The following is a 115343-nucleotide window of genomic DNA, read 5'->3' as shown; positions in this document are numbered from 1 at the left end:
TGGCGCTGGTGGTGCCCGGCGCGTTAGCGGCGTTGGCCTCCTATGCGCAGGCCGGCAATGTGGATTGGGCGACCGGTATCCCATTGGCGCTGGGCGGTATTTTGAGTGTGTCATGGGGCGTGGCACTGGCGCACCGGCTGCCGGTATCCTTTCTGCGGCTGGCATTCTGCCTGGTGTTACTCGGGGTAGCACTGACGATGCTGTGGAAATAATCCAACCATAAACATCATTCGTATCGCTGAACGAGTGATCGCGTTGGCGGGTCGATTCCCGACAATACGCCGGGAGTCGATTCGCAACATGTGCGGCTGCGCCGCGGCAAGATAGGATGCGTCAGTGTTCTACCACCACGTCCAACGCACGCAGATGTTCCGGCATCCAGGAGAGTTGAATCTCCGATCCCTCGCGCCAGTTCGGGTCAACCTCGTTGGCGGGCAGTTTCACCATAAACTGAGGTTGTCCAGCCACTTCAGTCATCATCCGGACATGATCACCCAGATAGATAAACTGCTGAATACGGGCACTGACTTGTTGTGCGCCGGTGGGGAGCACCTGGACGTTCACTCGGACACGCTCCGGGCGGATACAACAGGCGATTTTTTTGCCGGGGGAGCTTGGCCGCACTTTCAATGCACGTAACGAGGTGCCGTTGTCCAGATTGACGTGGTAGTAGTCGCCGTCGCTGCCGGCCTGCGTTCCCACCAACGTGTTGTTTTCGCCAATAAATTGCGCCACAAAGGTATTTTGCGGGCGTTCATAGATGTCGTTCGGGCTGTCCATCTGCTGAATAATACCGTCGTTGAATACCGCCACACGGTTGGACATGGTCATGGCTTCGCTCTGATCGTGAGTGACATAGACCACCGTCAACTCCAATGCCCGATGCAGTTCCTTGATTTCCAACTGCATATGTTCACGCAGTTGCTTATCCAGCGCGCCCAGCGGTTCATCCATCAGCACCAGCCTGGGTTCGAACACCAGCGCCCGCGCCAGCGCCACGCGCTGTTGTTGGCCGCCGGACATCTGGGCCGGATAACGATCCGCCAGACTTTTCAGCTTCACCCGATCCAGTACGCGATCGACTTTCTCTTTAATATCGCTGCGGTTCATACGCCGAATCGAGAGCGGGAATGCCAGGTTCTCCGCCACCGTCATATGGGGGAATAGTGCGTAGTTCTGGAACACCATGCCGATGCCGCGTTGATGCGGCGGCAGGTTATGTAGCGGCGTATCGCGCAGCAGGATCTCGCCTTGCGTTGGGGTTTCAAACCCGGCCAACATCATCAGACTGGTGGTTTTACCGGAGCCGGACGGGCCCAGCATCGTCAGGAATTCGCCTTCCTGAATATCCAGATTCAGGTTTTTGACCACCAGACGATCGCCATCATAGGTTTTTTGGATGTTCTTGAAGCTGACGTAGGTTTTCATTCTTCCATTTCTCTCAGTGTCTCTGTCTCACTAAAGGAAATGCACAAATCATGCCTATAGGATGATATGTAAATAATATTTATGTTTTTGTGGGGCCTAAAGTCACAAATCGCCAACGGAACCATAACAAAATCTACTGTCTGCACGGATAAAGAGTCTCAGAGTAAAAAAGAAAATCGTGCAGAGTGGAGGGGCATGGTTAAGTATTGCTGCCCATAAAAAGTATTGTCATGCATCAAAATGGGGATGGATGTCTGGTGGTGAGGCACCATTATTGTGCATTGCCGTCCGAGGAGAAACGCGCCCACACCACGGTGTTTTGAGCTGGCCGGCGCGGGTAAAAATGGACGCCCGGCAGCGCCCATTCGTGATGTATTTTCCGGGATAAAGACCCTTAGCGCACAACAATAGGGTCATGACTCTGCGTGCGAAGTGTTTTTATACAATCGACAATAACATCAAAGGATTGCGCCATATCCAACTCGTCAACGCCGGCGTAGCCTAACAGCAACCCACGCTGCCCGGCGGGCAGCAGGTAGTAGCTGGATAGCGGTTTGACCAAGACCCCGCGCTGTATAATTCGGGCGCTCAACACCACATCGTCAAGATGGTGCGGCAGACGCAGGATCAGGTGCAGCCCGGCATTGCTGTTATGCCCCAGATAGGCCTCTCCCAGGTGCTGAACGATCAGGTCGCTCAGCAGCGCCCGGCGGCGGGCGTACAGCAGCCGCATACGACGGATATGGGCGGCATAGTGCCCTTCGCGGATAAACTGGCTGAGCGTCAGTTGTGTCAGTAAGTGACCGCCGCGGTACAGTTCGGCGTGAGCGATTTTCAGCTCTCGCGCCAGGTGGGGCGGCAGCACCATGTAACTGACGCGCAGACCGGGGTAGAGGGTTTTGCTGAAGGTGCCGATGTAAATCACCGGCGGTTCCGTTTGCAGCCCTTGCAACGCAGGGATGGGGCTGCCGGAGAAGCGAAACTCGCTGTCGTAGTCGTCTTCGATCACCCAACCGCCGTGTTCTTGTGCCAGCGCCAGCAAGCGCTGGCGTCGCGCCAGACTCATCACTGCGCCCAGCGGGTATTGATGCGACGGTGTGACGCAAATCAGTCGCGGCACCCGCTGCGGCGAAATGTCTTCCGGCGGCACCATGCCCTGTTCGTCCACCTCAATGGGCGCTACCCGTAATCCGTTGATGGTCAAGACGTTGCGCATGCCCCAGTAACAGGGGTCTTCGATCCAGGCCACATCGCCGGGGTTACATAGCATCTTGGCCAGCAGATCCATCGCCTGGTGGGTACCTTCGGTAATCAGGATCTGTTCCGGCGCACACGTCACCGAACGGGCCACCCGCAGATAGTCCACCAGCGCCTGTTGGAGTTCCGGACAACCGCCGATCGGTGAGTAGGAGAGCTGTTCCGGTTTGAGCCGCCGGGATATCCGGCTTTGCAATCGGCGCCATAGGTCGTGGGGAAAGCTGGCGATATCGGGAATGCCAGGCATGAACGCGCCCCACTGGCGGGATGATGCGCCGGCATAGCCCAACAGGTGCTGGCCGCGGTGGGAAATTTCCTGCACGGACGGGCGGACGCTGGGTTGGGTATCGTCTCGAAGGTCGGGCGGCAGGGTGTCCGGTAACTGTTCCGTGACGTAGCTGCCGCTGCCGGTACGGGTCTCGATATAGCCCTCCGCCAGCAGTTGTTCAAAGGCGGCGATCACCGTATTGCGCGACAGCGAGAGCTGTTGCGCCAGGTCGCGGGATGACGGCAGACGTCGTCCCGGCGCAATATCGCCCGTCAGAATCGCCAGCCGAATAGCGTCATACAACCGTTTGTTCAACGTGCCTGCCTGCTGCTGTTCCATGCCGGCAAGCAGCAAGTCTGTCAGTAATGAACGCAAAGTGGATCCCTCAAATAATAAAAACTGGCTCTGGATTATGGGGCCATACAAGAGATAAATAACAACACAGACGTAACATCGTCAACCGCCGTCAGGTCGGGTGTGTTTATCGAATCGGAGCAAAAAATGAAGAATAGCGAATTGAATCAACGCCGTTTGGCCGCCACGCCCCGTGGTGTGGGAGTGATGTGTGATTTCTTTGCTGCCAAAGCGGAGAATGCCACGCTGTGGGATGAGGAAGGGCGTGAATATATTGATTTTGCTGCCGGTATCGCGGTACTGAACACCGGGCACCGCCACCCGAAGCTGCTGGCCGCGGTACGCGAACAGTTAGAAAAATTTACCCATACCGCTTATCAGGTGGTGCCTTATGGCAGCTATATCGAACTGGCGGAACGCATTAACGCACTGGCGCCGATCGACGGCCCGGCGAAGACCACCTTCTTCACCACGGGTGCCGAAGCGGTTGAGAATGCAGTAAAAATTGCCCGCGCTCATACCAAACGTCCCGGCGTGATCGCCTTTGGCGCCGCCTTTCACGGCCGCACCCTGCTGACACTAACGCTGACCGGTAAAGTGGCTCCTTATTCCACCGGTTTTGGCCCGTTCCCCGGATCCATTTTCCATGCGCTGTATCCGAATGCGCTGCACGGCGTGAGCGTCGAACAGTCGCTGGATAGCATTGACCGTCTGTTCCACACCGACATCGCCGCCGATCAGGTCGCCGCGATTCTGCTGGAGCCGGTGCAGGGGGAAGGCGGGTTTAACGTGGCGCCGCCGGAGTTTATCAGCGGCCTGCGTAAACTGTGCGACAAACACGGCATGTTGCTGATCGCCGACGAAGTACAGACCGGGTTTGCCCGTACCGGCAAGCTGTTCGCGATGGAATATTACGAAGACAAAGCGGATCTGATCACCATGGCGAAAAGCCTGGGCGGCGGTTTCCCGATTTCCGGCGTCGTCGGCCGCGCCGACGTGATGGATGCACCGAACCCCGGAGGCCTGGGCGGCACCTATGCCGGCAACCCGTTGGCGGTGGCATCGGCACTGGCCGTGCTGGATGTGATCACCGAGGAAAAACTGTGTCAGCGGGCGCAACAACTGGGCGCTACACTGGTGGAAGCGCTGGAAAACGCGAAAGCGACCTGTCCGGCGATTGTCGACATTCGTGCCCGCGGTTCTATGGTGGCGGTCGAATTCAATGACCCGCAGACCGGCAAGCCCAGCGCGGACATCACCAAAAAATATCAGAAAGCCGCGCTGGAACAGGGGCTGCTGCTGCTGACCTGCGGAACACATGGCAACGTGATCCGTTTCCTGTATCCGCTGACCATTCCTGACGCCCAGTTCAGTCACGCGCTGACCATCCTATCCGGCGTTCTGGCGAAGTAAGTAAAAGGGTAGCTATGCAACTGAAACAAAAAACATTATTCCGCCAGCAGTGCCTGATTAACGGTGAATGGCTGGAGAGCGAGAGCGGGGAACACCTGAGCGTGAATAACCCCGCTACCGGCGCGGTGCTGGGCGCTATTCCGCTGATTACCGCGGCTCAGACGCAGCAGGCGATTGCGGCCGCGGAACAGGCGCTGGCCGCATGGCGCCAGCGCACCGGCAAGGAACGAGCGGCGCTGCTACAGGCTTGGGCGCGTTTGATCCGCGACAATCAGGATGACCTGGCGGCCATCCTGACCGCCGAGCAAGGTAAACCGCTGGCGGAAGCCAGTGGCGAGATCGCCTATGCCACCTCGTTCATCGACTGGTTTGCCGAAGAGGCTAAGCGGGTGGAAGGCAGTGTGCTGCAGTCGCCGCAGGCCCACCAGCGCTTGTTGGTGATCAAACAGAGCATCGGCGTGTGCGCAGCGATTACACCGTGGAACTTCCCGGCGGCGATGATCACCCGCAAAGCCGCGCCGGCGTTGGCGGCGGGCTGCACCATGATCGTTAAACCAGCGGAGCAAACGCCGTTCACTGCGCTGGCGTTGGCGGAGCTGGCTCAGCAGGCCGGTATCCCGGCCGGCGTGCTGCAGGTCGTCACCGGCGATGCGCCGTCGGTGGGCAAAGTGCTGTGCGACAGCCCGGTAGTCCGCAAACTGAGCTTTACCGGATCAACGGAAGTCGGCCGCATCCTGATGGCGCAGAGCGCGCCGACGGTGAAAAAACTGTCGCTGGAGTTGGGGGGTAATGCGCCGTTTATCGTGTTTGACGATGCCGATCTGGCGCAGGCGATCAAGGGCATCATGGCCTCGAAATTCCGCAACAGCGGGCAGACGTGCGTGTGCGCCAACCGCATCTACGTGCAGCGCGGCATCTACCCGGCGTTGGTCGAGCAGCTGGTGGCGGAAGTCGAAAAACTTAAGGTGGGCGACGGTACTGAACCCGGCGTTACCCAGGGGCCGCTGATTGATGGCGACGCCATCGGCAAGGTTCAGCAGCACATCGACGATGCGCTGAGTAAAGGCGCCACGTTGTTGACCGGCGGCAAGTTGCATGCGCTAGGCGGCACGTTTTTCACCCCGACGGTGATTGGCGATGTGACCCGCGAAATGCGTTTTGCCCGTGAAGAAACGTTCGGCCCGGTTGCGCCGTTGTTTCCGTTCGACGACGAAGCCGAGGTGGTGGCGATGGCCAACGATACCGAATTCGGTCTGGCCGCGTATGTTTACACCCGCGATGCCGCCCGTCAGTGGCGGGTGCCGGAAGCACTGGAGTACGGCATGGTGGGCATTAACACCGGCCTCATCTCTAACGAAGTCGCCCCGTTCGGCGGGGTGAAACAATCAGGACTTGGACGCGAAGGATCGCGTTTCGGTATCGAGGAATACCTGGAGATGAAATATCTCTGCGTTGACCTCTCGCCCTCCGCCTGAGGAACCAGGCTGAACAGGGACGTTCATCTCGCCTATCGCCGGTTTTCATTTTCAGTCCGACTATTTTTACGTGCGCCCAGGGCGCGCGTGAAAATTTGCGCACGCGATTTTGGTGGACGCAGGGGGGCTGCGGTGCGGCGTTCGGGCTGTCATGGTGCAATCGATTTTTTACATTGCACCATGACGAGGCGAAATGCGTGGTCGATTTATTGATGAAAGAACAGGGCAAATTGAACAGTTTACGGAATACCTCATTTGCCGGTCTTCCAGGTCAATTTCCGCTGACTCATCAGAAAGTGGCACGAAAACTGCTTTATATAATGATGCGTATGCATCAGGAAAATTTAAGCGTTTTGCCGTTTCGGCATTGCGTTGACTAACTCTCCAGGAGCCAGACTATGTTGAAGAAATTTGCCTTATCCGCATTGCTCGTCGCCATGGCGTCACAGAGCTGGGCTGAAAACCTGACCGTGATTTCGTTTGGCGGCACCAACAAGGACGCGCAGGATAAAGCGTTTTATAAACCGTTCCAGGCCGCCGGCAAAGGGACGATCGAGGCCGGCGAATACAACGGCGAAATGGCTCGGATCCGCGCCATGGTGGAAACCGGCCAGATCGGCTGGGATGTGGTGGAAGTGGAAGGCCCGGAGTTGATGCGCGGCTGCAACGAAGGGCTGTTCGAACCGCTGGACTGGAAAAAACTGGGTAATGAATCCGAATTCGTTAACGGGGCGGTATCCGAGTGCGGCGCCGGGATTTTCGTGTGGTCTACCGTGCTGACTTACAACGCCAACAAACTGCAGAAAGCGCCGACCAGTTGGGCTGATTTCTGGGATGTGAAAGATTTCCCCGGTAAGCGCGCGCTGCGCAAAAGCGCCAAATTTACGCTGGAGATCGCACTGCTGGCGGACGGCGTGAAACGTGAAGACGTCTACAAAGTGCTGGCGACGAAAGAGGGCGTTGATCGCGCATTCAAGAAACTCGACCAGATCAAACCCAATATCCAGTGGTGGGAATCCGGCGCGCAGCCGTTGCAGTGGCTGGTGTCCGGCGACGTGGTAATGACGTCCGCCTATAACGGCCGCGTGGCAGTGGCGCAGAAAGAGAAACCGGGCATCAATATTGTCTGGAGCGGTGCGCTCTATGACCTCGATAGTTGGGCGATCGTTAAAGGTTCCAAACACAAAGCGCTGGCTGAGCAGTTCATTGCCTTCGCCAACAAACCGGAAAACCAGAAGGTCTTCGCGGAAAACATCGCTTACGGCCCGACCAACAACAAAACTACCGCTCTGTTAGCGCCGGCTGTCAGCGCCAACCTGCCGACCGCACCGGATAACCTGTCCCAGTCCGTACAGGTGGATACCGAATTCTGGATCGATCATGGCGAAGAGCTGGAGCAGCGCTTCAACGCTTGGGCGGCCCAGCACTAAGTTCGGTTTAGCCTGCAATAATAAGGAGATAGCTTATGTCCCAGAACGATATGTTGGCGGTGGAAACGTCCCCCGACAATCCACCGCCCCGTACCACCCTGAAGCAGCAACTGCGTCAGGCGCAGGCCCGTTATCAGAAGCGTTCGTTGTTGCTGATAGCGCCGCTGTTCCTGTTTATTTTGGTCAGTTTTCTGTTTCCGATCCTATCGATTCTGGGCAAAAGCGTTTCCAACCCCGATTTGCGCGTGAACATGCCGTTGACTATTGAGGCGATGCGGCAATGGCCCGGCAAAGACGTACCTGATGAGTCGGTATTCAAAGCACTGGTGACGGATCTACGTACCGCGCGAAATACCGGGCAGGTTGCCACCATCACCAAACGGCTGGGATATGAAGACGGGCAGTACCGCACGCTGATTACCCGGACGCTGCGTAAACTGCCTTCGGATGACAGCCCGGATCTCCGCGGGCAGTTGATCGCTGAACAGCCGCTGTGGGGGGAATTAGCCACCTGGAAGACCCTCGATCGCGCGTCGCGGCCGTTCACCAACTACTATCTGCTGGCGGTATTCGACCATAAAGTGGATCCGCAAAGCGGTGAGGTGGTGATGCAACCTGCCGATCAAGCGCTGTATATCGATGTGCTGCTGCGCACCTTGGTGATGGCGGGCATGGTGACGCTGCTGTGTGTCGCGTTGGGGTATCCGCTTTCCTATTGGCTGGCGAAGCAGCCCAATAATCGCGCCAATATGTTGATGATTCTGGTGTTGTTACCGTTCTGGACGTCGTTGATTGTGCGGACCGCCAGTTGGATCGTACTGCTGCAGTCTGGCGGCCTGATCAACCGCTCGTTGATCAATCTGGGCATTATCGACCAGCCGTTGGAACTGGTGTTTAACCGCTTGGGGGTCTACATCTCTATGACCCACATTCTGCTGCCGTTTTTTGTGCTGCCGCTGTACGCGGTGATGAAGGGCATTTCGCCCAACTATGTGCGGGCGGCGATTTCGCTGGGGGCGCACCCGTTTGTGGCCTTCTGGCGGGTGTATGTACCGCAGACTTACGCAGGCGTGACCGCTGGCGCGCTGCTGGTGTTCATGATGGCGATTGGCTACTACATTACGCCGGCGCTGCTGGGCGGGCCGGGCGATCAGATGATCAGCTATTTCGTGGCGTTCTTCACCAACACCACCATGAACTGGGGGATGGCGGCGGCGCTGGGGACGCAACTGCTGGTGATCGTGGTGTTGCTGTACGTGGTCTATATCCGTGTTACCCGTACCGGGGCCGAAGCGGCCGCGCGTTAACAGAAGGAGAAACTGATGAAGGAAATGAGACAACAGGGTTCGCAGATTCTCCGGTTGTGGAATGCGTTTTTTAATTTTTACGGCGCGGCGATGTTGCTGTTTCTGGTGGTGCCGGTGTTGGTGATTGTGCCGTTGTCCTTCAATGCCGGCTCGTTCCTCAGCTACCCGCTGGCGGGGTTTTCCCTGCGCTGGTATCGCGAGTTTTTCCACTCCAGCGAATGGCTGAGCGCGTTGGGCAACAGCTTGCTGATCGCGCCGTTGGCGACGTTGTTGGCGACGGGGCTGGGCGTGCTGGCCTCGGTGGGGCTGGTGCGCGGCGAATTTCGCGGTAAATCGCTGGTGATGGCGGTGCTGATCTCGCCGATGATTGCGCCGGTGGTGATCGTCGCGGTGGGGATGTTCTTTTTCTTTGCCAAACTGTCGCTGCTGAACAGCTATTTCGGTTTGGTGCTGGCGCATGCGGTACTCGGGGTGCCGTTCGTGGTGATCACTGTGACCGCCGTCTTGAAGAATTACGATCAGAACCTGAACCGGGCAGCTGCCAGCCTTGGCGCGCCGCCGTTGCTGACATTTCGTAAAGTGACGCTGCCGCTGATCGCCCCCGGTGTGTTTTCCGGCGCGCTGTTCGCGTTCGCTACTTCGTTTGATGAAGTGATCGTCACGCTGTTTCTGGCCAGCCCGCGTCAGCGCACGTTGCCGCTGCAAATGTTCGCCGGGATCCGCGAGAACCTGGATCCGACCATCGCCGCCGCGGCGTCTATGATGGTGGCCGCCGCGCTGGCGTTGTTGATTGTGATGGAGGTCTTGCGCCGTCGCGCGGAGAAATTGCGCAGCGGTCGTTGACCCTTCGCGTCAGTACCTTGTCGTGGTATAGCCCTTGCCGGTGTTCCCGATGCCGGCGAGGGCTATTTTTATTGTGAAGGTGGATGTGCGCTAGATGTGATCACCGATGAACGGTATTTCGTGGTGACGGGGGGGGTTATTCTCGGCGATGATGGTCATCAGCTGTTCGCTGCGCATGGCTTTATAGAATAACCAACCTTGACCGTAGGCATTTTGAGTATTCTTCAGGATAAAATCGGACTGATACTGTTCTTCAATACCCTCGAAAACAATGCGTTTATGATGGCTCTCTACCATTCGGATAATGGAATAGATGATATCCATCCATAATTTGTCATTGTTTAAATGATGCAGGAACATTTTATCGATTTTGACCGTATCAAACTCTAAAGCGACCAGGGATGACAAGTTGCTGGAGCCGGTGCCGAAATCATCCAGACTGATGCTGTGGCCCATACTCATCAATTTTTTTATTTGCGAGGATAATAGTTCAGCATCCAGATTGATGTGCTCCGTAATTTCAAAAGCGATCTGATGCGCATGGATACGGTACGTTTTTATGTTCTCCTGAATTTGGGTGAAAAAGGTTTTCGAGCAGAGGTCGCCGCTACTCAGGTTGAAACTGATAAAAAAATCCTGGTTGTGGGTGAGGATGCTTTGGCACTCTTCAAGCGATTTATCAATAACAAGTTTGGTGATCTCATGAGTGATCCCCAACTTCTCGGCAAGTTGAATGAAGAGCTCCGCTGATACTTGCCCATGCATGTCATCTTTCCAGCGCACTAACGCCTCTGCGCCTACAATAGCGCGGCTTTTGAGCTCCACAATCGGTTGGTATTCGACATACAGCGCTTTGTTTTTGATTGCGCGTTTTAGTCGGTTGGAAATTGTATTACGCCATCCGGAAATAAAATAGGCTAACAAAGCAATCATCAGGCCGAAGATAAAACCGAGAGCGGCGATAAATATAATGACCGTAGCGGAGAGATTCGATATTCCGGCACCATAATGCGTGATGCGTATGCAGAGATTTTTCTCGCTGTCGCAGCGTACATAATTGATAGTTTGAAATGGCAGAATAGGAGGGGGGGCGTTGAATGAATTATGGTATAACACTTGCGTTTCATCGAGCGTAGTAACCTTAACATCACTTTGTTCTAACACATTATCCAATATATTCATGGGGATCTGAGTGGGAATGATCGCGACATTATTTTTGAGTAATATATTGACTTTATGATTTTCAATAAGGGGGAAATTATAATCTGTGATTTTTTTTAGCCCATCTTTGTAATAAACGGTCGTGTTGGGGATGTTTATCGGGGTGGGCAATATTCCCCAGGCGCCAGAACAAATAATCGCATTATCCTGAATGATGCCGATATCGTTAATATAACTCGTGTCCCAGATGATGGTTCTTAATTTATTAATGCTGTCCGGCTGGCAGTTATTAATATTATCATTCACTACGTTAGTGGCTACGGTTTGTATTTCCCCTGCTATGTCGGTAGAGAATTTTATTATTCGGTTCGCCTGTGTTTCTGTATTCGCTCGCGATAATAGAAACATTGTCAGTTGGACAATGGAAAGCAACACCACCGCCCCGATGAAACCCAGCAGTAACATACCAGAGAGTTTAGGAATGCGTTTTTGAATAGAATTCATACACTTCCCTTAATTTATGCCATCAAATGGGAACGTTACGCGATGTCATGGTTGATACCCGGCATACTTCAGGCTGCAGGTGCAGTGGCGTATCCCTGGGGCTCACCTCTTTGGGGGCACCGCTCGAATAACTTAGGACATATCCACAATTTTATTGTGTTAGTGACTATAAGTGATCCCCTCAAAAACACCAGGAATTGCCCATGTTCATCAGGATTATTTATCGATACCCCGGCGTTGAGCGTGTGGACTTGGTCACTGTGGCCTGAATTCCTGTTGAACCATCCCCCATTTCTTCCCGGTAAATTTCAGTACGGATTGGGGACGGCGGGCAGGCTGAGCGTGCTGAACCTGATGAATTTGGGCCGAGCCAGACGGTGGATAACCACGGGCTGTAGGAAACACCAACGCTCAGCGCGCAGAAGAGGAAAGACGGTTTTTATTGTTTGTCAGTGAACTGGATATTAAGGGCTTTGCCGACGAATCCCGCCAGTTTATCCAGCGACAAATCCTGTTCTACCACCAGCGTGGTGATATCGCTGCAGTCGGCAACGCGATAGCGGGCGATAGCGGGAATTTTTTCCGAGGTGATGGCAATGATCACTTCATTGCTTTGGCGCACGACTGCCTGCTTGAGCTCTGCATCCTGAAAGTTAAATACCGTGACGCCAGCTTCGGCATCCAATGCGCAGGCGCCCAGCACACATTGATCGAAATAGATTGCTGCAAGCTGTCGCTGCGCAGTGGCCCCCAGTGAACCACCGCTCAATGTATCGAGACGGCCTCCCAGCATAATCACTTCGATGCGGGGATGATTGATCAACGCCAGCGCAATGGCTGGCGAACCGGTCACTACCGTCAGCGCGATGTCTGGCGCCAGCGCTTTGGCCACCTCCAGGTTGGTGGAACCTGAATCGATAAAGATACAGCCGCCGCTGCGGATGAGCGCGGCGGCGGTCTTTCCCAACTGGGTTTTGCCAGCGCTGTTGTCGTTAACCCGGAGAGTGAAATTGCCCGAGGACGGCGAAATGCTGACCGCGCCGCCGTACACGCGCTTGCACACGCCTTCCCGCGCCAGCTCTTGCAGATCGCGCCGGATGGTGTGTTCGGAGACTTGTAACGTTTGCGACAACATGGCACAGACGACCCGACCTTCCTTCTGCAGTAGCTCCCGGATTAGGGATTGTCGTTGTTCCGGGAAAGATGCATAATCGAGCATAATCAATCCTTACATTTCGTGACTAATCGAGCAAAACGAGCATATTCAAGCGTTGCTCGCTGAGTTTGTCAATATCACTGCAACCTAAAGGTGGAATAATGATGCGACAGTCACTGCCAGAAATCGCTTTTTTCCATGAATTAGCCGATGCCGCCAGCCGGGAAACGTTGCCGCGCTTCCGGTCACAGCAGAATTTGCATATCGGCAGTAAACCGAAAGAGGGGTTTCGGTTTGATCCGGTGACGGATGCGGATCGGGAAGCGGAACGGGTGATTCGCGCGTTGATTGCCGCGCGTTATCCTGAACACGCCATTCTGGGGGAGGAGTTCGGCGCCACCGGCAGCGGCGATCTCCAGTGGATACTGGATCCGGTGGACGGCACCCGTCCATTCCTGTGTGGTCTGCCGGTATGGGGCACGTTGATCGGCTTGTTGGATAGCGGCCGGGCAGTGATGGGCATGATGAGCCAGCCGTTTACCGGCGAGCGTTTCTGGGCTGATGGCGAGAAGGCATGGTATAGCGGGCCGCAGGGGGAAATACGTCAACTGGAGACTCGTCAGCATGTCTCGCTCGATCAAGCCATCGTGCATACCACCTCACCGGAGCCGATCAGCCGTTATCCGCATGTGCATTTCCACTCGTTGACCGAACGCGCCTTGATGACGCGCTATGGTGGCGAGTGCTATGCCATGGCGATGCTGGCTGCCGGGCAGATCGACATTTGTCTGGAATATGCCTTGCAGCCTTATGATATTGCGGCGTTTATTCCCATTGTCGAGCAGGCAGGCGGCAGAGTGACCACGTTAGCGGGGGAACCGGCTGAGGCCGGCGGGACAGTGCTGGCCTGCGGTTGCCCACAGTTGCACGATGAAGTGCTCCGGGTGCTCAACGGTGGGTACGCCGTCGGCTGAACAGCGCACTTGTTGAATAAATAATAGTCAGGATGGATGAGGGCAGATGAGCGGGTTGATCAATGCAATGCGGCAGGATGAAGTCTTGCTCGCCCGGCGTGAACAGTCGGCGACGCGGGCGATGTTTTTTCTGGCCGGGTTTGCCACGGCGGCGTGGGGGGCGCTGGTGCCTTTCGCCAAGCTCAATACTGGTGTTAACGACGGTGTACTGGGCGTGCTGTTGTTGTGCCTCGGCGGCGGCGCGCTGGCGGCGATGCCGACCAGCGGCCTGCTGACCACCCGCTTCGGCTGCCGACGGGTATTGGTCGTCGCGGTGCTGGCGTTTTGTCTGGTACTGCCGTTGCTGGCGGTGATTTCCCACGTCGGGGTATTGGCCGTTGCGCTGCTGTTCTTTGGCGTCGGCGTCGGTATCACCGACTGTACGATGAACATCCAGGCGATTCTGGTGGAGAAAGCGGCGGGGCGGCCGATGATGTCCGGCTTCCACGGGTTTTACAGCGTCGGCGGCATCGCGGGCGCGGCGGCCATGAGCGGCATGATGTCGGGCGGCATGTCGGCATTAGCCGCCAGTGCAGCCGTCGCGTTGTTTGTGCTGGCACTGTTGGTGAAGCAGTACCGTGGCTTGTTGACCTACGCCAATCCGCCGGAAGGCCCGGCATTCGCCATCCCGCGCGGCGCAGTGCTGTTGCTTGGCGGCATCTGCTTCGCCCTGTTTCTGGCGGAGGGGTCGGTACTGGACTGGAGCGCGGTCTTCCTCATCGAATACCGTGGTATGCCTGATTCATTGGGGGCGCTGGGTTTCGCCTGCTTCGCCGCCGCCATGACGCTGGGGCGGCTGACCGGCGATCGCGTCGTCAGCCGTCTGGGGCCGCACCGGGTGGTTACTGTAGGCGGCGTGCTGGCGGCGTTTGGTTTATTGATCACGGTGATACTCCCTGCTTGGCCGTTGACGCTGCTGGGTTACGCGCTAGTCGGCATGGGGTGCGCCAACATTGTACCGGTGATGTTTACCGCCATCGGCCGTCAGACCAGCATGCCGCAGGCCGCCGCAGTACCGGCCGTGACTACGCTGGGGTATGTGGGGGTGTTGGCGGGCCCCGCCGGCGTGGGATTTATCGCGCATCACAGCGGTTTACCCGCTGCATTTCTGGTCGTTAGCGCGCTCTTGGCGACGGTAGCACTGGTGTCTCGAGCCGTGACCATGTAACAGGTGTAAGCACACCTCATGGAGAGAGTGATGATTAAATTGATAATAACCGACCTTGATGGAACCTTTTTGAACAGCGCCGGTGATTTCAACCGCACGCTGTTTCCCTGCGTCGACGCGCTGATGCGCCGCAAGGGGGTGTCTTTCGCCCCCTGTACCGGCAAGCAGTGCGACCGGGTGGAGGAGCTGTTCGGCGCATCGGCTGACGATTTTTGGATCCTGGGCGACAGCGCCACCCGTATCAAACATCGGGGGCGGTATGCCTACCAGTCGCTGATCGACAATGCGCTTGGTCGGGAGATGATCGCGACGCTAGAGGCAGTAAATCGGGAGCCGGTGATCATCGCCTGTACCCCCAACGGCGCGGTGCTGAAAGATTCGCTGGCGCCGGCGATGATCGCAAAAGTTAAAAAATCTTACGCGACCGTCCGATTGGTGCCAGATTTTAGTGCGGTGCAGGATGATTTTGTCAAAATCTCCCTGTTTGATGAAAAAGGGCGCTGTCATCAAACCCGCACCCATCTCGCACCTTATGACGATCGCGCTTATATCGTGGTATCCGAAGCGGCCTGGATCGACATCGCCGACGCGGGGGTACACAAGGGCAGCACCGTCGCTCGGTTGCAGGATATATTGCAGGTGACGCCGCAAGAAACTGCGGTCTTTGGCGATGGTTTGAACGATATCGAGTTGATGGGCTGTGGGGACTACAGCTTCGCCATGCGCAATGCGTTTGAGGAAACCAAGGCCGCCGCCCGTTTTATCACGCGCTCTAATGACGACGACGCCGTGATGCATACCATTATCCAACTGCTGAACCTGCAACCGGACGCGGTGTAGCGAAGATCAGGCGTCGCCTTGGCGAATGCGTCGCCGGAAGGCGTCCGGCGGCGAGGATTAGAAGGATTCCCACCGATCGTCGTCGGCAACCGCCGGGGCCGGTTTTTTCAGCGCAGGGGCGATGCTTTTCGCGGTTTCCTGTGTGGATACAGATCGGTTGCTGGCCGGCGGGGTGGTGGTCGGCTGCGCATTGAGCCGGAAGACGGCTACGGCCTGCTCCAGCGCTGCCGCTTGTTCCTCCAGCGAGTTGGCTGCCACAGACGATTGTTCCACCAGCGCGGCGTTTTGCTGGGTGGTAGCGTCCATTTCCGTCACGGCCTGCGATATCTGGTTGATACCGCGGCTCTGCTCGTCGGAGGCGGAGGCAATTTCATTCATGATGTCATGAACCTGTGTCACTGAACGGATGATTGCGTCCATCGCCTTGCCTGCACGTTCGACCAACGCCGAGCCGGCATCAACACGACCGACCGATTCGCCAATCAGGGACTCAATCTCTTTGGCCGCCTGCGCGCTGCGTTGCGCCAGCGTCCGCACTTCACCGGCGACAACCGCAAACCCACGACCTTGTTCCCCGGCGCGGGCGGCTTCTACGGCGGCGTTCAGCGCCAGGATGTTGGTCTGGAATGCGATGCCGTTGATAACTGAGGTGATTTCGGAAATACGCCTGGAACTGCCGGCGATATCGTTCATGGTGGTGACTACTTGCGTGACGATATTGCCACCCTGGGTGGCATTGGCGGAGGCTTCCGCCGCCAACTGTGAGGCGTGGTGGGCGTTATCGGCGTTTTGTTTCACGGTGGAGGTGAGTTGCTCCATGCTGGCGGCGGTCTCGACAATGGCGGCGGACTGCTGTTCGGTACGGGACGACAGATCGGTATTTCCGGCGGCGATTTCGATGGAGGTAGCGGCGACGCTGGTTACGCCGACGCGGATGTCGCGAATCATGGCGTTCAGTTTCTGGCTCATCTCATCCATGGTGGCCATCAATCGTCCTAACTCATCATGATGTTGGGCGGTGATGGTGGCGGTGAGATCACCGCCGGCGATCCGTTGAGCAACAGCCAGGCTCTTACTCAGCGGGTGCGTGATTCGCCGGGTAATGTGCCACGACATCAATATTCCCAATAAAATGATGATGATGCTGGTCGCCAGCAATTCCTGCTGGGCATTGCGCGTGGTATGGGAAACCTGCTCCAGCTGCTGGCGATACAGTGCACCTGAGGCATCGTCCAGCGTCGCCGCCGAACTGACCAGAATACGCGCGGCGTCGTTTTCCGCGTTAAAAGCGGTCATATAATCCGTGACGTAGCGGTTGTAGGCGGCGAAAACCCCCCATGCCTGATTCAGCCAGGCCTGCTGTTCGGGTGAAAAATGCGTCAGCGCGGCGTTCACGATACCGGTCGCACGGTTGAGCGATTGGTACAGATCGCTTTCTACCTGAGCAGACGGAGTGATCAACAGAGCATAGGTCAAGTCGCGGATATCAATCAGTTGCTCGTGCACGGCGAGGTATTCCTGCCGTGTATCCGCCGCTAGATTGGCGGTGGCAAAGCGGTTTTTTAAGGTATTGATGGCCTCGGCGCTGCGGGCCGTGTTGAGCTGGTCGCTGGCGATATCACGTTGCCGGCTGGCTTTGAGCAAATCGTCGCGAGCGGCGGCATAGGTCTTATAGGCATCGTTAAGTTGGTTCAATAATGTGTGGGCGCTGTCGTCCCATGTCATGGCGCTGGCCTGTGCCAATTGTTCGGCGATTTTCTTCAGCAGTTCGCCATTTCTGGTCATGGAGTTGTAATCACGGGTGTATTGGAAATTCAAACGAACGCGGCGCAGTTCATCCAGAGTGTTATTAATATCGTTGCTAATAATGGATTTATTTTCGTAAGTATCAATGCTGATAAAGCTATTAATCCCTGTCAGCGTGATGAGCGCGGACATTATCAGTATTACGCCGAATCCACACGCAAGCTTGATGCCAACTTTTAAGTTGTTAAATGTTTGAATAATGGCACGCATAGGGTACTCCTGTTTGATTATTATTATTTATCAACAAAAACAATACGTTGTATTATTTATATGGTGTATGTATGTGTGCGTGACCTTCATGTCGGTTGAGTTTACCGAGGGGAACTCAAACTGGGCAAACATCCTGTAACGGGCAGAGAATATAGTTGCATAATTTTTGGTGACATAAAAAGGGCGCATGAATAAAAAAGCAAGATTGTTTTTTTATACCACCTTTCAGCAGTGAAACGCCCAGTGTCATTATTTTTATTCTTTTATTTATAATATCTATTATTGTATTTTTATTGACACGTAGATTTAACATTAAAGTCGTTTTTAATTATCATTAATCACCTTTTTTATTATCATTAGCTGTCTTTTTTATGATCGCTGCGTTTGTATTATTGTTGACATTCTCGTCTGTCATTATCCATATCCATTTTTTCCCGTATTGCTTATCCGAAATTAAACGTTCGTTTCAAACAAACGTTGGTTTAGTTTTGCCGCAGTTCAGGTCGCTGCGATGCAATGGCAATCCAGACTCAATAACCAATAAGATTCGGTGTATATGCCCTGGTTTTTCTCCACACCGCTATGTCGCCGACCACATCGCCGTTTGGCGCGACGACCCAAGCGGCGGTACGCTGAGTTTTCTGGTCGCACCAGAACCACCGGTGCTGATATATACCTATTCCGCCATCAATCCGGTGGCGGTGCAATCGCTGATGGAGGCGGCCTGCCTGCGCCGCCCGCCGCGCAATCCGGATGGTGGCGTGCTGGCGTGCGGGGTGCGCATCGTGGTGGTTCTGGGGCTATGGAAGACGTATGGGGTTCGCTGACTGACGGCTACCGGGGCGTGGCCCCGGCGTGACGGTGTACCTGGCGGCAATATCTGAACGGTACGGTGGAAGGAATACGGCGTGTGGCCGCGCCTATCCCGTCGGTTTTTCAGAACGATTCCCACTCGTCTTTTGCTGTTCGGGATCCGGCCGCGGTGGTTGCCAGCATCAGCGGTTTTTTAGCGCTGACCACACCCGCTCTGGGGACAGGGCGGGATGCATGCTGAGTGTCGTTATGGCTCAAGCGGAATACGGAAATTGCCTTCTCCAGCGCGTGCGCCTGTTCTTCCAGCGAATTGGCGGCGGCGGATGACTCTTCCACCAGCGCGGCGTTTTGCTGGGTGGTGGCGTCCATTTCGGACACTGCCTGGGAAATTTGATTGATGCCCCGGCTTTGCTCGTCGGACGCGGAGGCAATTTCGCCCATGATGTCGTGAACATGGGTAATGGAGCGGATGATGTCCGTCATTGTTTTGCCGGCATTTTCCACCAGTATGGAGCCGACGTTGACCCGCTCCACCGATTCGCCGATCAGCGTTTCGATTTCTTTGGCCGCCTGAGCGCTGCGTTGCGCCAGGTTGCGCACTTCGCCGGCGACAACCGCAAATCCGCGCCCCTGTTCCCCGGCGCGTGCGGCTTCCACCGCGGCGTTCAGTGCCAGGATGTTGGTCTGGAACGCGATGCTGTTGATGACTGAAGTGATTTCGGAAATTCGTTTGGAACTGCCGGCGATATCGCTCATGGTTTTTACCACGTCGGTAACGATGGCGCCGCCTTGACTGGCGTTCGATGAAGCTTCCGCCGCCAGTTGCGAGGCGTGATGCGCGTTGTCGGCGTTCTGTTTTACCGTTGATGTTAGCTGTTCCATGCTGGCGGCGGTTTCCACTACTGCGGCGGACTGCTGTTCGGTACGTGAGGATAAATCGGTATTGCCTGCGGCGATTTCCGCCGATGCGGTGGCGACATTGCTAACTCCCTCGTGGATTTCGCGAATCATCTCCCGCAGTTTGGTACTCATGGTATTCATCGCGGTTATGAGCTTGCCCAGTTCATCCTTCCGCGTGGTGGTGATTGACGTGGTTAAATCCCCCTGTGCGATCCGTTCGGCCATGCTCAGGCTATCCCGCAGCGGATGGGTGATTTGTCCCGTGATACGCCAGGCAAACAGTAACCCAATGATAAAAATAATCCCCCCTGTTGCCAGCAACTGCCAGATCGTGTTGACGATGGTATCGGAAACGAAAGTGACCTGCGTTTGATAAAGCTCGTCGGAAGCGCTATCCAATATGGCTGCATTTGCGCCCATCTCGGTAGAGGCGGCCTGCTCATTTTTCAGGGCGGACAGGTAGTCCGTTACATAGCCGTTATAGGCCGAAAAATATTGCCATGCCTGCGTCAACCAGCTTTGCTGCTCTGGCGCAAACAGTGGCAGAGACTGATTAAACGCGGCGGCTGTTTGCTGTAGTGACTGACGCAGTTCGGCTTCAGCCTCGGGAGATGGCTGCAACAGCAGCATGCTGGCAAGATCCCGAATATCTAGCAGCCGTTCACGCAGGTTTTGATACTCGAGCCGTTGCTCTGCGGGCAGCGATGCGGCTTTGAACCGTGCATGTAGCGTATCAAGGACATTGAGACTGCTATTTTTATTCAATTTTTCTGCAAAAGTATCACGTTGGCGGCTGGCATTTACCATAGCATTACGGGCCGCGGAATAGTTTTTTTGGGCTGTTGCAAGCTGTTCCAGTAAAGCTTGCGGACGTGGTCGCCAAGTATATTTATTTGCTTCTTCAAGTGATTTCGCGACGTTTTCCAGCTGCTCGCCATTTTGATTTATCGCGTTGTAGTCATGTGTATATTGAAAGGTGATACGAAATCGCCTTGCATCACTAATAAAGTTATTAATATCGTTGCTGATGTCCGCTTTTTTTACATAGGTATCGATGTTATTTAATCCATTGACACCGAAAAAAGTAATAAAAGCAGACATGACTAAAACGATCCCAAAGCCGATAGCGAGCTTGATACCGACTTTGAGATTGGTATAGGTATTTATGACGTTATTCATTGTGGGAACCTATAAATAATACGAGGTGATTGATGTTTAGGTAATGCAATTCATTCAAGGATTAAACATTCTGTTTACAAATGGCGGTGTTCGTGTGAGCTTAATCACGGTAAAATTCTATCACGGGAAAGAGATACGCCACCAACTAAAAGGGGAGAACTTATGATGCTATGAGATCACTTCTTTATTCTAAAAGCGTATTGATATATTTACTGCTCTATGCATGCATGGGTAATTTATTTGATTTTATATATCGGCTCTCTCACATCAATAAATAGTTTTCATTAATTATTAAGAATGGTTTTTATCAAGCTTGTGTTAAGTGAGTTTTACGAAAAAATAAGATACGTGCGAATGTGATGGTCTGTCTTCAGCAGAAAATATTTATTGGGAAAATAATGGAGCGTCGGCTACGGATGAGATGGGCGTTAATGAAAGAGACCGTCATTGATACATTGCGGGGTATCAATGACGGCATCAAGATCAGTGCCCGGAAGATTCCATCCCGGAGGTTAAACTGAGGTTGGTCGAATTATCTACGGATGCGTTGTCGCAAATGACAGACTCAAAGCTGCGCAGACGTTTGTAGATAGACATCAGCTCGACGATGGTAGTCCAGGAGTTGATCAGATACTGGAAGGAACTGCGTACCTGATCGAACACGTTGGTAATCTGCGTCATCAACCCCAGCGTGAGGCTACCCGCGACAATCGACGGCAGTAGCACGATGATGCTGAAGACGTTGTCGGCTTGTAAGTAGAACACCCGGGCGATATTGAAATAAGTGTAATGGAAGTAAAGACGGAAATAGTTCTTGCGCACGTTGGCGAACAGTTGTTTCACCGTCGGTGGCGTGGCGCGATCGGCATCGTCTTCGCCATAAACCAGTTCTTTTCGATAGGCGGCTTCCACCTTCTGGTTATTGAATTCCAGACCGGGCAGTTTAATGCCGATCAACGCCAGCAATCCGGTACCCGCCAGCGACCACAGCACGGCGGCGATCACCAGTCCATAAGGTACCGCGCCCAATAGCGGCAGTTCCTTGACGTGCACCGACAGCGAGATGAGTACCGGCAGAAAGGCGATCAGCGTCATCAGCGATTTGACCAAATCCACCCCCAGGCTTTCGACGGTGGAGGCAAAGCGCATGGTGTCTTCCTGAATACGCTGCGCAGCGCCTTCGATATGGCGCAATTGCTGCCAGTGGTCGATGTAATAATTGTTCATCGCTGTCCGCCAGCGGAACACATAGTGGCTGACAAAAAACAAATTCATAACACCGACCAGCACCGCCACCATGGCGATGCCGAAAATGACCAACAATTCGCGGTAAAATTCTTGAATTTTAACGGCATTCGGTGCGCTGAGCGCCTTTTGCACCAGATCGTAAAAAGGGACGTACCAATCGTTGACCGCGAGGCCCACTTCTACCGAGAAGTAGGTCACGAAGATGATCAGCGCAGAGCCCCACACTGACCAACGTTGCCAGGGATGGGGCCGGAGCAGACGCCAGGCGCCGGCGAAAATCCCGGTACAAATCAGGTAATAACTGTAAAACCACAGAAATGCGGGCGACCAGAAACGGGCGACGCCCTGCGGCAGCGGTTCCGCAAACTGCAACAGATGCGTGCCCAGCGGCAGATACCAGACGTACCAGACCACGACGGCGAACAGCGCCCACAACAGCGCGGAAGGGAAAAACAGTCTTGGATACGGGAAAAAGGATTTAAACATAGTTGGTCGATTTTTCTGGACGAAGGAATAACCCTGTAATACCAAATAATTACCCCGGATGCAGGGGGTATATTGAAACGATTTTTTAATTGGCAGCGCGTTTCTTTACATCTGTACCCAGCCGTCGTGCGCAACGACAAGCACGGCGTGTGAGGGAAAACGCGGCGACGCGCTCCGGCATGTTGTGATACTGACAATAACCTGATGTCGGCAATCCGTATCGGCATCAGGCAAGACACAGGAACCCCGGCGGAGGCCGGGGTTTGTTGACACCATCGTTATCAGGCGATGGTGTTGGTCAGGTTGCCCTGACTGGAGAAGGACGACAGCGATGACGAGAAGCTCTGCAAGAAGCTGGAAAGCGATGCGGTGCTGGTGTCGCCGCCCAGCGCCGATACCATCGAGTTGAACGCGCTTTGCAGATCGCTCAGCGCGCTGTCGGACACGGTGGAACTGGATGATGAGCTGGAAGAACTGGACGACGACAGCGCGCTGACCAGCGTATCCAGATCGGTCTTCATCGGGTTGTCGGAAAGCGAGGTCGAATTGGAGGATGCGCCGATGCTGTGCAGGGTATTCATCAGCGTATACATGAACTCGGCCACTGCTTCCTGAGAGTCCGTTGAGGAGGTGCTGGACGTGCTGGAGGTGGTGGTGCTGTCAGTGGAAAGATCGTCTGTTGAGGTGCTGTCGGAGCTACTGGAACTCAGCGTAATCCCCAATGAGGAGAGCGCGCTGGAGAGTGCCTGTAACAGACCACCATCCTGACTATTACTGTCCATCGAGGTGATCGATGGTGTGGATGACGACGATGACGACGAGGAACTGGAACTCTTCAGGCTGGATGTCTGCCAGATAGAGTTATACAGATCCGATGATATGGATATAGACATAATATTTCCTTGCTGTTTTTACTGAAGGATAGCGTGTAATTAAACGCAAATTTTTTGTTAATACATTCAATAACTACGGTACTGCTCTGCCTATATATAGCAGCCATATTTTTTTTGCTATCAGGGGTGAATTAACGTTAAAGGATGCGGAAAACTATCCGATAAACAACACGGGAAAATAGAGTCTATTTATTGGATTTAAAAAACCGTCAAATTTCCCGTCAAGGCTAATTGTAAAAAAATAGAAAATAAACCCTGCTTTCATTTATATTTTGAAATAAATAAATTTCAAAGGTAAGGGTATGGTAAATTTTTAGCCATGCAAACAGAAGAATGGAAAGAATTAATGGCATAAAAAAATTTTCCCAACCGGGTAATTTTGTGAGTGATTTTTTGGCCGCTGGTGCGAAGAGGTGGAAACAGTGGTACCTCTTTCCTGTGTGAATGGGGCGGGTCTGCCGGACGCTTTACTCTGTTGATGCAGATGCGCAAGAGATATATCGAGACAACGGCAGACCTTTTACAAACCTGATTTCTTAGACCATCCCGTTATTCCCATGACGCAAAAATGCCGGCCGCTGATTTAGGCGCGTAAACCATGCGTCAATGGCGGGGACTTCGGGATGGGGAAACGGCGTCATTTTCCAGCGGTTCACCGACAACCCAAGCACCACATCTGCCAGGGTAAACGTCTCACCTGCCGCCCATGCACCGGTGCGCTGGAGTTGTTGTTCAAGAATACCTATGCAGTGGTTCCACTCTTTAATGCCTGCCGCAATCGCATTTTGATCATTATAAGCCGGGTTCTTGCGCGCCAACGCCGGGAAGACATAGCGCCAGGCGTTGTTAAATTCGGTTGCCTGCCAGTCCATCCAGTGTTCAACGTTGGCACACGCCTGCGGTTCGTTGGGGAGCAAGTCGTTACGCCTGGCTTTGCGTGCCAGATAACGGCAAATCGAATTGGATTCCCACAGCACAAATTCATCATCAATCAGCACAGGCACCATGGCGTTCGGGTTCATGGCGCGAAACGCATCGGTTTGCGTCGAGGCAAATCCACTACCGTAATCTTCCTGAACATAATCCAGCCCCGCTTCTTCACAGGTCCAGAGCACTTTGCGCACATTGATTGACGTCGTTTTGCCGAGTATTTTGAGCATATTTCGAAAGTCCTTCCGCAGATTAATCGGTTAAAAACACCACACCAGCGTAGAGCCTATCTCAGTAGGCGCATTGGTGCATTCAGCGAGGAGAAAAAAATGAACGATACCGTCGTGATTCGGCAGGCACGAGCCGAGGATGAGCCGGCGTGGCGGCAGTTGTGGGCGGGGTACAACGGTTTTTATCAATCGAGCGTGGCGCCGGAGGTGACGGCCTATACCTGGCTGCGCATTCTCGATCCGGCATCGGCTTTGCTGTGTCGTCTGGCGGAGCGTCGGGGGCAGGTGGTGGGGTTCAGTCTCAGCGTATTGCACGAGGGCACTTGGGTCGTCACGCCGGTTTGTTATCTGGAGGATCTGTTTGTCAGCCCGGATTGTCGCGGGCAGGGGATTGGACGACGATTGATCGAGGATCTGGTTGAACAGTGTAAGGCACAGGGATGGTCAAGATTGTACTGGCACACCCGGCAGAACAATCCGGCGCGTCGCCTGTACGACGAGTTTCAGCCGGCGGACGATTATGTCCGCTATCGGCTGACGTTCTAAACCGGGCTTCCGACCCCGACCGTTGCCGCCGAAGCGGGCGACGGTCGGGGATGTGGGCGCAGAAGCCCGAAGGCCGGTCAGTCTAGATCCCGGCCGTTGCTGGCGATCACCTTCCGGTACCATCCGAACGATTTTTTCTTCCGACGCGCCAACGTGCCATTGCCATGATCGTCGCGATCGACGTAGACAAACCCGTAGCGTTTGCTCATCTCACCGGTGGAGGCGGCCACCAGGTCAATACAGCCCCAGGTGGTGTAGCCCATCACCGGGACGCCGTCTTCAATCGCATCGGCCATGGCGCGGATATGCTCACGCAGGTAGCTGATGCGGTAATCGTCTTCAATCTCGCCGTTGGCGTTGATATCATCCCGCGCGCCGAGCCCGTTCTCCACTAAAAACAGCGGCTTCTGGTAACGGTCGTACATCATGTTCATGGTGATGCGCAGCCCCAACGGGTCGATGCCCCAACCCCATTCGCTCCGTTGGATATGCGGGTTGGTCAGCGATTTCACGATATTGGCGGCGCTGCTGTTGTGCTCGTTCATGTCGGCTGAGGCACAGCGCGAGGCGTAGTAGCTGAAAGAGACGAAATCGACAGTGTTTTTCAAGATCTCGGCGTCGCCGTCCAGCATGTCGATATGGACGCCTTTCTCACGGAACACTCGCGCGGAGTAAGAAGGATAAGCGCCGCGCGCCTGTACATCGATAAAGAACAGGTTCTCGCGATCTTTCTCCAACGCCGCCCACACGTCTTCCGGCTTGCACGACCAGGGGTAGAAATTGCCGCCCGCCAGCATACAGCCCACCTGATTGGCAGGGTTGACCTCATGCGCAATTCGGGTCGCCAGCGCGCTGGCGATCAGCTCATGGTGCGCTGCCTGATATTTCACCTGGTCCTGATTCTCTCCCGCTTCGAAGACCAAACCGGCGCCGGAGAAGGGGCTGTGCAGCAGAATGTTGATCTCGTTGAACGTCAGCCAGTATTTCACCAACCCATCGAAGGCTTCAAAACAGGTACGGGCGTAGCGGGTGAAAAAGTCCACCATTTTACGGTTGCGCCATGAGCCGTACTCCGTCACCAGATGCATCGGCACGTCGAAATGGCACAGCGTCACCAGCGGTTCGATGCCGTATTTACGGCATTCATTGAATACATCGCGGTAAAACGCAATGCCCGCCGGGTTCGGCGCCGCGTCGTCGCCGTTTGGGTAAAGACGGCTCCAGGCGATGGAGGTGCGGAACACGGTGAAGCCCATCTCCGCCATCAGCGCGATGTCTTCCTTGTAACGGTGGTAGAAATCGATCGCCTGGTGGCTGGGATAGAACTCGTCGTTACGCAGCGCAACACGTTTTTCCAACCCCAGTTTGACCGGCAGCCGGTTCGGGCCGTGCGGGATCATATCGACGGTGGTCAGCCCCTTGCCGCCCTCCAGATAGGCGCCTTCCGACTGGTTTGCCGCCAAGGCGCCCCCCCATAGAAACCCATCAGGGAATGTCGATGCTGACATGAATTACCTCTTTTACTTGCATTGCTGTCACTGATTCGGAAATGACAATACCCCGCCGCAGTGCGACGGGGACGGGTTAACTGACACTAGCCGCCTTGACCGGCTCAACGGGCTGTGCGGCAACCGGCGCTGCCGTGGCTTGTGCTTTAGGCGCCTCGTCGGTTTCAGGAATATCCTCGAAGCCCATGATCAAGGTGATGATGAACGAGAGCACCACCGCCAACATCATGACGCCAATCACCCACACGATACTCATCGGGTTGGCCGGGTCGAAGAATTGCACGCTGGTGAACAGCCCCGGCGCCGCCATCGAATGGCTAGCCAGGCCGCCGATACCCGCCACCGCGCCGCAGATAAAGCCGCTGATCAGGCTGGCGATAAGCGGACGTTTCAGTCGCACTGCCACACCGTACAACGCCGGTTCGGAAATCCCGGCGATGATGGCGGAAGCGGCCGCCGCCAACGCCGTCTGACGCAGTTCGCGGTTTTTGGTGCGGAAGGCCACCGCCAGCGAGGAGCCGCCGAGCGACAGGTTGGCGCCGATCTCGGATGGCATCACCATGCCTTCTTTACCGGCCTCGGCGATGGTCTGGATGATGGTCGGCGTAAACACGCGGTGCATGCCGGTCATTACCAGCAGTGGCCAGAGCGCGCCCATGATGGCCACCGACAGCCAGCCCAGATAGCCGTGAATGGTATACACGATGGCGGAGATGCCGCTACCGATCCAGATCCCCAGCGGGCCGATCAGCACGATGGCGATGGGCGCGGAAACCAACACAATCAGCATCGGTTTGAGGAAGTTTTTCGTCACCGCCGGGGTGATGCGATCGATGCCTTTTTCGATATAAGACAGGATCCAGGTCATGCACAGCGCCGGGATCACCGTGTAGGTGTATTTCACCGCTGTCACTGGGATAAACGCCAGTTGCACCGGTTGCCCGGCGGCCGCTTTCGCCATCAGGTCGATAAAGCTCGGGTGTACCAGCACCCCGGCGATCGCGATCGCCAGCGACATATTGGTTTTGAATTTCAACGCCGCCGAGGCTGCCACCATGATCGGCAGGAAAAAGAATGCGCCGTCGCCGATAACGTTGAGAATGACCAGCGTCGAGGAGCCTTTAGTAAAGACGCCAGCCATGTCCAGGATCATGGCCAGGAGTTTGACCATTGACCCACCGATGATCGCCGGGATCAATGGCGACATCGTGCCGATCAGCGCGTCGAGAATACCGGCGCCGATGCTCTTCAGCGTAATTTTACGTGTTGTCGTCGGCGCTTCGCCCAGCGCCCCCGCCGGGCCGAGTTTTAACACTTCCTGATAGGCTTTGGCGACGTTATTGCCGATGATCACCTGGCACTGGGATTCCGTGTTCACCACGCCCATCACGCCCTCAATGGCCTTCAGCGTGGCGTTGTCTACTTGTGATTTGTCTTTCACCACGAACCGCAAACGTGTCATGCAGTGCGTGACGGCGTCGATATTGTTCAGTCCGCCCAGCGCATCGACGATGGCGCGGGAGGTCAGCGCGTAATTCTTTGACATGAAATGGTTATCTCTTAATAGCAGTCAGGTACACCTTCGCGTTGGTCCGTTGACCGCAGCGTAGAACGTCTTACACCCGACTCGCGCCTGCCTGCCCGATGCTCCGTGCGGGTGAGGATTCTGCGGCATAAATCGGGATAGGGAACCGGTTCCACAAAATCATGAAGAGTTTCATTCGGCCAGACAAGATGGTGATGTGAGCAATTTTCTTTTTCGTGATGGTGATCACCATAAATAACCCAGTGATAGCAACGCAACGAATGAAGCTACTGAAAACTAAGCGTAAATTGGATAAACTGACGGCATTAACGACGTGAAGACGGGGAGCGAAGATGACCACCATACTTGAAGTGGCGAAGCGGGCGGGGGTTGCCAAATCGACGGTATCCCGGGTGTTGTCCGGTAATGGGTATGTCAGCCAGGAGACCCGCGATAAGGTGTTTAAGGCGATCGCGGAGAGCGGTTTTCGCCCGAATCTGCTGGCCCGTAATCTCGCCACGCAAAAGTCGCAAACTATCGGGTTGGTGATCACCAATGCCCTGTACCATGGCACTTACTTTAGCGAACTGCTGTTCCACGCCGCCAGAATGACGGAGGCGCAAGGCCGCCAGCTGATTCTGGCGGATGGTAAGCACAGCGCGGAAGAGGAACGGGCGGCGATCCAGTTTCTGCTGGATTTACGTTGCGATGCGCTCATCACGCACCCGCGGTTTTTAAGCATTGATGACATGGACGCCATCATCAACCAGCATAAACAACCGATCATGGTGATCAACCGACGGCTCCGGGAAAACGACAGCTACTGTATCTATTCCGATCAACGGGCATCCAGCTTTGATGCGGTAACGCAGCTTATCGAACTGGGTCATCGGGACATCGCGTTTGTGACCGGCTCGCAAGATTCCCCCACCGGCGTGGAACGACTGTCCGGTTATAAAGCGGCGCTGGAGCAGTACCGGATCCCGGTGCGCGACGCGCTGATTGTCGAGGGGAAATGGACGCCGCCGTGCGGTGTGAATGCCGTCAATACGTTGCTTGAGCGTCAGGCCGCATTCACCGCGCTGGTGGCCAGCAATGACGATATGGCTATCGGTGCGTTGAAACGGCTGTTCGAGCGCGGCGTCGCCGTGCCTGGGCAGGTATCGGTAGTTGGTTTCGATGATATCCCGATGGCGCCGTTTACCATTCCTTCACTTTCCAGCGTCAAAGCGCCAATCACCGAGATGATCCAGGAAACCATCAATACGCTGATCTTTATGCTGGATGGCGGAACGTTGCAGCAGCGTAAAACCTTCCCGGCCCGCCTCATCTTGCGTGATTCGGTGACGGCCGGCCCACACTATGGGCGGTAACGTCGTGATGTGCGAGTGGTCGTCCTTCGTGGCCGTGCGCACGTTACTGTGGCGCCCAGATGAGGCGCTGCCACTTCGTTCATCGGGAGACGCGGTGATAAAAACTCTTGGCCTTTTCCTGCAGGAAATCATAGAACGCCGTGGCGCACAGCGAGAGTTTCCGCTCCCGATCCGTCACCCAATAAATCCCGCGTTGCAGTGACAAATCACGGAAGGGCACGATCGTGATGTCCCGGTGCTGGAACTGAAACCGGGTCAATCCGGTGACGATACTGACGCCATCGTTGGCCGCCACCAACCCCATCATTGGCCGCCACCAACCCCATCATGGTGGTGAGCTGGCGCACGTCGAGCACATAGTTGAAATCATGCTTATCGAGAGCGAGTTTCCCTGTACCGACACCACGCTGGCGTCGCCCGGCGCCGTTGTCGGGCGGTACAGGGTTTTTTTAGCGCGTCAGGCGTCCGGACGGCGTGGACGCCGTCGGCGGCTATTCACTGAAACGCAGCGCCAACCCGCTGCTCTGTTGCTCGGGCACCAGAACCCGACCGACGGAGTGTTGATACGCGATATCGCCGTGGCGCAAGCTGTCGGTCAACCGTGATAGCGATGACACCCGGAAATTCAGGGCGATCATCCGCGTCCCCTTGGCGCGTTCCGGCGGTAGACGGTATTCCTCCATTGCCTGCGATGGAGTGATGACCCGCAGGCAGGCCGTTCCCGCCGGCAGCAGCCAGCCGTGTTCGGCGGTTTCCTCCAGCGGGGATTGGGCGAACAGGCGCGCATAGGGCGCGATGGCGGCGTGGGGATCCTCCGCCATGATGACGAACGCGGTCATCGCCTGGACGCTGTTGGGGTGCTGTTGCCATGCCGGTTGCCACACCGCCTGCGGCGTGAGGTGCTGGCAGAAGAAACTGAAGCCGTAATCGATAGCGTTAGCGTTCAGCCGGGTGATGCAAAACTTCGCCGTCAACTGACGGCCGTCCGGTAGCGTGACCGGACGCGAAAATGCCGTCGGCGGTTCGCCGTCGAGCCCGCATCGTTGCAACTGCGGGTAGACCTGCTGCGCGTCCGTGGTTTTCCACACCAACCCGGCCAGGCCGGGCGGCGTCTGCCATAGGCCACGTTTGCCCGGTGCTCTCTCCGGTTCGTAGCCCAGCAGTTCCAGATAGTTGTCGCCAAAAATGGCCAGATGGTTGCTGGAGCCCATCGAGTGATGGCCGCGTGTGGACAGTTGAAACCCCATGCGCTGGAACAACGCACAGGCCCGGTCGAGCTGCTCATTCACATTGATCACCGCGTGATCGATAACAGGCGTGAGCGGCATTATGTATTCTCCTTGGTCATCGTCGTGATTCTCCGTGGCTTATCAGGCGGCGCGCCCGCCGAAATAGAGTTCGCGCATCTGCGGGTCATTCAACAAGGCGTCGGCGGGGCCGCTCATGGCGACTTTTCCCAGCGCCAACACATAGGCGCGATCGGAAATGTGCAGCGCTTCCATGGCGTTTTGCTCCACCATCAGGATGGTCACTTTTTCCTGACGGCGAACGGTTTGGATGGCGCTGAACACGTCCTGCAACATTTTAGGCGACAATCCGGCGGAGGGTTCATCCAGCAGTAGCACCGAAGGGCTGGGCATCAGCGCCCGAGCCAACGCCAGAATCTGCCGTTCGCCGCCGGAGAGGGCCGAGGCGGGCGCGTGCCATTTGCGGCGCAGCATCGGGTATTGTTCCGCCAGTTGCGCCATGCGCAGACGCCGTTGCCTGGGGGCCAGAAACTGCCCGCCGGTTTGCAGGTTTTCCGCCACGGTCAGGTTGTTGAAGACATTATCCAACTGCGGTACGAACCCCAGCGCGCATTCGCGGATTTTGCGGTGCACCGGAATGGCGGCGGTTTCCTGGCCGTTAATCTCGATGCTGCCCTGACGCGGAGAGAGAAAACCCGCGATGCATTTCAGCAGCGTGGACTTGCCGCATCCGTTGGGGCCGAGCAGGGTAACGATTTCCGCTTGCGCCACCGTCAACGACACACCGTGCAGGATATCAATACCGGCGCTGTAACCGGCCACCACTTGATTTAGTGCGATCATATCGCCTCCTCCCGTAATGTTGCGTTGCCCGCCCCTAGGTAGGCGTCCAGTACCTGTTGATTGCGCGAGAGTTCGTCGGGGGCGCAATCGGCGACGATGTGCCCGCGATCCAGCACGATGCAGCGCTGACACAGCGTGCCGATGAAGTGCATATCATGCTCGATCACCAGCAGGGAGATGCCTTGCCGGCTCAAGCTACGCAAGGTCTCTACCAGATCCTGGCGTAGTTTGGGGTGTACGCCGGCCATGGGCTCGTCAAGCATCAGCACGGATGGTTTGCCCATCAGGGCGCAGGCGATGCCCAGCAGTTTTTTCTGCCCGCCGGACAACGCGGCGGCCGGCAAGTCCCGCACGTTGTCCAGCCGTAGTGTATCCAGTAACCCACGGGCCAGGGCCCGATCCTCCCGCTCGGCGCGGCGGCCGGAAGGCAGCGACAGCAGGCCGTTCCAGACGCCGTGATGGCGGGTGCCGGCCGCCATCACCACGTCCAATACGCTCATTTTTGCCGGCATGGCCGGGAGCTGAAAGGTACGGGCGATGCCGGCGTCGATGATTTTATGCGTCGCCAGTGTATCGAGGCGTTGCTCTCTGAGCGTGATGGTGCCGCGATCGACAGGGGTAAATCCGGAGATGGCGTTAAGCAGAGTGCTTTTCCCGGAGCCATTGGGCCCCAATAGCCCCAGAATCTCGCCCCGATGCAGGCTAAACGTGACCGATTCCAGTACCCGGTTGCCGCCAAAGGCTTTGCTGATGTTCTCCACATGAAGCAGTCGGGTCATGATAAGACCCTCATTTTTTCAGGCAGCAGTCCACCGGGGCGGGTCAGCAGGCATAACAGCATGGCAAGTCCCGTCAGCCCTAACCGCAGCGCGCCGGTCAGGTCGGAGCCGATCTGCAGATAGTCTCTGGCGAAAGGAATAAAGTTGTATAAGACTTCCACCAACGCCACGCCCAGCAACACCCCACGGATATTACCCAGCCCGCCGATCATCACCATGCTCCAGATGAGAAAGGTTTCCGATGACAACAGATAGTCGGGGCTGACATAGGCGGTGTACCAGGCCAGCAGCATACCGGCCAGGCTGCACATCAGGGCGCTGCACATCAGGGCGCGGCACTTGAGCCACGGCAGGGCGTAGCCCATACACATCGCCAGTTGCGGCTGTTCGCGCATCAGACGTAGCGCACGGCCGAAGCGGCTGTCGGCCAGGCGTACCGACGCCAGCGTGCAGAGTATGAGCACAATGAAAATCAGTGCGGCGAAGATCAGCGCGTCGGTGGCTTGTCCGTCGCTCGACCAGGGGGCGCTCAGGCCGCCGATGCCCTGGGCTCCGCCGGTCAACCCGCCAGCATTCATGACGGCGATACGGATGATTTCTGCCAGCGCGAGGGTGGCGATCCCCCAATAGTCGGCGGAAAGCTGACGCCCCAGCAACGCCATCAGTATGCTCACCAGCAGCGCACAGAGGATCCCCGCCGGGATGACCACCAGTAGCGGTAGATCGAATTGGCTGCCGATACCGATGGCGTAAGCGCCGATGCCGACGAAAGCGATATGGCCGAAGTTCAGCAGGCCGGCATAACCTGCCTGCAGATTGAGGGCCAGCGCAATAATGGCGTAGATACCGCCGATACAGCAGATATGCAATAAGAACTCAGACACGGCGCACCTCCCGGTTGAACAGGCCGTATGGACGCAACAGCAGCGCCAACAGCAGCATGACGAATGACGATGCGTTAACCCAAGTCACCGGGATAAACGCCATCTCTCTATCCACTAACCAGCCCCAGTTGATCGTCGTCACCAGTGTTTCCGTGGTGGCGATCAGCAACGCGCCGAAGAGTGCGCCCAGCGGGTTGCCGAGCCCGCCCAGGATGGCCGAGGCCAACACCGGCAGCATCAGATCGTTACCCTGGTTGATATAGGCGCTGGCGTTCATCGCCATCATCGAACCGCCGATGCCGGCCAGCATACCGGCCAACAGATTGACGCTATGCACGATGGCGCTGGCGTTCAACCCGGAGGCCGCCGCCAGATCACGGTTACTGGCCAGTGCCCGGATGGCGCGCCCTTGCGGGGTATGGAACAGCAGGGCGCCGAAGATCAGCACCAGCGCCGCGGTAAAGGCGAGGCTCCAGACTTCGTCGGCGGAAATCCGTGAGCCTGCTATCTGCCAGATGTCGCTGATGGGCAGCTGATAACTGATAGGGGACGATCCCTCGACCCCGAGCATGAGGGCGATCAGCACCATCGATACCGCCAGCGAGCCAATCATGGCGTTGGCGGTGCCGGTTTTCAGTAAGGGCTGAAAGACCCAGTGGTGCAACAGCATGGACAGCAAGCCGCAGATCACCGCGGAAAACAGCATCGCCTGTGAGAGGTGCATGCCCAGTTGCAACCCGGCGGCGGTCAGAAAGGCACCGACCATGGCGTATTGCATATGGGCAATGTTGGCGAACCGTACCAGCCCATACACCAGGCTTAACCCCAGTGCGACCAGCGACAAATCCGCGGTGCGAATCAATGTGTCGAGAATAAACTGCAACATAACGTATCCCTGCTGGCGTAACGTTAACGAGGATGTCGGATTAGCGTGCGATCAGGTTTCCGTCGGCCGCTTTGACCTGCAAGTACGGTTGGCTCTGACGCTGGTTGTCCGTATCCAGATCGAGCTTGCCGGTCAGTCCGGTGAAGCCCGGCGCAACGGTTTGCATGGCGCTAATCATCGCTGCGGGTTCCGCGCTGTGTGCCTGCCGGATGGCGGCGGCGGCCAGCATGACGCTGTCGAAGGCGTAGCTGCCGTATACCGAGCGCGGCTTTTCATTGAAACGTTGTTGATAAGTGACCGCGTAACTTTTATCGCCGTCGACGGCGGCGCGATCCCCGATGCCGGCCACTTCCATACCGAGTTGACCGTTGGTGTACTGGGCCGGCGAGCCGGCGATAGCCATGGTCAGGTACATGCCATACCAGGGGGTCTGGTGCAGCCCCAGCTCCCAGGCTTCGCGGTTAAGCACGATCGCATCTTGGCCGTAGCTGGTATAAACGTATGCATCCGGGTGCGCGCGGGCGATCTGTTCCAGTTCGCGGCGGTAGGACGGCTGCCCGCTGGTGTACAACACGTTGGCGACGACTTTGCCGCCGGCTTTTTCAAAGGCTTGGGTGAACTGTTCCGCCATGCCCTGTCCGTAGGCGCCGTCGGGGGCGACAAAGGCCACTTTACGCCAGCCTTGTTTCCAGACATCTTGCGCCGAGAAGCGGGCAGAGAGATCGTCCAGCCCGATGACGCTCCATGAGGTCTTGCCGATTTTGCGCACATCGGTACTGGTGCCGGAGATATTGATGTGCAGCAGATGGTTTTTCACCAGATACTGGCCCACCGGGATAGTGACGCTGGAAGAAAAGTCGCCCACGACCAGCGGCACCTTGTTAACTTGTGTCAGTTTGCGTACCGCATTCAGGCCCGTTACCGGGTTGCCGGCAGAGTCTTCGGTAATCACAGTGAGTTTTTGTCCGTTAACGCCGCCGTGGGCGTTAATGTTTTCCACCGCCAGTTCGATTCCGCGGCGTTGATCTTCGCCGATGCTGGCGCTGGTGCCGGTTAGCGGCAAAATCGCGCCCAGATTCACATCGGCATAAGCGGTATGTACCGACGCTGACAAGGCCATGCCCGTTACAGCGGACAGCGTAATAACCTGACGTAAACGACTCTTCATAAGGGGTCTCCGGTGCTGACGAATAGGTTATGCCCGTCATAATTTCAGGTTGTCGGCGCATCGGCTTTACTCACTCCTTCCGCTGATGGTTGTCATCAGCATGTGAGGATTCGCCATGTGGTGACGTCATGGCGAGCTTGCCTGTAAAAGGTCGACGTGTAGCGTGGTTCAAAATGTCGGCCGATTGCCCTGCAACACGAACTATTATGGGGATAACGGTAATACGCACAAGTGAATGTAAAAGTGCATACAGTTGTGTGTTAAGCAACCAACGTGCCAGCCGATGGCGCATAACAGAAAAATACCTGGAGATGCAGGCGTGAAGTCAGGGGTTTTATGAATAAATACAACGGGTCGGTTAAATAAAATAAAAATATCTCTTAGCCGTCCGTCATCGTTATTCAACGAGGGTTATAGGTCTTTATGTGCATATGTGTATACACTTATTGCTATTTTGGCGCAGCTGATGCCATATTTTGGTGCAAAATAATGGTGTGATATGGAATATATTCTTTTTTTTTAGCGTATTTTTTTCATAACATCTTTATCGAAAAAGTGTATGCAGTTTTGTGTTGAGTTGTGTTTATAGCTGTGCTATGAATTATTCATTATCGGTGTGAATAATATTTTCCCGTTTTTTAAATCGGGTTCATCACGGATAAAAATAATCGAAGAGAATAAAAGGGGTCATTGTGGTTATTGCCAAAAAAACGGCGCGCAGTGCCGATAGTGTTGAGAAAGTGTATGAAAAGATAAAAACACTGGCTATCGACTACCACTTTCGGCCCGGTGAACGGATTAATGAGGTGGAACTGTCCACGCAGCTGGGTGTGTCGCGCACGCCGGTACGCGAGGCGCTCAATCGCTTGGCTAAGGACGGGTTTATGAATTTTGTGCCAAACCGGGGTTTTTATTCCCGCGACCTCACGCCAGAAGGGGTGCGCGAGTTGTATGAAGTCCGCATGGTGATTGAGCAGGCGACGTTTCGCTTCGCCTGTTTGCGGGCTACCGATGAAGAAATCGCCGCAACGACGGCGATCTGGGAGGATGTCAGCCTGCGACAGGCTCAGCAGCAAGTGCCTCAGGATTGGGAAAAGATTGCCGAGGCTGACGAGCATTTTCATATGGAAATTGCCCGTATTTCCCAAAATGCTCGGCTGTATGAAATGTTGGACAGCCTGAATTCCTTAAGCCGTTTCTTTCGCCGTATTGATCTAGAAACGCCGGTGCGTCGGAATAATGCCTATGATGAGCATGTGGATATTATTGCTGCATTGCGTCAACGGGATGTCGACGCCGGGGTTAAATTAATTGAACAACATATTTCTCTGAGCGCAGAGCATGCTGTTGAAGTGACAAAAGAGGGATTGGCGCGTATTTATTTTGGTAAGAAATCATCGTCAGTGGTCTGAGTTTTGCGTTGTCACTAAATAGAACGGTGGCGTTCGCAATGATGGTGCGCTGCGCTGAATAATAGTGAATCTGGAATGATTATTGCCAATGCCGGTTATTGGTTATTGTGTTGTCAGGGTTATATTTTCTTGAGTCGGTGTCACTCATCATTTTTATTTTTCTTCAGATTGCCATAAAAAGGCCGTCATCCATTCAGCCAACACAGACGGTGGTTAAGCGGCATAACTGTGTTATTCGTCTGTTTTCGGGAGAGCGAGCATGAGCCATATCCATTTTATCGGCGCCGGCCAGATGGCCGAAGCCATTATTCGCGCGGCTATTCGTCGTCAGGCCGTCAGCGCCGGCGAGATCACGCTGTCTGATATCGACCCGCAACGTATCCTGACGTTGCGCGAGCGTTACCAGTTGACCAGCCCGCTCAGTGAGCATGGGGCGATAGCTCGTGCGGATTACATCGTGATGGGGGTACGCCCGCAGGATGACATCGCGGCGGTTGCCGAGACGATCAACCGGTACGCTGCACCGCAGGCGACGGTGATTTCGATCATCGCGGGCGTCACGTTGACGCAGCTCGCGTCCCTGCTGGGGGCAGAGCGGCCCATCGTGCGCACCATCCCCAATACCCTGACCGATACCGGCCTGGGTTACAGCGGCGTGGTGGGCAATGCACAGGCCAAGATCGAACCGTTGCGACCGTTCCTCGAAAGTTTCGGCAAGGTGATGATGCTGGAAGAGCGGCTGATCGATGTCTTTACCGGTTATGCGGTGGCCGGCGTGAATTATGTGTATTACTTCATTGAGTCGCTGGCGGATGCGGGCGTATTGGCTGGGTTGTCTCGTCAGCAGGCGACACAGGTGGCGTGGGAAAATCTGGTAGGCGCGGTGGAGATGCTGAAAGTCAGCGGCTGCCATCCGCGCCAACTGATGGATATCAATAACTCCCCGGCCGGGGTGGGGATTAACGGCCTGTACGAGCTGAATAACAGCGACTTCGCTGCGGGTTTGCAGCGCAGTGTCATGGCGGCAGTACGCCGGACGACCGCGTTGTCTTCCGGCGGCTGATCGCGCCTTGTCCCGTTTTCAGGCGATATCGCCATTCATGTAGCGGGACAGGAAATCGTACACTTCCGGCCGGTGGCAATAGGAGACGTTAAACCGCAGCCAGGGCTCCTGACAGGGCTCGACGTGGAACAAGTGGCCCGGCGCCAGCAGGATGCCGTGCTCGGCTGCGGTGCGGGTCATCGCCATGAGATCCACCGCTTTCGGCAGGCAAGCCCACAGAAACGGCCCGCCCTCGGGGCGGTGAAACAGACGCAGGCCGATCCTTTCCAGCCGGTCGCACACGGCGTTTTGCGCCTCGGCCAGCCTGGCCGCCAGGCCTTTGAGGTGCAGATTCCAGCCTTTTTCCGTCAGCATTGACCATAACAGCGTTTCGGTGAGCTCCGAGGTGGTGAGCCCGTGGATCATCTTATAGAGCATCAGTTTCTCATTCAGCGCTTCATCGCAGGCGATAAACCCGGCCCGCAGCTCCGGCGACAGCGTTTTAGAAAAGCTGCCGATATAACAAACCCGGCGCAGCTGGTCTTGGCTGGCCAGCGTCGCCAGCCCGGATGGCGTTAATCCCGCCATCACGTCGTTGTCCACCAGCGTGAAGTCGTAGGTCTGCGCCAGTTGCAGCAGCCGGGCGCTGACCCGCGGATGTAATGATGAACCGGTGGGGTTGTGTAACTGGCTGGTGGTGAAGAACAACTTCGGCCGATGTTGACGCAGCTGTTGCTCCAGCTCCACGAGATCGTAGCCGTCGGGGCTGCGTCGGGCGCCGACCAGATTCAGGCCGAATGCCCGTAATTGGATAAAAAAAGTGCTGTTGCCGGGGGAGTCGACGAAGACGGTGTCGCCTGCCCGGGTCAGGCAATGCACCAGCAGGATCAGCGCCTGCGTGGCGCCGGAGGTGGTCATAATTTGCCGGGCTGGTACGTGGATGGCGCGTCGGGCCAGCACTTGCTCCAGTTGTTGACGCAACGGCAGCAACCCCTGGGGCGAGGAGTATTGCGTCAGGTTATGGGTTTTGTTGCGCGCCAGCCGGGTCAGGGCCTGGCGCATGCCGTCGCCATACAGCCATTGCGGATGGATCCAGCCGCAACCAGCCTTCAGTAATGCGTTGTTCTCCTCGTAAGCGCGTTGGATCAACCATAGCCTGTCCACCTTCACATCGATGCCTGGTTCCGGTTCGACGACGCCGCGCGGCAGCGTATCGCTGACAAAATATCCCCGCCCGGCCTGCGCGACGAGAAAGCCTTCCGCCACTAGCCGGCTATAAGCGTTAGTCACTGTCATCACACTGACGTTGAAAAACTGGGCTTGCTGCCGGATGGAGGGCAGGCGTGTGCCTGGGGCCAATTGCCGTTTTGTAATTTGCCCGGCGATGCGGTCAACAATTTGTCGCACCAGCGGCTGCGTCGATGTCGTATCCAAAAGCCCCATTTTCGTCTCCGATTTGTCGCTTTTTTGTTCTTTTCTGGTGCGAGAGATGCACCGCAATGATGAGTTTTTAAGAAAACGCATTCTGAAGGTGCAAAGCTAACATACTGTTATTAAATATTTTATTTTCACTGTATATATGTGCTTGTCCCATCGGCTCCTATACTGGCGTTGACTGAGCATCCTTGTAAATAGCGTATTCGTTTTCTTAATCATGTGAGGAGATGGCAATGAAGCATGACCGTTTATCCCCGGCGAACGTTTCTTCCCCTGTCCGGCAACGTTTGCCCCTGCTTGGCGCATTGTCTCTGGCCATGATGCACTGGCTTCCCGCCATGCCTGCCGTCGCCGATACGCTGCGTATTGTTCCTGCGTCCAACATCACCGTGCTGGATCCGATATGGACCACCGCTTACGCCAGCCGCAACTTCGGCTATATGGTGTTTGACACTCTGTTTGGCACCGATGCGGGCGGCGCCATCAAACCGCAGATGGTGCAGGACTGGCAAACCAGCGACGACAAGAAAACCTGGACGTTCACCCTGCGTGAAGGCCTGGCGTTCAGCGATGGCGCGCCAGTCACCAGCGCCGATGTGCTGGCTTCCCTGAAACGCTGGATGGCGCGGGATACGTTGGGCGGGCTGATGGCCGGGGCGTTGGATCATGATGAAGTCGTCAATGACCGTACCTTTAAACTGGTGTTCCGCACGCCGTTCGGCCCGGTGCTGGAAGCGCTGGGTAAACCCTCCTCCAACGTACCGTTCATCATGCCGAAGCGGATTGCCGATACCCCGGCGGATACGCCGATCAAGGAGATTATCGGTTCCGGGCCGTATGTGTTTGAAACCGAAAAATTCCGGCCGGGCGAGAGTCTGTGGTTCCGCAAAAACACCGCCTATAAACCCCGCAGTGAGCCGCCATCAGGCACCACGGGCGGTAAACAGGTGTTTGTCGATGAGGTGGAGTGGAAAATCATCCGCGACCCGCAAACGCAGATGAACGCGCTGCTGGCCAACGAAGTGGACATTCTGGAGCAGCCAGCCTTCGAGCAGCTTCCCACATTGGGGAAAACCCCTCATGTGCAGCTGATCAATGCGCAGCCTAATGGCTATCAGTTCATGTTCCGCTTCAACTTCATTCAGCCGCCGTTCAATGACGAGAAGGTGCGACAGGCGGCGATGCTGGCGCTCGGCCAGGAGCCGATGCTGCGCACTCAGGTCGGGCAGCCGCAATACTACCGAACCTGCGCCAGCCTGTTCCCTTGCGGCACGCCTTATGCTTCCGACCCTGGCGCGGCCTTCACCGGCAAAGCTGATCCGGCACGGGCCAAAGCGCTGTTGCAGCAGTCTGGCTATAAAGGCGAGCCCATCGTGCTGTTGCGCCCGACCGATAACGCCACCATCGGCAAGTTGCCGTTGGTCGCTCAGCAGATGCTGCAACAGGCCGGGTTCAAGGTGGAAATGATGAATATGGACTGGCAGAGCTTGGTGTCGCGGCGGGCGAAGAAAGATGCGCCCAACGCCGGGGGATGGAATGCCTTTATCAGCGCCTGGGGCGCGGAGGATATCCAGAATCCGCTGAACAACGCCATGCTGAATGCCACCGGCGACAAGGGCTGGTTTGGCTGGCAGAACGATCCGCAGCTGGAAGCGTTGAAAGCGCGCTTCGCGGCGGCGACCGACGACGCCGAGAAACAGCAACTGGCCCGCGAGATCCAACGTCATGCTTATCAGGTGGTGACGCATGTTCCGCTGGGGCAGTACATGATCCCGGCGGCGGTGCGCGATACGGTCAGCGGCATTGTGCCGGCCGGGGCGCAGGTGTACTGGAATATTCGTAAGGGTAGCGCCCCGAACGCCCAATAGTCATACGGGAGGGTTCCTATGTTGATGTTTATGGCAAAACGGCTGCTCAGTCTGATCCCGGTGCTGATGATTGTCGCGGTGATGGTGTTCATGATTGTACGCCTGACCCCCGGCGACCCGGCGGCGATTATCGGCGGCAACGGCGCCAGTGGTGAAGATTTGGCGCGTATTCGTACCCAGTTAGGGCTGACGTTGCCGTTGTGGCAGCAGTTCGGTATCTGGTGTCAGCACGTCGCCAACGGTGATTTGGGGTACTCCTATTTCCTCAACGCGCCGGTCATCGACCTGATCGGCCAGCGTTTGGGGCCGACCCTGTCGTTGACGTTGCTGACGCTGGTGTTGACCGTACTGATCGCCGTACCGCTGGGGACGTTGGCGGCCTGGAAGATGGGCGGTTGGCTGGATCGGTCGGTGATGGCGTTTTCGGTCGCCGGTTTTTCGATCCCGGTGTTCGTCATCGGCTATGTGTTGATCTATTTCCTGGCGTTAAAAACCTCGTTGTTGCCGGTTCAGGGCTACCAGCCGTTGAGCGCCGGTTTCTGGCCCTGGCTGCTCCAACTGATTCTACCTTGTCTGTCGTTGTCGATTACCTATGTGGCGCTGCTGGCCAGGGTGACGCGCGCGGCAGTCAGCGAGGCGCTGACTGAGGACTACATCCGTACCGCCCGCGCCAAAGGGATTGATGAGTGGCGCGTGCTCACGGGGCATGCGCTGAGAAATGCGGCGGTGCCGGTGGCAACCATTATCGGCGTCAGCGCGGCGTTGTTGTTGGGTGGCGTGGTGGTCACGGAAACCGTGTTCGCGGTGCCGGGGCTGGGGCAGTTGACCGTGGACGCGGTGCTTAACCGGGACTTTCCGGTGTTGCAGGGCGTGGTGCTGTTCTTCGCGCTGGCGTATGTGGTGGTGAATATGCTGGTGGATATCAGCTATCTGGTGCTCGATCCGCGTATTCGCTATTGAGCGCGGGTTGACCTGACCCGGAGACGAGACAATGAATACCCTGAAAAAATTGTGGCGCAACCTGTCGGTACGATGTGGGACGCTGGTATTGGCGCTGTTGCTCTGCTTTGGCGTGTTGGCGCCGGTGCTCGGTACCTTTGACCCCACCACCATCGATTACAACTTTATTTCCGTTGCAGCGGGAACACACGGTGAAGTGACGCTGATGGATGGCCGCACCATTTCTCATCTGTTTCTGATGGGGAGCGACAGCATGGGGCGGGATATTTGGAGCCGGGTGCTGTTCGGTACGCGCATCTCGTTGCTGGTTGGCATTGCGACGGCGCTGATGGCGGTTGCAGGCGGATGCCTGATCGGCATGCTGGCGGGCTATTACCGCCGGTTCGACATGGTGTTGATGCGAGTGGTTGATGGGTTGATGGCGATCCCCTCGGTGTTACTGGCCATCACGCTGGTGGCGATGTTGGGCGCCAGCTTGCCGACCGTGGTGCTGGCGATCGCCATCCCGGAAGTGCCGCGTGTGACCCGGCTGGTGCGTTCGCTGGTGATCAGCCTGCGCGACGAACCCTTTGTGGAGGCGGCCAGAGCGCTGGCGACGCCGTCCATGACCATTCTGTGGCGCGATATTCTGCCGAATTCGCTGGCGCCGTTGCTGGTGCAGGGCACCTTTATCGCCGCCTCGGCCATCATGACCGAAGCCATTCTGAGCTTTCTCGGTCTGGGATTGCCGGCGGATATCCCTACCTGGGGCAACATCATGTCCGAAGGGCGCATTCAGTTTGCGCAGAACCCCGGCAATGTGCTGTTCCCGGCGCTGTTTCTGGTGCCGACCGTACTGGCGTTCAACTTGCTGGGCGATGGCCTGCGCGACGTCTTCGATCCCAAATTCGCCCAACGCGCCTGATGGCCGCTATTCGGAGGAAAACCATGTCTGCCGTGTTCGCTCTCGATTCCGACCCGCAATTGACGCCGATCGCCGCTCCGGCGCTATTGACGATTGATCGCTTGCGCGTGGCGCTGCCGGCTGGCGGCGATCGCGCCGACGCGATAGAAGACCTGTCCCTGATCCTGCATCCAGGGCAAACCCTGTGTGTGGTGGGGGAATCCGGCTCCGGAAAATCGGTGCTGGCCATGACATTGATGGGCCTGTTGGCCAGTGAACTGACCGTGCGGCACGGCACGGTACGACTGGGCGATACCCTGTTGCTGAATCAGGGGCGGTATGCGGCGCCGGCGGTGCTCAAAGCGTTGCGCGGTGCACAGATCGGTATGGTGTTTCAGGAGCCGATGACCGCGCTCAACCCAGTAGTGATTTGCGGGAAGCAGATGGATGAAATGCTGCGTGCGCACAGCCGGATGTCGCGGGATGAGCGCAAAGCGGCGATTCTGGCGATATTCGCCCGGGTACAACTGCCGGATCCCGAACGTATCTACCACAGCTATCCGCACCAGCTCTCCGGTGGCCAGCGGCAGCGCATCGTGATCGCCATGGCGGTGATTCTGCGCCCGCGTCTGCTGATTTGCGACGAGCCGACGACGGCGCTGGATGTCACCACCCAGCGGGAAATTCTCAGCCTGATCCGTGAGTTACAGGAAGAAAATGGCTGTGCGGTGTTGTTCATCACGCACGATATGGGTGTGGTGGCGGAGATTGCCGATGACGTGCTGGTGATGCACTTAGGCGCCGTCGTGGAGCAGGGGGCGGCGGCACAGGTTCTGCGGCAGCCATCCCAGGCGTATACCCGGATGTTGCTCGATTGTGTGCCTGACGGCGTACCGCGCCGCAGCGGCGACAAGCAGCGCGGCACACCGCTGCTGAATGCTGAGGCTGTGGTGAAAAACTATGTCCGTCGGACTTTTCTCGGCCGTCGTCAGACTGTGGCCGCCCTGCGTGACGCCAGCCTGGCGGTGCACTATGGCGAGACCGTGGGCATCGTCGGCGAGTCCGGCTCGGGCAAATCCACCTTCGCCCGCTGTCTGATGCGGCTCATTGACCCGTCATCCGGCGTGATCCAGTGGGGGGAAAAGGCGGTGCAGTCGCTGCCGGAACGCCAGTTATGGTCGCTGCGCTCGCAAGTTCAGATGGTGTTTCAGGATCCCAATCGCTCGTTTAACCCACGGCGTACCGTGGGCTCGTCGATCCGCGAGGGAGCCATGAATTTCGGCTTGAGCCGCGAGAGCGCGCAAGAGCTGGCCGAGACGCTGATGGACCGCATCCGCTTGCCGCGCGAGTCGCTGTCGCGCTATCCGCATCAATTCTCCGGTGGTCAGCGCCAGCGGTTGGCCATCGCCCGTGCGTTGGCGTGTAAGCCGCGCGTGCTGGTGGCCGACGAAGCGGTATCGGCGCTGGATGTATCGGTGCAGCAACAGATTCTGGCGCTGCTGGAAGAGATTCAGCGCGATCTGGGGCTGGGGATGATCTTCGTCACCCACGACCTGCGCGTCGCTGCCCGGTTGTGCGATCGGCTGATCGTGATGCAGCAGGGCGCCATTATCGAACAGGGGCCGACCGCACAGTTGTTTGCGGCACCGCAGCAAGCTTATACCCGCAGTTTGCTACAGGCGATGCCGCGTTGGGTTACGCCATCGAGGGCATGATGGCGTTTAGGACACGACCTGACGGCTACCGTCGTCTGGCGTTGAGTGAAACCTATCCGTTTTACAAGGTACAGGATGCATTAACGATGAAGACTGTGATGAGCTGGGATGAGTGGGCCGCGTGTGATGCGACCAAAATGGCGGAACTGGTGGAGCAAGGAGAGGTCACGCCCACGGAGCTGGCGCAGCAAACGGCGGCTGCCGTTGCCCGGGTTAATCCGCATATCGGTTCGGTGATCGAGCTGTTCGATGACGCCATCGTTGCGCCGGAAACCGATGGTACCCGGCTTGATGGCCCGTTTCGTGGCATCCCTTTTCTGATGAAAGATTTGGGGCCGGGCGTGAAGGGGCGTTTGCAGGAGCAGGGTTCCAAATTCCTGCGGGGCAATCGGCCGGCGGAAGATGCATTTCTTACCACCCAGATCCGCCACGCCGGGCTGAATATTATCGGGCGAACCACGGCGCCGGAGTTTGGCGTGTGCGGTTCGGTGGAGAATCCGGAGATTTATGTCACCCGTAACCCCTGGAACCCCGACTATACGACGTTCGGCTCCTCTGCCGGCGCCGCTGCATCGGTCGCGGCGGGCATCACGCCGCTGGCCCATGCTACCGATGGCGGCGGATCTATCCGTATTCCCGCCGGTTCCCAAGGGTTGATCGGCCTGAAAAGTACCCGCGGGGTGTTCTCCATTGCGCCTGCGCTGTCCGATATCACCGGGTATGTTTCCACCCAGGGCTGCGTCAGCCGTAGCGTCAGGGATACCGCACTGTTCGTCGACAGCTGTCGCGGCGGTGCGCCGGGCGAGTTCATGCCCTACTGGAAAAGCGACGAGGCCTATACCCACATCATCAAAAAAGATCCGGCCCCGTTGCGTATTGCGGTGTCGCACGAGTGGGGGCAGTACCGCGCCGATCCCCATTTTGTGAGTGAGCTGGAGCGGACGGTTCGGTTTTTACAGGAACTGGGTCATCAGGTGGCGTGGGTGACGCCCGATATCGATTTCGATGAGGCATTCCGAGCGCAGACTACCTGTTACATCAGTAATTTTGCGCAGTTCATCCAGCGCCTGCTGGAGAAGCGGGGGTTGTCGGCGCCGCCGGATGATCAGGTTGAGCCCATCAACATCAAAATCTGGCAGAAAGGGATTGATATGTCCTACAGCGATCGCTGGAAAATGCAGGATGTTTTCAATACCACCTCGCGCCGTCTTGGTCGATTCTACGAGACCTGGGACATGATTCTGACGCCGACATTCTCCAAACCGACTCCGCTGATGGGCGAGAAGAAATACCTGACGCTGAGCGATAACCCGGATGTGCTCGACTGGTTCTACACCCTGTGGGATATCTTTTCCTATACGCCGCTGGCCAGCCTGACGGGAACGCCGGGGATTTCGATACCGCTGGCGCGGCAGACATCGGGTGTGCCGCTGGGGATGCATTTCCAGACCCGGCAAGGTAACGACGGCCAACTGTTACAACTTGCGGCGCAGGTAGAGCGTGCGCTGGGCGGCAGTTTCTTCAATCGTGCAGTGCCGGCGGTTCATGTGACTCGTTGATGATCTTGTGGCGGTGACGGGGCCGCTGATGGCGGGCAAATGAGCGGCATGCTAACAACGCGAGATAACACGCTCCGGCATCGGCCGGGGCTACCGACAAGATGCCGGTGTAGGGGGATGGCGGCGGATGCGGTGTCGTGAAGAGTGAACAGGAAGCAAGGCCCGTCAGCACGGCAGGTGATGGGTTAGGTTTCACTTCCCGGCGAATCAGCGCTATTGTGCAGACCATTCGATGCTGGTTTCAGGAGGTATACGTATGCATAACACCTTGACTATCGACGCTGACTGGGTGCGTTTTTCCACACCGGATGTCGTGCTGACGCTAGGATACCGCGCTATTGCCCGCCGTTTTTTCCACCGTGATATCCCGTCGCCCTATGAGGTTGAAATGGCGATCGCCGCCATTGAGGATACGATTCAAGCGACGCCGACGCTGCATCATGTGGCGTCACATTTCGCCTGTGCCGACGGTTATCTGGCTGCCATCGCCCACAGTGCTGGCGTGAACGGGCCGTTGCTGACGCAACAGCAGATTGAGAATGTATTTAACCGGGTGGCGGATGTGATCGCCGGTAGCCCTAAATATCACGATGAGTTCCCGGACGGCGCGGATTTCATCAGCTACCTGGTGATTGTGCGCGAACTGTCGCACCACCTGAATATTCAACAGATAACGCTGACCGGCGCCGCGACATAACCGCTGGCGCGTGCCGCTACGGTTGCCTGCGTTGTGGGATGATCGTTGTGGGATGATCCGCTGTGCCGCGTATCCGGTGCGGGATGAATGATATTTTGATAAGCCTTGCGCGCAGCGTGTTGCGGCGCATTTACCCGATAAACCCGGGGTAGATTGTTGCTCGTGGCGCCTGCGTTGAGTCACGGATTGTTAACCGAAAACATCCAAGTTGGACACCCGCGCTTTACTTTTTTGTGCGCGACATTAACATCGGGGCACATTTCTCAGCCCCAGCGAATTGTGATGATATTTTCCCGTCGCCTGATCACTCACCTGACCGCATATATTGCGATGTTCGCGATGGTGATGCTGTTCGGCGCGCCGATTATCTCAAAACATCTGCAATCCAGCGGCTTACTGGGGTCTGACGCACGTCATGACGGCCGCGATGTCGCGCATTCCGCCATGACGATGCCAGGGATGGATCACTCGTCAATGCATGGTGCGGCGGCAATGGGGGTGGTGACTCCGTCAGTAAGCCCTCATCGACATGATTATCCGGCGCAAGACAGTGCCTGTGATTACTGCGAACTGCTTATCCATGTTCCGCTGTTTTTGTGGGTTTTTACGCCTGAACTTCGGTTTGTTCCTTTCTCCTGCTGGCGTTCGCCCAGCGTTGCTATCGTCGCGCTTTATCTGCGCTTGAGTGCGGCGTTTCATATGCCAAGGGCGCCACCTCGCGTTTCGGTTGGTGGGAAATCGTTATTCATTCACGACGCGGAGTGACCACCTCCGCCGTTGAATCATTTCTGAAAACTGAAACGGTGAGTTATGTCGAATGCTCAGACCAACGCACGGGCGGGTGGTAGTGCGCTGTTTAACCTTATCCGACGTCTGCATTTTTATATTGGACTGTTTGTTGCGCCTTTTATTTTCGTTGCGGCCCTGACCGGCACCTTGTATGTGCTGACGCCGCAACTGGAAAACTACGTGTATCACGATGCGCTGACGGTGATTCCGATGGGTGAAGCCAAGCCGTTGTCGGCACAAGTCGCCGCTGCCCGCCACTATGCGGGTGAGGCGCTGAAAGTTTACGCGGTAAGACCGTCGCCTCAATCGACGGAGACCACCCGCGTACAATTCGTCAGCGGGAGCCTTGGCCCTTCCGAGTCACGCTCGGTCTTTGTCGATCCCTATTCTCTGGCCATTAAAGGCGATATGACCGTCTACGGCACCTCCGGCGTGTTGCCGCTGAGATTGTGGCTGGATCAACTGCATCGTGGGTTGCTGTTGGGTGATCTCGGTCGAAACTACAGTGAACTGGCGGCCTCTTGGTTATGGGTGGCCGCGCTGGGTGGGGTGGTGCTTTGGCGGGGCACTCGCCCGCGCCGAGCAGCGAAAAAGATAAAGGGGCGGTTTGCCGTCTCTCGTCACTGGCATATTACGCTGGGTTTAATACTGGTGATCGGGTTGCTTTTTTTCTCCGTGACCGGGCTAACTTGGTCGCAGTGGGCTGGCGATAATATCGACAAAATGCGTAGCTCGCTGAACTGGCTTACACCACAGGTCGGCACCGATCTCGGTGCTGAAAGCCCCGTCGGAGCGGCCGACCCACACGCCGAACACTCTGCCGGGATAGCCACGCCTATGCCCGGTATGGATAGGGCGGGGATGTCTCATCCGGCAATCGTTAACCGGCCTGATGGCGACTGGGATAAGGTGCTGGACGCCGCCCGGGCGGCAGGAATTTCGGCGCAAAAAGTGGAATTGCGTCAACCTAAAGCAATAGGTAAAGCATGGACGGTAACGGAAGTGGACCGCCGCTGGCCAACGCAGGTAGATGCGGTATCGGTAAACCCGAAAAACTTCACTATCGTCGACCATGTCTGGTTTGAGCAGTTTCCGCTGGCCGCCAAGCTGACCCGCTGGGGGGTGGATGCGCATATGGGGATACTGTTTGGGTTGCCCAACCAGCTCATTCTCGTCTTTTTCGGGCTGGGGCTTTGCAGCATGATTGTGCTGGGTTATCGCATGTGGTGGTTGCGGCGCCCGGCCGTCGCGCGGATGAACCCGCTCGATACGCTTTGCGGCGCGTGGTTGTCATTGACTGTGCTGCAAAAATCACTGGTATTGGTGATTGCGGCGCTGCTGGGGTATGCATTGCCGATCATGGGGATCAGCGTGTTGTTGTTTATGTCGGTGGATATTGGGCGCTGGTGGCGAATGAAGAACCGTTCTGCCGATAACCATGCGTACCCGAATTCGTCTACGCAGTGTGATGGTTAACGGGGGCTTCCCGGATGTATCCCTCTGATTTTAAAAAATATCGAGTGATATACCGTCAGTGAATTCTGGTGGTGCCTGCGCGATCTTGATACGGGCTCGATGCCGCCAAGCAACGTAGTGATGGCGTCTGGTTGTTACGGTTAGGTGAAAGCAGAGGGAGAATCGAGAACGAGCACCCGTTGAAACCGGGTGTTCGTTCTCAGTATTTATTGCTGTTCGCGCTGAGACATCATGAGCGCCAGGTCAACCAGGCGATTTGAAAACCCCCATTCGTTGTCATACCAGGCGAGAATTTTGACCATGTTGCCGCCGATAACCAGCGTCGACAGCCCGTCGATGATGGATGATCGTGGGTCGCCCCGGTAATCGCTTGATACCAGCGGTTCGTCGCTATAGCCCAGAATGCCGCGCAACGGCCCCGCGGCTGCCGCCTGACGGAAGGCATCGTTGACGTCCTGCACGCTAACATCACGTTCAAGCGTAACCGTCAGATCGACTATCGACACCACCGGAACCGGCACGCGCAGCGAGTAGCCTGTCAAACGGCCATCAAGTTCGGGGATGACTTTCCCCAGCGCTTTGGCCGCACCGCTGGAGTACGGCACGATCGACAGCGCGGCAGCCCGTGCGCCGCGGAGATCTTTTTCCGGTTGGTCGTGTAATACCTGGCTATTGGTGTAGGCGTGTGTGGTATTCATCAGTCCGTGCCTGATACCAAATGCCTGGTGGAGTACCTGCGCGGCAGGCGCCAGACCATTAGTCGTGCAGCTACCGTTGCTGACGACATAGTGTTTGTGCGGATCGTAACGTTCGTGATTTACGCCCATCACCACCGTCAAATCGTCGTTCTTACCTGGCGCGGAGATGATGACACGCTTCGCGCCGCCGCTATGAATATGTACCGCCGCTTTTTCACGTTCGGTGAAGAAGCCCGTCGCTTCGATAACGATATCTGCACCTACGTCACGCCAGGGAATGCGAGCGGGATCGCGCTCGCTGAATACGACGATGGGGCGACCCGCGACGCGCAATTGCCCATCGGCGGCTTCTACGGTAACGGGCAGCGTACCCAGCAGCGAGTCGTATTTCAGCAGGTGCGCCAGCGTTTTGCTGTCTGTCAGATCGTTGATTGCTACAATCTGGATATCCGGGTTGTCCAGCGCTGCGCGTAGCACGTTGCGTCCGATTCTCCCGAAGCCATTGATACCGACCTTGACCATGATGAACTCCTTATGTGTTGTCCTGGAGTTACTGTAGGTCGCAGGTCTTTTGGCGTAAATGACAAAAAAGGATCACTTTACGCCATTTTGCAGCAGTGAAAGCGTTGGCGATATTCTCCCGGCGTCAGGTGGAGCTGTTTCTCAAAGATACGGCGGAGGTTGATGCTGTTGCCAAAGCCCGTTTGCAGGGCAATGTTGTCCAGCGTATCGGTGGTTTGCTCCAGACGCTGCCGGGCGGCGGCAAGGCGCGCTTCGGCGACATAGCGTGCCGGAGAAACACCGGTTTCACGGGTAAAAACGCGGGTGAAATTACGTGGGCTCATGGCGACTTTTTCCGCCAGCGCTTCAACGCAAAGGTCGGCTGTGATGTTTTCAAGCAGCCATGCCTGTAAATCGCTGATCGGGCCGGAGCCGTTGGGTTGCTGTAAATGGTAACGACTGAACTGTAACTGGCCGCCGGGGCGGCGCAGATACATCACCAAGTCTTGAGCGACATCGCGGGCAAGGCTAAAACCGTAGTCCTCCTCAACCAGTGCCAGCGTCAAATCAAAACCGGAACTGGCTCCGCCGGATGTCCAGATCGGGCCATCCTGAATATACAGCGGCCCGCCTTCAACTTTTACATTCGGGAAGGTTGACTGCATGGCCTCCAGCAGTCTCCAGTGCGTCGTCGCCCGCCGTCCGTTGAGCAGCCCGGTCTGTGCCAACAACATCGCACCGCCGCAAACTGAGGCAATACGGCGTGCGTGAGGCGCAGCGAGGCGCAACCAGTCGACGACGGCGACGTCTTCCTGTTCACTTTGCCCCCGCCCGGTAATGATGACCGTGTCGAGTGGTTCGCGAGGGTCCAGTTCATGAAGGCGATGATCAGCCAGCAGGTTTAACCCCGATCTTCCGTGGATCACCTGATGCGGTTGCGTTGTCGCGATATCGACCTGGTAGCGCGGGCGCGCTAAACCTTCCGCATACAACTGATTCGCCTGTATCAGAATGTCGGCGATACCGGTGGATTCGAATAGCAAGCCGCCGTCGGGAACGATAATAAGGATTTTTTTCATGTCCTGAAAAGTAAGCCTTTAGCAAAATAAGTCAACAGGGAAGTGGGGGGATTTTACCAAAATGGATCGCGCTGTTGATGGGGTGAGCAACCTGGCGGTTATCCATGGCGGGCAGGGCTGGGAGATATCACAGTAGCGGTGGTTCTATCGCCATGCAGCGTCCACTGCATGGCTTAACATAAACTCAACGCCGCATGCTGCGGTTTTATGGGGTTTCAACGCTTCCCACTCTGGCTTTGAGGGCGCGTGAACAGTAGCCCCAGCACTATCAGCGTGATCAACAGGAGCCAGCCTGGTACATCGCTTTGAGTCGTGTCCCGCAACAATCCCAACGCTGGCGTCACGAGCACAATGGCGACCTGGTTGACCGCCATGGACAACCCCAACGCAAAGCCGGTTTTTTGCGGTGGCGCCGACTCAGCCACGTAGGCAACCCAGGGGCCGTACCAGCCAAAACCGAAAAACCCCAGCCAAGCCAGCAGCAACGCGACCGGCAGCGGCGAACTTACCGGTAGCCAGATCAACGCCAGCAAACCCACGACAACGGCAATCATGCACACAAATACCGGGAAATAACGCCCCGATTTGCAGTGGTCGCTCCATGCCGCCAGCAGGATGCGCCCGATAGCACCCGCGATTTGTCCTACAAATAGCAATGATGCTGCCAGGGCCACCTCCATCTGTAACCGATCATGTAAATAGAGCACCGTGAACACCAAAATGCCGTACTGTGCCGATACCAGACTGCTCCCAGAGATCATGATGTTCTTCATTGAAGGATCAGTCAGCATGTGTAATCGCAGTATGGCGCCTTTCCATAGGCTCCCTGTGGTGGTTTGCGTCGCGACATCACGCATGTGAGGTGAGCGGTAGAACACGATAAAAACCAGCGCTCCGACAAGCGCGACCAGCCCTCCGACCAGAAACGAATATCGCCATCCCCACTGCGCTGCGGTAAACGGCAGGATCGCCGCAGCCAGAGCCCCGCCCAGCGGCAGCCCCGCCTGGCGGATACCCATGGCAAAACCCCGTTGCTGCTTGTCGAACCACCGCGCCACTGATTTGCTGCCGCCAGGCTGAGCGGTGCTATAACCGGCACCCACGACGATCAGGAACATGAGTATCGAAGAGTAGCTACCGGCCAGCATGGCAGCCATCAATGCGCACGCAACCACCAACGTGCCGATACCCACCACAAGGCGCTCGCTATATCGATCCAATAGCTCGCCTGCGACCAGCAGCCCAACGAGAGGCACCAACTGCGCTGCCGACACCAACAAGCCAATCTGCATGGCGCTTAAGTGGAGTTCGTGCTGAATATAGACGGCGATCGTCCCGATACCCTGTACAAAAAAACACGCGCAGGCCTGAGCCAGGGTCGCAATGGCCAGAATCACCCATCGGTAGCTTGTATTGGCTGTGGAAACCATTGTGTTCAAATCACGTCCTCATCGTGTTGGCGGGTTGTAACCAGGACTGTACTCGGGATCCCGTTGACCGCGCGCGGGTGGTGCCATCTTCATTAACTGATTTGGCGTCGAGCCATGGCTGAACCCTTGCGGCAATGACGTTGTGAATCGCCATGGATAATATGGATACGTCCGGGCCGTTGATAATAATGGCTTTTATGCTCTATCACTGGCATTTGAGCGCTCGGGCTATGCCGACGCTTACTGTTATAAAACATTTCGAGGTCATCAAAAATATCTCTGCGGGTTTCTTTCCGCGTTCCGTAGCGATTTTTCTTTATCCATCCTTGTTTCGGTCACAGAAAAACGCTTCACCAATCGACGGTTGTGTACTGAATGCCCTGAACCGGGGAAACCGTGAGACTCGGCGATACGACAACATTGGGGTGTCGGCTATCGTGAAAAAGAGTGGCAGATGCTGGTATCAATGACGGGGGAATATGCCCGATGAAGACGAGGTGAAAACTCCTCGCGGTGCGGTAGCAAAGGGATGGTATCATTGCCAGCTTATCTCATCTGGAATTTTCACCGTGACCTCATTTGCTGAACTGAACGCGCTTCCTGCGGAACAACTTACCACCCTTAACGCGCTGGGCTACCTGACCATGACCCCGATTCAGGCGGCGGCGTTACCGGCGATCCTCGCAGGAAAAGATGTCCGCGCGCAGGCGAAAACCGGCAGCGGCAAAACCGCTGCTTTCGGTCTGGGCCTGTTACAGCATCTTGATGCCGGGCGGTTCAATACCCAGTCGCTGGTGTTGTGCCCGACCCGTGAGCTTGCCGATCAGGTTGCCAACGAACTGCGCCGCCTGGCACGCTACATGCCGAATATCAAGGTGCTGACGCTGTGTGGCGGCGTACCGTTCAGCATCCAGCGCGATTCGCTGACCCATGCTCCCCACATCATTGTCGCTACACCGGGCCGACTGTTGGATCACCTGGAGAAGGCGACCGTCAACCTTGATGCCCTGCAGACGCTGGTGCTGGATGAAGCGGATCGCATGCTTGATATGGGATTCGCTGACGCCATTGATGCGGTTATCGCCCATGTACCGGCCCAGCGACAGACGCTGCTGTTTTCCGCTACCTGGCCGGACGCCATTGCCGCTATCAGTCATCGTATTCAGCACGATCCGTTGGTTATTGAAATCGACACGGTGGATGAACTGCCAGCGGTTGAACAGCAATTCTATGAGGTTTCCCGCAGCGGTAAACTCGATCTGCTGCAGAAACTGCTGAGCCGAGAACAGCCCGCGTCCTGTGTGGTGTTCTGCAATACCAAAAAAGATTGCCAGGCGGTATACGATGCGCTGACTGCCAGTAGCCAGAGCGTGCTGGCGCTGCACGGCGACATGGAACAGCGTGACCGCGATCAGACACTGGTGCGCTTTGCCAACGGCAGCAGCCGCGTGTTGGTGGCCACCGACGTTGCCGCGCGCGGGCTGGATATCAAAGCGCTGGAGATGGTGGTTAACTTCGAGCTGTCGTGGGATCCCGAAGTGCATATTCACCGCATCGGCCGTACCGCCCGCGCCGGTGAAAGTGGGCTGGCCATCAGTCTCTGCGCACCGGAAGAGGCCCAGCGCGTCAATGCGCTCGAAGAAATGCTCAATATGAAACTCAACTGGCACCCGCTGCCGACCGGGCTGAGCATCACCCCGCTGGAGGCTACGATGGCGACGCTGTGCATCGACGGCGGCAAGAAAGCCAAAATGCGTCCCGGCGATATTCTGGGGGCGTTAACCGGTGACATGGGGCTGGATGGCGCTGATATCGGAAAGATTGCCATTCACCCGACCCATGCCTACGTGGCCGTGAGGCAGTCGGTGGCGCGCCATGCGTGGAAGCAGTTGCAGCAGGGGAAAATTAAAGGCAAAGCGGTGAAGGTTCGGTTGCTCAAGTAGGGCGCTCAGTGGAAGGCCAATCTGCCGTACTCTCGCGGATACTGAAGCGCAGAAAATATACATCTGCGCTTCAGAGCGGTTGCGGTCATTCTTAGTATGCAATCTGGATGATCGGCAACTAAAAAAATCCACGCAGCTGCGTGGATTTTATGAAGTTTTTCAGTCTTCATGCGATTCGGTGAAACCGCGTGAGACAACAAATTTTAGACGTTAAACAAGAAATTCATCACATCGCCATCTTTAACGATGTACTCCTTGCCTTCTGAACGCATTTTGCCGGCTTCTTTCGCACCCTGTTCACCTTTGTACGCGATGAAATCTTCATACGCGATGGTTTGGGCGCGGATGAAACCTTTCTCGAAGTCGGTATGGATTTTACCGGCGGCCTGCGGCGCGGTGGCACCGACCGGGATGGTCCAGGCGCGGACTTCTTTTACGCCCGCGGTGAAGTAGGTTTGCAGGTTCAGCAGCTCATAGCCTGCGCGGATCACGCGGTTCAGCCCCGGCTCTTCCAAGCCCAGTTCCGCCATAAATTCCTCGCGCTCTTCATCGTCCAACTCGGCGATATCCGATTCGACGGCGGCACACACCGGCACCACTACGGAGCCTTCTTTAGCCGCGATGTCGCGTACCTGATCCAGGAAGGGGTTGTTTTCGAAACCGTCTTCATTGACGTTGGCAATGTACATGGTGGGTTTCAGCGTCAGGAAGCTCAGGTAGCGGATGGCTGCTTTCTCTTCCGCACTCAGATCCAGCGCCCGCAGCATCCCGGCGTTTTCTAACTGAGGCAGACATTTCTCCAGTGCCGCCTGCTCAATTTTAGCGTCTTTGTCGCCGCCTTTGGCTTTCTTCTGCACGCGATGCAGAGCACGTTCACACGTGTCCAGATCCGCCAGTGCCAGTTCGGTATTGATGGTGTCGATGTCATCGGCAGGGCTAACTTTACCCGCGACGTGAATGATATTTTCGTTCTCAAAACAGCGAACAACGTGGCCGATGGCTTCGGTTTCACGGATATTGGTCAGGAACTGGTTGCCCAGGCCTTCACCTTTGGACGCACCCTTTACCAGACCGGCGATGTCAACGAATTCCATGGTGGTTGGAACTACGCGCTGGGGATTGATGATTTCTGCCAGCTTGTCCAGACGCGGGTCTGGCATTGGCACGACGCCGGTGTTCGGTTCGATGGTACAAAACGGAAAGTTGGCCGCTTCAATACCGGCTTTGGTCAGCGCGTTGAACAGAGTAGATTTACCAACGTTAGGCAGCCCAACGATACCGCATTTGAATCCCATGTTTATATCACCTTAAATAACGTAACTTGCAGGTTGTAGAGAAAACAGCCTGACATAATGTGAAATCTGCGTCGATTATACACGTAACAACGTGGTAACTCGATCCGGCTTTCTACCGCCGCTTTCTGTATAGCCAAACGATCAGGAAGCCTTGAAGGCGTGCAGACGGTTCATCGCCCGAATCATATCTTCTTTCATCAGCACCTCGGTGCAACGCACCGCTTCATCGATCGCCTGATCGATCAGCGTTTGTTCAGGGGCAGAGGGTTTGCCCAGTACGAAGCCGACCACTTTGTTTTTGTCGCCAGGGTGGCCGATGCCGATGCGTAACCGATGAAAGTTGGGGTTGTTGCCCAGCTTGCTGATGATGTCTTTCAAACCATTGTGACCGCCGTGGCCACCGCCCAGTTTGAGTTTCGCCACGCCGGGCAGTAAATCCAGTTCATCGTGCGCGACCAAAATTTCTTCGGGCTGGATACGATAAAACGTTGCTATCGCCGCAACCGCTTTGCCGCTCAGGTTCATGAAGGTGGTGGGAACCAGCAGGCGAACGTCTTGCCCCGCCATTTGCAGGCGAGAGGTATAGCCAAAAAATTTGCTTTCTTCTTTAAGTGGCTGCCGATAGGCCTCGGCGAGTTGGTCAACGTACCAGGCCCCTGCGTTGTGCCGGGTGGCGGCATATTCTGCGCCGGGATTGGCCAGACCTACAATTAACTTGATGCTACTCACTTATCGGATTCCAGAATTGAGCGTTACGGTGTAACGCAGTCAAGGAGACATTTATCGGGCGACAGTTTACACGCCGCAGTGAGAATCACCAATAATGCGCCGCGAATGTCGCGGATAACGAAAGGCTGAAGGAGAACGTAGCAAAATGTGCCATTAACTGTGATCGCTTCCGCAATCGGGTTATAGCCGCCTGCCTATAATGTCATCACACCAGAGAAATACGCGGCACTTTCGTATTAACGATTTCAACTGAATATTTCTGGAGGTGAAATATGAAACGTCGGAATGCAATAACAGTAGGCAATATATTTATGGGTGTGGGGATGCTGCTCATGGTAATTGGTATCGCCTATGCTATTGCCAGTCAGTTACCTGAGCTGAATTTACCCGGCTCATCCACCTATATGGAATTAGTCGCCATTTTTGCCGGCGCTATCTTGTGGTTGACTGGTGCTCGCATTGGCGGTCATGAGACTGTGTCCGACCGTTACTGGTGGCTAAAACATTTCGATAAACGCTGTCGGCGTGAACGTCATCCTTAATGGGCGATTAATAGAAAATTAAGCCGCGCAGCTTGCTGGCGATGACTTGAGCGTCAATTAAGAGTATCGAATTATCCAATCTGGATAATTCGATAATTTTTGTGCCAATGCTGATATCCGCCATGCTTTACGTTGTCGGCGTGCTGGTTTTATGACGCGGTTCATTTCTGGGCTTCATCGCTTTGGAGCCGTAGCCTGTGATGTTTATATCGCTTCTGGCAGAGTTGTCTGTTCATTCAGGTCATTGACGTGAGTCAACTCTTCAGGATTCATTGAATTATCAATTTCCTGCAACCCGAATTAATTGTGGCATAGAGACATTTTGTTTCGCCGTATCAGCAACCTCATCTTTCGATTTGCCGTAGGGAATGTTCGACGGGCAATAATATTGGCTCGAATTCAGCGTATCAGGGAAGGCGACAGCCCGTGCCGTCAATGCCTGCTGATCGGGAAGTGGCGGTATCGATGGCGCCATCCACTGGGTGAGTGAAACGGCGATTTCTGAGGCGTGTCGCGTGATCCAATAACACCCCCCGATAAGACCTCGGGGGGCATTCTGCTGGGAATATCAATGCTCAAACATGGCGGAGATGGACTCTTCGTTGCTGATGCGACGAATCGCTTCCGCCAGCATGCCGGACAGTGTCAGCGTGCGTACATTCGGCAGGGACTTGATTTTTTCCGACAGCGGGATGGTATCGCAGACAATCACTTCATCAATAACCGAGTTCTTGATGTTCTCGTGTGCGTTGCCTGAGAAGATCGGGTGAGTGGCGTAGGCGAACACCCGCTTCGCCCCACGTTCTTTCAACGCTTCCGCCGCTTTGCACAGCGTACCGCCGGTGTCGATCATATCGTCGACCAGAACGCAGTCGCGACCGGCGACATCACCGATGATATGCATGACCTGTGACACGTTGGCGCGTGGACGACGTTTGTCGATGATCGCCATGTCGGTGTCGTTCAGCAGTTTGGCGATGGCGCGAGCGCGGACTACGCCACCGATATCAGGAGAAACCACGATCGGGTTGTCCAGATTCTGCTGCAGCATGTCCTCTAACAGGATCGGGCTACCAAAAACGTTATCTACCGGAACGTCGAAGAAGCCCTGAATCTGCTCGGCATGGAGATCAACGGTCAATACGCGATCCACGCCAACGCTGGAAAGGAAATCAGCAACAACTTTCGCAGTAATCGGCACACGCGCTGAGCGAACGCGACGATCCTGGCGGGCGTAGCCGAAATAGGGCATGACCGCAGTAATTCGTCCTGCAGAAGCACGGCGAAGCGCATCGACCATTACCACCAGTTCCATCAGGTTGTCGTTGGTAGGGGCACAGGTGGATTGGATGATGAAAATATCACCGCCACGTACATTTTCGTTGATTTGTACGCTGACTTCGCCGTCACTGAAACGACCAACGGCAGCGTCGCCCAGGCCAGTGTACAAACGGTTGGCAATACGTTGTGCTAGTTCCGGTGTTGCGTTACCAGCAAAAAGCTTCATATCAGGCACGAGAAGAACCTCAAGCTTGCGTCCAGAGAAATACCCTATCCGGCGGGGTGACACATGCCATGATAGGGTATGCATACGGGTGTATGGATAAAAGGCTCGAAATCACGGTAGCGGTGACTTTCATGCGCCTTCTGATAGCCCGGAAAGCCGTTGTTGCAACGGGGAGATATTCGCGCCGCGGGCAACAAACCCGGTCATTCTTTCCGGAACCCGGTCTAGCACCTGACGTGCAGCGGACTCGGTGTCGAATTCAGCAAACACGCAAGCGCCGGTGCCAGTCAGGCGCGCCGGTGCGTATTCTAACAGCCATAAAAGTAGCTCTTCAACCTCACGAAAACGTTTTCTTACTACAGTTTCGCAATCATTACGGAAAGGTTGTGTGAGTAGGCGATCCAGCGGCATAACCGGCGTGTCACGTTTAAGATCCTGATCTTTAAATATTAATGGTGTTGATATGTGTACGCCGGGATGTATAACCAGATACCATTTTTCTGGCGGTGATACGGGGATCAGAACGTCCCCCACGCCCTCGGCAAATGCCGCATGTCCATGAATGAAAACAGGAACATCCGCACCTAACGCAAGCCCCAGCTCCGCCAATGTTTTGGCGGATAACCTACTGTTCCACAAATAATTCAGCGCCCGTAATACGGTGGCTGCATTTGATGAGCCGCCGCCTAAACCGCCACCCATCGGTAGTCTTTTTTCGATGGCGATATCTGCTCCGGCGTAAGGAAGATGGTGCTGCTGACAATGAACCTGTAACAGGCTGGCCGCGCGGACAATCAGGTTTTGTTCATCCGGTACGCCGTCAATGGGGGTGTGCAAAAGGATGCGACAATCTGGCCTGGGGGTGATCGTCAGCGTGTCGCCATACTCTAGAAATTGGAACAGTGTTTGCAGATTGTGATAACCGTCGGCGCGGCGCCCGGTGACGTACAGGAACAGATTCAGCTTAGCCGGGGACGGCCATTGCGTGATTGTCGCTTGCATGGGTTATTGTACCGTCCAGTTATCCATTTTCAGTTTGATGCGCTGCTCACCCTGGCTGAGTTCCAGGCTTTGCGGCAAGGGCCGCGCCCCTTCTGTATAGGACTGGTAACTGACAGACCAGTCCTGTTCGCCTTGACGATAACTGGCGCTGCGGAGCAGTGCGCGCTGATCCAGCTCATAGCTCTGTGCGTCGCCCGGTAGGCCCAGCATCCATTGGCGCAGGTTGTCGAGTGGGATCGCCATGCCGGTCAATTGCTGCACCATATATTGGGCATCTTTGCCGACATAACGTTTTCCTTGCCCATCAATAATTTGCACATTGTCAGGTTGAGATTGCAGCTCAAGTTCGGTACTTCCCAGCGGGCTGGTCAGCAAGAGACGGTAGCGCTGCGGCGAGGATTGCTGCCAGAAGAAACGAGCGTACAGCTTTTTCCTATCGGAAATATAGGCGAAGGAGCCGCGGGTTTGATATTGACTCAATTTTTGTACTTCTTGTACGTGTTCTCGCCACTCGGGGGAGGTCGGGGCTTTACCGGGTTGAGTGGGTTGCATCAGGGAACAGGCCGTCAGAAGAACGCTGGCCAGGGGAAGTAACCGCAGGCAGCGAAAGGATTTTTGGGGCATGTCGATAGGATCCTGTGAAACATTAAGTGGCTACTGCAAGGCGTCACGCTAACGGTGTTGGCAAGGCGCGTCAATCTTTGTTATTGCAGGACGGTAAACCAGCCATTAGCCCGAACCGAGCGACCGGGTCGCTTTTCTTGCCATCGGGCTTCAAGTAGAATGCGCTTCAGATGAAACCCATACTAACACCGGGATTACTCCGTAAACCATGACCCTGCTTGCGCTTGGTATCAATCATAAAACAGCGCCTGTCTCATTGCGTGAACGAGTGTCGTTTGCGCCGGATACGCTTGGACATGCTTTGCACAGCCTGCTGCAGCAACCGCTGGTTCAGGGCGGGGTACTGCTCTCCACCTGTAACCGTACCGAACTTTATCTCAGCGTCGAGGAAGAGGGAAATCGTCGAGAGCAGCTGATTCGTTGGCTGTGCGAATACCATCAACTGAATCCTGAGGATGTGTGTAAAAGCCTGTACTGGCATGAGGACAATGCGGCGGTCAGCCATTTGATGCGTGTTGCCAGCGGGCTGGATTCGCTGGTGCTCGGCGAACCTCAGATCCTTGGTCAGGTAAAGAAAGCCTTTGCCGATTCCCAGCGCGAACACTCTTTATCCGGCGATCTTGAACGTCTGTTCCAAAAATCATTTACCGTTGCCAAACGAGTCCGAACTGAAACCGAGATTGGTGCCAGTGCTGTCTCCGTCGCGTTTGCCGCCTGTACGTTGGCCCGACAGATTTTTGAATCTCTGGGGGATGTCAGCGTGTTGCTGGTCGGGGCCGGCGAGACTATCGAGCTGGTCGCCCGACATCTGAGCGAACATCGGGTCAAGCGTATGGTGATTGCCAATCGCACCCGCGAACGTGCGCAATTGTTGGCCGATGAGGTGGGGGCCGAGGTGATCGCGCTGGCGGAACTGGATTCTCGGTTGCCGATGGCAGACATCGTGATCAGTTCTACCGCCAGCACTTTGCCTATTATCGGCAAGGGCATGATGGAACGGACGATGAAAGCGCGCCGCAATCAACCAATGTTGATGGTGGATATTGCCGTACCACGCGATATCGAACCGGAAGTCGGCAAATTGCCCAACATTTATCTCTACAGCGTAGACGATCTGCAGGCCATCATTCAGCATAACCTGGCGCAGCGACAGGCGGCGGCGGTTCAGGCCGAATCTATCGTTCAGCAGGAGAGCGTGGAATTTATGGCCTGGCTGCGGGCGCAGGCGGCGGTTGAAACCATCCGGGATTATCGTTCGCAGGCGGATCAGCTGCGCGAAGAGATGACCGCCCGGGCATTGGCTGCGATTCAGAATGGCGGCGACGTGGAAGCGGTGGTGCAGGAGTTGACGCATCGGCTGACTAATCGCCTGATCCACGCTCCTACCAAATCACTTCAGCAGGCCGCACGCGATGGCGATCTCGATCGTTTACAGATTTTGCGTGACAGCCTTGGGCTGAACTAGCATTCTTTTCCCCCTTTGGATAGAAACAGGACTTAACTGCTCGCATGAAGCCTTCTATTGTTGCCAAACTGGAAGCGTTACAAGAGCGCCATGAAGAAGTACAGGCGCTGCTTGGCGATCCCTCGATTATCTCTGATATGGACCGTTTCCGGATGTTATCCCGCGAATATGCCCAGTTGACCGATATCACGCGCTGTTTTCAGCGCTGGCAACAGGCTCAGGACGATATCGCTACAGCGGAGATGTTGCTTGATGATCCTGAAATGCGTGAAATGGCGCAGGATGAGTTGAGGGAAGCCAGGGCAGCGGGGGATACGCTCGAGCAGCAGTTGAAAGTCCTGCTGTTGCCGCGTGATCCGGATGATGAACGCAGCTGCTTCCTGGAGATTCGCGCCGGAACCGGCGGTGATGAGGCGGCATTGTTTGCCGGCGACTTGTTCCGTATGTACAGCCGTTATGCTGAATCACGTCGCTGGCGGGTTGAGATGGTAAGCGCCAGCGATGGCGAGCATGGCGGTTATAAAGAGGTGATCGCCAAAGTTATCGGCGAGGGCGCCTACGGGCAGCTCAAATTTGAATCCGGCGGGCATCGGGTGCAGCGTGTTCCGGCGACGGAATCCCAGGGGCGTATCCATACGTCGGCCTGTACTGTGGCGGTCATGCCGGAAGTGCCGGAGGCTGAACTGCCGGATATCAACCCCGTGGATCTGCGCATCGATACCTTCCGTTCTTCTGGCGCGGGTGGGCAGCACGTCAACACGACCGACTCCGCCATCCGTATTACCCACTTGCCCACTGGCATTGTGGTGGAGTGCCAGGACGAGCGTTCACAGCATAAAAACAAAGCCAAGGCGCTCTCGGTGCTGGCAGCGCGTATTCGTGCGGCGGAAATGCAAAAGCGCCAGCAGGAAGAGGCCTCGACGCGGCGCAACCTGTTGGGCAGCGGTGATCGATCCGACCGTATCCGTACCTATAACTTTCCACAAGGAAGAGTAACCGACCATCGTATTAACCTGACGCTTTATCGTCTGGATGAAGCGATGGAAGGCAAACTGGATATGCTGATTCAGCCGATCGTTCAGGAGTATCAGGCTGACCAACTGGCGGCGTTGGCCGAACAGGATCAATGAATTATCAACAGTGGCTGCATCAGGCCATCGAGCGACTTCAGGATGGCGACAGCCCCAGGCGGGATGCGGAAATTCTGCTGGGGCATGTGACCGGCAAGCGCCGAACCTTTCTGATCGCGTTTGGCGAAACGCTGTTAAGCGACGATCAGCAACAAATGCTTGAAAGGTTGCTGACGCGCAGGTCGGCCGGCGAACCCATTGCCTATCTGACCGGCGAAAAAGAGTTCTGGTCATTAGCGCTTGAGGTTTCCCCTGCAACGCTGATTCCGCGGCCTGATACGGAGTGTCTGGTCGAGCAAGCGCTGCAACGCCTGCCGCCACAGGCGTTGTCCGTGCTGGATCTGGGGACGGGAACCGGTGCTATTGCGTTGGCGATAGCCAGTGAGCGCCCGGCTTGCAATGTGCTGGGCGTTGATTGTCAGCCCGATGCGGTAACGTTGGCTACGCATAACGCTCGGCGTCTGGGGATCCATAACGTCTGTTTTCTGTTGAGTGATTGGTTTTCTTCGCTGAATGAACAGCGATTTTCGATGATCGTCAGTAATCCCCCCTATATTGATGCCGCCGATCCGCACTTGAACTGCGGTGATGTGCGGTATGAGCCGGTAAGTGCACTGGTGGCCGATGAACAGGGTCTGGCTGATTTGCGTCATATCGTGCAGTATTCGCGACATTTCCTGTTAGATGGTGGGTGGTTGCTGTTGGAGCATGGTTGGCTGCAAGGCGAAAGCGTGCGTGAGCTTTTCTGGCAGTATGGTTTTTCACAGGTAGAAACGTGCCGTGACTATGGCGGCAACGAGCGGGTATCGCTGGGAATGTGGGCGCATCCGGCTTGAACATGAACAAGCCCGACTGGTCGGCTTGTTTGAGCGGGATCACAGGGAAGAACGTCGGTGACGGCTATCTGCCGCCAGGGCATGGAAAGCAGGCTGACGAAAAAAAGGTTTAGCATTATTATCTATACCCGCCGCGCTGGGGTCTGTAAAACAACGGTTTTGCCCATAAAGGCGTAGCGAGGACGTTGTTGGTTGGCCTGGATATTTCTTCAGGTTTCACCGCCTGAGTTTTTGCTGATGGATTAATTATGAGTTCTATTGCTGATTTTGAGTTCAACCAATCACCGTTAAGCGAAGGTGTGGTTCTGGTATCCCAGTCGATACGTCGGGATTTCTCTTCCGAAAGCGTAAAACGTCATCTTCAGCAACTCGTTGAGGAGGCCCGTTCGACGATTTCCACCGAACTTGAACAGGATCAGCAGCTTGAGCAGCTTATTGAGCTGTTCTTTCATACTTGGGGCTTTGGCGGCGCCAGCGGGGTATACCGACTTTCTGATGTGCTTTGGCTGGATAAAGTGCTGGAGTCACGACAGGGTATGCCGGTTTCATTGGGCGTTATCTTTCTGCATATTGCACATCAGTTAGAGTTGCCGCTGATGCCGGTGATTTTTCCTACGCAGTTGATTCTTCGGGCCGATTGGCTGGACGGTGAAATGTGGCTGATCAATCCGCTGAATGGCGATTCGCTGGACGAACATGTGCTGGATGTCTGGCTAAAAGGAAATCTTGGCTTGTCTGCCAGCCTGGCGGATGAAGATCTGGATGAAGCCGAAAATGTCATGATTGTCCGCAAGTTGTTGGATACGTTGAAGATCGCGTTGATGGAAGAAAAACAGATGGAGCTTGCATTACGTGCCAGCGAAACGGTGTTGCAGTTCGATCCTGAAGACCCTTACGAAATTCGCGACCGCGGCCTGATTTACGCCCAGCTTGATTGCGACCATATCGCATTGTCCGATTTGAATTATTTTGTCGAACAATGCCCGGAAGATCCGGTCAGTGAAATGATCAAGGTTCAGATTCACTCCATTGAGCAGAAGCAGATCGTCCTGCATTAACAATGTTTTCTTATTTAATCCGACTAAGGTAATGATATGAATAACAAAGTGGTTAACGTCGGGGATATCCCGGTTGCCAACCATCTTCCGTTTGTACTGTTTGGCGGTATGAACGTGCTGGAGTCGCGTGATCTGGCAATGCGGATTTGTGAACATTATGTAACGGTAACTCAAAAGTTGGGGATTCCTTACGTTTTTAAAGCATCCTTTGATAAGGCCAATCGTTCATCAATCCATTCCTACCGCGGCCCGGGTCTGGAAGAGGGGATGAAAATCTTCCAGGAATTAAAACAAACCTTCGGCGTTAAGGTGATTACTGACGTGCACGAAGCGTATCAGGCTCAGCCTGTCGCCGATGTGGTTGATGTCATCCAGCTACCGGCGTTTCTGGCGCGCCAGACTGATCTGGTTGAAGCGATGGCGAAGACCGGCGCGGTGATTAACGTTAAAAAGCCGCAATTTATCAGTCCAGGACAGATGGGCAATATCGTTGATAAATTCCGTGAAGGCGGCAATGAGAATGTGATTTTGTGCGATCGCGGTACTAATTTCGGCTACGACAATCTGGTCGTTGATATGCTGGGTTTCAACGTGATGAAGCAGGCATCCCATGGATTGCCGGTCATTTTTGACGTGACTCATGCCCTACAGTGTCGCGATCCTTTCGGTGCGGCATCCGGCGGTCGCCGTGCTCAGGTCACAGAGCTGGCGCGTGCGGGAATGGCGGTAGGGCTGGCCGGTTTGTTCATTGAAGCGCACCCGGAACCCAACAGCGCCAGGTGTGACGGCCCGTCCGCGTTGCCGCTTAATAAGCTGGAGCCGTTCCTGGCGCAGATGAAAGCGATTGATGAACTGGTAAAAAGTTTTCCTGAGTTGGATACCAGCAATTAATGCCTGGATTGTTGCCATAAAAAACCCGCTGGATAGCGGGTTTTTTACATCAGTATCCGGTAACAACGTTATCAAGTGATACCGACCTACACATCAGTTCGCTCGGCATCATTATTGCTATCGGTCGTGATGACTCTTCATTTGCACATTACTTGTACAGGTCTGCACTGATCGTGTAGCGCTCGCCGTTTTCCTGCCAGCGTTTGGTAATGTGGTAAAACTTGGCGCCTTTCTCTGCCGCTTTTTTGGCCACCGCTTCCGAGATATCCGTCGGGCTGCTGAATGAATCGCGGATGGTGATCGAATCGAACGGAGCCATTTGGGCAGCAGTTGTATTATTCAGTTCTTCAATTTTTTTACCGTCAGGAAGCGTGACGGAGTAACGCGGCCCGTTACTGGCGAAGAAACTACTGAGTTTGCTGCTTAGCGAGGATGAGGTGGCTACGCCAGGGATCTCAACTTTTGCCGCAGCCGAGCCGCCAGCCGCCAGCGCGGCCTTACCGGCTTCAGAATTGGCCGGAATGGCATCTGGGCTTTGAACTTGGCGTTTGGGCGCATCTTTCTTGAACAAGAATGCGGTGGCGGATTGGGTTGAACCGCTGGAGTTAATATCCGCCTGGCGGGCGATGAAGAAGGAGTAAGCGCCTTTCCGTCTGGCTTCCTGACCGATTTCTTCCTTGATCTCTAACTGGGTGCCGAATGCGCCGGTCACTGTCACCAGATCATAAGGTTCCAGACGAACCGCTTCATCTTTTGATAACTCTTTTACGCCGCTGAATTCACGGTATGTTGTGTCTTTGGTGGCTGCTGGCGCATCTTTTTTATAGAGATCAATGGTGACTGCCCAGCGGCCGCCGTTAACTTCGGATGTGCTTTGGATATAGAAGGCTGCGGCGCCCCGAGCATCGGCTTGTCGGGATGCATCGTCAGCCGCTTCATAAATCGCATCGTAACGACCATAAAAAGTGATGCGATCGAAGGGTTTCAGCGATTCTGCTTTTTGAGGAGTAAGTTCCTGCGCTGCCTGCGTGGAAAACGCTACTATTGATAGGAGTGTTGATGCAAAAACGCGATTTTTCAGCTTCATAAAAAATCCTTTCGCCTGACGCAATACGGTGAATACGTACAAAGCCGTCTTATTTGGTAGCCGCTGATTATGGCACGGAATATCCGGCAGCGCTCCAGCATTTTGAATCGAAACCGCATCACGGGGAACGCAAGACACTATGCTGTGAATTACCTGAGTTAATAATATATTCCGCATCATGAAGAATATTTATTAACATCCTAATTTTTAACAAATTAGTAACGAAATTTTTGTGAAGCAAGTTCAAATATTCCAGTGGTAATAATGCTAAGAAAGTTTATTTAAACTGCGATATATAACCACGAATTGGTGTTGTTGCCTGCCATAACTCCGTTTTATGACTAAATGTTTTTACATGTGGATCATAAATTACATTTTCAGTAGGTTATAACGTGATTGGCCGTAGAAACAGAATGCGTATCTGTAGTACGGCAAATCATTTACATGGTGAATTGGCAATAAGAACCTTCGTGACAACGAAAAGGGACTCATAATGCGTATTGGTGTACCGAAAGAACGGCTGGCCAATGAAGCCCGTGTCGCAGCGACGCCGAAAACGGTGGAGCAGCTGTTGAAACTGGGTTTTGAGGTCGCTATTGAACGCGGGGCTGGGAAATTGGCCAGCTTTGATGATGCTGCGTATGAACAGGCAGGCGCGACGATTGAGGATACGGCGACTGTCTGGCAGAGCGATATCATCCTCAAAGTGAACGCACCTCTGGATGATGAGGTGGAATTGACACGGGCTGGCAGCACGCTGGTCAGCTTTATCTGGCCTGCGCAGAATCCGGCGTTGCTGGAAACATTGGCTGCACGTCAGATTACTGTACTGGCAATGGATGCTGTGCCTCGTATTTCCCGCGCGCAGTCTATGGATGCATTAAGCTCCATGGCGAATATCGCCGGTTATCGCGCGATTGTAGAAGCCGCCCATGAGTTTGGCCGTTTCTTTACCGGGCAAATCACTGCTGCGGGTAAAGTGCCTCCGGCCAAAGTGATGATCATTGGCGCCGGCGTGGCCGGTCTGGCGGCTGTTGGCGCTGCCGGCAGCTTGGGTGCCATTGTCCGCGCATTCGATACCCGTCCTGAAGTGAAAGAACAGGTGCGTAGTATGGGCGCCGAGTTTCTGGAGCTGGATTTTGAAGAAGAAGCCGGTAGCGGCGATGGCTATGCCAAAGTGATGTCTGAAGCCTTTATCAACGCTGAGATGGCACTGTTTGCTGCGCAGGCTAAAGAGGTCGATATCATCGTCACCACGGCGTTGATTCCCGGTAAACCGGCTCCGCGTCTGATTACGCGCGAGATGGTAGAAAGCATGAAGCCGGGGAGTGTGATTGTCGATTTGGCTGCACAGACCGGTGGAAACTGCGAGTTAACCGTGGCTGACCAGGTAACGGTGACGGAAAACGGGGTGAGAATCATCGGGTATACCGATCTACCTAGCCGTCTGCCTACTCAATCCTCACAACTGTATGGCACCAATCTGGTTAACCTGCTCAAACTGTTGTGTAAAGAGAAAAACGGCGAGATCGATATCGATTTCGACGATACCGTCATTCGCGGTGTTACTGTGATTCGTAACGGTGAATTGACCTGGCCTGCACCGCCGATCCAGGTGTCTGCTCAGCCTCAGCAGGCAAAACCTGCGGCCGCCGCGGCGCAAGCGGAGGAAAAACCCGCATCGCCGTTGAGAAAGTTCATTTTTATGGCTATCGCCATCGTTCTGTTCGGCTGGCTGGCGAATGTCGCCCCCAAAGAGTTCCTGTCGCATTTTACCGTGTTCGCGTTGTCATGCGTGGTCGGTTACTACGTGGTGTGGAATGTCAGCCATGCATTACATACGCCGTTGATGTCTGTCACCAACGCGATTTCCGGGATTATCGTGGTGGGCGCGTTGTTGCAGATAGGGCATGGTGGATGGGTGTCGTTCTTCTCGTTCATCGCGGTGCTGATTGCCAGCATCAATATCTTCGGTGGTTTCACCGTAACTCAGCGTATGCTGAAGATGTTTCGCAAGAATTAAGGGGTAGCCGATGTCTGGTGGATTAGTAACGGCGGCATACATCGTTGCTGCTATTTTGTTTATTTTCAGTCTTGCCGGCTTATCCAAACATGAAACATCCCGGCAGGGAAATATCTTTGGCGTCAGTGGGATGGCTATTGCGCTGCTGGCGACGATCCTGGGGCCGAACGCCGGCAGCGTAGGTTGGATTATCGTCGCCATGGCGATTGGCGGCGCAGTCGGCGTTCATCTGGCGCGTAAGGTTGAAATGACCGAAATGCCGGAGTTGGTCGCTATCCTGCATAGTTTTGTCGGTTTAGCTGCCGTGTTGGTAGGGTTTAACAGTTTCATTGATGAAAGCGATATCACTGATCGGATCATGGTGAATATCCACCTGACCGAAGTTTTTCTCGGTATTTTCATCGGTGCAGTGACTTTTACCGGTTCCATCGTCGCGTTCGGCAAACTTCGCGGGTTGCTTTCTTCCAAGCCGCTGATGCTGCCGAACCGTCACAAAATGAACCTGGCAGCGCTGGTATTGTCGTTCCTGCTGCTGCTGGTGTTCGTTAAAACCAACAGCGTCGGTATGCAGTTCTTTGCGCTGTTGCTGATGACGTTGATTGCGCTGGCGTTCGGCTGGCATCTGGTAGCCTCCATTGGTGGGGCGGACATGCCGGTCGTGGTTTCCATGCTCAACTCCTACTCGGGGTGGGCCGCGGCCGCGGCGGGTTTCATGCTGAGCAACGACCTGCTGATCGTAACAGGGGCGCTGGTGGGCTCGTCAGGGGCGATCCTGTCCTACATTATGTGCAAGGCGATGAACCGTTCGTTTATCAGCGTGATAGCGGGGGGATTCGGTACGGACGGCTCTTCGTCCGGCAGCAGTGAGGAAGTCGGCGAATACCGCGAAACGACGGCGGAAGACGTTGCTGAACTGCTGAAAGGCTCCAGTTCCGTGATCATTACTCCCGGGTACGGCATGGCAGTTGCCCAGGCGCAATATCCGGTGCACGACATTACGGCCAAGCTGCGCGCCCGCGGCGTGAACGTCCGTTTTGGCATCCATCCCGTGGCGGGGCGGCTGCCTGGACATATGAACGTGTTACTGGCGGAAGCGAAAGTGCCTTATGACGTTGTGCTGGAGATGGATGAGATCAACGACGATTTCGCTGATACCGATACCGTGCTGGTTATCGGCGCCAATGATACGGTGAACCCTGCTGCACAGGAGGATCCGCATAGTCCCATCGCCGGCATGCCGGTACTGGAAGTCTGGAAAGCCCAGAACGTTATCGTGTTCAAGCGTTCCATGAACACCGGCTATGCTGGGGTACAAAACCCGTTGTTCTTTAAAGAGAACACCCAAATGCTGTTTGGCGATGCTAAAGACAGCGTCGAAGCCATTCTCAAAGCGCTGTAACGGTCGGTGGGTAATAAAAACACGGCAGGGGGCGGAAGCCCCCTGTTTTTTTGTTTTAAAATCAGCTGTTTTCAGTCGGTGAGTCACCTTGCTGGGTGACAGGGGAAACAAAATCGTCCGGTTTGATGGCCAACAGGTCGCATTTCAGATGGTCGATCACATGCTCTACCGTATTGCCGATGAACGCCGCCGACAGACCGGTACGTCCCAATGAGCCGAGAACGACGACGCCTGCTTGCAGGTGTTCCGCCAGGTCGGGAATGACTTCTTCGGGCAATCCTTTTTCGACATGCGTAAACCGTTCATCCAGATTGAATTTCTGCCGCAACGATTTCATGGCCAACAGGTGCTGACCACGAATAGCGTCGTTGTATACGCCTGGGTCGAAATCCGGTAATTCGATGGCAATGTTGATTGGCGTGACGGGATAGGCTCCCACCAAATGGACTTCCGTCTGATTGACCTGCTTTGCCAAATCGATGGCTTCCGAAACCAATTTGATATTCAGTGGGTCGTGATAAGGATCCTCGCTGGCCAGGTTGACGGCAACCAGAGCACGGCTATTCTCAGGCCATGGTTGATCTTTTACCATCCAGACCGGACACGGGCATTTACGCAGTAACTGCCAGTCGGTCGGCGTGAAAATCACCGCCTCAAGGCGATCATGCTGGTGAGCCATTTTCAGCAACAGGTCGTGGTTCCCGGCAATGACCTCCTGAATAAGGGCCTCATAAGGCTTGTTGTGCCAGACCACTTTGATATCAATCGGAATGCCGGCCTCAAGATAGTATTTGCACTGCTCTTCAATCCACTCTTTACGCTGTTCAATGACGCCTTTTCTCATCTCGGTACGTTCATCCGGGGAGAGTAAGGTGGTCATTTCATAGGAAAAATCATAGATGGGTAGAAAAGCCTTGATTCGGCCGCCAATGCGTTGAACCAGATAGGCCGCTCGCCGCAGTGCGGGCTGGTCATCCTGGTTCGGGTCAATAGCTACCAGTATGTTCTGATACTTCGCCATAGCTCCTCCTGTCGACAGGCAACAGTCTACAACCTGCCCGTTAAGAGTACCGCAACGAAATCAATTTGGACAACTGGGGATGAGAACCGGATCAATAATTTGGTGTCGTCATTGATCCGGCAATGGGATTAGGCTTTGTTTTTGGTGGTGCCAGCAAGTTCTGCAAGCGCGTCAATGTTTTCGATGGTGATGTACTTGCCTTTTACGGCGAGGATGCCACCTTTCTGGAAACGCCCCAGCAGGCGGCTGATGGTCTCTACCGTCAATCCGAGGTAGTTACCGATGTCGCCTCGGGTCATGGTCAGACGAAACTCACGGGGAGAAAACCCGCGTTGAGCGAAACGGCGAGACAAATTGTAGACAAATGCGGCCAGTCGCTCTTCTGCATTTTTCTTCGACAGCAACAGAATCATATCCTGGTCGCCACGAATTTCACCGCTCATCAGTCGCATGATCTGCTGACGTAAGTTCGGCATTTTCCCGGACAGATCGTCCAATGTTTCAAACGGAATTTCGCAGACCATTGAGGTTTCCAGCGCCTGGGCAAAGCTGGGGTGAAGAGCGTTGCCGATGGCATCGAACCCGACCAGATCGCCCGCCAGATGGAACCCGGTGATTTGCTCGTCACCTTGCTCGGTAATGGTATAACTTTTGATGGTGCCGGATCGGATGGCATAGAGGGATTTCAGTTCATCGCCCGCCTTGAATAGCGCCTGGCCTTTCTGAATCGGCTTTTTCCGCTCGATGATATTGTCGAGCTGATCCAGCTCGTGCTCATTCAGTGTAAAAGGAATACAAAGTTGGCTGATGCTGCAATCCTGGCAATGGATGGCACAGCCACCAGACTGGATGCGTCGGATTATGCGCTTTTCAGGAATCATGGGATTTACTCTGGCGATAATTGATACCGGTCAATTTTAACAGCTTTTATTGTGCCTGATAAGATCGACAAACCGCCGAACTTACCAATAAATAGTGAGCTTATTAATATTTTGGCGACTGGGGTCGGGTAATTTTCTCCGTTGAGAGAGAAATACATAACTTAATGGCCTTCATCGAATAAATCTGATGAAGGCAAATAACCCTCGTGAGCTAATAGCCAGCGTTTACGTTCGATACCGCCGGCATACCCGGTCAATGTACCGTTAGCGCCAATGACCCGATGGCAGGGAACAACAATACTGATCGGGTTTGAACCATTCGCCAGCCCCACGGCGCGGGCGGCGCCCGGCTGACCGAGTCGAGCGGCCAGTTGGCCATAACTGATTGTGTTGCCACATGAGATGGTACGCAGCTCACGCCAGACCCGTTGCTGGAATTCAGTACCGACTGCGGCGACGGGTAAATTTGCGATGGCATCCAGATGACCGGAGAAATAATCCTCAAGACGCGCGGTTAATCCCCCTGGATTATTACAAGCCTGCAACACAAAGGGATCCCGGTGATAACTCTTATTCAGCGTTCGATATAATTTCTCTTCGTACTCACACCATTCAATTGCTCTAAGGTGATAATTTTCATCGGCAATTATCCATAATTCTCCGAGCGGCGTTTTTAGCTTATCGGACAGGAAGGTTTGCATTATTTAATCCTTATTTTTCGCATGGTTTTTTATTCTGCTGCGATGAGGCGGATTCATTGAGCAATATGGTGTCACATGACTGCTTGTCGGTCTGATGAGCGCTAAATCGTATTCATTTTCGCTTTAATTGTGAAATAAGTCACACAAAAAACGCGGGCAGATGGCCGGTGCCGGTTGTTGCAGTGAGCGATACCGGGAATATCCATCAACTGAGCGTGGTGCAATTTTCGATTTGGTGACGTTGTCACTTATTGCGTGCAAAAAAGAAGCACTGAAACCGTGCTTCTTTTTGACTACGCAAAGGCTGTCAGGTGGATGACAGCCTTTGCAGGAGCGTCAACTGGTTTACGGCGTCTTGCATAGCATCCATGCCGCGTGCCAGCTCTTTCAGATTGCCGAGGTTGGCGTTCATACTGTGGCGGTCTTTCTCGGTTTCCGCGCTCATAGTAGCGATTTGATCGGCGGCCGAGATGCTTTTGCTCGCCATCTGTTGCGTGGTGGTCACGGTTTGCTGAGCAATCGTGCGGATGTGGGCAATGGTGTCTACCGCTTCATTGATACTGTGCGTCGTTGCCTCAACCTGCTCTTTGGATGAACTGGCTAGCTTACGCACTTCTTCCGCCACCACGGCAAATCCTCGTCCCGCCTCACCGGCGCGAGCGGCTTCCACCGCAGCGTTCAGCGCCAACAGGTTGGTTTTATCGGCAATGGCATTGATGCCGCTGGTAATTTGGCTGATACCCTGCGAAATACGCTCAAGATCGTTGAGCCCACTTTCCAGCCGCTGTTGCGACTGTTGTGTTTGAGTCGCCGCGTCGCTGATGGCGCGGATACTGCTTTGCGCCAGTTCGAGTGTTTCGCTCTGTCGCAAGGTCGCCTGTTCCAATTGCGGCATGGTCATTAATAACGGCGCCAGCGTCTGCTCGTAGTCCACAACCTGTTTGACGACGGTGGACTGAATGCCGTGCAAGGCTTCCCAACGCCGTAACGAACGTTGGGCGTAGTGGGCGGCGTAGGCTGCATATTCCACTGGGAAGTGGGTCATGGCACGCACGTCGTGATCAAAAAACGCCAGTGCCGACAACGTCTGGTTGATAGGAACGCCCAGAATTTCGCCAAAGCTGGAAAAACCGGCCGCCGGGATGGTGTGAAAGAAATGCGCCTCCGGCAACCGGGTATTACCGACCCGGCGCAGGACGCAGTCATTGAGCAATAATAACTCGGGGTCGCCGTATTGGGCGACAAACGCCTCCCAGTCGTGCTGTGTTGCGGTGATGAAGTCGGTTTCCTGCATCAGATAGAGCTGATCGCCGAATTCCAGATCGCAGAAAAATACAATATGGTCCTCCTTGATGGCGGCGATAGAGCGAACAAAATACTCGTCGTTTACCTTGACGGCGAAAGTTTTGCCTTCCAGATATTGCGCGATCTGGTTAGGTGTACAGTGCAGGGCGTCGGCGATAGCATCGATGATTGACCGTGTGCGGCCATGAGCATCGAATACCGATGTCACGGTACGTGCGATCGGATTCGCTTCTGCCACCAGCCAGCGCTGATTGGTGGGTTCAAAATTTTGGCTTTTAAATGGCGCAAAGGATTTCCCTTCCGCCATGTGGCAAAACACGATCACCGCTTTGCCTTGCAAAACCGCATTGCTGTTACCGATGTAAGTACCGCTGAAATCCAGCAGACCGCCTGCCGCGCCGCCGATGGCCAGGCAGGGAAAACGGCGACTGGCATACCAGGCCTGCATCAGAAAACCTTCGGACGCCGCCAGCCCGTCGCAATAAATCAACGCAAACGTGTGATCGGCTGAAAGCGGTATGTTCACACTCAGTCTATCCAGTTCACGACGAATGGCATCAATGCGCATGTGGGCGTTGGATTTATCGTTGACGTGCAAATCAACCAGATGGATTTCATGTTGTGCAATCAATGAGTCCGGCAACCATAACCAGCTACCCTGTTGACCGGTCATATCTCGATAGACTGACCGGTTGCGCTGGCTACACAATGTCCCGGTGGATGAAAGCGTCAGTACGGTACGTTTCGCGCCGGAAAGACGCTGCCAGGCATGGTTGACCTGAGAAAAATCCGCCTCTGGCGGCACAAAGGTAAGCAGTAATCCGGGCTTGTCAGTCAGACCGAGAGATGACATGGCGGTGGGTAGGTTTTCACAGTGGTAGGTACCACTGGCGGATTGGCCTCTGCGCAAGCCTTTTAGGTGGGTAGTGCGGAAGAGCGACGATATCAATCCCATAATATCTCCCAATGCATTCATTGCAGCTAATGTGTGTACGGACTGCTTTTGGGAAGTCCGTATCTCTGATGATGTGCTCCTTGCACGACGGCTGTCCGCAGACCGGATCACAACTTTCGGCGCGTTTCTTCGGACGGAGACCGTAGCGGCGTCTGTGGGCGCGCTGCTGCGTTTTTCGTCGTCAGGTGCCGTCATGCTGATATCCTCGTGTGCCTATCCGGCATGGCGCAAACATGACGAGAAATATGAACACTGTTTCGGCTGAGAATAGTCAAGCCATACTGATGAATAAATGCGTCGATTCTGGCTGAAAAACCCGCGTCAGGCGGTGGTCTATACGGCGGAAAACCGTATGACGCGCTGTTGCCTGACGCATCGAGAGGGCGATGAAAAACGCCGCGTTCGGGTTGGTGCGGACAGTGTTCTCCCCTAGGGCTTGCCGGTCAGGCGTTTGGAGAGGGTATTCACCACATCCAGCGCGCTGTGCACGCCGTCCTCATGAAAACCGTTATACCAGTAAGCGCCGCAGTACCAGGTATGATGACGCCCGTTGATTTCCCGCCGTCGTTGTCGCGCCAACAGGGTTTGCTGGTTGAGGATTGGATGGTGATAAACAAAACGGTGTAATACGAATGCATCGTCGATCGGCTGCGATGGGTTAAAGGTCAGGCAGAAAGTACAGGGGGCGCCGCGTAAACTCTGCAGGATATTCAGGTTGCAGGTGATGTTGGCCGGGAGCTGTTCGTCGTCAGTGCCGTCGTGCATCAGGCGATAATTCCAGCTGGCCCATACCTTGCGGTGTCGCGGTAGCCACCGGGTATCGGTATGCAGTACCACATCGCAGGCGCGGTAGGGTAACTGTTGCAATACGGCCAATTCCGTCGGCCGTGGATCGCCCAGCAAATGCAACGCCTGATCGGCATGACAGGCGAATATCACTTCATCGAAGAACTCGCCCCCGTGAACGGATTTGATCCTGACGCCGATCGGCTCCCGCCACACGCCAAGCGCTGGGGCGTGACGGCGAATATCGAGTCGGCCTTTCAGCCGTTGTTCCATCCGACGGATATATTCCCGTGAACCGCCGGGGATCACATACCACTGCGGACGATTGACGATATCCAGTAATCCGTGCTGACTAAAGAAACGCAACAACAACTGCAAGGGGAATACACGCATCGCCGCCATGGAGGATGACCAGATGGTTGCGCCCAACGGGAGGATGTAGTGGCGAGCAAAATAGTCATCGAATCTTTCTTGGCGCAATAGATCGTTCAGCGTCAGGGCATCGTTCAAACGGGTGGTCAGCCACTGTTTGCAACAACGGTTGAAGCGCAGGATTTCCTTCAGGAAGCACCAGAAGCGCGGATTGAGCAAATTACGTTTCTGCGCAAATAGGGTGGCGAGGGTATGCCCGTTGTATTCCAGGCCACTATGGGCGCTATGAACGGCAAAGCTCATTTCCGTTTTCTGCCCTTGCAGGTTCAGTTCGTTGAGCAACTGGGTAAAACGGGGGTAAGTCCGCTCGTTGTAAACGATAAAACCGGTGTCAATAGCATAGTTGCGGCCGTCCCGCGTGACATCGACCGTTGCGGTATGTCCGCCGAGATAATCATTGGCTTCGAACAGAGTAACCTGGTGCCCGTCGGCCAGTTTCCAGGCGCAGGTCATCCCGGCTATCCCCCCGCCGATAATCGCGATTTTCATGGCGTTACCCTGCACGGTTGCCGGGAGGCGACTAAACAGGACAACGCGATGTGTTGGTGCGCTGCTGCGCGTTTTCGGCGGGTAGCCTGTACATCGAAAAAAGCCGGAAAGTGGCAATAAACACAGAGGAGATCGGGTATTCGGACGTTGATCATGGTCGATTCCTTGATTCCGGCGGTAGCGCGTTAATGTTAAGGGGCATTACCGAGCAGTACGATATCGACGCTCAGCCCGTTGGCAATCCATTGCTGGAACACGCTTTGCTGCTCCGGCGACAGCGGCCGAGCGCAAATCAGCACCCAGTCGCAAGTGGGAAACAGTTCCAGCTGCGGCATCGTCATGGGTTGCGGCACCACGTCGTATCGGCGTGCTTCGCCGGAACGTCTGAGCGCCTCCAGCCAGATTTCGGTTGCGTCGCTCAGGTTCCACCCGGCGACAATCGTATTCTGGCCGCCCCGTTTACGGGCGCTTTCCAGGCAAAAAGCCGTATAGCTGACGATCATGCCGTCCAGCAGGTGGAGCAGGGTGCGGATGGTGGATTGCCCGCTGCTGAGGCGGGTACGCAACGGGCGCAGCACCTGATCCACCAGATAGGGAAGTGGATATTCGCGTCCCATGGCGTAGAGCGCCGTTCGCAGACGAGACAGCTGCCCGGCCTGCAACAGCTGCAGCAGCGTTTCCTGCCGTGTCGGATCCTGCGCATCCTGCGGGGTTCCGCTACCGTCCAGCAGCGGCCGAATGTGGCCAATCGAGACCCCTTTTTGAATCCAGGACAGGATCAGATTGACCTGCTGCAAATCCTCATCGTCGTATAACCGGTGTCCGCCTTCGGTACGTTTAGGTTGCAACAGGCCATAGCGACGCTGCCAGGCACGTAATGTGACGGCATGAACGCCGCAACGTGCTGAGAATTCGCTAATACTGTAATAAGCCATACCGTCCCTTCGATATTGCGGAGCGCAGTTCGATAAACTTAGACATTTATATAAATATGTACAAGTTATTGTGACGCAGTGAGGGGGCGATGAGGGCGTTTGGAGTGCGTTCAGCGGGGAAGTTCGATGGCGGCTGCCAAGGATGGAGGCGGTAAATTTTTAGTTTTTTTGTTTTAAAACAAACAATAAATACATAAAGTCCGCTTGTTGTCCGTCGCGTGATGGAATCAGTCTATGGTAGGTGCCCGGTCATGATTAAGAGAGGTAATGAAAATGCATGAGGGTATGAAGAAGGGGTGGTGTGGCTTGTTGTTAGCGTTGCCGTTGTATGGTTTCGCCGATGCCGCCAACCCGGATTTGATTGCCGGATATACGACGCAGCAACTGGCGGACAAACTGCCGGTGGCGGTGGATGGGCTGAAACGTCGCTCCGCCAATGTCGATGCCCACAACCATACGGTGGAAGCGGAATACATGGAGGCCGCCACTAAACGCAAGGCGTTAGTGACCCTCTATACCCTGCCGGCGGATAAGAATGGGCAAATTCCTGAGGCGCGCGACGATAGCGATCTGGAAGCGGTGGTCGCCAGCGCCGAGAAAGAGATGCTTCGCCAACGCATCAGACCGGAAAAGATCGAGCTGGCGGTGGAGGGGGGGCCGAAGATTCGCTGCCTGCGAACCCTTATCAATAACCAGGTAGTACACCTGTTGTGTGCATCATTGATCAGAGGGCGCGTCATGGAGATTCAACCGGTTAGTTTAGTCGACGACAAAGCGTTTGACGCGGCGATGCAGAGGAGCACTAACCTAGTGATGGAATTGAATCGAAGCGTTGCGGCGCCTGATAAGAAGTGATGGTTGCGCGATGACGACAGCGGGTGGGCAATACACGGTTCCCGATATCGTCATCGTTTGTCCCCGCCGTTTCAGTGCGGCCAGATCGTGCGGAAGACCGGCCATTCTTGGCGGGGCTGGCGAACGGCGTCGGCTCACGGAGAGGTTCAGGCGAAATAGCGTGCTTTCAGCGGCATCAGAGCGGCACCGAGCACGGCAGGGTCGTTATGAATCTGGCTGAGCAACAACCGCGGCATAGCGGCCTCTTGTCCATAACGCGGCGGTTGGCGCGTGGAGGGTACCTGTAGCAGCAGTGCGCCGAGCGCAGCGGGCAGCTCTCCGCCGAATACGATCGCCGCCGGATCAATCACGGCGCGCAGGGCGTCAATCGCCCGATTCAGACAGGGGCCGACTTCCGTAACCCATTCCCTGACGCCCGGCCAGTCAGCGTCAAAGTGTTGACGCAGATCGCTGATGCGCTGGATGTCGATACCGCGGGCGTTCAGTCGCTTTATCAACTCACCCAGCGCCGGCCGTGACGGGTGCTCTTCCCGGGTATAGATCCGGCTGATTTCTCCGGCGTTGCCGAATGCGCCGACCAGCGGTTGACCATTGATGATAATGCCCGCGCCGAAACCATAGTTGAACGACAGGTAGCCGAAGGTGGGGTATTGCAGCCCGGCGCCCAGAATGGATTCGCCAATCGCGCCGGTGGTGGCGTTGTTTTCTGTCCAGACATCGAGATCGAACAGGGTTTCCAGCTCGTGCTTCAGATCGACCAGCGACCAGTCTTGCAACGGCTCCGGCGCGTTGAACATCCGCCTCTCGCCAACCAAATACCCCGCCATGGCGAAACCGATGCCGGCAAGCGCCGACGTCGGCGTGCCGGTGGACTGTAACGCCTGACGAACCCGGCTTTTCAGCGCCAGCAACGCTCTGGCGCGATCGTCCAGTGCAATATCGAGTGTTTCTTCGTGCAACAGTCGGCAGCGAAAATCGCACAGGCAGAATGACAGGCTGTCGGTATTGACGGAAACGCCAATGCTGTATTGCGCCGAGGGCCGCAGCTCCAGCGCCGGGCTGGGCTTCCCGCGGCCGTGGATAATGCTGTCGCCCAGTTGCAGCAGGCCACGCTCCAGCAGGGTATCGATAATACGGTGAACCGACGGTTGCGTCAGATTGGTCAGAGGAGAAATAGCCGAACGCATAATGCGCTGACGGCGCCGGACGATATCCAGCACCATGCGTTCATTGATCGTCGCGCCGTCATCGTCGCTGTGTGTCCATAAGGTCATGCCGGTACTCCGCTGGAAAAGTTCATGTTTCTCCCGAGGTTATCTGGTGTGGTCGAACGAGGTGACATCAATTATTAAACGATTTGAATGATAATGTCGATGCGGTGTATCGATAGTCAACTGTTATCTCGGCAGCGGCGATGCAGTATCGCTATTTGCGATTTTTTGTACGATAAACCCAGTATGGCTGCCCTATTTTACACGTTATAGCGCAGATGGAGTACAGCCGCTCTCCTGCTTATTCTTTTCTCTTTTACCGTTCTGCAACATCGTTGTCATTATTATTATGCATATTGCATTAAAATAAGGGCGCCTGCTATACGCACTGCAGCGCCGGGTTGGCGACAAACGGAGGCTGATGTATGAGCAGGTTGGAAGTGGTCCAGGCCCGAGTGGGTTATGGCGACGTTGCGGTTCTGCGAGGGATTTCTTTTGACGTGCAGGAAGGGGAATTTGTCACCTTGCTGGGGCCGTCCGGCTGTGGCAAAACCACATTGCTGCGAGCCATCGCCGGTTTTGTTCCACTCGACGACGGCGCGATCCGCATCGGCGGCCGGGATATGCAGGGTATCGCGCCGGAAAAACGTAACACGGCGATGTGTTTTCAGTCCTATGCACTGTTCCCTCATTTGACGGTGGCGGACAACATCGCATTCGGCCTGCGTCAGCGCCGGGTTCCTTCGCCGCAGCAGCGGCAGCGGGTGGCGGAAACCGCACTAACGGTGGCGTTGACCAACCATCTGGAAAAGCTGCCGGCGCAACTTTCCGGCGGGCAGCAGCAGCGGGTGGCGCTGGCGCGGGCGATGGCGGTTCGTCCGGATGTTTTGCTGTTCGATGAGCCATTATCCAACCTGGATGCCCGACTGCGCGAACAATTGCGGTTGCAGATCCGGGCGTTGCAGCGTCAATACGGGTTTACGGCGGTGTATGTCACGCATGATCAGGCCGAAGCGCTGGCCATGTCCGACCGGGTGATCGTGATGGACGGCGGCTGCGTGGCGCAGATCGGGACGCCTCAGGAGATTTATCACCAGCCGGTTAGCCGGTTTGTTGCCGATTTTGTCGGCACCGCCAATATTATGGCGGGCACGATCACCGGCCGTGATGCCGGCGCCGGGCTTTATCAAGTGCAGACGCCGCTGGGCGTGCTGACGGTAACATCGGCCCAGCCGCCGGTGTCCGCGCGACCTTATTTGTGCTGGCGACCGGAAGCGGCCGGGCTGCTGGAACGGAGGGGCGGGGAGCCGAATGTGTTTGCGCTGCGTATCCGGTGCAATACCTTTCTTGGCAGCCAGACCGATGTGGAAGGCTTTCCGGAAGCGGGTGGCGATGTTTGCTTCCGGGTGCAATTGCCCGGTCATCGGACGCTGGCGGAAAACAGCATCTGCCATTTCTCTTTGCCGCCGGATCAGTTGCGTTTTCTGCAGGAGGACGCGGCATGAAGACCACGCTGATGGCCTACCTGCTGCTGTTGCCGGGGGTGGGCGCCATCGTGCTGTTTATGATCGCCGTATTGGGGATGGCGGTGTCGCAATCGGTGGGTTTTTTCAACTTTGCCGGGGAAAGCGGGTTCTCGCTACGGTTTTGGCAAACCATGTTGGCAGATGAACAGCTCTGGCGGTCTTTTTTCTACTCAGCGCGGATAGCGACGCTGAGCGCGTTGTTATCGGTCGCGGTGGCGTATCCGCTGGCCATCTGGCTGCGTAAGCCGTTTCCCGGTTCCGATCTGCTGCAGGCGTTGCTCAAGGCGCCTCTGTTGGTACACGGCCTGACGGCCGCTTTTCTCTTCGTCAATTTCATCGCGTATCAGGGGTTTCTGAATCTGGCGTTGGTGCGTCTGGGGATAGAGTCGCGCCCCGTGCGCCTGCAGAACGACCCTTATGGCATCGGCGTCGTGATACTCCAGGTTTGGAAACAGATGCCGTTCGCGCTGCTGCTAATGAGCGGTGCCGTGCGGGCGGTGGGCGACACGTTGCTGGAGGCCGCGCGTAATCTGGGGGCCGGAACCTGGGCGCGCTTTCATCGTGTGGTGCTGCCATTGACGTTGCGGGCGCTACAAACTGCGCTGGTGCTGATTTTCATCGGCGCCGCCGGGGATTTTTCGTTCCAGTCCGTCGCTGGCCCCGTCAGTGTCAACTCCATGGCGCAGTTTATGTTGCGGGTGCAGCAAAGCGGCGCGGAGGGATGGAATCAGGCGGCTGTGGTGGCGGTGATGTTGATGGCGTTATCGCTGTTGGGCGCCGGCGTACTGGCGGCGTGTGCCGGCGTACTGGTTCGGCGTAGTGGGAGGGGAAGATGAGGGGCCGCGGCAACATGGCGTATGTGAATCGGGTGCTGCTGGTGGCGCTCTTACTGCTGGGCGCGGTGTGGATGGTGTTGCCGTTCGCTATGGCGATCCTGTGGTCGTTGGTGGATCCGTCACATCCCTGGGCCTACCCCGATGTGCTGCCGCGGGTATTGTCGCTGGCGCGCTGGCGGTTGATGTGGAACAGCACATCGCTGCCTGACGCCATGATAAACAGCTACCTGTTGGCACCGGCGGTGGCGCTGGCTTCTTTGCTGCTGGCGTTGCCTGCCGCCTATGCCTTCGGCCGTCTTGATTTCCCCGGCAAATCGCTGGCGCAACTGCTGACATTACTGCCGATCGCCTGGCCGGGATTTGTGATTGCCCTATTTCTTTCCGCGCTGCTGATGCGGTTGGGGCTTTATTCACGATTCCTCGGGATTTTCATCGGTCACACGGTGCTGTTTCTGCCTTATGCCATCCGGATTTTGAGCGTGGCATTCGCGCTGGTGCGGCAGGATCTGATTGACGCAGCCCGCAATTTGGGGGCGCCGCGGCGCATCGTGTTATGCACGGCATACTGGCCTACGCTGAAATCCGGCGTGCTGGCGGCGCTGATCATGGTGTTTATCCTGTCGATCGAGGAATTTTCGGTGTCCTACATTATCGGTGCGCCGGATTTCATTACCGTGCCGACCATTCTCTATTCATATCTGGGCTACAACTTTATCCGGCCCAATGCCGCCGTCGTTTCGCTCATTCTGGTGGTGCCCAACGTGCTGTTGATGCTGCTGATGGAGCGCCTGATGCGCAACGTCTCCACCTCGGTTTTTGTCAGCAAAGGGTAAATCGGAGTTTTACTTCAGGGTTAATTTCAGGGGGGGTATCGCATGTTTGCTTTATTGAAAGGTTCAATCGCACGATCCTGGTGGTTGCTGGCCTTGTCGTCGGCGTCGGTCGCCCAGGCGGCGGATCTTGTCAGTGGTTCCTGGGCGGACGTGGAAGCGCAGGCCAGGCAGGAAGGGCAGTTGACCTGGTTCAATTGGTATTATCAGGATCGGCTGCGGGAGGAGGTGAAAGCGTTTGAAACGCAGTATGGCATTCATGTCGTTATTCCGGATGGCGAGGCTGCCGCCAGCGTCAATAAACTGTTGGCGGAGCAATCCCGCCCACAGGGTGATATCGATGTGCTGTCGGTGGGCGGCAGTCAGTTCGGTCAGCTCCGGGCGCCCGGATTGTTCTGGGGGCCACTCGATAAACGGCTACCGGACGGCGGCGGTCTGCATTACAACATCGAAGGGGTGGATACCCAAGGGTATGCGGTCGCGTTTTGGGGTAATCAGACCGTGATTGCCTATAACGCCGCCCGCATTCGCGACAACGAATTACCCCATACGTTGCCGCAGTTCGAGCAGTTCATGCAGAACAATCCCGGCGAGTTTGCCTTCAATGTGGAAAATGGCGGTTCTGGCCCGGCGTTTATTGAATCCATTACCCGCACGCTGGTACCGCAGGTGAATTACCGCAGCGCAGACGCCACGCCGACGATCCTGCAACGTTTTGCGCCCGCCTGGAGCTGGTTCAATCGCTATAAAAGCCATTTTGTGATTAGCGCGTCCAACGCCGATAGCATTTCTCGGCTGAATGCCGGCGAGTTCAAGCTGGCGGCATCCTGGGAAGATCTGGTTATTTCGTTGCAGAATCGCGGCGAGGTTTCCCGTGACGTGAAGTTCTATCTGCCGGATTTCGGTATGCCGGGGGGCGGCAATGTGGTGGCCATTCCGGCCAATGCTCGCCACAAAGCGGCCGCGCTGTTGTTTATTCATTGGTTGACGCTGCCGGAAACCCAGCGGCGATTCCATCAGCAGTTCGGCACGGCGCCGTTGTTGCCTGCCGGCAGCAGTACCGTCGACGACGCCAACGAGGCGCTCGATCGCTCCCGGTCGTTCGCTTGGGCGGCCAAGCCGCTGGGTGAAGAGATCAGAAAACAGTTTATTCAGAACGTCATGCTTAAGTGACGTCAACAGGGTATTGCGCCGTGACGTTACCCCGTATTACGGCAGGGATGGGACGGCGCGCATGGTTCACCTATACAGCAAGGAAATGATGATGTCTGATGTTGCACTGATACGTCCGGCGACGCGCGTTGTCCCGGATCGGTTGATCGCTCACCGCGGCGCGGCGGCGCTGGCGCCGGAAAATACGCTGGTATCGATGCGTAAAGCGGCTGCAATGGGGGCCCGTTGGCTGGAAGTGGACGTCAAGCTAACGCGAGACGGCAAGCCGGTGATTATCCATGACGACCGAGTGGATCGTACCACCAACGGCCGTGGGTTGGTGGCGGGGCTGACGTTGGCGGAAATCCGTCGGCTGGAGGCGAGCGCCGGGTTCGGCGCAGAATTCGCCGGTGTCAGGGTGCCGACGTTGGAGGAGTTGATCGAGTGCGTACTGGCGTTGGACATCGGCTTGCAGTTAGAACTGAAGCCCACCGCCGGCGACGATGTGGAAACTGCCGAAACGGCGATTGCGGTGCTGAAGCAGATGTGGCCGGCGAATCGCGAGCGACTGTTTTTGTCCAGTTTCTCCGTGCGCGCCATTCAGACGGCAGCACGGTTAATGCCGGACATACCGCGTGCGTTTGCGGTGGTGGTGCCGCCGCAGGATCCGCAGCGATTGTTGCAGGAAACGCACTGTCAGATTCTGCATTGTCTGGCGGATCTGCTGGATGATGACGCGCAGCAGCGCCTGGCGCAGAGCGGTGTTGAGTATGCCGTCGCCATCATCAATGATGCGGCACAAGCCAAACGGTTGTTGCATCAGGGGGCGCAGACCATCCTGTCTGACATTCCCGATCTCCTGGATCGGGCTTTCTGAGTCTGCCGATGTCAATGGAGGTCATGATGTCCGAACTTCAGGTACGTTTCGAGAACGCCAATAAGATCGTGGATGAGGCCGCCAGCCTGGCAAAGCGGTTGTTTGCCGAACGGAGTCGCATGACAGTCGACGAAAAATCCACCCATGATTTCGCCTCTGATGCTGATCGTCAGGTTGAGCGGTTCATCCGGGAACGCCTGCAACAGGTTTTCCCACAAGACGCTATTCTGGGAGAAGAAATGGGCGGTGAGGTCGGCGATACCTTTTGGGCAATCGACCCGATTGACGGTACGACCAACTTTTTACGTGGACTGCCGCTGTGGGGGATTTCGCTGGGATATGTGGAAAATGGGTTGGCGATGGTCGGAACGATCGCGTTGCCGATGTTGAATCTCAGGGTGTCCGCGGCGCTGGGTTGCGGCGCCTGGTGTAATGGTCTGCCATACCGGCGGCAGGTGTTGTTTCCGGAGGTTCGGCTGGTCGGACTGGGGGAGAGTCAGCGTTGGGCGGCATCGGAAATCGCGATGGTGGATGGGAGTCTGCGTGATGAGGGCTGGGCCGTGGCGAAGTACCGTTGTGCGACGGTTGGTCTGAGTTTTGCCGCACTGGGGTATACCGATGGGTATATCGAACGCTATACCAGCGCATGGGATATCGCCGCCGGCGCGGTGATTTGCGCCGAGGCTGGGCTGACCGTGCGCTATCACGGCGACAACCGGCAGGGGCAGATGCATATCGCGGCTGCTATTCCTGCTGTTCAGTCCATCGTGGAACCGTTTTTCAGGCTCAGACAGTAGATCTTTTCGGGGAGAAAAGCCGGGCAGGGACAGCAAAGGTTGTATATCCGTAAAAGGCTCCATACCCGTAGCGGATATGGAGCCTGATGGCCATTTATTTATTGATAAAGGAGCGGGGTTTTTGTGGCGATCCTGCCAGTGCAGCCTGAATCTTCATTGGGTTGAAGTAGTTGCGCATCAGTCGGATGCGATGATCGTCCGTGAATTCATAACGGATAGCCCAGTCGTAACTGTAAGGCAGGCGTGTCGTTCGGGTGATGCCCTGCTGGCTGCCGTAGGACATGGCCTGGTTTTCGCTGAAGAAGATTTTTTCCACCACTTCGCTGCTGAACTCCACCGTCTGGCCCATTAATGACCAGAAACGGGAGAAGCCTTCGTGGCCGTAGAACACCCCGGTATAGGGTACGTCTACCGGGCCGGTCATATCCCAGACCAGCTGTTCGCTCAGACAGGTTAGCGCCATCGGCAGATCACCGGCGGCATAGGCCTGACTGAGACGCTCCAACGTAGCCTGATTATTGGCGAACACCACCGCCTGGCTTTTGGCCTGAAAACGCGGCGGCGGCGGCGGTGTGTATTCAAAGGTCGGCGCGGCGTGATATTCGCTGTCGCCGGGGAATGGATGGGCGACAATCGCACGGAAATCATCGCGCATTGACGCCATGGACATGATGGCGGGGGTCAGTTTCAACGGACGGCCGGACAGCGCCAGTTGCAAGTTTTCCAACAGTTCGCTGTAACGACGGTTAAAGCGGACGACGGCTTTGCGCAGCTCACCTTCGGGATAGTCACTCACTTTGGAGCCACTGTGGGTTTTTACCGCTTTATCCCAGGGAATGTGTAGCGCATCGCCGGTTGGGCCGCTGGCGATAGTGTCGCCGGCGGTGTAGAGACGTTCGCAATAGATTTCGTTGAACCGGTAGTAATGCGCGACATCGTTATCTGAACCACGCCAGATATTGTGTGGCGAACCTTCCCCTTGATCGCAAATGGTGCGCAGCGCTTTGATTGCGCTGTCCAGATCGGTAACTTGCACCAGTTCGCCGTATGAACCATTGCAGAATTGCTCGGTTGCTAACTGGCGCTCCGGATCGCCGCAGAACACGGCTTTTTCCCCGAAGCTTTCCACAGCGGCACGTAACCGGGATTCGATATAAACATAGTATTCGCCGATAGACATGTCGGTGCAGACATGGCTGGTGATCACTTCCGGGCGGACATACTTGGGATGTTCAACCTGCATAGCCTGGTGGACGGCGAGCTGTGAAAAGGGATGCAGTTGAATTTCCAGATCGTCGATACCGAAAGGCAGTGTTGCCGGATAGTCGGGCAGAAAATGAGGATCATTCACGGCGGGCGTGCCGCCGATAGCGTTGAGCAGGTTGCCGGCGAGGACAAAATGGAGCATTTCTTCGATGACGACGGAGTGAATCACTTCAGAAACGCGCGGATCCATGTCGTCATCCAACGTATAAAGCATGGTCAGGTAAGGTGGAATGAGGGCATGTTCCAGCGCCATGGACTGCTGCAACAGAACTCTGATGTCCTCCAACTCGTGTGCCAGATCCTTATGGCTGTTTAGTTTGACATAGCCGTTTTCCCTGAAGAATGTTTCCAGATCTTGCTGTGTGTTTTGGTCATTTAAGTTCATGGTAACGATCCGTTTTGGTCGGTCTTGCAATGCCGAAGAGTGCAATCAGTCTTATACATTTATTCCTAGCATGAAACCCGAATATCATCATCTTTTGTAGCGTATTTTTACCGTTTAACGTGTACTGGGGCACATTCCGTTTACGTCCGCCAAGATAGCGCGCGCGGCTTGTGTCGACCGGCGGCGGTGCAGTGGCTTGCCTTACCCTGTTTCCCGCTCCACCAGATAGCGATTCTTAAGTGTTCAACTGCGTGGTTGTCGAACCGGCATTCGTTTCTATGAGTGTTGTTCATCGGTGGGCGGTTCGTTACTGATGCCGGATGTGGCGCGGGATGGCTGCAAGTGCGCATGAATAGCCTGCCAGATCTGCGCATCCCGGTCGGCGGCGTCGCCGTGATAAATCGGATGGATGACTTCACGGGTTTGCAATGGAAACCACTGCCCGGTAAACCAAAGACGGATGATGCCCTGTGCCAGCGGCCCCAGCGAGGCAGAGGGGAGAATGCGTTTTTCCAGCCAAACCAGGCAGTGAGACGGATGATTGTCCTGTTGAGCATAAGCATTGATCAATGTTGTCAAGGCGTTGGGCTCTTGACGTCGTAGCTCATCGAAGTAATAAGGGCCAAGCTTGCTGTCGGCGAGTTCCCGTTCGCTGAAACCGGTAAGCAGGGCGGATAGCGCCAGGAAGCGTTGATAGCCGTTATCGGATAGCGGTGAATGACCTGTCGACGATGTTCTTTCGGGAGCGGTGTCGTTATGCATGATGCTGCACCTGGAATAAGACCACGGCGATATTGCGTATCCGACGGGAGAAGACCCGAGTCGACCCGCATATGACCTGATGTGGTCGTCTCCTTGCTGTGTGTGGCGGTCTTCATCCTGAAAACCCACGGAACTCAGCCGGAAAATGGAGCCGTAGCGACTGTTGTGTGTACCCACCTATATCGGTGGGTATAAACCGGGCGAAAAAGAACAACCAAATAACCAAAAACGCTATCAACTTATGATCAGATAGCCAAATCAACTATGGTTTGCCGAAATCACTTTCGCAAGTTTGGTGGTTATAAAATTATGCGGTTTTGATGATGAGTCATTCAGCGTCATGCTTTGAACGATGCCGGCGCGAAACACGATGACCGCTATGATTTGACTGAAAAGCAGTGCAAGGCGCTTGCGATGCCAGTCGTCTTGTCGAGCTAAACGGGCGGTATCCGGGCGCTCTCCCCTGATACCTGAATGAATCAGCGAAAAAGCCATGACTGAGATACGAGTTCTCTGGTTAAAACCGCGGTGTTAATGATGAGCGACCGGTTTTTTAACCTGTAAACGAGGGGGGATGCAGGCGGTAGATGCCCCGCATCAGCGGCCTGATGCGGGGAGGGCGTTGCGGGGATTATGCGTCGGCCGGTTTGATCTGCGTCAGGATGTTCCCCAGCTTTTCACGTTGCTTGGGTTTGATTTCGCGACCAGCGGAGTAACCGGCGTTCTGGATAATCATCTCGTTTAGGCCGATTAACCAGTCGTAAATGTAGTACGCGGTATTGTTGGTTGGCGTCACGGACAGTTTGGTCAAGCGGCGTGAGGTGCCGAAACTGCCGGCCGGTTTCTCCGGTTTGGCGAAGATTTTGTGCCCCTTGTTGACGCGGCTGTCCGGCCGATTGGCTTCCGGCACCTGCTGAAATCCCAGCCAGGCGACAAAATCGCCCAGTACGGTCAACGCGCGAGAAACCTGACGATCGGCCTTGTTTTCCCGATTGACGCCCAGTTGCTCGGAGTCCGCCAGCATGCCTTGCAGGTTATCTTCGATACGCAGCCGGATACTGGCGGTAATTAACTCTTCCACCAACATTTCGATAGTCGGGCGCGTGATGCCCAGCAACTCAATCATCGCGGGGTTTTCCGGCAGATTACGCAGGTGGGTAATCCAGTAACGGTAGAGGTTGCGGGCAAATTCCGCTTCGTAACTGCGGCTTTCGGCAATCTCCTCTTCGGTCGGCGCCGGCTGCTGCGGACGCGGTGCGTCATCATCCTGCCCGGTTTCATCGCCGAACAGGTCGATATCCAGACCGACACCGAACGGCTCGAAATTAGCCGGCGGCGCGGCGGCATCCGGTGTTTCCTGATAAGCGACGAAGTTGTGCTGCGGTTGTTCCTGTTGCAAGTACAGCCGACGTAGTTCATCGCGTGAAGGCAGCATGCGCTCCAGCAGTTCGCCGTGTACGCCGGTGCGTGTTTGCAATGCCCGCAACATGGTTTCCGCGATCCGTTGTTTGCGCGCCGGGTCATCGGAGCCGGTCGGCTGGTACCAACTACCGAGCAGGTTGTCCGAAAGTTCTCGCTGCAATTCGCCCAACTGCTCGCTGATCCGCCCGAGTTTCACCTCGCGTCGCACTTCGGCATCGAGCCAGGCCGCCATGCGGTTGACGCCGCGTTTGTCCATCGCCAGCATGGTGCCCCAGGTATCGCCGGGATTGCCGACGTAACGCTGGACGGCTTCGTCATTGTTCTGCCCGTGTGTAAAGCGCCGATCGAAGCGAGTCACCGACCAAATCAGCCCTGGTTTCCGATGGCTGCGAATCTGCGGATTCTCTCCCTGCGTGTGACGAACCCAATAATCCAGGGCTTTGCCCACGATCCTGACGTCCGACTTGCAGGCGGCGGCGGTACAGACCATCAGCAGGTTCATTTCCTGATTATCGGTATAACGCTCCAGCAGATAAGCGCGCTTGGCTCGCAGCAGAATGCGCGCCAGCGGGTGCGGCCGGGCGCGCAGGATCTGTTCCGGATTGTCCTCGTCATGTTCCTGTTCATCGTCTTGCTGGCTGAAACCGGGGAAATCCAGCAGATCGACCTGTTCAAACAATGACTCACGGGGCGGTGCCATCAACGGGATTTGCAATTCGGCTATCAGCATGGTGAGTTCAGCCAATGACAATTCGGTACTTTTGGCGGCGCGACCGTTGACCATTGGGCGAACCTGAACGCCGGGGTCGGAAGGCGTGTTGAGCCGGTCGAGCTGGCTGGCGTTGAAGATGCCATTGTCCGGCAGCAGGGTTTCATCCACCAGGATGCTGATGGGCGCCAATACTTTGCGTGCACCGGAAAGCTGTTCCAGTGAATGGGCGAACTGGCGATAAGCGGCGGTAATATCGGCCCGCTCGCCCCACAAGACCGAAAACAGACTGGCGCGATCATCAATGCTGAGATGGGGCGCCAGTTCCACCGCCAGCGGCCAAAATTTGCTTTCCAACGGTTTCTGCCGTTTGGCGTCATGGCGCAACAGATAATCCCACAGTGCAACGACGTCATCGCTGTTGAGACCAGGAACCTGTTCCTGTTGTCGATGCAGCGAGAACGTCTTCAGATGCTCCGCGATATGCTGTTCATCCAAATCCTGATGATCGTTTTTTGCGAAATCATGCAGGTAGGCGTGCACCAGAATGCGGGCGATATCCGCTTCGTTCAGTAACAGCAACTGCACCGGGTTAGGCGTATTTTTACCCTCTACCTGGCGGGTGAAACGGGTAACAAACGCGGCCTGCTGATTGTACGGATTGATGTTTTTCTGATAATCCAGCGTCAGCCCGCCGATCGAGGTTTCCAGCCGGCTGTTTTCACCAGCCGCCAGCGACGCCATCAGGTAGGATTTCCCGGCCTGCGCCAGTCCAAACAGCCCCATGGCGATCTCTTTCAGCGAGGCGTCGGCGAGGCCGTGGGTTTTATTGCGACAGCGCCGCAGCTTCACGATCAGGCGATCAGCCTCCATATCCAGACGGGGCACATTGCGCCGGGTTTCTTCTACCCAGGCGATGGCCTGATCCACGCCGTCGGCGACGGATTGCAATTGCCGGCTGAGGCGGCTCGATAGCTGTTTAGGCGTTAGGGCTTTCATTTCTTGAATACGCTCCCGCTGTCGATCCAGTAATGCGTAATGCCGGAGCCGGTACTGGCCAGCGTGTTGAGTTTCAGCCGTAGCTGGTGGGGGGCGACGGGGTAGCGATCGCCGACGACGGCTTCGGCGATATCAAAACGCTCCGGCGTCTGGTGCTCTTCGCCATGTACGACTTTCAAACGCACATGTAGCACGCTGTCGCCTGCTACCTTGCGCGCCAGTTCGGGATCAACAATCGAGAGTGTGTAAAGCGGCGAGGCGGGCCAACGTTCGTTGTCCAATTGACGGAATCCGAGACACAGCGAGCCGCGCATTTCGAAGCCCGGTTGCTTGTCCAGCGTGAACGCGGCGTCATCCAGATCAATATCGTTGTAGTACACGTTGTCGGTAGTCAATACGTTGCTGCTGTCCAGCATCCCCAGATAACGCACGGTGGAGTAGGGTTGGAAATCCCCTGCCTTGAAGTAAAAACCGGGCAGACGCAAATCGAGCGCCAGCAGGCACAGCATCGCGCCGACCGCAGCGGTAGACTTCGGATTTTCGATGCGTCCGCGTTTGTTGAAGGGGTACCAGTCGCTGGTGTGGTAGCCATCCAGCGACATCATGCGATTGATCGGCAGCGGTTGCAGATGACGGAACAATGCCTGAATACCTGGGAAGCGGGACGGGCGACCAGTCAGCAGCAGGACATCGCAAGCATAGAGCGAAACGACTTCGGACATCAGGCGCAGGTGCTGGGTGATATTCATCCGGTTGGACAGAAATTCGCCATGCAGCTTGCTCAGCCGCAGGATCAGCGGCACCTGCAGAATATCGAACGCCGTTTCGGCGTCCGGCAACTCCCGCTGTGCTTCGTTATTCACATATTCCAGCACTTTACGGGTGGGGCGCTGGGACAGCAGCTCACCAAAGGTGGTGTCGATTTCCGCATTCAGATCAAGCGGATCAAACCGTTCGTATGCTTCCAGTATCGCCTGTGCGATCGGGATGAAGATCTGCAGTGTAACCTGCTGGCGCAGCGTCAACTGGCCGTCCATGCGCCCTTCGCTGCCGAACAACCGGGTCATCAGGCTATCCGGCGTATTAAGCCCGGCCTTCTTCAGTGCAGCCTGCAACGCAGGCAGAACATACAGTTGAATCACATCCAGCAGGATGTCGTCGCCGGCAACCTTGAAACCTTCGCGGAATAGCAGGCGGGGAATGATTTTGACATTGCTGCCGACGCCGTCGTCCAGCCAGTATTGTGTAATCGCGAGATCGGTAGTGCCGCCGCCGATATCGATGGAGGCGATACGCAGCGTTTTTCCGGGTTGTTCGTCTTCCGCCAGCTCTTTATCCGGTCGGGCCATACTGGCGAAGAAGGCTTCGGCGCGGCCGCCGAAATTGACCTGCGCTTCGTTGTAGAGATACACCATCTGGCCACAGGTGGCTTCGTCCCATTCCATCTGAACCTGCGGCACAGGAACGCGGCTCAGACGTTTGTCGTCCTCGGTGAGGAAGTCTTCGTCGGCGGGATGCCATCCCATGGCTTTCCAGACCAGCCCGATGGCTTCGTACATGCGGCGGCGGAAGATTTCCCGCTCCGGTTTCGGCATGGCGGAAGGCAGCGTCAGAATGATGTTGCGTAACTGTCGCGGCGCGTTGGTGTGGATCATCTTCAAGCGCTGCGCCGGGCTGTTCATCTGCATCAATGCCTGGGCCAACAGTTCGGAGAGCATGAAGGTCATGACTGAACTGCGGCTATAGTGCGGGCTGAACACCGGCAACCGGTCGTCTGTCGGCAGGCTGAACAGCGGCTGCCCCTCGTCGTTCACCAGCATGGTCAGCGGCATGGCGGTCGCCAGCGGCTCCTGTTGCCGTTGGCCGACGCTCTGGCTGAACCGCCAGCCCGGTGCATAAGGTTCTTCGTCCCACAGATAACGGCGCGGGCTGGAAATGCCGCTGGAACCTTCGGTACCCTGGCGCGTCAGCGCCAGGCGGCTGGCCTCGCGCCCCACTCGGGTAATCGAAGGCCAGACGAAGGCATCGTCGCGGCCACTTTCAAAAGAAAAATTCTGTTTGCCGAAGTTGGCCTGAGCGAACTCCACGCGACTGTCGAACAGTTCGTTGTAGAGATGGTGCGGTTCACCGAGATCGCGGATCTGCAACTCGTAGGTTTGTTTGAGCCCATTGCTTTCATCGGCGTGATCTTCAACCAGAATGCCAGCCGTATGAGAGTTTCCGACGTCGAGGATCAGATCAACGTTGATGGCGGGCTCTTGCAATGTGCCGCTAGTGAGACGAATCTCTGGCAGGTTCAGCAAGGTACCCAGCACATCCAGCAGATTGAGGTAGTGGGCCTGATATTCGAACTCCCGCAGATTCTGGCGGATATCCCGCGGTTTGCGGTGTTCCACCTGCATGGCCTGCTGGGAAAAAATTTCGCGCAACCAGCCGTCGACCCAGGTCTGGTCGAGGAAGTCGAACAGTTCGTCGCTGTGATAGGCCAGGGTGAACAAGCGCCCGGCGTGAATATCATTTTCCGTCGGAACCAGCGATTCGTCGTTGTAGTTTTCCGGGTAAACGCGGGTATCGAACGCCAGACAGATGCGATGCGTGTTGCCGTCGTCATCCGGCTCGTCCAGCGTCAACACCTGAAACCTGGCCCAGTTGTTGGGGCCTTCCATAAAAGTACGCGGCGGGTTGAAACGGAAAAACGGCAGCGGCAACCAGACGTGATTCATTAACCGCAGCGATTGCTCAAGTGTAAAGCTTGATTCCGGGTTGACGGCTTCCGGCAACACCTGCGCGTCGCCCGGCAGCACATAACGACCGTTGTTTTCGTTGAAAATTAACCGCAGCAGCGGGCCATTGGCGCTTTTACGGACAAACCGGTTGGCGAAGTCCGCCTGTGTCGTCAGCTTCAGGGCAAAGTCAATGAACTGGATACCACTGTTCTGAATCAGCGTAATCTGTTGTTTATAATCAATAATTGTTGCCAGCATGGTTATTTGCTCTCACGCTTGATCGTCATCGGTAGGACAGTGTCGGCATCGTAGCGCCCCTTACATTCGGCGATATCGCTGGCATCCTGTCTGACACAGATGATTTCCGGCATCGGATAACGGGAACCATTGCTGCAACGGGCGCGATAGCGGCTGTTGATCACCAGATTTCCGGACTGGTGCAAGCCGGCTTCGACCTCAGCCTGACAGGTTATCCCCTCGCCATAAGTGAATCTGACCCGGCCTTTGCCGTCTCGAATCTGATATTTCAGCACCGGCGGTCTGCCGGTCAGCGGGTTCTTGACGTTCACCGTCGCTTGCCAGTTGCCGTCGAGGAAACGGATTGACCCCATTTTTACGGACTCAAGTGGCATCAGCAATGCGCCTTTAGGGGCGGGGCCCGCATCTGTATGCCCCACTGCCTCGGCGGTTTTCTCTTCCGCCGTTTTCTCCGGTATGGCGGGAACGAGGGTGGGTGCCGGCGCGAGCGACGATTTCTCCAGCGGTAACGTTGGCAACGGAACCGGTTCGGTGGACTTGTCCGTCGGCGTCGGGGTTTCCAGTACCCGTTTTTCCGGTTTGGCACTGGTCGCCGTGGCAGGCGGATGTTCCGGCGCCGGCTGAGAAACGCAGCCGCGGATCTGGAATACCAGCGTCGCCAGTAACGCCGCGCACGGCACCAACCACCAGATACTGGTCCAGACCCGGCGTTTCGTCAGCGCAGCCGGCACAGGTTCTGCGACGGTATCGGGAAGGGTGAAGACCGGCTCCGGTTCGACCGCCGGCTCTTCCGTCGGCAGTTCAGCCGGTGTCAGGGTCGGTTCGATTTTTTCCAGCGGCTCGGGTATCGGTTCTTCCAGCGGCTCAATCGGCTCTGGTTCCACCGGCCTTAGACATTCCAGCGCATCGGCGCGAGATTTCTTGCCGAGGTTGACGAAGCCCCAAAAAGTGATGACCGGTTTATCATCCACCAGATATACGTGGTTGGCGCCAGGAAATTGGAACGCCTTTGCCAATAATACGCCGAACAGTTTCTGGGCCGACTTTTCCGATCGTTGTGCGTTCTCGCTGATGTCGGCAACGGTGTTCTGGTACTGCTCCAGCAGCGCCAACGCCTGTTCGCGTTGTTCGTCGCTTGCCGCCATCCAGGATGTGATTTTACCGTTGAAGGGGGAATACCAGTCGATACGATCGCCATCCTCGTTGGATTGGGGAATGGCCAGGCAGTCAGCGATTGACTGTTGCTTGCGAAGACGTAGCGTTTCCCGTAACTGGAGCGCCGAGAGGTATACCGGCTGACCGTTTTCTCCCAACGCAAGAAAATCGTCTAAATTGCCACTGCGTAAAAATAGTTTTGCCACGCCAAAGAGACCCTTTGTTATAGACAACCAAGGCAGAAAGTAATGTGTAGTCTGCGATTGTAATTCTGATGATAACGAATCAAACCCATGAAGAAGTGACAAATATGACAAATATTTGCGTCATCAGCGTACTGACGGAGCAATATCGCATAAGTATGGCGTGACAGGAATAGCCGGACACGCATAATGGAAGCGGTTACTTGAGTTGATGCAATGAGCAGCGAGTGCTGTTTTAAGGATGTGAGCGGGATCGGCAATTGGTAAAAAACTGTGGTGTTGCGCGGGAACTATCGGTTTTTCCATACTAACATGCAGGTAGGTACTTACTAAAAGTTAGCGATGGACATAAGCTGTGTGCGCGATGGTCTGTCTGATCAGGCGTTATAGGAAAATAAGACAGACACCGTTCGTTTTTCTCACTAAGGAGTTCGCGATGATTGCGATTACAGGTGCGACAGGCCAATTAGGCCGTCTGGTCATTGATGCGCTGGTAAAAACAGTGTCGGAAGATCAGATTGTTGCTGCAGTGCGTGACCCCGGCAAAGCCTCAGGTCTGGCAGCGCAGGGCGTTGTGGTTCGACGTGCCGACTATGATGTACCGACGACGCTTGAAACTGCGTTTGCGGGTGTAGAAAAGTTACTGTTGATCTCCTCAAGTGAGGTTGGGAAACGGGAAGAACAACATAAGGCGGTGATTGCCGCTGCGAAAAAAGCGGGCGTTAAGTTGATTGTGTATACCAGCTTGCTACACGCGGATCGTTCGCCGCTGGGGCTGGCAGCGGAACACCTGGCAACGGAAGAAGCGCTGAAAGTATCCGGTATTCCTTATGTTTTGCTGCGCAATGGTTGGTATACCGAAAACTATGCCGCCAGCATTGCGCCTGCGTTGGCGCATGGCGCGTTTATCGGTGCGGCCGGAGAGGGCCGAATTGCGTCGGCGTCTCGTCAGGATTATGCCGATGCCGCTTCCATCGTGCTGCAACTGGATGGTCAGGCAGGAAAGGTCTACGAATTAGCCGGAGATAACAGTTACACACTGGCGGCATTCACGTCGGAAATCGCCAGACAGAGCGGCAAACCGCTGCAGTACGTAAACCTTTCTCCGTCTGAATTTTCCAATGCGCTACAGCAGGCTGGTTTGCCTGTGGCCTTTGCCGATCTGATTGCGGACTCTGACGCCGGTGCGGAAAAAGGTGCTCTGTTTGACGATCAAAATGTGCTTCGTACTTTACTCGGCCGTCCGACCACACCCTACGTGCAGACGATCAGCGAGACATTGGCAGTGCTCTAACGGTTTTCAGGCTTCCACGGATGGAGCCTGTTCGGTCTGTGCTTCCCCAGCAGTTACGCTTTATTGGCCGCCTTTCCTATGAAAATCATCAGGGCGCGCACGGCAAGGGTATGGCGAGTAATGTCGGCCAGATCTCATTCCAGGCGCTGGTATGTTCCATTCCTTCTACAATGTGCACTTGGCTACAGTTGCCACCTTCAAGATTGACGAATCGACGAGCTATCCAGGTTGGCACAATTGAATCTTCGCTGCCGCTGAAATGGATCTGGGGGATTGACGCGATATGTTGGGCGATATCTACGGCGTTTTCAGATTCCGGCATGGCCGATACCTGATGGTATTGATTGACTGCGTAATGATCCAGATTGCCTGCCACTGTTCGTAGCGAACGTACGTCAGTACGACGGGCAGCGATCAGGGCCGCAACATTTCCACCGCCGGAGTAACCGACCATATTGATACCGGACGCGGACATTTGCTGGACATAGTTGCTGATTGCCTGATTCATACTATCGATGATTTCTTCTGCAAAGCGTTTGTCCGTCCAGTAGGAGACGTTGCAGACGGGGTTTTTATTCAGTGGAATAAACTGACAGGGGCGGGCGAGATAGACTACGTTGGCGCTATCGTCTTTTGTGGCCAGAGCCAGGCCGAGTGCCTGGCGGGGCGTTGGGTCGGGCGAGGGGGCTGTTTTATTAATCCAGGCAAAACCATCACCTTCGATGTAAAACGTAATCGTTCCCTGCGGTTGTTGCAGGCGTGTGTACGCGGCCAGTGTAAAGGCACCACCAACTATGGTTTGAGGCGTGAGCCCACCGGATGCCGCTAGTTCGTCGGCGGATTGGCGTGGAGAACTGCATGCTGTCTGTAACATAACGGCAACGCAGTACAGTAAGATCCCTCGGCCGTAACGAGATGGTAATGATTTGCCAGCCATTCTGTTTGCTCTGAATGTTTGAACTGCCCCAGTTTTTTGCGGCGAACGGCTCGCCAGGCAGTGCTCGATTGCATGGGAATTCGACTACTATGCCTGAACGGTGTTTTATCCGTCTATTCAGCGTTATCGTTCTGCCCGTGATTCATGCGGATTCGTTAACGAGCAGGAGCGGCGATGGGACATCGCGAAATTTATTCATAATGAAGCGCGTGAAGGGTTAGTTACAACATACTAATTGGGATACACCCAGACGCCTGTCTGAAAATCTGGTCGATCATATGTTGAGATTCTTCAGGGGATCCAGTCTGGGAAAACAGTAGAGTTTAGCATTCTGTTTCTATTGGACGGTTAGAAAACGCCAAAGCGTGCTACAACCCTCATGGATTATTGATTGCCGGGGCTGCGAATAATACTGAAACAGTATAAAATATATCATGCTGCATCTATGATAATTCCGAATGTTAAAAACTAACTGGATTTGATGGAAATTATCAACTATAAAATACCCGGCTTAATATTCACCCTATCAATAATTAATTATGGTGAATGGAAAGTCTGATATTCCTAAATTCTCTTTACATGAAATCAGTATTTTTCATATGAAATGGAGATTCATACATGTCATTGTTTAATTTTAATAAAACTACTGTTCTCAGTCGTAAAAAAACTATTACCCATAGATACTTTTCCCTTGCCTCTGTCTGTTTCGGCCTGGTTATGGCGTGCTTCTCCAGCACAGTGATGGCCAGCGTCGAGCCTTTATCTGTCAGCGGGAATAAAATCTATGCGGGAGAGCAAGTTAAGAGTTTTGCAGGAAATAGCCTGTTCTGGAGCAATAATGGTTGGGGTGGTGAGAAATTCTATACTGAGGAAACTGTCGCCAGATTGAAAAGCGAGTGGGGCGCCAGTATTGTCCGTGCAGCCATGGGCGTTCAGGAAAGCGGTGGTTATTTGCAGGATCCCTCTGGCAACAAAGCGAAAGTAGAAAAAGTAGTCGATGCCGCAATTGCCAACGACATGTATGTCATTATCGACTGGCATTCACATCATGCAGAAGATAATCAAAATGAAGCCATTAGTTTCTTTCAAGAAATGGCGAAAAAATATGGTGATAAACCCAACATTATTTATGAGATTTATAATGAGCCGCTGCAAGTTTCGTGGGGAAATACCATAAAGCCTTATGCGGAAGCTGTTATTTCCGCTATCCGTGCTATTGATCCGGACAATTTGATTATCGTCGGGACACCGACCTGGTCACAGGATGTCGATGAAGCTTCACTGAACCCGATTAGCGGCACCAATATCGCCTATACATTGCACTTTTATGCAGGAACTCATGGGGAATCATTACGGAACAAAGCACTGAAGGCGCTGAATAATGGCATTGCGCTGTTTGTCACCGAGTGGGGCGCGGTAAACGCAGATGGTAACGGTGGTGTGAACGCCAGTTCGGTCGATACCTGGGTGACATTTATGCGCGATAACAACATCAGCAACGCCAACTGGGCGTTGAATGATAAAGATGAAGGGGCATCGACATATTATCCCGACTCGCTGACCCTGACCGAGTCCGGTAAAAAGGTGAAGGAAATTATTCAGAATTGGCCTTATAACACCGGAACCAGTACCAGCAGTACCTCAACAGGGAGCTCTTCATCCGGGGATGCAGAGACATCCGGCAGTTCAGCAAGCGCCAGCACAAGTTCCAGCGATACCGGAACCTCGGCTTCGACCACAACTACAACTGCCGGCAGTACGGCGACAACGGCAACTACGGTCAGTTGCAGTAATGTCAACGTTTACCCCAATTGGGTCAGTAAGGATTGGTCTGGCGGTGAATATACGCATAACAATGCAGGTGAACAGATGGTCTACCAGGGGAAACTGTACAGCGCTAACTGGTACACCGCCTCGGTACCGGGCAGTGACGGTTCTTGGACGTTGGTCGGTACTTGTGGGTAATTGCTGAAACCAGAACGCAGGCAGCTATTGTTGCCGCCAGCTCAGAGAAATGCGGGGGAGGTTCCATACTGGCACCTCCCCCGTTGTTTTTTAGGCATCAGCCTGATGCATTATGCGCCAACGACACCATTGTTATTCTGAGTCGGCTTATTGACGGCGATCAGTTCTTCTCAAAAGCCCCCAGATCTGGAGCACTGCCCAGATAGCTGATTCCATCTACCTTGGTACCTGCGTTAATCAGCTTAGAGTCGGCCGACAGGCGAAATAAAGCGTTTTCTTGCAAGGAACCGTCGCTGTCGCGAGCGACCGTGGCCAGCGTGGTATCCAGGCTGGCGAAGTCGGATGACGTTGCCGCCGGCCCTGTATCCCAGGAGTTATATTTAGCATCAGCATTGCTGACGGTAACTGAGCCAGACAGTGAGACATTGTTACGGAAATAGTGCTTCTGCCCGGAGGCAACATCATTGCCGAAACCATAGTTGATACCGTTCTTGTACGAAACATTGTTGACGACGGTTACACTGCCCGTGTTGTTATTTTGGTCGAAGCCTTTACTGACGTTGCTGAAGGCGACTGACCTGGTAATGCGATGGTTTCCGGCAACCTTGTTTCCTCCCAGTTTGAATCCGTTGCCGTTACCGGCAAACGAACTGTTACTCCAGAAGTCGATGCCATTACGAAATGCCCAGCTGTTTTCGATGACCACTTTTTCCGTGGTGTCGAACAAATCGAAGCCGTCATCCGAGTTTTCCCACGCACGACAGCCAACGAAACGGTTGCCTGGCCCTTGTTTCTGTTTGGGGCCAAAACCGTCTGCCATGCTGCCGTTTTTCTTGGGATCATAATTACGGTAGGCATCAGAGTTGAGAACGGTGTTGTAAGAACCACCGTTGTTGATTTCAAGGCCGGTATTGCGGTTGTGGTGAAACGCAGTATTTTCAAACGTATTATGGCTGCCAGTAACATAAGCCCCTTGATAACCGGCGCGTGTTACTTCAACCCCTTTGAAATACCAGTAGTTACCCGTCACATAGAAGCCATAGGACGCCTGGACCCATTGATCGGCCGGGAAGGAGAAGTCAAACACGGCCTTGCCGCAGTTAGCCGCGACGACATAAATCGGCGAACCGCTACTGCCGGACTTACTGAACTTGATGGTATTCGCCTTGCTTGCCGTATAAGTCACAGTGTAGGTACCGGGTTTCAATAAGATCATTTCACCCGGATTAACCGCCGACAGTGCGGCGGAAAAACTCATCGGCGCGCTGAAACTATTGCCGCTATTGCTACTGCTACCTGTCGGCGACACGTAATAAACGCGGCTTGCTCCGTCGATCCCGCTATTGGTATCGGAACTGCAATCCGCCGCAAATGCCACATTGCTGTTGACAAGCGCGAGCGCAGCCAACGCCGTGGAGACGAAAAGGTGTCGTTTTTCCATTTCTTGCCTCATAACGTTAGAAAGTCGTATATCCCGTCTTCCTCAAAATGCATCTTTCATCTCGCATTACCGACAAAAGAACCGGCTAAAGATTGAAATAGCAGAAGTATGACTAACAGCCTGTGGCTGTGAATTACGTTGGAAAGGAGAAACCATTCCTTCGGTTATTGTTGTGAGCGAAGGGTGCTTTGCTCACACTGCATCCTGCATGTTGAGGTAAATCGACTATATATGATCGCCATGAAGAATATATGTCTCATTGTCACAAAACAATATTTCATTAAAAAATGAAATCAATTTCAATTTAATTGAAAAAATACAAAAATAATAATAAGTCAATTTATTATTGGTGCTTTTTCTCTCTCGCTAGACGAAGGACTTCATTCACTTTAAGCCAGGGCATCCCGTCAGGGTTGCACGGTTTTATTGAAAACATGGATACATCATATTGAATATATTGATTTTTATTAGAAATAAATAAAGCCGGGTGTTTGTTTTTAAATATTTTCTCGATTTTTCAGCAATATTGTTATCGCCCATTCGTCTACTACATCAGAAGTCATGAACCGTTAATCTATGAGGTAGAAGAATGATGAGAGGTATTGGTATGTGTGGGCACCGCCGTGGATTTCTATTCGCAAAACCGTTGCTGATTGGGGCCGTGCTGTTTGTTCTATTGGGGCTGTTGGTGATGTCCCTGTGGAATGCATTGTTGCCTGCAATCATCGGCGTGAAAAGCATAGACTTTTGGCAGGCGTTGGGACTATTGGTGCTAAGCCGTATTCTGTTCGGCGGACTGGGATTTCGACCGGGGATGTTTGGTATGGCGCGTGAACGTCGTCGTATGCACGAACGTTGGATGCAGATGACGCCTGAACAGCGTGAAGCATTTATCCAACAGCGTCGCGACGGGTTTAGTCACCACGGTCATCGCGGTTGGCATAGGCGTTGTGATGATAAAGCCGGCTCCCGATCGCCATCAACAGATACGCCGAAAACGCCGGAAGCTGAGTGAGCGAGATGAAAGTCGAAATGGCGGGGGAGTCGCTGCTGATTTCAGCAATCAAAGCTTGTCAGTCGCGGCTGATGGCCTTCATCCGTGGCCGAACGGCGGTACGAGATGATGCCGATGACATTTTGCAGGAAGTTACCTATCAGCTGATGAAGGTGGAACAACCGGTGGAGAACGTCGCCGCCTGGTTGTTTCGTGCAGCACGTAATGAAATGACCGACCGCGCACGTAAAAAGCGGGAGTTGCCGTTATCTGGATATTTCATAGAAGACGACGATGACGGGTATTCTCCGGAAGATGAACTGGCGGAAACGTTGTTTGGTGTACCGCAAACACCGGAGGATGAGTATCTGAAAGCGTTGCTGTGGGACGAACTGGATGCCGCTTTATCGACGTTGCCATCCGCACAACGTGAAGTGTTCGAAAAAACCGAGTTGCAGGGCTACAGCTATAACGACTTGACCGAAGAAACAGGGGTTAGCGTTCAGACGTTATTGTCCCGCAAACACAAAGCGGTTCTCCACCTGAGAGCCAGGCTGCGCAATGTCTATGATGCATTGACGGAGGATTAATACAGCTGCGATCAAGATCGCCAAATGGGGGGAGCTGGACTCGCTATAAGCGAGTCGTTACGCCTGTCGATATTGAATTCGTTAATTTAACATAATATACATTATACGAACCAAGGTAAGGTCAGGCGGGTTCTGGCGTCGGGCTGGTCAATCATCATCCTCGTCATCAACGGGTTCCAGCCAATGCGCCTGATAGCTCTCAGGAACATCAGCCTTCTCAAAAAACATCTGATAATAGTAAGTTTTGCCGCGTGAGCTGATGAATGGTAGCGATACGCTGCCAGGAAAAAACATGGCACGCTCCCAACACGGCAGCAGCTTCCCGCGACGTTTTAACCGCATGGCGTTATTCATCTCGGCACGTTGCGTTGAGATATGAGTAAAAAATGACATCGGCAGATCATTGAGCATGGCGTATCGGTATTGCTCTGACAGCCAACGCTGGTTACGGCGTCGGATTTTATGCTTCACGGTTTTCTTACCTTTAGATGACTGGGATTCGGAATTCAGGTTAATCCAGTGGAAAACGCATTGCCTCATACTCTTCAATGCGTAAGCACAGCGCAGCAAAAAAATCACCTTCCGATGTATTTATGGGCGGTTCGTCATCAAACATCGGCGAATGTTGCATCTGGTGATAACTATCTCCTATCACCATTTGGCCATATTCGATTTGCGCAAACGCCGGTCAATGCATAGGCTTATAGAGCAAAGTTTAAGTATTATCATCATAACTATCTGATTGATAAGTCTCTGTGGTTTTCCATCCGCCTTTCCTCCGGCCGTGTCCCGCAGGTTTTTATATCCATAAGCAGGAGAAAATATGCCTGGAATCACATCAGACTGGATGATTTTTACCGATCTCGACGGATCGTTACTGGATCATCACTCGTATGACTGGTCGCCTGCTGCAGAATGGCTGGCTCGGTTAAAAGCGTGCCATGCCCCGGTGGTGATGACCAGCAGCAAGACTGCTGCGGAACTCTGCCCGTTGCAGAGGAAATTGGGGCTGGATGGCGCGCCATTCATCGCGGAAAACGGCGCAGCAATTACACTTCCTGCCGACTGGAATGATCACCCCGCTTTTCCGCAGCACGTTGTGGCGGCCGACTATCAGGCAATTTGCCGTTGTTTGCAGGAGTTGCGCGTTCGCCACCGGTTTGCATTCACCGGATTTGCCGATATGGATACCACTCAGGTGGCTCAGGCGACCGGTTTGAGCCAACCGTTAGCGGCGTTGGCCCGGCAGCGACTGGCCTCGGAGCCGCTGATTTGGCAAGACAGTGCCGAGGCCATGGCGGAGTTTGTCCGTTGTCTGGCGCACTATCAGCTCGCCCTAACTGAAGGCGGACGTTTCCACCATGTGATGAGCCGTTCGGTCAGTAAAGGTGCTGCCGTTCATTGGTTGCTGTCGCAGTACCGGCAGCGGGAAGAACGCCCTTTTTTCGCCATTGGTCTGGGCGATGGGCCTAATGATATTTCTTTACTGGAGGCAATGGATTACGCCGTCGTCATTCGTGGGTACGTGAGCGAGAAGGTGACGCTGTCACCAGAATTCCGGGGCCGTTATTACCGTACTCAACAGACGGGGCCCGCAGGGTGGCGCGAAGGTCTGGATCATATCGCGTTGTCAGTATGACCACCGTGACGCTTGTTCTGCGTCAATGACGCGGATTTCTGTTAAGGGAGCGACTGCTATGAGTGAGTTTTATCAGGATGGCATCATCACCAATTTCCATAATCTTACCCACCGTAATGTCGAAGAACTGGAATATGACCTACAGGTTTTCTCTGGCCAGAACAGTATGGGGCTCATCCTCCCTTCCCTGTTCTCCGAATTGGAAGGGCCGGCGCTGGGAAAAATTATTGACGAACTGGCGCAGGTTCCTTATCTGGGAGAGATTGTGATTGGGCTTGACCGGGCCGACGCGGAACAATTCTGTTTCGCCCGCGAGTTTTTCTCCCGCCTGCCCCAGCGTCATCGGATTCTGTGGAATGACGGCCCTCGGTTGACCAAACTCAGCCAGGAGCTTGCGGAACGGGAATTGGCGCCGATGGAGGCCGGTAAAGGGCGCAATGTATGGTTTTGTGTCGGTTATACGCTGGCCTCTAGACGAACGTCCTGTATTGCATTGCATGATTGTGACATTGTCACTTATGACCGCAGCCTGCTGGCGCGGCTGCTCTATCCCATCGCCAATCCGCACTTTCATTACGACTTTTGCAAAGGTTATTACGCCCGGGTCGCTGATGGAAAGTTGAATGGCCGTGTTGGCCGTTTGCTGGTTTTCCCGTTGCTAAAATCGCTGCAAAACGTGTATGGCAATTCGGATTACCTGGAATATATGCGCAGTTTTCGCTATCCGCTGTCCGGCGAATTCGCCATGCGTAGCCACATCCTGCGCAACTTACGTATTCCCAGCGATTGGGGGCTGGAGATTGGCGTATTGTCGGAGATTCATCGCGGTACGGCGACCAGTCGTATCTGTCAGGTAGATATCGCCGATAACTACGACCATAAGCATCAGCCCATGTCCGAGTCTGACCCCACTTCCGGTTTGCAACGCATGGCGATGGATATCACCAAGGCGCTATATCGCAAACTGGCGATTCAGGGGGTTGGGATCACCGCCGATTCGTTTCGGGTGCTGCGAGCGACCTACTATCGCACGGCATTAGATATGATCGATTCGTTTGAGCATGACGCCCGCATGAATGGCCTGCATTTTGACCGGCATACGGAAGAGTCTGCGGTAGAGTTGTTTGCCGATGTGATCACCCTGTCTGGACAGGTCTATAACGACAGTCCGGGGGATAAACCGTTTGTACCAAGCTGGAACCGGGTGCAGTCGGCATTTCCTGATATTCTGGAGCGCCTTTATGAGGCAGTAGAAGCAGATAATCAGGAAATGAGCGGCGGAAGATAGCCTGACGAGGCTGAACACATCACATCTGTATCTTGCACTGGGGGCGAGCGCTGGGGAATGCGCCTGCCCTAACTGTTCGGTTCGCCAGTGTTAACATGAAGCGACAATAAATGCCGTATCTACCGTAAACGATCCGTCGTCCTGAATGTCGTAATGACGTTTTACCGGGGCCGATGCGGTTTTCTGCAGGGCCTGAATGGCGACAACGAAAGCATCCGGCGTGCGCATGCGTGCCACCCAGCTCTGAAACTCCAAAGGCAGACGGGCGGTGGTGAGCGATTTAATATTCAATCCGGCTTCGGTGCAGAAGGTCAACCATTCTCCTGGGGCGTAATCACGTACATGGGACGTATCCCGCAGCATCTCCACGGTTTGCAGAAACACATCCAGCATCGGATGACCGGGTGAGACCACATCGATAAAGATTGCCTCGCCACCGGGCTTGAGCACCCTCTTCACTTCGCGCAACGCGCGAGGGACATCCTGCCAATGGTGTGCGGAATACCGGCTGATGACCGCATCAAAACTTGCATCTGCGAACGGGAGCGATTCGGCAACCGCCTGGCGGGTAGTGACGGTCGTCAATTCGCGCTCCGCTGCAGTTTGAGCGACAACCTCCAGCATGCGGGGCGACAAATCGCAGGCGACAACCTGCGCGACCCGGCTGGCCAAAGTAAAACTGACATGGCCGGCTCCGCATCCCAGATCCAGTACGTGTGCCTGAGGAGTATTGAGAAAATGCCGGGCCAGTTCGTTGAGGTCTTCGCCTTGTGCATGTACAGCGCTGGAGAGATAGGCCTGCGCCTGGTTGCCGAACTGTTGTTCAACGGCTTGTTGATGACTCTTACTCTTTTCCATGACGGTTCCTTGTTTTGCCAGGTGGAATTAAACATTCAACACAATAATACCGCCATCAGTCCATTCAGGTGGGGTATCGGCGTAAATTTATATCTCGAAATGAAATAATAACAATTGGTTATTTTTTCATTAGTAAACTGATTTCTCCGCCAATGTACCTTTAACCACGACATATCCGGAGGTAACGGTATGCTGCTTAATGAACTGATGAACCCACAATATTCGGATAATCCTTTTCTTTTGTATCGAAAACTCCATGCGCAGGGGCCGCTTATCCAGGCCGGTGAGCACGTCATGATCAGCGGCAGTCACGCCATCGTAGAGGCCCTGCTGAATGACCGTCGAGCTGGCAAAAACTACATGGAAAGCGTTCGGCTGCGTTTTGGCGACGACGTCGCAGAACGGCCGGTATTCAAAGGCATCGGTAAAATGTTTCTGGTCATGAACCCGCCGGAGCATACCCGGCTGAGGGGCTTGATCATGAAATATTTCAGTACCAAAGAGATTCAGCCGCTCAGGGAAATGGCCGTCGCGACAGCGAATGCATTGGTCGATACCTTTATTGCGCGGGGAACCTGCGATTTGGCAAAGGAGTTTGCGTTCCCGCTTCCGGTTCGCATCATCTGTAGGATGCTGGATGTTCCTGAGTCGGATGTACAGGCACTTGGGGCGGCGGCCTCTGCGCTGGTAAAAGTCTTTGACCCGCAGATTACCGAGACAGACTTGTTGAACGCCGGTGAAGCCTTTACTGCGTTGCACGATTATTTCAGCGCCCTCATCCTTGCCCGCCGGAAAAACGCTGGCGATGATCTGGTGTCGCTTTTTTTACGCAGTGAGCATGAGGGTGACAGATTGCAGCACGATGAGATTATCGCCAACGTCATACTGCTGTTTATCGCCGGGCATGAAACCACCTCAAACATGGTATGCAATGCGGTGCTGGCTCTGCACGACAACCCGATAGAGTTGGATCTGCTGCGGCAAGACCACGCCCTCATCCCCGCAGCCGTGACGGAGTGTCTGCGATACGACAGCTCCGTTCAGATGGTCTACCGTATGGCGCTGGACGACATTGACGTGCTGGGCCATTTCATTCCACAAGGCACCAGTCTTTTTCTCATCCTTGGGGCCGCCAACCATGACCCGGCGGTATTTACCGCGCCGGAATGCTTGAATATCCGGCGCAAGGAAGGCCGCGCGTTGTCTTTCGGCGGCGGTATACACCATTGTTTAGGCTACCGACTGGCGTTAGCGGAGATGGAAGTCGCGCTGGAGATAATTCTGACTCGCCTACCGGTAATGCGTCCGCTGAAATCAGGCGTGGAACGCAACCACAGGGCAAACCTGCGCGGCGTCAAGGCGCTACCCATCGTATGGTGAAACGCCGCGCTCCTGTCCAGCGCGCGGCGGAGATAATCATGATGTAGAGCACGTATGGCTGGATCTTTCGCGTAAACTAGCCCACAGTCATACCGGTCAGGACGCCTGCGCCGGCAGGTGTATTATCATCCTGATTGAAAAGGATAAGTAAAAAACCGCAGTCAGAGGAAAACACGCATGATCATTTTAGTCACTGGCGCCACCGCAGGATTTGGCGAGTCGATTACCCGGAAATTCATCAAGGCCGGACACCAGGTCGTCGCGACCGGGCGCCGTCAGGAACGTCTTGATTCATTGAAAGCGGAATTCGGTGAAGCGGTGCATGTGCTGCGTCTGGATGTCCGCGATCGCAAGGCGGTCGAACAGGCGATTGCCGCACTGCCTGACGCATGGCGTCATATTGATGTTTTGGTCAACAACGCCGGATTGGCGCTGGGCCTGGAGCCGGCGCATCAGGCTTCAGTCGATGATTGGGAAACCATGATCGATACCAATAACAAAGGGCTGGTGTATATGACTCACGCTGTATTGCCCAGCATGGTGGCGCGGAATATCGGCCATGTTATCAATATTGGCTCTACGGCGGGTAACTGGCCTTATGCCGGCGGCAATGTCTACGGTGCAAGCAAGGCATTTGTCCGTCAGTTCAGTTTAGGACTGCGTACCGACCTGTTCGGCACCCAGGTGCGGGTCACTAACATCGAACCGGGCCTGGTAGGCGGCACTGAATTTTCAGCGGTACGTTTCAAAGGTAATGAAAATAAGGTGCGCCAGACTTATGACAAAGCCAATCCGCTGACGCCGGACGACGTAGCGGAAGCCGTATTCTGGGTGGCGACGTTGCCCGCACATGTGAATATCAATACGCTCGAAATGATGCCGGTCAATCAGACCTATGCTGGGTTGAAGGTTCATCGCGAAGAATGATTTCCGACGCCGGTGGGTATTTTTCCCCCGGCGCTGATGACCTCTGCCGTCAACGCCCATCAGGGCGTTTTTTGTGTCGCTATCACGCACCATACCTGATGTTTTACGTCAATGTTGGCGAGCCGGGAACTACTGATTAGCGTAAGGTTTCAGGTGCTTCAGCCCGGTGTGCGATCCGGCATTGTCATTGACCTCCCCCGTCCGGCGTAATGTGTGATGATATGTGGAATACATCAACTTGAAACATCTGTAAGCGTTAGGTAAGGGTTTCATAACGCTTTAATGATGCTATAGTTTTATGGCGTTTCTGGTATGTCTGGAATCGCGTCGTCATTCACACTATGTCACCCTGGGTGAACAATGCAGAAAACATCTCGTAACTTACTTATTTCTCTGGCCGGTTTGCTGACGGTCGGCCTCTGGCAGCCCACACAGGCCGCCACGCAACATGTGATTATCGAAAACGGCAACAGCGCCCTGTCCAAAGAAGCCGCACGGCAAAGTAGCGAGCAATGGAATGACACCCGCAATTTGCGTCGAAAGGTCAACAGCCGCGCTGAAAAAGAATTCGATAAGGTGGAACGTGCGATCGATGGCGAAGAAAAATGTAACGCCAGCAGCAACTTTAATGCGTATTGGGAAGCCAAAACCTCCCGCTGCCTTGACCGCCGAACCGGTCGCCCGGCGATGCCCTGATTATTTGTCTACCCGTTAACATTTTTATTCTTCCAGCCTGACTTTCGTCAGGCTTGTTTTTTGCAAAAGCAACAATACCCCCAGCGGCAACACCTGCCGATGGAATGGGCGAGCATTGATGGATACCCGATGATGTTAAGGGTGCTGGCATGATGACAAAAAGATCCCGGAGAAGGCGAACGCTTGACTCCGGGAGCGGGTTGGGTTGCGTCATTGCTGTGACATAGCGCTTTATTGCATCAACGCGGACAGATCGATGTAAGACGATAAATCGCGTTGGCTGGCACGCGGCAGGTATGGCAACTCACCCAGCTGCGGCGCTGGGATCTTTTTACGCAAGGCATGGATAATTTCAGCGTAATTGGCAAGCCCTGGGTTGATACGGTTAGCGACCCAGCCAGCCAGCGGCAACCCGTCATTGATGACCGCTTGCGCCGTCAGCAACGCATGATTGATGCACCCCAGTTTAATGCCAACCACCAAAATCACCGGCAGTTGTTCCTGTATTACCCAGTCGGAATAAGTACGCATATCGTTCATCAGCGTTCGCCAACCGCCGCTGCCTTCCACGATCACCACGTCCGCCATTTCGCCAAGCTGGTTCAGGCCTTGCGTCATAGCGCTATAGTTGATTACCCCTTCGCTGGCGCTGATTTCATCTTCCATCAGCGCCACCGGATTTACCTGCTCGTAGGACAGCGTCAGTGATGATGCTTCCTGCAAAATCAACGCATCATTGTTACGCAGCCCTGCTTCCATCTCCGTACAGCCTTTGCCGATGGGTTTATAACCCGCCACGGTTTTGCCGGCCTTCGTCAGCGCCTGTAATAACGCTTTGGATACAATCGTTTTACCAACGGCTGTATCGGTACCTGTAACAAAAATACGCTTTAACATGAAAATACCACTCCGGCAGGTCCCACCTGAAAAAATAACCTCAAACAAGCACATACTTACAAGGTTAAAAGTCTAGGCGATGCCCCTGGCGGGCAGCTTGCGTTAGCTCAATGTTTTGTCTGTCAGTCCACTACCCTTGCAGTAGTTTTATTAACAATGAACCGTTGTAGAGCGCGTCTTTCACCAACGCGGCACCGGGAATGGTTCCCTGATTGTAGAAATGCGTGGCGGTAACTTGAAGATTATGGCTATAGGCTGGCAGCGCTTGCCGACGGATACAGTCCATCATGGCCGGATACAGGATATCGGCGGCTTGATTCAGCGGGGAGCCGACCAGGATTTTTTCCGGGTTGAACAAATTGACCATGATGGCGGCGATACGTCCCACATTATTGCCGACGTCCATGATGATATCCCGTGCGAGCGGGTCGCCGTTTAGCGCGGCGGAACACAACGACTCGACGCTGAGCGGTGAACCGTGCAGCATCGAACTCATGGACACGCTCAACCGCTGCTGCGCCAGCTCCAGCATGCTCTCGGTACTGGCAACCGTTTCTAGACAACCGTGATTACCGCAGTAACAACGTTTACCGTAAGGGTCAACTTGCGTATGGCCGATCTCCACCAGATTACGGCTGCCGGCATGCAGAATGCGCCCATCCGTAATCACACCAGCCCCGACATTGTGGTCGATCACCAGCTGAATAATATTACGGCATCCACGGGCGGCGCCGAACAGCGCCTCGGCCATCGTCCAGGCGCAGATGTCGTGTTGCAGGTAAACCGGTACGCCAGTCCGTTCAGTCAACACCGGGCCGATAGCCATGTCTTCGATATTGTAAAACGGCATGCGATGAATGATGCCGGTGGTTGAATCCACCATGCCGGGGGATGTGATGGCGATGGCGGTCAGACGCTCCAGCTTTTTCTGGTGGCGAATAAAAAAGTGGTCAATTTCAGAGAGGAGCCGATCCAATAGCGACACCGCATGTTTCGCCGGTAGCGGAACGTCATCCTCCACCACCAGTTTGCTACTCAAATCACGGAGCGCCAGCGTCGCCCATTCGCGGCTGATGCGCACGGAAAGGTAGTGCCAGGCATCCGTATCCAGCACCAGACCGATAGCGGGCCGGCCGCGACTGCCGATTTCTTGATATTCCGTTTCCTTTACCAGATGGACATCCATCAGTTCACGCACGATTTTAGTGATACTGGCCGGTGCGAGCTGCGCCTTCTTGGATAGCTCAATGCGCGAGATGGGACCATATTCATCAATCAGCCGATACACGCCTCCTGCATTCATCTGTTTTATCTGATCGATGTGTCCGGGCTGACCACTGGCAATCACTCTGGCACGGCTCCTGGCGGTTATGCGTGACGTTATTTTTCACGCTGCAAAATAAAAAACTGTGGCTATGGTGTAGCTTTTGCCGGGGGCCGTCAAATATTTGATTCGATATGTGATTTAACGCACATATTTTTTGTTGCTGGTGCTCAGCATTAAGGCAATTAACGTTTGTGCGGCCGAGGTCAACGGCCGATGCTGCGGTGTCACCAGCCACATTTCGCTAATGGCATCCTTTTCTTTCAGGGATAGATATTTCACGCCATCAACCCGAATACGGCGGAATGACGCGGGCAACAACGACACCCCCAGGCCGGAGGAAACCAGACCGATAATGGTCATCGCCTCGCCCACCTCCTGCGTAATATAAGGTTTGATATCGTATTTTTTCAGTAAGGTCAGGATTTCGTCGTACAACGCGGTGCCCACTTCTCGGGAGAAAAAGACAAAGGGCTCGTTGGCCAGTTGCTGGATGCTGATGCATTCCTCCGGCGATAACGCCAACGGATGTTCTTCATGCACCACGGCGACCATCGGTTCATGCAATAACAGTTGGTGGTGCAACGCATCGGGCAGCGGATTATTGCGCATAACCCCCAGATCCAGCTTACCGCTGAGCAGCGGTTCGATCTGCTGCTTGGTGTTGATCTCCAGCATCTGAATGTGGACATCGGGATAAGCCTGGCGAAAATGCAGCAAACTGCGCGACACTTTATTGACGAACGGCGCAGAGGACGTAAAACCGATACTGAGCTCGCCCAGTTCTCCCCGCTGGATGCGCGCCGCCCGCTCCGCTGCCTGATTGACCTGATTGATGATTCCCCAGGATTCTTTTAAAAATTGCTGTCCGGCTGGTGTAAGACGGACATTACGGTTATTGCGTTCCAGCAGCCTGGCGCCCACCTGCTCTTCCAGTATTTGGATCTGCTGGCTCAACGGCGGTTGGGATATATTCAATTTTTCCGCCGCTCGGCCAAAATGAAGTTCTTCCGCGACGGCAATGAAATAGCGTAAATGTCTCAGTTCGATATTCATATTTTTAAAGTATCAATATTAATTATTAATATATTATACAAAACAATGGCGGGATTCTATGATGCGCTCACTGAAGCTTTTACCGTTTTTCCGGATAAGGATTTATTTTGAGTACCCCGCTGTCTTCGCATGGAATGTCTGCTTCTGTCATTGATGACATTCAGTATCCACGTAAAAACTCTATTTCGACCTATAAAATTCCGTTCATCAGTCGCGGTACGCCCCAGTTCATTCGGGTGACGCTGGCGCTGTTTTCCGCCGGCCTGGCTACCTTTGCCCTTTTATACTGCGTTCAGCCGATTCTGCCGGTGTTGTCGCTGACGTTTGACGTTTCTCCGGCTACCGGCAGCCTGTCCTTGTCGGTATCAACCATCACGATGGCGATCGGGCTACTGTTTACCGGCCCCTTGTCCGATACCATCGGACGTAAAAACGTCATGGTGGTTTCGTTGCTGTTGGCGGCAATCTGTACGCTGATATGCAGCTTTATGACCAGCTGGCACGCCATCCTGGTGATGCGCGCCTTAACCGGCTTAGCGTTAAGCGGCGTTGCCGCAGTCGCGATGACGTATTTGAGCGAAGAAATTCACCCGAGCGTAGTGGCCTTTTCCATGGGGTTGTATATCAGCGGTAACTCGATTGGCGGTATGAGTGGTCGGTTGCTGACCGGGGTCATGACCGATTTTTTGGGCTGGCGTATAGCCATGGCGGCGATCGGTTTTATTGCGTTGGCCGCATCCATCACTTTTTGGCGAGCGTTGCCGGCGTCCCGTCATTTTCGCGCCGGCTCCCTGCGGCCGCGAACCTTGCTAATCAATGCCCGTTTGCACTGGCGGGATGCCGGTCTGCCCTTGCTGTTTGTGGAAGGTTTCCTGCTGATGGGGTCTTTTGTAACGCTGTTCAACTATATTAGCTATCGCCTGCTGGCTGAACCTTACCATCTGAGCCAAACCGTGGTCGGTATGCTGTCCGTGGTTTTTCTGACCGGTAGTTACGCCTCTCCTCGCGCAGGCGCGATGACTGTCCGTTTTGGTCGCGGGCCGGTACTCGTCGGTTTTACTGCGCTTATGTTGTTGGGATTGCTTGTAACGATGTGCGACTCATTGATTGCGGTCTTCTGCGGCATGATGTTGTTCACGGCTGGCTTCTTTGCCTCCCATTCGGTGACGAGCAGCTGGATTGGGCTGCGTGCACAACGCGCCAAAGGTCAGGCAGCCTCCATGTACCTGTTTTTCTACTATTTGGGTTCCAGTTTGGCGGGAACAACCGGTGGATTCTTTTGGTATCACTATGGCTGGAATGGTGTCGTCGTGTTCTTATCCTTGCTGCTGTTCATAGCCGTACTAGTCGGGTTCAAACTTAATGCATTGACTCACAAATAACCCCATTACGCCTAAATCCACATATCGGGGGCGACAAGGCGACGGAGGTAGTGAAGGGATGACGTTGAAAGCAGCGGCACTGAAACGGGGGATATTTGACGAGAAACTGTGCCTTATTCTTCCTGTTGAGCTGATGTACGATCTGCTGTTGCTTGAGGAGGCTGTTTTGAGTTTAAATAAACAGTATGTTGTAACTAATAAGATACCTCTATGGCTGCATACGATTTAATAGAACGCATGACGACTCATTTTCAACATATGGAAATGGCACTGAAAGACATGCAACAGCTATTTTTGTCTTTCCACTATCTGGGGGGATGTATTCATCCGTTGCCTCCGGTGGACAAAGGCTGTGAACACGACCCGGTCAACCGCATCGCGGTTTGCCGTCATACGGGTGAAACGGCGCGAGATTTGGGGCTACAACATTTTCGGCGGTTATTCATTCACCATTATTCTGAGCGCGTCAGCAGCAAATCGGCGATTCGCCTCCCCGGTGTGCTTTGTTTCACCGTGAAGTCACAGGAAAGCCAAGCCGCCAGCAACCTGATCGCGAAAATCAACCAGTTAAAGTCAGCGCTGGAACAGATTATCACCGTCGAATCCGGGTTGGAGCCTGAGCAACGCTTTGATTTTGTACATACCCACCTTCGCGGATTGATCACATTAAGCGCTTATCGTCAGGTCATCATGCTGACCGACCCCGCATCCGTTCGTTTTGGTTGGGCCAATAAAAACATCATTAAAAATTTGACGCGCGAAGAGCTGCTGGCAAAACTGGAAAAAAGCTTGCAATCCGGCCGCGCGGTGGCGCCCTACAGCAAAGAACAGCGAGCATCGCTGATCGCTGCTGAAATTAATGAGATAAACGCGCTACCGGCCAGTGCGATATTGAAAATCAAACGCCCGGTCAAAGTACAACCGATTGCCCGGGTCTGGTATCCGGATGAGCAGAAACAAGTACAGTATCCCTGCCCATCACCGCTGCTGGTGCTATGCCAGGAAGGCATGATGCCTATTATCGGCGAACTCGGGGATTATGATGCCGAAAAC

Annotated in this window: 99 protein-coding genes (2 of these 99 running past the window's edge); 51 read left to right on the top strand and 48 right to left on the bottom strand. The window is 55.0% G+C overall.

The window, feature by feature from the left end; genetic code table 11:
• On the top strand, nucleotides 1–212 hold the end of the coding sequence (locus HEP82_RS04730) for a sulfite exporter TauE/SafE family protein (RefSeq protein WP_192457024.1). The gene continues 553 nt to the left of window position 1, outside the view; the window shows 212 of its 765 coding nt (coding positions 554–765); its start codon lies off the left edge, out of view; the stop codon is at nucleotides 210–212.
• A 121-nt stretch (nucleotides 213–333) separates the two neighbouring features.
• Here HEP82_RS04730 and HEP82_RS04725 read toward each other — a convergent pair whose 3' ends face one another.
• Both HEP82_RS04725 and pdxR read right to left on the bottom strand, forming a co-directional pair.
• Nucleotides 334–1428 carry an ABC transporter ATP-binding protein gene (locus HEP82_RS04725; protein ID WP_192457023.1) on the bottom strand — a complete coding sequence of 365 codons (1095 nt, stop codon included), beginning with the start codon at nucleotides 1426–1428 and terminating at the stop codon, nucleotides 334–336.
• A 394-nt stretch (nucleotides 1429–1822) separates the two neighbouring features.
• Entirely contained in the window at nucleotides 1823–3328 is a 1506-nt protein-coding gene (gene pdxR / locus HEP82_RS04720) for a MocR-like pyridoxine biosynthesis transcription factor PdxR (protein ID WP_192457022.1), read from the bottom strand.
• Between the two features lie 126 nt (nucleotides 3329–3454).
• Between pdxR and HEP82_RS04715 the strand changes: the two genes are divergently transcribed.
• The 5 genes from HEP82_RS04715 (at nucleotide 3455) to HEP82_RS04695 (ending at nucleotide 9775) form a co-directional block, all read left to right on the top strand.
• Nucleotides 3455–4720 (top strand): 4-aminobutyrate--2-oxoglutarate transaminase, encoded by a 1266-nt coding sequence (locus tag HEP82_RS04715; protein ID WP_192457021.1) that lies wholly within the window; start codon nucleotides 3455–3457, stop codon nucleotides 4718–4720.
• A 14-nt stretch (nucleotides 4721–4734) separates the two neighbouring features.
• Complete coding sequence (locus HEP82_RS04710; RefSeq protein WP_192457020.1) at nucleotides 4735–6195, top strand: NAD-dependent succinate-semialdehyde dehydrogenase; 1461 nt, start codon at nucleotides 4735–4737, stop codon at nucleotides 6193–6195.
• A gap of 398 nt (nucleotides 6196–6593) precedes the next feature.
• Nucleotides 6594–7625 (top strand): ABC transporter substrate-binding protein, encoded by a 1032-nt coding sequence (locus HEP82_RS04705; RefSeq protein ID WP_192457019.1) that lies wholly within the window; start codon nucleotides 6594–6596, stop codon nucleotides 7623–7625.
• Between the two features lie 35 nt (nucleotides 7626–7660).
• Complete coding sequence (locus HEP82_RS04700) at nucleotides 7661–8932, top strand: ABC transporter permease (protein ID WP_192457018.1); 1272 nt, start codon at nucleotides 7661–7663, stop codon at nucleotides 8930–8932.
• Between the two features lie 24 nt (nucleotides 8933–8956).
• On the top strand, nucleotides 8957–9775 hold the full coding sequence (locus tag HEP82_RS04695) for an ABC transporter permease (RefSeq protein WP_192457108.1): 819 nt from the start codon (nucleotides 8957–8959) through the stop codon (nucleotides 9773–9775).
• Between the two features lie 90 nt (nucleotides 9776–9865).
• On the opposite strand, the gene HEP82_RS04690 is transcribed toward HEP82_RS04695, so the two are convergent.
• Both HEP82_RS04690 and HEP82_RS04685 read right to left on the bottom strand, forming a co-directional pair.
• Nucleotides 9866–11440, bottom strand: a complete 1575-nt coding sequence (locus HEP82_RS04690; RefSeq protein ID WP_192457017.1) for an EAL domain-containing protein — start codon at nucleotides 11438–11440, stop codon at nucleotides 9866–9868.
• A gap of 439 nt (nucleotides 11441–11879) precedes the next feature.
• A complete protein-coding gene (locus HEP82_RS04685; protein ID WP_192457016.1) occupies nucleotides 11880–12659 on the bottom strand; it encodes a DeoR/GlpR family DNA-binding transcription regulator in 780 nt (259 codons plus the stop codon).
• 101 nt (nucleotides 12660–12760) lie between these two features.
• Between HEP82_RS04685 and hisN the strand changes: the two genes are divergently transcribed.
• From hisN to HEP82_RS04670, 3 genes are read left to right on the top strand one after another with little or no spacing between them, the layout of a single operon-like run.
• Nucleotides 12761–13570, top strand: coding sequence for a histidinol-phosphatase (gene hisN / locus HEP82_RS04680; protein ID WP_192457107.1), 810 nt, complete (start codon nucleotides 12761–12763; stop codon nucleotides 13568–13570).
• A 46-nt stretch (nucleotides 13571–13616) separates the two neighbouring features.
• Entirely contained in the window at nucleotides 13617–14777 is a 1161-nt protein-coding gene (locus HEP82_RS04675; protein WP_192457015.1) for an MFS transporter, read from the top strand.
• A 30-nt stretch (nucleotides 14778–14807) separates the two neighbouring features.
• A complete protein-coding gene (locus HEP82_RS04670; RefSeq protein ID WP_192457014.1) occupies nucleotides 14808–15617 on the top strand; it encodes an HAD-IIB family hydrolase in 810 nt (269 codons plus the stop codon).
• A 57-nt stretch (nucleotides 15618–15674) separates the two neighbouring features.
• Here HEP82_RS04670 and HEP82_RS04665 read toward each other — a convergent pair whose 3' ends face one another.
• The gene (locus HEP82_RS04665) at nucleotides 15675–17633 is read right to left on the bottom strand and encodes a methyl-accepting chemotaxis protein (protein WP_192457013.1); all 1959 of its coding nucleotides are present in this window, start codon (nucleotides 17631–17633) and stop codon (nucleotides 15675–15677) included.
• A gap of 662 nt (nucleotides 17634–18295) precedes the next feature.
• Between HEP82_RS04665 and HEP82_RS04660 the strand changes: the two genes are divergently transcribed.
• On the top strand, nucleotides 18296–18460 hold the full coding sequence (locus HEP82_RS04660; protein ID WP_192457012.1) for a hypothetical protein: 165 nt from the start codon (nucleotides 18296–18298) through the stop codon (nucleotides 18458–18460).
• A 109-nt stretch (nucleotides 18461–18569) separates the two neighbouring features.
• On the opposite strand, the gene HEP82_RS04655 is transcribed toward HEP82_RS04660, so the two are convergent.
• The 4 genes from HEP82_RS04655 to HEP82_RS04640 form a co-directional block, all read right to left on the bottom strand.
• A complete protein-coding gene (locus HEP82_RS04655; protein ID WP_192457011.1) occupies nucleotides 18570–20525 on the bottom strand; it encodes a methyl-accepting chemotaxis protein in 1956 nt (651 codons plus the stop codon).
• Between the two features lie 483 nt (nucleotides 20526–21008).
• Nucleotides 21009–22259, bottom strand: coding sequence for a peptide antibiotic transporter SbmA (gene sbmA / locus HEP82_RS04650; RefSeq protein ID WP_192457010.1), 1251 nt, complete (start codon nucleotides 22257–22259; stop codon nucleotides 21009–21011).
• Nucleotides 22260–22540: 281 nt separating this feature from the next.
• Nucleotides 22541–23152, bottom strand: coding sequence for a hemagglutinin (locus HEP82_RS04645; RefSeq protein ID WP_192457009.1), 612 nt, complete (start codon nucleotides 23150–23152; stop codon nucleotides 22541–22543).
• 536 nt (nucleotides 23153–23688) lie between these two features.
• On the bottom strand, nucleotides 23689–24312 hold the full coding sequence (locus HEP82_RS04640) for a glutathione S-transferase family protein (RefSeq protein ID WP_192457008.1): 624 nt from the start codon (nucleotides 24310–24312) through the stop codon (nucleotides 23689–23691).
• A gap of 99 nt (nucleotides 24313–24411) precedes the next feature.
• On the opposite strand from HEP82_RS04640, the gene HEP82_RS04635 reads away from it, so the two are divergent.
• Nucleotides 24412–24858: a GNAT family N-acetyltransferase gene (locus HEP82_RS04635; protein WP_192457007.1), complete on the top strand. Its 447-nt coding sequence runs from the start codon at nucleotides 24412–24414 to the stop codon at nucleotides 24856–24858.
• A 77-nt stretch (nucleotides 24859–24935) separates the two neighbouring features.
• Here HEP82_RS04635 and HEP82_RS04630 read toward each other — a convergent pair whose 3' ends face one another.
• Both HEP82_RS04630 and ascF read right to left on the bottom strand, forming a co-directional pair.
• Nucleotides 24936–26366, bottom strand: coding sequence for a 6-phospho-beta-glucosidase (locus tag HEP82_RS04630; RefSeq protein WP_192457006.1), 1431 nt, complete (start codon nucleotides 26364–26366; stop codon nucleotides 24936–24938).
• A gap of 76 nt (nucleotides 26367–26442) precedes the next feature.
• Entirely contained in the window at nucleotides 26443–27912 is a 1470-nt protein-coding gene (gene ascF, locus HEP82_RS04625) for a PTS cellobiose/arbutin/salicin transporter subunit IIBC (RefSeq protein WP_192457005.1), read from the bottom strand.
• A 332-nt stretch (nucleotides 27913–28244) separates the two neighbouring features.
• Here ascF and HEP82_RS04620 point away from each other — a divergent pair, with 332 nt between their 5' ends.
• Nucleotides 28245–29264, top strand: a complete 1020-nt coding sequence (locus HEP82_RS04620; protein ID WP_192457004.1) for a LacI family DNA-binding transcriptional regulator — start codon at nucleotides 28245–28247, stop codon at nucleotides 29262–29264.
• A gap of 79 nt (nucleotides 29265–29343) precedes the next feature.
• On the opposite strand, the gene HEP82_RS04615 is transcribed toward HEP82_RS04620, so the two are convergent.
• From HEP82_RS04615 to HEP82_RS04585, 7 genes are all read right to left on the bottom strand, one after another.
• Nucleotides 29344–29571: a LysR family transcriptional regulator substrate-binding protein gene (locus HEP82_RS04615; protein WP_225622318.1), complete on the bottom strand. Its 228-nt coding sequence runs from the start codon at nucleotides 29569–29571 to the stop codon at nucleotides 29344–29346.
• A 184-nt stretch (nucleotides 29572–29755) separates the two neighbouring features.
• Entirely contained in the window at nucleotides 29756–30592 is an 837-nt protein-coding gene (locus tag HEP82_RS04610; RefSeq protein WP_192457003.1) for a VOC family protein, read from the bottom strand.
• A 42-nt stretch (nucleotides 30593–30634) separates the two neighbouring features.
• Entirely contained in the window at nucleotides 30635–31354 is a 720-nt protein-coding gene (locus tag HEP82_RS04605) for an ABC transporter ATP-binding protein (protein ID WP_012765438.1), read from the bottom strand.
• Nucleotides 31351–32133 carry an ABC transporter ATP-binding protein gene (locus HEP82_RS04600; RefSeq protein WP_192457002.1) on the bottom strand — a complete coding sequence of 261 codons (783 nt, stop codon included), beginning with the start codon at nucleotides 32131–32133 and terminating at the stop codon, nucleotides 31351–31353. The genes HEP82_RS04605 and HEP82_RS04600 overlap by 4 nt, the downstream gene beginning before the upstream one ends.
• Entirely contained in the window at nucleotides 32130–33017 is an 888-nt protein-coding gene (locus tag HEP82_RS04595) for a branched-chain amino acid ABC transporter permease (protein ID WP_012765440.1), read from the bottom strand. The genes HEP82_RS04600 and HEP82_RS04595 overlap by 4 nt, the downstream gene beginning before the upstream one ends.
• Nucleotides 33010–33903, bottom strand: a complete 894-nt coding sequence (locus tag HEP82_RS04590) for a branched-chain amino acid ABC transporter permease (RefSeq protein ID WP_192457001.1) — start codon at nucleotides 33901–33903, stop codon at nucleotides 33010–33012. The genes HEP82_RS04595 and HEP82_RS04590 overlap by 8 nt, the downstream gene beginning before the upstream one ends.
• A gap of 40 nt (nucleotides 33904–33943) precedes the next feature.
• Nucleotides 33944–35071 carry an ABC transporter substrate-binding protein gene (locus tag HEP82_RS04585; RefSeq protein ID WP_012765442.1) on the bottom strand — a complete coding sequence of 376 codons (1128 nt, stop codon included), beginning with the start codon at nucleotides 35069–35071 and terminating at the stop codon, nucleotides 33944–33946.
• 692 nt (nucleotides 35072–35763) lie between these two features.
• Here HEP82_RS04585 and HEP82_RS04580 point away from each other — a divergent pair.
• Both HEP82_RS04580 and HEP82_RS04575 read left to right on the top strand, forming a co-directional pair.
• Nucleotides 35764–36483: a GntR family transcriptional regulator gene (locus tag HEP82_RS04580; protein ID WP_192457000.1), complete on the top strand. Its 720-nt coding sequence runs from the start codon at nucleotides 35764–35766 to the stop codon at nucleotides 36481–36483.
• A gap of 259 nt (nucleotides 36484–36742) precedes the next feature.
• Entirely contained in the window at nucleotides 36743–37546 is an 804-nt protein-coding gene (locus HEP82_RS04575; RefSeq protein WP_192456999.1) for a pyrroline-5-carboxylate reductase family protein, read from the top strand.
• 18 nt (nucleotides 37547–37564) lie between these two features.
• Here HEP82_RS04575 and HEP82_RS04570 read toward each other — a convergent pair whose 3' ends face one another.
• A complete protein-coding gene (locus HEP82_RS04570) occupies nucleotides 37565–38968 on the bottom strand; it encodes an aminotransferase-like domain-containing protein (RefSeq protein WP_192456998.1) in 1404 nt (467 codons plus the stop codon).
• 227 nt (nucleotides 38969–39195) lie between these two features.
• Between HEP82_RS04570 and HEP82_RS04565 the strand changes: the two genes are divergently transcribed.
• The 8 genes from HEP82_RS04565 (at nucleotide 39196) to HEP82_RS04530 (ending at nucleotide 48909) form a co-directional block, all read left to right on the top strand.
• Complete coding sequence (locus HEP82_RS04565) at nucleotides 39196–40830, top strand: ABC transporter substrate-binding protein (protein ID WP_192456997.1); 1635 nt, start codon at nucleotides 39196–39198, stop codon at nucleotides 40828–40830.
• An 18-nt stretch (nucleotides 40831–40848) separates the two neighbouring features.
• On the top strand, nucleotides 40849–41790 hold the full coding sequence (locus HEP82_RS04560; protein ID WP_192456996.1) for an ABC transporter permease: 942 nt from the start codon (nucleotides 40849–40851) through the stop codon (nucleotides 41788–41790).
• A gap of 31 nt (nucleotides 41791–41821) precedes the next feature.
• The gene (locus HEP82_RS04555; protein WP_192456995.1) at nucleotides 41822–42694 is read left to right on the top strand and encodes an ABC transporter permease; all 873 of its coding nucleotides are present in this window, start codon (nucleotides 41822–41824) and stop codon (nucleotides 42692–42694) included.
• A gap of 23 nt (nucleotides 42695–42717) precedes the next feature.
• Complete coding sequence (locus HEP82_RS04550) at nucleotides 42718–44388, top strand: dipeptide ABC transporter ATP-binding protein (protein ID WP_192456994.1); 1671 nt, start codon at nucleotides 42718–42720, stop codon at nucleotides 44386–44388.
• Complete coding sequence (locus HEP82_RS04545; protein ID WP_225622317.1) at nucleotides 44364–45947, top strand: amidase; 1584 nt, start codon at nucleotides 44364–44366, stop codon at nucleotides 45945–45947. Before HEP82_RS04550 ends, HEP82_RS04545 begins: the two co-directional genes overlap by 25 nt.
• 256 nt (nucleotides 45948–46203) lie before the next feature.
• Entirely contained in the window at nucleotides 46204–46644 is a 441-nt protein-coding gene (locus HEP82_RS04540; protein ID WP_192456993.1) for a hypothetical protein, read from the top strand.
• 282 nt (nucleotides 46645–46926) lie between these two features.
• Nucleotides 46927–47409, top strand: coding sequence for a DUF2946 domain-containing protein (locus HEP82_RS04535; RefSeq protein ID WP_192456992.1), 483 nt, complete (start codon nucleotides 46927–46929; stop codon nucleotides 47407–47409).
• Between the two features lie 45 nt (nucleotides 47410–47454).
• On the top strand, nucleotides 47455–48909 hold the full coding sequence (locus HEP82_RS04530; protein ID WP_192456991.1) for a PepSY-associated TM helix domain-containing protein: 1455 nt from the start codon (nucleotides 47455–47457) through the stop codon (nucleotides 48907–48909).
• A 206-nt stretch (nucleotides 48910–49115) separates the two neighbouring features.
• Here the strand turns inward: HEP82_RS04530 and gap are convergent, their stop codons facing one another.
• The 3 genes from gap to HEP82_RS04515 form a co-directional block, all read right to left on the bottom strand.
• On the bottom strand, nucleotides 49116–50129 hold the full coding sequence (gene gap / locus HEP82_RS04525) for a type I glyceraldehyde-3-phosphate dehydrogenase (protein ID WP_192456990.1): 1014 nt from the start codon (nucleotides 50127–50129) through the stop codon (nucleotides 49116–49118).
• A gap of 77 nt (nucleotides 50130–50206) precedes the next feature.
• Nucleotides 50207–51187, bottom strand: coding sequence for a GlxA family transcriptional regulator (locus HEP82_RS04520; protein WP_192456989.1), 981 nt, complete (start codon nucleotides 51185–51187; stop codon nucleotides 50207–50209).
• Between the two features lie 215 nt (nucleotides 51188–51402).
• The gene (locus HEP82_RS04515; RefSeq protein WP_192457105.1) at nucleotides 51403–52617 is read right to left on the bottom strand and encodes an MFS transporter; all 1215 of its coding nucleotides are present in this window, start codon (nucleotides 52615–52617) and stop codon (nucleotides 51403–51405) included.
• A gap of 569 nt (nucleotides 52618–53186) precedes the next feature.
• Between HEP82_RS04515 and dbpA the strand changes: the two genes are divergently transcribed.
• The gene (dbpA, locus tag HEP82_RS04510) at nucleotides 53187–54560 is read left to right on the top strand and encodes an ATP-dependent RNA helicase DbpA (protein WP_192456988.1); all 1374 of its coding nucleotides are present in this window, start codon (nucleotides 53187–53189) and stop codon (nucleotides 54558–54560) included.
• A gap of 203 nt (nucleotides 54561–54763) precedes the next feature.
• On the opposite strand, the gene ychF is transcribed toward dbpA, so the two are convergent.
• Together ychF and pth are read right to left on the bottom strand one after the other, a co-directional pair.
• Nucleotides 54764–55855, bottom strand: a complete 1092-nt coding sequence (ychF, locus tag HEP82_RS04505; RefSeq protein WP_192456987.1) for a redox-regulated ATPase YchF — start codon at nucleotides 55853–55855, stop codon at nucleotides 54764–54766.
• A 141-nt stretch (nucleotides 55856–55996) separates the two neighbouring features.
• Entirely contained in the window at nucleotides 55997–56584 is a 588-nt protein-coding gene (pth, locus tag HEP82_RS04500; protein ID WP_192456986.1) for an aminoacyl-tRNA hydrolase, read from the bottom strand.
• Nucleotides 56585–56856: 272 nt separating this feature from the next.
• Between pth and ychH the strand changes: the two genes are divergently transcribed.
• Nucleotides 56857–57126, top strand: a complete 270-nt coding sequence (gene ychH, locus HEP82_RS04495) for a stress-induced protein YchH (protein WP_012765461.1) — start codon at nucleotides 56857–56859, stop codon at nucleotides 57124–57126.
• Nucleotides 57127–57694: 568 nt separating this feature from the next.
• Here ychH and prs read toward each other — a convergent pair.
• From prs to lolB, 3 genes are all read right to left on the bottom strand, one after another.
• Entirely contained in the window at nucleotides 57695–58642 is a 948-nt protein-coding gene (gene prs, locus HEP82_RS04490) for a ribose-phosphate diphosphokinase (RefSeq protein ID WP_012765462.1), read from the bottom strand.
• 120 nt (nucleotides 58643–58762) lie between these two features.
• On the bottom strand, nucleotides 58763–59635 hold the full coding sequence (gene ispE / locus HEP82_RS04485; RefSeq protein WP_192456985.1) for a 4-(cytidine 5'-diphospho)-2-C-methyl-D-erythritol kinase: 873 nt from the start codon (nucleotides 59633–59635) through the stop codon (nucleotides 58763–58765).
• A gap of 3 nt (nucleotides 59636–59638) precedes the next feature.
• Nucleotides 59639–60259: a lipoprotein insertase outer membrane protein LolB gene (lolB, locus tag HEP82_RS04480; RefSeq protein WP_192456984.1), complete on the bottom strand. Its 621-nt coding sequence runs from the start codon at nucleotides 60257–60259 to the stop codon at nucleotides 59639–59641.
• Between the two features lie 208 nt (nucleotides 60260–60467).
• Between lolB and hemA the strand changes: the two genes are divergently transcribed.
• The 5 genes from hemA to kdsA all read left to right on the top strand — a co-directional run bounded on the left by hemA (nucleotide 60468) and on the right by kdsA (nucleotide 65639).
• Nucleotides 60468–61724 carry a glutamyl-tRNA reductase gene (hemA, locus tag HEP82_RS04475; protein ID WP_192456983.1) on the top strand — a complete coding sequence of 419 codons (1257 nt, stop codon included), beginning with the start codon at nucleotides 60468–60470 and terminating at the stop codon, nucleotides 61722–61724.
• Between the two features lie 44 nt (nucleotides 61725–61768).
• Entirely contained in the window at nucleotides 61769–62854 is a 1086-nt protein-coding gene (gene prfA / locus HEP82_RS04470; protein ID WP_192456982.1) for a peptide chain release factor 1, read from the top strand.
• On the top strand, nucleotides 62851–63690 hold the full coding sequence (prmC, locus tag HEP82_RS04465) for a peptide chain release factor N(5)-glutamine methyltransferase (RefSeq protein WP_192456981.1): 840 nt from the start codon (nucleotides 62851–62853) through the stop codon (nucleotides 63688–63690). The genes prfA and prmC overlap by 4 nt, the downstream gene beginning before the upstream one ends.
• Before the next feature lie 248 nt (nucleotides 63691–63938).
• Nucleotides 63939–64748 carry an invasion regulator SirB1 gene (sirB1, locus tag HEP82_RS04460; protein ID WP_192456980.1) on the top strand — a complete coding sequence of 270 codons (810 nt, stop codon included), beginning with the start codon at nucleotides 63939–63941 and terminating at the stop codon, nucleotides 64746–64748.
• A 36-nt stretch (nucleotides 64749–64784) separates the two neighbouring features.
• Nucleotides 64785–65639, top strand: a complete 855-nt coding sequence (gene kdsA, locus HEP82_RS04455; protein WP_012765469.1) for a 3-deoxy-8-phosphooctulonate synthase — start codon at nucleotides 64785–64787, stop codon at nucleotides 65637–65639.
• A gap of 148 nt (nucleotides 65640–65787) precedes the next feature.
• Here kdsA and ydgH read toward each other — a convergent pair whose 3' ends face one another.
• Nucleotides 65788–66726 (bottom strand): DUF1471 family protein YdgH, encoded by a 939-nt coding sequence (ydgH, locus tag HEP82_RS04450; protein ID WP_192456979.1) that lies wholly within the window; start codon nucleotides 66724–66726, stop codon nucleotides 65788–65790.
• A gap of 493 nt (nucleotides 66727–67219) precedes the next feature.
• On the opposite strand from ydgH, the gene pntA reads away from it, so the two are divergent.
• On the top strand, nucleotides 67220–68749 hold the full coding sequence (pntA, locus tag HEP82_RS04445; RefSeq protein WP_012765471.1) for a Re/Si-specific NAD(P)(+) transhydrogenase subunit alpha: 1530 nt from the start codon (nucleotides 67220–67222) through the stop codon (nucleotides 68747–68749).
• Nucleotides 68750–68759: 10 nt separating this feature from the next.
• Entirely contained in the window at nucleotides 68760–70148 is a 1389-nt protein-coding gene (pntB, locus tag HEP82_RS04440) for a Re/Si-specific NAD(P)(+) transhydrogenase subunit beta (protein WP_192456978.1), read from the top strand.
• A gap of 61 nt (nucleotides 70149–70209) precedes the next feature.
• On the opposite strand, the gene uspE is transcribed toward pntB, so the two are convergent.
• The 4 genes from uspE to HEP82_RS04420 form a co-directional block, all read right to left on the bottom strand.
• Nucleotides 70210–71169: a universal stress protein UspE gene (uspE, locus tag HEP82_RS04435; protein WP_012765473.1), complete on the bottom strand. Its 960-nt coding sequence runs from the start codon at nucleotides 71167–71169 to the stop codon at nucleotides 70210–70212.
• Between the two features lie 128 nt (nucleotides 71170–71297).
• Nucleotides 71298–72050: a fumarate/nitrate reduction transcriptional regulator Fnr gene (gene fnr / locus HEP82_RS04430; RefSeq protein ID WP_012765474.1), complete on the bottom strand. Its 753-nt coding sequence runs from the start codon at nucleotides 72048–72050 to the stop codon at nucleotides 71298–71300.
• 161 nt (nucleotides 72051–72211) lie between these two features.
• Nucleotides 72212–72751, bottom strand: coding sequence for a methylated-DNA--[protein]-cysteine S-methyltransferase (gene ogt, locus HEP82_RS04425; protein WP_192456977.1), 540 nt, complete (start codon nucleotides 72749–72751; stop codon nucleotides 72212–72214).
• 307 nt (nucleotides 72752–73058) lie between these two features.
• The gene (locus tag HEP82_RS04420; protein WP_192456976.1) at nucleotides 73059–75011 is read right to left on the bottom strand and encodes a methyl-accepting chemotaxis protein; all 1953 of its coding nucleotides are present in this window, start codon (nucleotides 75009–75011) and stop codon (nucleotides 73059–73061) included.
• Between the two features lie 292 nt (nucleotides 75012–75303).
• Between HEP82_RS04420 and HEP82_RS04415 the strand changes: the two genes are divergently transcribed.
• The gene (locus HEP82_RS04415; protein WP_192456975.1) at nucleotides 75304–75444 is read left to right on the top strand and encodes a hypothetical protein; all 141 of its coding nucleotides are present in this window, start codon (nucleotides 75304–75306) and stop codon (nucleotides 75442–75444) included.
• On the opposite strand, the gene HEP82_RS04410 is transcribed toward HEP82_RS04415, so the two are convergent.
• Together HEP82_RS04410 and HEP82_RS04405 are read right to left on the bottom strand one after the other, a co-directional pair.
• Nucleotides 75441–76718, bottom strand: coding sequence for an NAD(P)/FAD-dependent oxidoreductase (locus HEP82_RS04410; protein WP_192456974.1), 1278 nt, complete (start codon nucleotides 76716–76718; stop codon nucleotides 75441–75443). The genes HEP82_RS04415 and HEP82_RS04410 overlap by 4 nt on opposite strands.
• Nucleotides 76719–76909: 191 nt before the next feature.
• Nucleotides 76910–77653 carry a MerR family transcriptional regulator gene (locus HEP82_RS04405; RefSeq protein WP_192456973.1) on the bottom strand — a complete coding sequence of 248 codons (744 nt, stop codon included), beginning with the start codon at nucleotides 77651–77653 and terminating at the stop codon, nucleotides 76910–76912.
• Between the two features lie 267 nt (nucleotides 77654–77920).
• Between HEP82_RS04405 and HEP82_RS04400 the strand changes: the two genes are divergently transcribed.
• The gene (locus HEP82_RS04400; RefSeq protein WP_225622316.1) at nucleotides 77921–78508 is read left to right on the top strand and encodes a hypothetical protein; all 588 of its coding nucleotides are present in this window, start codon (nucleotides 77921–77923) and stop codon (nucleotides 78506–78508) included.
• A gap of 146 nt (nucleotides 78509–78654) precedes the next feature.
• Here HEP82_RS04400 and HEP82_RS04395 read toward each other — a convergent pair whose 3' ends face one another.
• Nucleotides 78655–79782 carry an ROK family transcriptional regulator gene (locus tag HEP82_RS04395; RefSeq protein WP_192456972.1) on the bottom strand — a complete coding sequence of 376 codons (1128 nt, stop codon included), beginning with the start codon at nucleotides 79780–79782 and terminating at the stop codon, nucleotides 78655–78657.
• A gap of 362 nt (nucleotides 79783–80144) precedes the next feature.
• Between HEP82_RS04395 and HEP82_RS04390 the strand changes: the two genes are divergently transcribed.
• The 6 genes from HEP82_RS04390 to HEP82_RS04365 all read left to right on the top strand — a co-directional run bounded on the left by HEP82_RS04390 (nucleotide 80145) and on the right by HEP82_RS04365 (nucleotide 85737).
• Nucleotides 80145–81224, top strand: coding sequence for an ABC transporter ATP-binding protein (locus tag HEP82_RS04390; protein ID WP_192456971.1), 1080 nt, complete (start codon nucleotides 80145–80147; stop codon nucleotides 81222–81224).
• Nucleotides 81221–82081, top strand: coding sequence for an ABC transporter permease (locus HEP82_RS04385; RefSeq protein WP_192456970.1), 861 nt, complete (start codon nucleotides 81221–81223; stop codon nucleotides 82079–82081). Before HEP82_RS04390 ends, HEP82_RS04385 begins: the two co-directional genes overlap by 4 nt.
• The gene (locus tag HEP82_RS04380) at nucleotides 82078–82914 is read left to right on the top strand and encodes an ABC transporter permease (protein WP_192456969.1); all 837 of its coding nucleotides are present in this window, start codon (nucleotides 82078–82080) and stop codon (nucleotides 82912–82914) included. Before HEP82_RS04385 ends, HEP82_RS04380 begins: the two co-directional genes overlap by 4 nt.
• Nucleotides 82915–82956: 42 nt before the next feature.
• Entirely contained in the window at nucleotides 82957–84084 is a 1128-nt protein-coding gene (locus tag HEP82_RS04375) for an extracellular solute-binding protein (RefSeq protein WP_192456968.1), read from the top strand.
• Nucleotides 84085–84175: 91 nt separating this feature from the next.
• The gene (locus tag HEP82_RS04370) at nucleotides 84176–84940 is read left to right on the top strand and encodes a glycerophosphodiester phosphodiesterase family protein (protein WP_192456967.1); all 765 of its coding nucleotides are present in this window, start codon (nucleotides 84176–84178) and stop codon (nucleotides 84938–84940) included.
• A 23-nt stretch (nucleotides 84941–84963) separates the two neighbouring features.
• Entirely contained in the window at nucleotides 84964–85737 is a 774-nt protein-coding gene (locus HEP82_RS04365; RefSeq protein ID WP_225622315.1) for an inositol monophosphatase family protein, read from the top strand.
• Nucleotides 85738–85831: 94 nt separating this feature from the next.
• Here the strand turns inward: HEP82_RS04365 and HEP82_RS04360 are convergent, their stop codons facing one another.
• The 6 genes from HEP82_RS04360 to HEP82_RS04335 form a co-directional block, all read right to left on the bottom strand.
• Entirely contained in the window at nucleotides 85832–87388 is a 1557-nt protein-coding gene (locus HEP82_RS04360) for a ferritin-like domain-containing protein (RefSeq protein WP_192456966.1), read from the bottom strand.
• A gap of 276 nt (nucleotides 87389–87664) precedes the next feature.
• Nucleotides 87665–88150, bottom strand: coding sequence for a hypothetical protein (locus HEP82_RS04355; RefSeq protein ID WP_192456965.1), 486 nt, complete (start codon nucleotides 88148–88150; stop codon nucleotides 87665–87667).
• 258 nt (nucleotides 88151–88408) lie between these two features.
• On the bottom strand, nucleotides 88409–88645 hold the full coding sequence (locus tag HEP82_RS04350) for a hypothetical protein (RefSeq protein WP_192456964.1): 237 nt from the start codon (nucleotides 88643–88645) through the stop codon (nucleotides 88409–88411).
• Nucleotides 88646–88781: 136 nt separating this feature from the next.
• A complete protein-coding gene (locus HEP82_RS04345; protein ID WP_192456963.1) occupies nucleotides 88782–91280 on the bottom strand; it encodes a putative virulence factor in 2499 nt (832 codons plus the stop codon).
• Nucleotides 91277–94264, bottom strand: coding sequence for a virulence factor SrfB (locus HEP82_RS04340; RefSeq protein WP_192456962.1), 2988 nt, complete (start codon nucleotides 94262–94264; stop codon nucleotides 91277–91279). The genes HEP82_RS04345 and HEP82_RS04340 overlap by 4 nt, the downstream gene beginning before the upstream one ends.
• A gap of 2 nt (nucleotides 94265–94266) precedes the next feature.
• The gene (locus HEP82_RS04335; protein WP_192456961.1) at nucleotides 94267–95625 is read right to left on the bottom strand and encodes an SrfA family protein; all 1359 of its coding nucleotides are present in this window, start codon (nucleotides 95623–95625) and stop codon (nucleotides 94267–94269) included.
• Nucleotides 95626–96058: 433 nt separating this feature from the next.
• Here HEP82_RS04335 and HEP82_RS04330 point away from each other — a divergent pair, with 433 nt between their 5' ends.
• Nucleotides 96059–96916 carry an SDR family oxidoreductase gene (locus HEP82_RS04330; RefSeq protein WP_192456960.1) on the top strand — a complete coding sequence of 286 codons (858 nt, stop codon included), beginning with the start codon at nucleotides 96059–96061 and terminating at the stop codon, nucleotides 96914–96916.
• 88 nt (nucleotides 96917–97004) lie between these two features.
• On the opposite strand, the gene HEP82_RS04325 is transcribed toward HEP82_RS04330, so the two are convergent.
• Nucleotides 97005–97790: an alpha/beta hydrolase family protein gene (locus HEP82_RS04325; RefSeq protein WP_225622313.1), complete on the bottom strand. Its 786-nt coding sequence runs from the start codon at nucleotides 97788–97790 to the stop codon at nucleotides 97005–97007.
• Nucleotides 97791–98471: 681 nt separating this feature from the next.
• Here HEP82_RS04325 and HEP82_RS04320 point away from each other — a divergent pair.
• Nucleotides 98472–99818 carry a cellulase family glycosylhydrolase gene (locus HEP82_RS04320; protein WP_192456958.1) on the top strand — a complete coding sequence of 449 codons (1347 nt, stop codon included), beginning with the start codon at nucleotides 98472–98474 and terminating at the stop codon, nucleotides 99816–99818.
• Between the two features lie 160 nt (nucleotides 99819–99978).
• Here HEP82_RS04320 and HEP82_RS04315 read toward each other — a convergent pair whose 3' ends face one another.
• Nucleotides 99979–101259, bottom strand: a complete 1281-nt coding sequence (locus HEP82_RS04315) for a right-handed parallel beta-helix repeat-containing protein (RefSeq protein WP_192456957.1) — start codon at nucleotides 101257–101259, stop codon at nucleotides 99979–99981.
• 592 nt (nucleotides 101260–101851) lie between these two features.
• Here HEP82_RS04315 and HEP82_RS04310 point away from each other — a divergent pair.
• On the top strand, nucleotides 101852–102274 hold the full coding sequence (locus tag HEP82_RS04310; protein WP_192457102.1) for a hypothetical protein: 423 nt from the start codon (nucleotides 101852–101854) through the stop codon (nucleotides 102272–102274).
• 5 nt (nucleotides 102275–102279) lie between these two features.
• Nucleotides 102280–102843, top strand: a complete 564-nt coding sequence (locus HEP82_RS04305; RefSeq protein WP_192457101.1) for an RNA polymerase sigma factor — start codon at nucleotides 102280–102282, stop codon at nucleotides 102841–102843.
• A 147-nt stretch (nucleotides 102844–102990) separates the two neighbouring features.
• On the opposite strand, the gene HEP82_RS04300 is transcribed toward HEP82_RS04305, so the two are convergent.
• On the bottom strand, nucleotides 102991–103254 hold the full coding sequence (locus HEP82_RS04300; RefSeq protein WP_192456956.1) for a hypothetical protein: 264 nt from the start codon (nucleotides 103252–103254) through the stop codon (nucleotides 102991–102993).
• 412 nt (nucleotides 103255–103666) lie between these two features.
• Between HEP82_RS04300 and HEP82_RS04295 the strand changes: the two genes are divergently transcribed.
• Together HEP82_RS04295 and HEP82_RS04290 are read left to right on the top strand one after the other, a co-directional pair.
• Nucleotides 103667–104482 carry a mannosyl-3-phosphoglycerate phosphatase-related protein gene (locus HEP82_RS04295; RefSeq protein WP_192456955.1) on the top strand — a complete coding sequence of 272 codons (816 nt, stop codon included), beginning with the start codon at nucleotides 103667–103669 and terminating at the stop codon, nucleotides 104480–104482.
• A gap of 58 nt (nucleotides 104483–104540) precedes the next feature.
• Nucleotides 104541–105770, top strand: a complete 1230-nt coding sequence (locus tag HEP82_RS04290; protein ID WP_192456954.1) for a glycosyltransferase family protein — start codon at nucleotides 104541–104543, stop codon at nucleotides 105768–105770.
• Nucleotides 105771–105860: 90 nt separating this feature from the next.
• Here HEP82_RS04290 and HEP82_RS04285 read toward each other — a convergent pair whose 3' ends face one another.
• Nucleotides 105861–106628: a class I SAM-dependent methyltransferase gene (locus HEP82_RS04285; RefSeq protein ID WP_192456953.1), complete on the bottom strand. Its 768-nt coding sequence runs from the start codon at nucleotides 106626–106628 to the stop codon at nucleotides 105861–105863.
• Between the two features lie 189 nt (nucleotides 106629–106817).
• Here HEP82_RS04285 and HEP82_RS04280 point away from each other — a divergent pair, with 189 nt between their 5' ends.
• The 3 genes from HEP82_RS04280 (at nucleotide 106818) to HEP82_RS04270 (ending at nucleotide 109631) form a co-directional block, all read left to right on the top strand.
• The gene (locus HEP82_RS04280; protein WP_192456952.1) at nucleotides 106818–108008 is read left to right on the top strand and encodes a cytochrome P450; all 1191 of its coding nucleotides are present in this window, start codon (nucleotides 106818–106820) and stop codon (nucleotides 108006–108008) included.
• A 177-nt stretch (nucleotides 108009–108185) separates the two neighbouring features.
• Entirely contained in the window at nucleotides 108186–108935 is a 750-nt protein-coding gene (gene ydfG, locus HEP82_RS04275; RefSeq protein WP_192456951.1) for a bifunctional NADP-dependent 3-hydroxy acid dehydrogenase/3-hydroxypropionate dehydrogenase YdfG, read from the top strand.
• Nucleotides 108936–109295: 360 nt separating this feature from the next.
• Entirely contained in the window at nucleotides 109296–109631 is a 336-nt protein-coding gene (locus HEP82_RS04270; RefSeq protein WP_192456950.1) for a DUF1283 family protein, read from the top strand.
• 231 nt (nucleotides 109632–109862) lie between these two features.
• Here HEP82_RS04270 and bioD read toward each other — a convergent pair whose 3' ends face one another.
• The 3 genes from bioD to HEP82_RS04255 form a co-directional block, all read right to left on the bottom strand.
• Complete coding sequence (gene bioD, locus HEP82_RS04265) at nucleotides 109863–110528, bottom strand: dethiobiotin synthase (protein WP_192456949.1); 666 nt, start codon at nucleotides 110526–110528, stop codon at nucleotides 109863–109865.
• 130 nt (nucleotides 110529–110658) lie between these two features.
• Nucleotides 110659–111876, bottom strand: coding sequence for a sugar metabolism global transcriptional regulator Mlc (mlc, locus tag HEP82_RS04260; RefSeq protein WP_192456948.1), 1218 nt, complete (start codon nucleotides 111874–111876; stop codon nucleotides 110659–110661).
• A gap of 117 nt (nucleotides 111877–111993) precedes the next feature.
• Nucleotides 111994–112908 (bottom strand): LysR family transcriptional regulator, encoded by a 915-nt coding sequence (locus HEP82_RS04255; protein WP_192456947.1) that lies wholly within the window; start codon nucleotides 112906–112908, stop codon nucleotides 111994–111996.
• 134 nt (nucleotides 112909–113042) lie between these two features.
• Here HEP82_RS04255 and HEP82_RS04250 point away from each other — a divergent pair, with 134 nt between their 5' ends.
• The 3 genes in view from HEP82_RS04250 to tus are tightly spaced (at most 58 nt apart) and all read left to right on the top strand, a layout consistent with a single transcriptional unit that may run on beyond the window.
• On the top strand, nucleotides 113043–114290 hold the full coding sequence (locus HEP82_RS04250) for an MFS transporter (protein ID WP_192457100.1): 1248 nt from the start codon (nucleotides 113043–113045) through the stop codon (nucleotides 114288–114290).
• Nucleotides 114291–114348: 58 nt separating this feature from the next.
• A complete protein-coding gene (locus HEP82_RS04245) occupies nucleotides 114349–114519 on the top strand; it encodes a hypothetical protein (protein WP_192456946.1) in 171 nt (56 codons plus the stop codon).
• Nucleotides 114501–115343 carry the 5' portion of a DNA replication terminus site-binding protein gene (tus, locus tag HEP82_RS04240; RefSeq protein ID WP_192456945.1) on the top strand. 81 nt of this gene lie beyond the right edge of the window, so the window shows 843 of its 924 coding nt (coding positions 1–843); its start codon is at nucleotides 114501–114503; its stop codon lies off the right edge, out of view. Before HEP82_RS04245 ends, tus begins: the two co-directional genes overlap by 19 nt.

The organism is Musicola keenii (assembly GCF_014855505.1).
Taxonomy (GTDB): domain Bacteria; phylum Pseudomonadota; class Gammaproteobacteria; order Enterobacterales; family Enterobacteriaceae; genus Musicola; species Musicola paradisiaca.
This window is presented reverse-complemented; position numbering and strand designations above follow the sequence as displayed.

Coding starts and splice junctions, on each gene's coding strand:
- HEP82_RS04330 (WP_192456960.1), top strand. CDS start 96,059: ATGATTGCGATTACAGGTGCGACAGGCCAATTAGGCCGTCTGGTCATT.
- HEP82_RS04320 (WP_192456958.1), top strand. CDS start 98,472: ATGTCATTGTTTAATTTTAATAAAACTACTGTTCTCAGTCGTAAAAAA.
- HEP82_RS04600 (WP_192457002.1), bottom strand. CDS start 32,133: ATGACCCGACTGCTTCATGTGGAGAACATCAGCAAAGCCTTTGGCGGC.
- HEP82_RS04300 (WP_192456956.1), bottom strand. CDS start 103,254: ATGCTCAATGATCTGCCGATGTCATTTTTTACTCATATCTCAACGCAA.
- HEP82_RS04370 (WP_192456967.1), top strand. CDS start 84,176: ATGTCTGATGTTGCACTGATACGTCCGGCGACGCGCGTTGTCCCGGAT.
- HEP82_RS04420 (WP_192456976.1), bottom strand. CDS start 75,011: ATGGGATTGATATCGTCGCTCTTCCGCACTACCCACCTAAAAGGCTTG.
- kdsA (WP_012765469.1), top strand. CDS start 64,785: ATGAATAACAAAGTGGTTAACGTCGGGGATATCCCGGTTGCCAACCAT.
- HEP82_RS04640 (WP_192457008.1), bottom strand. CDS start 24,312: ATGCTCAAAATACTCGGCAAAACGACGTCAATCAATGTGCGCAAAGTG.
- HEP82_RS04250 (WP_192457100.1), top strand. CDS start 113,043: ATGTCTGCTTCTGTCATTGATGACATTCAGTATCCACGTAAAAACTCT.
- HEP82_RS04315 (WP_192456957.1), bottom strand. CDS start 101,259: ATGGAAAAACGACACCTTTTCGTCTCCACGGCGTTGGCTGCGCTCGCG.
- HEP82_RS04340 (WP_192456962.1), bottom strand. CDS start 94,264: ATGCTGGCAACAATTATTGATTATAAACAACAGATTACGCTGATTCAG.
- HEP82_RS04325 (WP_225622313.1), bottom strand. CDS start 97,790: ATGTTACAGACAGCATGCAGTTCTCCACGCCAATCCGCCGACGAACTA.
- HEP82_RS04245 (WP_192456946.1), top strand. CDS start 114,349: ATGACGTTGAAAGCAGCGGCACTGAAACGGGGGATATTTGACGAGAAA.
- HEP82_RS04610 (WP_192457003.1), bottom strand. CDS start 30,592: ATGCCGCTCACGCCTGTTATCGATCACGCGGTGATCAATGTGAATGAG.
- ychF (WP_192456987.1), bottom strand. CDS start 55,855: ATGGGATTCAAATGCGGTATCGTTGGGCTGCCTAACGTTGGTAAATCT.
- HEP82_RS04715 (WP_192457021.1), top strand. CDS start 3,455: ATGAAGAATAGCGAATTGAATCAACGCCGTTTGGCCGCCACGCCCCGT.
- HEP82_RS04605 (WP_012765438.1), bottom strand. CDS start 31,354: ATGATCGCACTAAATCAAGTGGTGGCCGGTTACAGCGCCGGTATTGAT.
- HEP82_RS04700 (WP_192457018.1), top strand. CDS start 7,661: ATGTCCCAGAACGATATGTTGGCGGTGGAAACGTCCCCCGACAATCCA.
- HEP82_RS04690 (WP_192457017.1), bottom strand. CDS start 11,440: ATGAATTCTATTCAAAAACGCATTCCTAAACTCTCTGGTATGTTACTG.
- HEP82_RS04550 (WP_192456994.1), top strand. CDS start 42,718: ATGTCTGCCGTGTTCGCTCTCGATTCCGACCCGCAATTGACGCCGATC.
- HEP82_RS04375 (WP_192456968.1), top strand. CDS start 82,957: ATGTTTGCTTTATTGAAAGGTTCAATCGCACGATCCTGGTGGTTGCTG.
- HEP82_RS04705 (WP_192457019.1), top strand. CDS start 6,594: ATGTTGAAGAAATTTGCCTTATCCGCATTGCTCGTCGCCATGGCGTCA.
- HEP82_RS04350 (WP_192456964.1), bottom strand. CDS start 88,645: ATGGCTTTTTCGCTGATTCATTCAGGTATCAGGGGAGAGCGCCCGGAT.
- ydgH (WP_192456979.1), bottom strand. CDS start 66,726: ATGAAGCTGAAAAATCGCGTTTTTGCATCAACACTCCTATCAATAGTA.
- HEP82_RS04665 (WP_192457013.1), bottom strand. CDS start 17,633: ATGCGTGCCATTATTCAAACATTTAACAACTTAAAAGTTGGCATCAAG.
- HEP82_RS04385 (WP_192456970.1), top strand. CDS start 81,221: ATGAAGACCACGCTGATGGCCTACCTGCTGCTGTTGCCGGGGGTGGGC.
- HEP82_RS04295 (WP_192456955.1), top strand. CDS start 103,667: ATGCCTGGAATCACATCAGACTGGATGATTTTTACCGATCTCGACGGA.
- ispE (WP_192456985.1), bottom strand. CDS start 59,635: ATGCAAGCGACAATCACGCAATGGCCGTCCCCGGCTAAGCTGAATCTG.
- pntB (WP_192456978.1), top strand. CDS start 68,760: ATGTCTGGTGGATTAGTAACGGCGGCATACATCGTTGCTGCTATTTTG.
- uspE (WP_012765473.1), bottom strand. CDS start 71,169: ATGGCGAAGTATCAGAACATACTGGTAGCTATTGACCCGAACCAGGAT.
- HEP82_RS04395 (WP_192456972.1), bottom strand. CDS start 79,782: ATGACCTTATGGACACACAGCGACGATGACGGCGCGACGATCAATGAA.
- HEP82_RS04585 (WP_012765442.1), bottom strand. CDS start 35,071: ATGAAGAGTCGTTTACGTCAGGTTATTACGCTGTCCGCTGTAACGGGC.
- HEP82_RS04360 (WP_192456966.1), bottom strand. CDS start 87,388: ATGAACTTAAATGACCAAAACACACAGCAAGATCTGGAAACATTCTTC.
- HEP82_RS04410 (WP_192456974.1), bottom strand. CDS start 76,718: ATGAAAATCGCGATTATCGGCGGGGGGATAGCCGGGATGACCTGCGCC.
- HEP82_RS04365 (WP_225622315.1), top strand. CDS start 84,964: ATGATGTCCGAACTTCAGGTACGTTTCGAGAACGCCAATAAGATCGTG.
- HEP82_RS04520 (WP_192456989.1), bottom strand. CDS start 51,187: ATGAAAAAAATCCTTATTATCGTTCCCGACGGCGGCTTGCTATTCGAA.
- HEP82_RS04415 (WP_192456975.1), top strand. CDS start 75,304: ATGCGTCGATTCTGGCTGAAAAACCCGCGTCAGGCGGTGGTCTATACG.
- hisN (WP_192457107.1), top strand. CDS start 12,761: ATGCGACAGTCACTGCCAGAAATCGCTTTTTTCCATGAATTAGCCGAT.
- fnr (WP_012765474.1), bottom strand. CDS start 72,050: ATGATTCCTGAAAAGCGCATAATCCGACGCATCCAGTCTGGTGGCTGT.
- sbmA (WP_192457010.1), bottom strand. CDS start 22,259: ATGTTTAAATCCTTTTTCCCGTATCCAAGACTGTTTTTCCCTTCCGCG.
- HEP82_RS04355 (WP_192456965.1), bottom strand. CDS start 88,150: ATGCATAACGACACCGCTCCCGAAAGAACATCGTCGACAGGTCATTCA.
- HEP82_RS04560 (WP_192456996.1), top strand. CDS start 40,849: ATGTTGATGTTTATGGCAAAACGGCTGCTCAGTCTGATCCCGGTGCTG.
- prfA (WP_192456982.1), top strand. CDS start 61,769: ATGAAGCCTTCTATTGTTGCCAAACTGGAAGCGTTACAAGAGCGCCAT.
- lolB (WP_192456984.1), bottom strand. CDS start 60,259: ATGCCCCAAAAATCCTTTCGCTGCCTGCGGTTACTTCCCCTGGCCAGC.
- HEP82_RS04290 (WP_192456954.1), top strand. CDS start 104,541: ATGAGTGAGTTTTATCAGGATGGCATCATCACCAATTTCCATAATCTT.
- sirB1 (WP_192456980.1), top strand. CDS start 63,939: ATGAGTTCTATTGCTGATTTTGAGTTCAACCAATCACCGTTAAGCGAA.
- HEP82_RS04655 (WP_192457011.1), bottom strand. CDS start 20,525: ATGAATAACGTCATAAATACCTATACCAATCTCAAAGTCGGTATCAAG.
- HEP82_RS04570 (WP_192456998.1), bottom strand. CDS start 38,968: ATGGGGCTTTTGGATACGACATCGACGCAGCCGCTGGTGCGACAAATT.
- HEP82_RS04615 (WP_225622318.1), bottom strand. CDS start 29,571: ATGATGGGGTTGGTGGCGGCCAACGATGGCGTCAGTATCGTCACCGGA.
- HEP82_RS04620 (WP_192457004.1), top strand. CDS start 28,245: ATGACCACCATACTTGAAGTGGCGAAGCGGGCGGGGGTTGCCAAATCG.
- ogt (WP_192456977.1), bottom strand. CDS start 72,751: ATGCAAACCTTCCTGTCCGATAAGCTAAAAACGCCGCTCGGAGAATTA.
- HEP82_RS04675 (WP_192457015.1), top strand. CDS start 13,617: ATGAGCGGGTTGATCAATGCAATGCGGCAGGATGAAGTCTTGCTCGCC.
- HEP82_RS04390 (WP_192456971.1), top strand. CDS start 80,145: ATGAGCAGGTTGGAAGTGGTCCAGGCCCGAGTGGGTTATGGCGACGTT.
- HEP82_RS04530 (WP_192456991.1), top strand. CDS start 47,455: ATGTCGAATGCTCAGACCAACGCACGGGCGGGTGGTAGTGCGCTGTTT.
- HEP82_RS04270 (WP_192456950.1), top strand. CDS start 109,296: ATGCAGAAAACATCTCGTAACTTACTTATTTCTCTGGCCGGTTTGCTG.
- HEP82_RS04345 (WP_192456963.1), bottom strand. CDS start 91,280: ATGAAAGCCCTAACGCCTAAACAGCTATCGAGCCGCCTCAGCCGGCAA.
- HEP82_RS04400 (WP_225622316.1), top strand. CDS start 77,921: ATGAAAATGCATGAGGGTATGAAGAAGGGGTGGTGTGGCTTGTTGTTA.
- HEP82_RS04305 (WP_192457101.1), top strand. CDS start 102,280: ATGAAAGTCGAAATGGCGGGGGAGTCGCTGCTGATTTCAGCAATCAAA.
- HEP82_RS04575 (WP_192456999.1), top strand. CDS start 36,743: ATGAGCCATATCCATTTTATCGGCGCCGGCCAGATGGCCGAAGCCATT.
- pntA (WP_012765471.1), top strand. CDS start 67,220: ATGCGTATTGGTGTACCGAAAGAACGGCTGGCCAATGAAGCCCGTGTC.
- prmC (WP_192456981.1), top strand. CDS start 62,851: ATGAATTATCAACAGTGGCTGCATCAGGCCATCGAGCGACTTCAGGAT.
- ydfG (WP_192456951.1), top strand. CDS start 108,186: ATGATCATTTTAGTCACTGGCGCCACCGCAGGATTTGGCGAGTCGATT.
- HEP82_RS04630 (WP_192457006.1), bottom strand. CDS start 26,366: ATGTCAGCATCGACATTCCCTGATGGGTTTCTATGGGGGGGCGCCTTG.
- HEP82_RS04405 (WP_192456973.1), bottom strand. CDS start 77,653: ATGGCTTATTACAGTATTAGCGAATTCTCAGCACGTTGCGGCGTTCAT.
- ychH (WP_012765461.1), top strand. CDS start 56,857: ATGAAACGTCGGAATGCAATAACAGTAGGCAATATATTTATGGGTGTG.
- HEP82_RS04695 (WP_192457108.1), top strand. CDS start 8,957: ATGAGACAACAGGGTTCGCAGATTCTCCGGTTGTGGAATGCGTTTTTT.
- HEP82_RS04555 (WP_192456995.1), top strand. CDS start 41,822: ATGAATACCCTGAAAAAATTGTGGCGCAACCTGTCGGTACGATGTGGG.
- HEP82_RS04590 (WP_192457001.1), bottom strand. CDS start 33,903: ATGTTGCAGTTTATTCTCGACACATTGATTCGCACCGCGGATTTGTCG.
- HEP82_RS04685 (WP_192457016.1), bottom strand. CDS start 12,659: ATGCTCGATTATGCATCTTTCCCGGAACAACGACAATCCCTAATCCGG.
- HEP82_RS04710 (WP_192457020.1), top strand. CDS start 4,735: ATGCAACTGAAACAAAAAACATTATTCCGCCAGCAGTGCCTGATTAAC.
- HEP82_RS04285 (WP_192456953.1), bottom strand. CDS start 106,628: ATGGAAAAGAGTAAGAGTCATCAACAAGCCGTTGAACAACAGTTCGGC.
- bioD (WP_192456949.1), bottom strand. CDS start 110,528: ATGTTAAAGCGTATTTTTGTTACAGGTACCGATACAGCCGTTGGTAAA.
- HEP82_RS04725 (WP_192457023.1), bottom strand. CDS start 1,428: ATGAAAACCTACGTCAGCTTCAAGAACATCCAAAAAACCTATGATGGC.
- HEP82_RS04635 (WP_192457007.1), top strand. CDS start 24,412: ATGAACGATACCGTCGTGATTCGGCAGGCACGAGCCGAGGATGAGCCG.
- HEP82_RS04280 (WP_192456952.1), top strand. CDS start 106,818: ATGCTGCTTAATGAACTGATGAACCCACAATATTCGGATAATCCTTTT.
- HEP82_RS04310 (WP_192457102.1), top strand. CDS start 101,852: ATGAGAGGTATTGGTATGTGTGGGCACCGCCGTGGATTTCTATTCGCA.
- hemA (WP_192456983.1), top strand. CDS start 60,468: ATGACCCTGCTTGCGCTTGGTATCAATCATAAAACAGCGCCTGTCTCA.
- HEP82_RS04515 (WP_192457105.1), bottom strand. CDS start 52,617: ATGGTTTCCACAGCCAATACAAGCTACCGATGGGTGATTCTGGCCATT.
- HEP82_RS04535 (WP_192456992.1), top strand. CDS start 46,927: ATGATATTTTCCCGTCGCCTGATCACTCACCTGACCGCATATATTGCG.
- HEP82_RS04645 (WP_192457009.1), bottom strand. CDS start 23,152: ATGTCTATATCCATATCATCGGATCTGTATAACTCTATCTGGCAGACA.
- HEP82_RS04255 (WP_192456947.1), bottom strand. CDS start 112,908: ATGAATATCGAACTGAGACATTTACGCTATTTCATTGCCGTCGCGGAA.
- HEP82_RS04380 (WP_192456969.1), top strand. CDS start 82,078: ATGAGGGGCCGCGGCAACATGGCGTATGTGAATCGGGTGCTGCTGGTG.
- HEP82_RS04670 (WP_192457014.1), top strand. CDS start 14,808: ATGATTAAATTGATAATAACCGACCTTGATGGAACCTTTTTGAACAGC.
- ascF (WP_192457005.1), bottom strand. CDS start 27,912: ATGTCAAAGAATTACGCGCTGACCTCCCGCGCCATCGTCGATGCGCTG.
- HEP82_RS04565 (WP_192456997.1), top strand. CDS start 39,196: ATGAAGCATGACCGTTTATCCCCGGCGAACGTTTCTTCCCCTGTCCGG.
- gap (WP_192456990.1), bottom strand. CDS start 50,129: ATGGTCAAGGTCGGTATCAATGGCTTCGGGAGAATCGGACGCAACGTG.
- HEP82_RS04540 (WP_192456993.1), top strand. CDS start 46,204: ATGCATAACACCTTGACTATCGACGCTGACTGGGTGCGTTTTTCCACA.